Raw genomic sequence first — 101,144 nt, forward strand, 5'->3', positions numbered from 1 at the left:
CGACGACGTAGATCGGATCCTGGCCGATACCGAGATCGACGTTGTGGACATCACGCCGCATCCCGCCGATCGGGTCCCGATCATCGAAGCCGCGATCGAGGCCGGCAAGCATGTCCTGTCGCAGAAACCCTTCGTGCTCGACCTCGATACCGGCGCGCGGCTTGCCGACCTTGCGCAACAGCGCGGCGTCAAGCTGGCGGTGAACCAGAACGGACGCTGGGCGCCGCACATGGCCTGGATGCGCGAGGCTGTGGGCCGCGGACTGATCGGCGAGCTTATCTCGGTCCACGTGTCGGTGCATTGGGACCACGGCTGGGTCCGGGGCACGCCCTTCGACGAGATCGACGACCTGATCCTCTACGATTTCGCGATCCACTGGTTCGATTTCCTGGCCTCGCTTGCCGGGAACAAGATCGAAACAGTCTACGCCATGTCGGTCCGTGCGGCAGGGCAGGGCGCCAAGGCTCCGCTGCTGGCGGAGGCGCTGGTGCGTATGGAGGGCGGGCAGGCCTCGCTTGTCTTCGACGGCGCGGCATCGTTCGGCCCGCGCGACACCACCTACATCTCCGGCACGGCGGGCAGCCTGCGAAGCGCGGGCCCGGACCTTGGCAGCCAGACCGTCACGCTCGACACCGCCCAGGGCCGGGCGCGGCCGTCGCTCGAGGGGACGTGGTTCAACGACGGGTTCCGCGGTGCCATGGGCGAGCTTTTGTGCAGCATCGAGGAAGATCGAGAGCCGTTGAACGGCGCGCGCGCCAACCTCGACAGTCTCGCGCTGGCTTTCGCGGCCATCGCGTCGGCGCGCGAGCGGCGCGAGATCGCCGTCGGAGAGGTGCGCCGCTTGCCTTGACCCGGACAGACGCCGATCAGCGGGCGAGTTGCAGGAGCAGGAAGACGACGGCGGTCATGGCGAAGGCCGTGCCCATCGGAAAGCGCCCGTCGTCCTGCATGCTCTTCCATCGCGCCTCGGGCAGGGACGCGGTCTGCCGCAATCCGACGATGCCGATCATGCAGGCGGCCATGCTGACCCCGAACACCGCGAGAAAGGCCGCAAGCTCTCCGTGTGGCACGTAAAGCACCAAGACCGGAAAGAACTTGGCGTCCCCGCCGCCGAAGACACGCAACCCGAAGAGCACGAAACATAGCGCGAAGGCGACCGTCCCGGCGACCAGACGCCAGAGCGCCTCCTCGATGCCGACGAAGGGCGCCGTCAGCACGAAGATCGCCAGACCCGCGACGACAAGCCCGTCGGGTATGCGCATCTCGCGCAGGTCGATCCAGGCCGCCAGAAGGATCAGCGGGCAGGCGAAGATGAGCGGCAGAAGCGTGGCATCAGGCATCACGACACCATCGCGCGCGGGTTTTCGAGCGCCAAGCGTTCCTCGATCGACACCAGCCGGTGCGACAGCTCGTAGAAGTCTCCGATCTCGAGCTTGGAATAGATGTTGCGCAGATGCGTGCGGACGGTGTGCGGGCTGATGCCGAGCCGGTCCGGCAAGGCCTTGTAGGCGATGCCGCGGCTGACGAAGTGGCACATCCGGAATTCGGACCGTGTGAGCCCGTAGGGATTGGATTCCGACAGCACCGGCCCGAGCGTGCGCTGCACGGCGACACGGCCGGGGTTCCGGTTGCGCGAGATGGTATCTTCGATGATCTGCGGCGCGCGACCGTCATAGAACCCCGGAAGCGCGTCGGCGAGATGCCCGCACAGCTCGAGCACGGCGCGGCTCGCGACATGGTCGAAATGCAGTTCGAGCCGGTCCAGCTGGCGGCGGTTGCCGTCCAGCAGGATCACGCAGAGGTCGCGGCATCCGCTGGCGTGAAACCACCTGTCGAGCATCGGATCGCGGGGGCCGTCGAGCTGTGAGGCGAAGACGCAGGCGCCGATCCGCAACTGCCAGGGATCGACGCCGGCAAGATGATCGCAGAACGGCTTCGTCAGCGTGGTCAGCGGTCCTGCGCTGATCGAGGACTTTGCCACGACGGTGGCCCGGCCGGTGTCCTTCGGCAGGCGACTGAGAAGGATGTGTCGGGCGTCGAGCGCGCCTGCAAGATGACGAAGACCGATCTCGAGCGCGTCCTTGCCGCGCAGGCAGGCGGCGAAACTCGATACCGGTTTGAGGACTTTCCCGAGCAGCGCGCCCGAGAGATCGCGAGGATGTTTGGTCATAACACGACCCACTGTTTTACAAATGCAGCGCCGCAACTTGCGACATCAAAAGCTGTCGCCCCCACACCGAAGCATTACGCAGCGGCATCTTGGTAATACTGTGGCGCCCCGCTTTCGCCGGGAAAATGCAACCGGGGTTAATGGCTTTCACTGGTGCGCCCGGTTGATCGCCTACGTGAGGTTGCAGAATCGGTTGCCATGGCGCCTGCCGGTCCGGGCAGATCCACGCGAATGGCCACATTGACGCCCGAAATGAGGCCGGATCGACCTGCCTGCGCCACATTTTTTCCGCAATCTGATTGGTTTTGCATCTTTAAGATGTAAACCCGACCGTTTGCGGTGACGCGAGGGCGCATCTTCCAGGCGTAGTTTCGTTCTTGCCGGGTTGTTCCGGTCAGCTGCCGCGGAGCGCGGAGCATTTGTTAAGTGACTAGGAGAATACACATGAAAGATCTGTTTTTGAGCACGTGGATCCGCCTGCGCCACAGCGACGAGGGTGCGACCCTTGTCGAATACGGCGTTGCCATTGTTCTGGCGGTTGTTGTCGGCACTGGCGGCCTTCTGGCGCTGGGCGGCGAGGTCAACACCCAGATGGGTGAAGCCCAGGCCGTCATGCAGTGACGCGCGTTACCGCGGGTGGACGCTGTCCGCCCGCGGTACTGGCCCGGCGCCGGTCGCCGGGTCGAATGCGACCACCCGTCCACCGATTACGCAGCCGAGGTTCCGGCCCCGGGTCCGAGTTGATCCTGAAGCTTTAGAACCGGTGGCTGCAAAGTCGCAGGATGGCGGGTTCGCCCGGTCCCCACGGGCCCAAGTATTTTATCGAAAGGAATTTCCATGCGCCTCGGATCATTCGTCATGGCCATCGCAGGCCTCTCGGTTGCCGGAGGGTCGGTGTACGCCGTCCGCAACTACATCTCCGCTCAGGCCATGCAGGTTCAGGATGCCAACGCCTCGGTCGTGCGCGTCCTCGCAGCCGCGCATGACATTCCTTTCGGACATGCAATCGAAGGTCACATGCTGACCACGATCGAATGGCCCGCCAGCAGCGTGCCGCCGGGCGCCTTCACCGATCGCGCGGAGGTGCTGGGGCAGACCGGTGGCGAGCCGCGTCGCGCCAAGGCGCGTCTTGCGCAGGGCGAGTTGCTTCTGTCAACGAAGCTTTCCGAGTTCGGCGAGAAGGTCACCATCGTCCAGACGCTCGGTGCGAACACCCGCGCGATGGCCATCAAGGTCGACGCGGAAACCGCCGTCGGCGGCTTCGTGACCCCTGGCGACTACGTCGACGTTCTGCTTACTCAGGGACGCGACAGCGAGATCCGCGCAGTGACCATCCTGCAGAACATCCGGGTCGTGGGCGTCGATCAGAGCTCGGACGAACAGTCCGACGAAACCGCCATCGCGCGGACGGTCACCGTCGAGGTCACGCCCGGCGAGGGGCAGCGCCTGGCGCTGGCTCAGAAGGCGGGCACGCTCAGCCTGTCGCTGCGCACGCTCGAAGGTGCTGTGGACGAACCGCTGGAAAGCGTCCGCCTCGCGGACCTGATGCGCGAAGTCTCCCCCGTCCCGGAGACCGAGAAGCGCCGGACCGTTCGCGTCCGCCGCGGGACCGGCGACGTCCAGTTCGTCGAGGTCGAGTGATCCGATGCGGACCGGCGCTTCCCCCCTGACCGCGTTCTGGCGCGACGAGCACGGCGGCATCCTCGTCTTTGCCGCGATGGCGCTCGGCGTGATGCTGGGCATGGTCGCGCTGGTCTTTGACGCGGGGCGGCTGTCGGCCACGCACACCGAGTTGCAGTCCTTCGCCGACGGCGTCGCGCTGGCCGCGGCGGGCGAACTCGACGGCGCGGCCGATGCGCTCGACCGCGCTAATCTCGCAGCCGCGAACCTTGTCAGCGGCAGCCAGACCTTCGCCGAAGGCAGCGCGACCCTGGCCGGCAATGTCGACGCGACTGTGGTATACCTCGACGATTTGCCGGCCGATGACACTGCCTCGACCGCCGCGTTCCAGACCAACGATCCGGCCCGCGCGATCTATGCGCATGTCACGCTGACGCCGCGCAGCGTCCGGCTTCCCTTTGCGGATGCGCTTGCGGCGCTGACCGGAAACGCGGCTGTCGACAACAGCATCGGTGCCGAGGCGGTGGCGGGTTTCACGCGCTATGCCTGTGACATCACCCCGCTCATGTTCTGCCTGCCGAACGCCAGCTATACGGCAGATGCCAATATCGGCGACTCGATCCTGCTGCGCTCGGGCGGCAACGGTGCGGCCTGGGGGCCCGGAGACTTCGGATTTCTCGACGTGACCGGCGCGCAGATCGATCCCGAGGGGCCCTGCGCCGGTCTCAACGGCGCGCAGCTGACCGCCTGCGCCATCGCCGCCAGCGGAAATATAAGCGCCTGCTTCGCGCAGCGCGGAGTCGATATCGAACCGGGTCAGAAGGTCGGGATCGAGAATTCCATCTTCAACACGCGCTTCGACATGTTCTCCGCGATGATGAGCGGCAAGAAGAACAACCCCGCCTACGCCCCGGGTCCCCACGTGGTGAAGGGTCTCAAGAACAAGAGCGGCAACGGCCAGTGCGTCGGCAACAATTCCGAACCGACCGGCGACACGATGGCCTTCCCCGAGGACGACTGCTTTCCCACCTGTGCCAACGGCCGTTTCGGAGACGGTACCTGGACGGCCGGACGCCAGTCCTACGTCGACACCAACTATGACGGTACCGACCCCTTCGCCGGTGCGCCGGGCGTCGTGACCCGCTACGACTACTACCGCGCCGAGATCGCGGCGGCGGGTCCGGGCGGGCAGATCCTCGCACCGTCCAAGTCCGAAAGCGGACGCCCGCAATGCTCGAACAGCGTGATCAACGATCCCGACCGCCGGGTCTTCGTTGCCGCCGGCATCGACTGCGCCGCCAACCCGATCAACGGCGCTAAAACCGATGTTCCGGTCCGCGAGTTCTTCCGGGTCTTCCTGCTGCGCCCGGTCGGCCATGCGGCGACCTCGCCGCCGAACTTCGACCTCTGGGTGGAGAACATTGGATCGGCCGGCGGCAATGGCGCAGGAGCGTCCTCGATCTCCGGCGTCTTCCGCGATGTCGTGCAGCTTTACCGGTGACCGCGATGCGCATGCCCGCCCGCCTCTCGATCTTCGCCCGCGCCGACAGCGGCGCCGTGCTGACCGAATTCGCCATCGTTCTGCCCCTGACGCTGCTGGTGTTCGGGCTGATCGTGGAGTCCGGGCGCATCCTGTGGTCCTACCAGTCCGCCGTCAGCGGTGTCCGCGATGCCTCGCGCTACCTGTCTCGTGTGGCGCCTCTCGACATCTGCGTCTCGGGCGGCTCGCTTGCCGCTTTCGAGGCGATGCTGGAAGACCGGATCGCGGAGACCATCGGCGGCAATCCCGCCTTTCCGGCGTCGGTCACGCTGACCGGCGTGAGCACCAGCGTCACCTGCGTGCCGGGCGGTTATCGCATCGACCCGGTGCCGGTGGCCGGGATCACGGCGGATGTCGAGGTGACATTCCCCTTCTCCGGCGCGATGAGCTTTTTCGGCGACCTGCCCGACACCTTCACCGCGCAGGTCGAGTCCCGGTCGAGGATCTTCGGGCTGTGACCGGCCGTGGCTTCATAGTGCGCCGCGGACTGCGGTTCCTGCGCGGCACGTCGGGGTCGGCGATGGTCGAATACGCGATCGTGCTGCCGCTGTTCTTGCTGATGGTCCTCGGCATCGTCGATTTCGGGCGCCTCGGGTCGGACTACGTGATGGTCAAGAAGGCGCTGGAACGCGGCGTGCGCATCGCCGCCGTCCGCCCGGCGCTTTGCCCCGGTGTGCCGCAGACCCATGTGCGCGCATCGGTCCACCCGAACGTCACGCCGCCCAAGTTCGGCACCTCGTGCTCGGTGGGCGGTATCTGCGCCGACCCCGGCGCGATCAGCTGCGCGCTCGATCCGGCCACTCCGGCCGGCGCGGAGATCTGGAACCGCATCGAAGCCGTCATGCCGAGCCTGGTCACCGCGCAGGATATCACGGTGACCTACGGCTTCGACGAGAACCTCGGCTTTCTCGGCGGGCCTTACGTGCCATCGGTCACGCTGTCGCTGCCGGAGGCCGATTTCGAATTCGTCACACCGCTCGGAGACCTCGCGACGGTCTTCACCGGCGCCGCCGATCCGAATGGCGCGCCAAACGGCACCATCGCCTTCCCGGACATGAGCGTCACGCTTCCCGGCGAGGATCTCAATCTCGGCACCAATGGCTGAACCCCGAAAGGAGAATTCCATGCTGCATGATTTCACGTCGCTCCTTCTGGTCACACCGGACGCGGCTCTTGGCGCAACGGTCGCGGGCTTGTTCCCGGGCGAGACCGGCATCCGGGTGACGCCGCGGATCAGCCGGCTGGCGGAGCTGGAAGGTGCCGTCGTCTCGCTCGCGGCTCAGCATGATGTGATCCTGTTCGATGCCGACGCGTGGGACGCGGCGGACATTGACGCGCTGGAACGCGCCTCCGCCGCGCGCACGCCCAACGCGCTGCTGATCGCGCTGACGCCGGACGACCTGTCGCTGGCCAGCAGCCGCGCCCTGGGACGGGCGGGGGCCGACGATGTCATGCCGCGTGGCTGTGTGGCCGAGGAACTGGCCGGAACGATCGAAAGCTGGCGGCTTCGCCGCGCCGCACGCCTGCCCGCGGTCTGGGCCGGACAGGCCACCGTGGGCAAGGTGATCGCGGTGACCGGCTCGCGCGGGGGCGTCGGGAAATCGACGCTCGCGGTCAATCTCGCCGACGCCATGCAGTGCAAGAAGGGCTTTCGGAACAAGACGCCCACGGCTTCGGTCGCGGTGCTGGATCTCGACCTGCAATTCGGCTCTGTCGCATCGCTGCTCGACGTGGACGAGAACGACGGGCTCTACCGCATGGCGATGGAGGGCTCCGTTCCGGATCGCGAATTCGTCCGGGCCTGCGTCGAGACTTCCCGCTCGGGCCTGACGGTCCTGCCCGCGCCGACCCGATTCACCCCGCTCGACGCGCTCCAGCCCGAGCAGATCTCGGCGATCCTGAGCCTGCTCTGCGCCGAGCATGACTATGTCATCGTCGACATGCCGTCCGCGCTGGTTTCCTGGATGGAGCCTGTGCTGGCGCGCGCGAACCGGCTGTTTCTGGCCACCGACATCACCGTTCCGGCGGTGCGCACGAGCCGCAAGCTGATCGATTTCTACCGCGCCGAACAGCCGGGCCTCCAGATCGAGGTGGTCGTCACGATGGAGAAGAAACCCCTGTTTCTCGCCCAGCACCACCGGGCCGCCATCAAGCTTCTGGACTGCGAATTCCATCACTGGGTGCCCTTCGATCGCAAACCCGCGCGCGAGACGCTGGACCGCGGCAAGACTGTGTTCGAGTTCGCCCCGCACAGCGCCCTTGCCAAGTCGATCCGCAGCCTCGCGCAGGCGACCGTCAAGGATCTGCCGCTGCGCGCCTCCGCCCCGATCGCGGCCGAATGACATTTGCCCGACGCCAGATTTGAGAACGAGATAAGGAAACCCAGGGATGTTTCGAGAATTTGCCCGCCCCAAGCCGAAAGCAGCGGATCAGTCGGCCGAGATCATCGACATCGGTACCGCGGCGCCGATCAAGCCCGAGACCTCGGTCGAGGACGAAGCCGAGCGGGATCGGCTCGATCTCAAGAGCCGGCTGCATGATCACCTTCTGGACCGTCTCAACCTTGCCATCCTCGACAAGATCGAGACGTCGGAGTTGCGGCGCGAGGTGTCGAACCTGGTCCAGAGCGTTTTGAAAAGCGAAGGCCGCCCGCTGATGGCGGACGAGTTCAAGGCGATGGTCGAAGAGCTTCTGCACGAGGTGCTGGGGCTTGGCCCGCTCGAGCCGCTTCTGGCCGATGGCACAATCAACGACATCCTCGTGAACGCCCATGACAAGGTCTATGTCGAACGCCACGGGATCCTGGAGCGCTCGTCCTGCCGGTTCCGCGACGAACGCCACCTGCTGCGGGTCATCGACAAGATCGTCTCGAGCATCGGCCGCCGCATCGACGAAAGCCAGCCCTGGGTCGACGCGCGCCTCGCCGACGGCAGCCGGGTGAACGCCATCATTCGCCCCTGCGCCGTCGACGGCCCGTCGGTGTCGATCCGCAAGTTCTCGCGCGTGCCGCTGACCATGCAGAGCCTCGTCGAGAAAGGCGCGCTGAACGAGGATGCGGCGCGGTTACTCCAGGCGCTGGTCGACGCCAAGCTCAATATCCTGATCTCGGGCGGCACGGGATCGGGCAAGACCACCATGCTGAACGCGATGTCGGCGTTCATCGGCCCCGCCGAGCGCATCGTGACCATCGAGGACGCCGCCGAACTGCAGCTTCAGCAGGAGCATGTCCTGCGGCTCGAGACGCGGCCCGAAAGCCCGAACGGCACCGGGGCCGTGCACCAGCGTGACCTGCTCAAGAACGCGCTGAGGATGCGTCCGGACCGGATCATCGTCGGCGAGGTGCGCGGTCCGGAAGCCTTCGACATGCTACAGGCGATGAACACCGGCCACGACGGGTCGATGACGACCGTGCATGCCAACACCGCGCGCGACGCCATCAGCCGGGTCGAGCAGATGGTGCAGATGACCGGCATGGAACTGCCGCATTCCACGATCCGTGCCACCATCGCCTCGGCCCTGCACTTCGTGGTCCAGCTCAACCGCCTGTCGGACGGCTCGCGGCGGGTGATGGCGATCTCCGAGATCACCGGAATGGAAGGCGATATCCCGACGATGCAGGACATCTTCGTGTTCCGAAGGACCGGCAAGGACGAGGCCGGACGCATCACCGGCGAGTTCCACGCGACCGGCATCCGCCCGAAGTCGATGTCGGTACTTGAGGCCGCCGGTATCGACCTGTCGTCGATTTCCTTCGCGCGGAGGCGCTGAGATGGAAATCGACCTGTCCTTCCTCGGGTTCGACCCGATCCGTATCGACCCTCTCGCGTGGATCAACCAGCTGACCGCCGAAACCCTGAACGTGCAGCTGATGATGTACGTCAGCGTCTTCGTCGGCGCCTTGCTGGCCTTCGAAGGGCTGCGTCAGCTTCTGTCGCGTTCGGAACAGAGGTCCGAGGCGCGCAACCGGCGCATGCGGATGATGCATGCGGGCCGATCCACCGAGGACATCCTCGCCGTGCTCAAGCCGGAACGGAACCAGGGCGTGCTTGGCAATCTGCCGATCGTGGGCGATCTGCGCGCGACGATGTCGAAGGCCGGGTTGACGATGCCTCCGGCGCTTTTCGTGGCGCTTTCGATCATCGGGATGATCGTGTTCGGGGTCGCTGCCGCGACCGTGCTGGGTCCGGTGGTGGCCGTGCCACTGGCGGTCGCGCTGTTCGGCGCCCTGCCGCTGATCCTCGTACGCGCGGCCTGCCAACGGCGCATGGACCAGTTCGTGCGACAACTGCCCGACGCGCTCGAGCTGATGGCGCGCGGTCTCAAGGTCGGCCACCCGCTCAACACCACCATCCGCAGCGTCGCGACCGAAATGCCAGACCCGATCGCATCCGAGTTCGGCGTCGTGATGGACCAGATCGCCTATGGCGACGATCTGACCGACGCCTTCCGCGAGATGGCCGACCGTATCGATCTCGAGGATGTGCGTTACCTGTCGGTGTCCATCGGGATCCAGCACGGCGCGGGCGGCGATCTCGCCCGCGTTCTGATGACGCTCGGCCGCGTGATCCGCAACCGGCTGTCGATGCGCCGGCGCATCCGCGCGATCTCGTCCGAGGGTCGGCTCTCGGCGTACTTCCTGTCGGTGATCCCGGTGGTGATCTTCGTTTTCACCTCCGTCACCGCGCCCAGCTACTACGGCGACGTGATGGACGATCCGCTGTTCCCGCCGATCGCGGTGGCCGTGGTGATCCTCGTGGTGTTGAACGCGATCGTTCTGCGCCGCCTCGTCAACTTTCGCATCTAGGGAGACGGACCGATGCTTTCAGCAATGCTTTCCAGCCTAGGCCCCGACACCGTGCAGATCCTGCTGCTGGCCGGGATCGGCGTCGGCGTTCTGCTGGCCGTCCTCGGGATCGGTCGCGCGATCAGCGACCCGACACCGGCGGCGGCACGGATTGCCGGCACCTCCGGCGTCACGGCGGCGGGCTACCGGAGCGATCTCATCAAGCTGGCGCAATCCGATCCGAGCGGCGTTCTGGCCGCATTCAGTCCGACCAGCGACAGCGAACGGCTGCAGGTGAGCCAGGCGCTGGCCCGCGCCGGGTTCCGGGGCGCCAACGCGCCTGCGGTCTTCTATGCCACGCGGCTCGTGCTCGGTCTCGGCCTGCCCGGTGCCTTCGTCGGACTGCTGGCGCTTGCCGGAAGCGACTTCAACTGGTTTCCGATTGGCTTGCGCGACCTTCTGAACGGCCTGTCGGGCTTTGCCATTCTGCAGGTGCTGGCCATCCTCGCGGCGATCGGGTTCTTCGGCCCGGCGATCTGGCTGCGCGGCCTGATTGAGGAGCGCAAGCGCAAGATCGAGGACGCCTTTCCGAACACGCTGGACCTGATCCAGATCGCCGTCGAGGCGGGTCTCGCCTTCGATGCCGCAATGACCCGCGTTGCCACCGAAATCCACGGGGTCGCACCGGATATCGCTGAGGAGTTGCTGGTCGCGCAAAGCGAGATCCAGGCCGGGCGCGGGCGCGACAAGGCGCTGATGGCGATGGGTCGCCGCACCGGCGTCGAGGAGGTATCGGCTTTCGCCCAAGTCGTTCTGCAATCGATGCAGTTCGGCACGTCGATCTCGGATGCGCTGACCGTCTATTCCGACGAGATGCGCCTCAAGCGCGAGTTGAAAGCTCAGGAAAAGGCCAACAAGCTGCCGGTCCAGATGTCCGGCGCGATGGCGATCATGATGCTTCCGGCGATCCTGTCGCTGACGCTCGGGCCGGTGGTGATCCGGTACATCAACTACTTTGCCGGCGGCTGAGCGACTGGTTCCGCAGTATTTGAACGCCAGACCATTTTCATGACTATTCCATTTCAGGAGAAACCGATGCTCGACGAGACCGATGAGACCGTCATTCGCAGGGTGATGCGCGACGCCCGACCGGGCGCCTCCGCGCAATCCGCCAGGCCGCGGCGGGCCTCCGAGAAACTCGCCTGGACTTTGCCCGGCTTCTGCGCCAACGCAAGGGTGCAGACCTCCTTTGGCCACGTGCCGATCGAAGCGCTCAGACCGCACGACCCGGTGCGCACCAAGGCCGGCGACTATCTGGCCGTCGCATGGGTCGACCGCATCCAGCTTGACGCCGAATTCCTGATGCTGCACCCGGCGGCCTACCCGGTGCGCCTTCCCGCGGGCTGTATTGATCGCGGCGTGCCGTGCCGCGACATCCTGCTATCGACAGCCCAGGTGCTGCACCTGCCGCACCGGACCGGCGCAAACGCGCGCTGCACGGCTGCCACACTGGTCGGGCGGCGGCGGATCCGGCGCGAAGCCGTGCCGTCGCTGACCTACTTCATGTTCCATTGCGGCAGACCCGCGACCGTCTGGGTCGACGGGCTCTGGGTCGACACCGCGCCCGACTGACCGCGCCCGGCGCGTGTCCCGGCTGGATCGTGGCGGGCGGGCGGTGTAGCGTCCATCCGGAAGTCCAGAGCGACGAGGGAACCCCGTGTCGAAAATCCAGTCCGTCGGCGTTCGCCGGTTCGAGGTGCCGCTGGCCGAGGTGCTGAGTGACGCCAAGCATGGCGACCACACCCATTTCGAGCTCGTGACGGTCACGATCCGCACCGCCGACGGGGTCGAGGGAACCGGCTATACCTATACCGGCGGCAAGGGCGGTCACGCCATCGCGGCGATGATCGAGCACGACCTCGCGCCTTTTCTCGTTGGACGTGACGCGACACGGATCGACGAGCTTTACGACGGCATGCAGTGGCACGTGCATTACGTGGCGCGCGGCGGCGTGGCCTCTTTCGCGATTTCCGCCATCGACATCGCGCTGTGGGACCTGCGCGGCAAGACGACGGGTCAGCCGCTTGTCGCGATGGCCGGCGGGGCAGGCGACCGCTGCCGCGCCTACGCGGGCGGCATCGACCTCAACTTTCCGCTGCCGAAGCTTCTGGACAGCATTCGCGGCTACCTCGGGCGCGGCTTCAACGCCGTCAAGATCAAGATCGGTCAGCCGACCCTCGAAGAGGACGTGCAGCGCATCGCCGCGGTGCGCGCGCTGATCGGCCCGGAGGTCACCTTCATGGTCGATGCCAACTACGCGATGAGCGTCGACCAGGCGATCGAGGCCGCGATGGCCTTCGAGCCCTACGATATCGCCTGGTTCGAGGAGCCGACGATTCCCGACGACTACAAGGGCTACGCGCGCATCGCGAGCGAGACGACGATCCCGCTGGCGATGGGTGAGAACCTGCACACGATCCACGAGTTCGAATACGCCTTCGAGGACGCCGCTTTGGGCTACATCCAGCCCGATGCGTCGAACTGCGGTGGGATCACCGGCTGGCTGCGCGTCGCGGAGCTGTCCCGCAAGCACGGTTTGCCGGTCTGCAGCCACGGCATGCAGGAGTTACACGTGAGCCTTCTGTCGGCGCAGCCCAACGCAGGCTGGCTCGAGGTGCATTCCTTCCCGATCGACCAGTACACCCGGCGGCCGCTGGTCATCGAGGATCACCTGGCCGTGGCACCGCGCGACCCCGGAACCGGCGTGGACTTCGATTGGGACAAGCTCGCGAGCGTGGACGGACAGCGCGCAGGCTGACGCCCCCGGGCGTCTTGACCGCGCGCGACCCGCCTGCCGCCGCCTATTCCGCGGCCATCTGCGCCGAGGGCGTCGACAGCGAAATCTCGGCCTCCTCGTCTGTCATCTCCTCGGGAATGCTTTCGAACAGCGGCGTCGACAGGTAGCGCTCTCCGGTGTCGGGCAGCATGACCAGCATCACCGACCCGTCCGGGGCTTTCTCCGCGATTTTCATAGCGACGGCGAAGGTCGAGCCACCGGAAATGCCGGTGAAGATACCCTCCTCCGCGGCAAGACGTTTCGCCCAGGCAATGCCTTCCGGACCCGGGATCGGCACAAGTTCGTCGTAGTACTTGTTGTCGATCGCCTCCTGAAGGACATAGGGGATGAAGTCCGGCGTCCAGCCTTGGATCGGGTGCGGCTCGAACTCGGGATGGCTTTCGGTCGGCTGGTGCGCGTCGTTGCGCGTGTTGACGTAGCCCGAGGACAGGATGGCTGCGTTGGCCGGCTCGGTCAGGATGATCTTGGTATCGGGACGCTCGTTGCGCAGGACCCGCCCGACCCCGGAGACCGTGCCGCCGGTGCCGTAGCCCGTGATCCAGTAGTCCAGCTTGTCGCCGTCGAAATCGGCCAGGATCTCACGCGCGGTGGTGGCTTCGTGAATGTCGGCGTTGTCGGGCGTTTCGAACTGGCTGGCAAGGAACCAGCCGTTCGCCTCGGCCAGCTCCTTGGCCTTGGTGTACATGCCAAAGCCCTTCTGCGCGCGCGGTGTCAGCACGACCTTGGCGCCCAGAAACCGCATCAGGCGACGGCGTTCGACCGAGAAGCTGTCGGCCATCGTGACGACCAGCGGATACCCCTTGGCCGCGCAGACCATCGCGAGGCCGATCCCGGTGTTGCCCGAGGTCGCCTCGACCACGGTTTGGCCGGGCTTGAGCCTGCCGTCGCGTTCCGCCGCCTCGATGATGTTCAGCGCCAGCCGGTCCTTGACCGATCCCGCCGGGTTGAAGGCCTCGAACTTCACGTAGATCGTGACGTTGTCGGGTGCGATCCTGTTGATGCGGATTGCGGGCGTGTCGCCCACGGTGTCGAGGATGCTGTCGTAGCGACGGCCGCGGCCGCCGGTCTGTCTGGTCTCCATGTCCTGTCCCCCTGGTCAGCAAGGCTGTGCGACGCCATGCGCCCGCACCGGGGTCAGGATACGGCGTTTCGCCGAATTCGCATAACCCGTGTCATCGTGCGATCCGCGCCAGTCTGGGCGTAAGCACACGGTATCTGCTGCGCAAATCGCTGCAATCTCTTTCGATTTCCGGATTTTCGGTGTCGGCGGGCCGTGTCCGGGCTGGCTGCAAGCGCCGTGGTCCAAGCCGAACTGCGCCACCCTTGGGTTGAATCTGTTTCGCTACGCTTGCCGATTCGTTGTCTTTTCGCCCATGCTTTGGCGCGACAGGCGCAGGTGCGGTTGCCCGGCGCCGGACGGCAGAAAGGGAGGAGTGCCATGACCGCCGCAGCCTCGAGGGCGCATGCCGCGGCCGATTCCATCGCGACGGTCGAGGCTTTCTTTCACAGATACCGTGCGGCGGTTGCACAAACGCCTGCGGTGGCGGATTTCACCTTCGGCAACCCACAGGAAATGCCCTTGCCGGGGCTCGTTCAGGCGCTCAAGCACCATGCCGAGCCCAAGACGGTCGACTGGTTTGCCTACAAGAGCAACGAGACCGACCCCTGCACCTTCCTGGCCGGTGTTCTGTCCGACGAACTGGGGATGCCGTTCGCCCCGGAGGACATCGCGCTGACCAAGGGTGCGTTCGGGGCGATAAAGATGGCCTTCACGATGCTGCTCGAACCGGGCGATGAATGTATCGTGCCGCTGCCGGGATGGTTCTGCTACGGGCCGATGCTTGCCGCAGCCAGCGCGACCGAGGTTCCGGTGCCGCTGGAGCCCGAGGGGTTCGACCTCGATCTCAACGCCATCGCCGGGGCGATCACCGAGCGCACCCGCATCGTCGTCGTCAACTCGCCGCACAATCCCACGGGGCGCATCTATTCACGCGAGGCGCTTCAGGCACTGGCCGAACTGCTGGAGACGAAATCGGCAGAGCAGGGGCGCCGCATCTGGATCCTGTCGGACGAGCCGTACCGGCGGATCCGCTTCGACGGTGTGGAGTTCACCTCGCCGATGGCGGTCTACCCGCACACGCTGATCGATTACTCCTACGGCAAGATCCTTCTCGCGCCCGGGCTGCGCCTGGGGTACCTGGCGATCTCGCCTCAGCTGCCGCCGGCCGAGCGCGCGGAACTGCAGCGTCTTCGGTTCGCGGTACAGATGGCCGACGCCTGGAACGTGCCCGACGCGCCGCTGCTTTATGCGCTGCCCGACCTGGAGCGAGAAACCATCGACATAGCTGCCCTGGAGCGGCGGCGCGACCGGATGCTCGGGGCGCTGGCGCAATGGGGTTACCGGATGACCCGGCCGGAAGGCACCTTCTACCTGTGGGGCAGGGCGCCCGGCGGCGACAGCGCGACATTCGCCGAAGATCTCGCGCGGCGCGGCATCCATGTCATGCCCGGCACCGTCTTCGACCGTCCGACCGATTTCCGGATCTGCCTGACCGCGGACGACGCGATGATCGAGGCGGCCTTGCCTGCGTTCCGTGACGCTGCGCGCACGCCGTCCTGACGAAATGCACCGCGCCCACCGCGCCTAAAGGCTTTCCTTCACGCGTTCCCAGGTGCGCGCCAGATGGGCCGCCATGGCCTCGCCCAGGCGCGGCCCGTTGCGATGCGCCAGCGCGCTCATCATCTCCTCGTGATCGCGCACGGCCCCGGCCCAGAAGTCGCTCTTGCGGTTGCCGATGTAGCGGATGCGCTTCAGCCGGGCCTGCAGGTTCGCCTGCATCTCGACCAGCGTCGCGTTGCCGGACAGCGCCGCGAGGCGCGAGTGGAACTCCTGGTTGAGCTTGTAGTAGGGCATGCGGTCGCGGGTGGCGTAGAACTCCATCATCCGCTGGTGCAGGGCCTCGAGCTCTTCAATGGCGTCGTCGCTCGCACGGGCGCAGGCAAGCTCTCCGGCGAGCCGCTCGAGATGGCCGAGAACCTCGAGCATCGAATAGACGTCTTCGGGCGTAAGCTTGCGCACCGTGCTGCCCCGTGACGGCCTGACGATGACCAGCCCTTCGGCCGCCAGTGTCCGCAGTGCCTCGCGAAAGGGGGTGCGCGACACGCCCAGTTCCTCGATCAGCCGGGCCTCGTCGATTCGGCTGCCCGGTTCCAGCACCCCTTCGATGATCAGGTCACGGACCCTGTCGACCACCTGATCGTGCAGCGAGCGGGTTCTGATCTGGAGCCCGCCGAAATCGGGCAAATCGCTGGTATCGGTCATTTTTTGCCGTGCTCCATCTGGTGCCGCGATCATAGACAGGTTGCGCTTGCAGGTCGATACTTGTGTCATGTATACAAAATACAAAGGTGGAGGTGCAAATGGCGACATTGCGACGCGTGGCCCTGGCAATCGGGGACGTCGGGGGGATCGGTCCGGAACTGGCCGCGCGCGTGGTGGTCGATGCCGATGCCAATCCGGGCGACCTCATCGTCATTGGCGACCGGCGCGTGCTGGAAATGGGTGCGCGCCATGCCAGAGTTTCACTTGATCTGCCGACCATCGCTCCGGACGATCTGGGCGCCGGCCTGCCGGAAGGAAGCGTCTTCGTGGACGTTGGCAACTGCGACCCCGAAACTGCTCCTGTGGGCACCTCTTCCGAGGTTGGAGGCCGCGCGTCGCTCGAGAATTTCGCCGTAGCCTTGCTGGTGGCGCAGTCAGGTCTGGCCGACGTTGCCTCGTTCACACCCTTCAACAAGCATGCCATGCGCCTCGCGCGGCCCGATTACGTCGACGAGATCGGCTTCGTCGATCGCACCATCAACGCGACGCGCAGCGGACGCGAGTTCAACGTGCTCGACGAGGTCTGGAACGCGCGCGTGACCTCGCATATCCCGCTGCGCGAGGTGTCGGACAGTCTGAGCGCCGACCGCATCTACGACAGCATCCGCCTGACCGACGAGGTCATGCGCGCGGCGGGCTATGAACATCCGCGCATCGGTGTCGCGGCGCTGAATCCGCATGCAGGGGACGGGCGCAATTTCGGAGACGAGGACGAGGATGTGATCCGTCCGGCGGTCGAGCGCGCGCAAGAGGCGCAACTTGCCGCGACCGGGCCGATCCCGTCCGACACGGTTTTCGTGCGCGCCACGCGCGGGGAATTCGACGCGGTGCTGACGATGTTCCACGACCAGGGCCAGATCGCGATGAAGCTTCTGGGTTTCGACCGCGGCGTCACCCTGATCGCGGGCTACCCGTTCCCTATCGTCACGCCGGCGCATGGCACCGCATACGATATCGCCGGGCAGGGCAAGGCCGATACCGGCGCGACCTTCAACGCGGTCGCGCTGGGGCGTCGGCTGGCCAAGATGCAGACCCGGCCCGACCCGGATCCGGACCTGCGCGAGACCTTGCCACAAAGGATCGAGAAAATGCTGCGCGCAGGCGTCACAGCGTAGCCCGACACGAACAACCCGAATTTCAGTCTTCAAGGGAGGAAGAACCATGAATGTCACACGCAACCTTTTCACCGCGGCGCTTGTCGCCGCCGGTCTCGCCGCACCGGCGCTGGCCCAGCAGGAAATCATCTTCGGCATCTCCGCGACGCCGTCTTCGCTTCAGGGGCAGTCGGCGCAGGAATTCGCGCGGCGCGCCAATGAAAAGCTCGGCGATCTGGGCGAGGTGAAGGTCTTTGACAGCTCGCAGCTGGGCAAGGACAAGGACATGCTGCAGAAGATCAAGATCGGCACGATGCACATCACCCTGCCGTCGTCGATCATGCCCGAGATCGCGCCCGAATACGCGATCTTCGATCTGCCGTTCCTGGTGGCCGATCGCGATCACCTCGGCAAGATCGACGACACCTTCTTCAAGGACGTTCTGGTGCCCGCGGCAGAACAGCAGGGATACCGCCCGCTGGCGGTCTGGGAGAACGGGTTCCGCCACATCACCAACAATGTGCGCCCGGTCAACACGCCGGCGGATCTCGACGGGCTGAAGATCCGGACGCCGAATTCGTCTTGGCGCGTCGCGATGTTCGGCGAGTACGGCGCCAACCCGACGCCGATGTCCTTCTCGGAAGTCTTCGTGGCGCTCCAGACCGGGGTCATCGACGGGCAGGAAAACCCGCTGACCAACATCGCCGGCGCCAAGCTGCAGGAAGTGCAGAAATACCTGTCGCTCTCCAACCACGTCTATTCGCCGGCTTATCCGACCGTCGGTGTTTCGGTCTTCGAGAAGCTGGACCCGGAGATCCAGACCATCCTCGCCGAGACGGCGCAGGAAGTGGCGCTCTGGGCACGTGACCAGGGGGCATCGGCCGAAGGCACGCTGCTCGACGAGTTGAAAGGCGCGGGCATGGAGGTCAACACCGCCGACCGTCAGGCCTTTGTCGACGCATCGGCACCGCTCTACGAGAAGTTCGCGAGCGAGGTCGAGGGCGGACAGGACATGATCGACAGCGTGATGTCGCTGGCCGGTGGCGGTTCCTGAGCGCATCCTGAACATTAGCCACCCCGGGGCGGCGCGTCCGCCGTCCCGAACCATGTCGGAGGCTTCATGCGTCTGCGCCTGATCCGCTGGTTGGACCTCCTGCTTCAGGCGGTGACCATTGGGCTCATCATCATCCTCGCCGTGATCGTGCTGATGGCCGTCGCCTTCCGCTACAGCGGCGCCTCGCTGATCTGGTACGACGAGGTCGCCATCGTCCTGCTGGCCTGGATCACCTACACCGGGGCCGCCCTGGCCGTGCTGCGCAACGCCCATCTGGGCTTCGCGGGTCTGCTCTACGGGCTGCCGCAGGCCGGGCGCTTCGTGCTCTTCGCGATCAACGAGATCGTCTTCATCGGCGCCTTCGCGGTCGTCGTCTGGGGCAGCTGGGTGATGCTCGGCATCTTCGGCAGCGAGACGATGACGACCCTGCGCTGGGTGCCACGCTGGTTCATCCAGGGCATCGTGCCGGTCGCCGGGATCCTGATGATCCTCGGCCGCCTGCTCACCTTGCCCGAACGGCTTGGCAACGTTCGTTCCGGTCGCGATCCCGACAGCGAGGAGATCGCGCAGGAACTGGCCCGGGCCGAGGCCGAGATCGCCGCACAGAAGGAAAAGGCACAACGATGATCGAGTCCCTGGTTCTTCTGGGCATGTTCATGCTGATCGCCATCGGCCAGCCGATCGCGGTCTCGATCCTCGCCGCGGCCCTTTTCGGGCTCTGGCTCAACAACGGGCACCTCGGCTTCCTGAACGCCGCGCTGTCGATCTACGACGGGGCGACCAGCTTTCCGCTGATCGCCATTCCGCTCTTCATTCTCGCCGGAGCGCTGATGAACACCGGCGGCATCTCAACCCGCCTCATCGCCTTCGTCTCGGCGCTGATCGGCTTCGTGCGTGGCGGCCTCGCGATGGTCAACGTCGGCGTGTCGATGTTTTTCGCCGAAATATCGGGCTCGGCCGTCGCCGATGTCGCGGCGACAGGCTCGGTGCTGATCCCGGCAATGAAGAAGAAGGGTTACAACCCGCGCTTTGCCGCCGCGATCACCTCCTCCTCGGCCTCTCTGGCGATCATCATCCCGCCGTCGATCCCGATGATCCTTTACGGCGCGCTTTCCAACACCTCGATCGTGCAGCTTTTCGTGGCGGGCATCGTGCCGGGGCTGATCGGAGGCCTGCTGCTGATGGCGCTCTGCTACTTCTTCGCCGTGCGCTACGACCTCCCGCGCGAGGAAGGCTTCGACCTCTGCCGGCTCTGGCATGCCACGCGCGATGCGGCCTGGGCGCTGATCCTGCCGGTCATCATCCTCGGCGGCATCTTCGGCGGCATCGTCACGGCGACCGAAGGCGCGGGTCTTGCGGTGCTCGCGGCGCTCGTCATCGGGCTTTTCATCTACCGCGAGCTCGACCTCAAGCATCTCTACACGGCACTCGTCGACGGGGTTTTGCAGACCGCGACGGTGATGCTGCTGGTCGCATCGTCGGCGGTGCTGGGTCTCTACCTCACGGAGACGGAAGTGCCGCAGCGCCTCGCGCAGGGCATCACGTCGATCACCACCGACAAGTTCGCGGTGCTGATGCTGATCAACATCTTCCTGCTGTTCGTCGGCATGGTGCTGCACGGGGCGGCGGCGATCATCCTGACGGTGCCGATCTTCATGCCCCTGGTCAATCAGCTCGGCATCGACCCGGTGCAGTTCGGCATCCTGATGACGCTTAATATCGCGCTGGGCCAGCAGACCCCGCCGGTGGCGAGCGTTCTGGTCACCGCCTGCTCGATCGCCAAGACTGACGTCTGGCGCACGACGCGGACCAACCTGCCGTTTATCGCCGTGCTGGTGCTGGTACTGTTGCTCGTGACCTATGTCCCGGCGGTGTCGCTGTCGCTGGTCGACGTGTTCTACGGCCCCTGACGACCTTGGGAGGAATACAATGACTTCAACCGAACCCCGGATCGGATGTGTCGGCCTTGGCCACATGGGCACTGGCATGGCACTTTGCCTGCGCCGAGCGGGCCTGCCGGTCGCCGCCGTGGCCCATCGCAATCGCGCGGGGATCGAACGGCTGCTCGAGAGAGGCGGCAGCGAGGCGCGGGACGTCGCGGACCTGCTCGGCACCTCCGATGTTCTCTTCAGCTGCCTGCCCAACGCAGACACCGTGGCCGCTCTGGTGCCGGACGTTCTGGCGCATTTCAGGCCCGGCGGCCTCTGGATCGATACCACGACCTCGGACCCTGCGGTGACGCGGGATGTCGCCCGTCGGATGAAGGACGCGGGAATCCGCTTTGCCGACGCGCCGGTGACCGGCGGGCCTCCGGAAGCCGAGGCCGGCACGCTTGCCTCGCTGGTCGGGTGCGCCGAGACGGACTGGCCCGAGGTCGAGGCCCTGACCGGGCACTATTCGAAGGTCGTCCGCCGCTTCGGCGCGCCCGGAACCGGGCATTCCGCCAAGCTGCTCAACAACCTCGTGTCCCAGGGCACGATGATCCTGCTGGCGGAAGCTTTCGGGGCCGCGCGCCAACTGGGCGTCGACTGGCAGGCGCTTTACGACGCGATGTGCAGCGGGGCCGCGCGCTCGGGCACGCTGGAAAAGTCGGTGGGTCCTGCGTTGGAGGGCAACTTCGACGGCAGCCGGTTCACGGTCCGCAATGCCGCCAAGGATCTGCGCTATGCCGCGGCGCTGTTGGAGGATCAGGATCGGCCGGCGGCAGACATCGTCCGCGGCTTGCAAGATTATCTCGAGCGCCGCGGCGCGGGCGACCGCGGAGATCTTTTCGTCAGCCGCCTTCTCGATCCCGAAAACGACTGATCCGCGGCGCGTGCCCGCCAGTCTGGGCGGCTCAGCGTCGCCGGACGACCGCTTCGGCCTCGATCTCGACCCGGAAATCACCGATCAGGTCACCGACCAGGAAGGTCGTGTTGGCCGGTGGCGTGGCCGAGAAGAACCGGCCGTGCGCGCGGGCTGCCGGTTCGACATCCTCGGGCCCGCGCAGGTACATGCGGGTCCGCAGGATGTCGAGCGGCTGCGCGTCGAGCGCCGACAGCGCCGCCGCGATCTTGTCGAGGATGTAGGTCGTTTGCGCCCCGGCGTCGCCGGGTGCCACGGTGCGGTTTGTCCCGTGCGTCGCGGTGGTCCCGGACACGAGAACCCGGTCTCCATCCCGCACCGCGCGGCAATAGCCCGCAATCGGCTCCCACTCCGATCCCGAAAAAACCCGGGCGCGCTCGGGCGTGTCGGGATCTGGAACGGCTTTCATGGTCTTGGGCAACTCCGAGAGATGATGGCTCAGATCGCCCGACGCGGTCAGGAACGGCGGTTTGCGATACTCGTCCCCGCAGTCGCCCGGGATCATCTGCATGCTTTCGAAAGCCGCCGCCATTCGGGCGCGGTCCGCATCGTCCAGCGCCAGCCGGAACAGGTTCAGGTTGTCTGCCCGGTGTTCGGACCGGCCGAGCCGTGCGCCGACGATCACGCCGGCAACCGACGGATGTTCCAGAACCCAGCGCGTCGCCACGTTGGACACAGACACGCCGTGCTTGCGCGCGATCTCCGCGACCGCCGCAAGCAGTGCCTGGAAAGCGTCCCAGCCGCCGGCAGTATCGATGAACCGCAGGTATTTCGCGCCGCTCCAGTCCGCCGGGGCGTCGGGCCGCGGCTTGCCGAGCCATTTCTCCGACAGGAAACCGCCGCAGAGCGTGCCGTAGGCAAGCAGACGCACACCGGTCTTTTCGCAAAGCTCCGACAGTGCTCCGCCGGCCCTGCGATCGACCAGCGAGAAGGACACCTGGTTCGCGCGCAGCGGAATGCCGTCCGCCAGCGCCAGCGCAAGATGCGCCGCGTCGAAGTTGGTCACGCCGATCTCGCGGATCAGGCCCTTTTCGCGCAGGTTCGCCAGTTCGTGCAGCGCGTCGAGCCAGCCCGGATGCTCGAAGCTCCACCAGTGAAACTGCAGCAGATCCACGCGGTCGACGCCGAGCCTGGAAAGCCGTTCCTCGACACCGCGCCGCACCACCTCGGCCGTCATCGGCCCGGGCTCGGGGCACCATTTGGTAAAGCAGGCCGGGGCCTTCTGTCCGCGCCAGTTGCGCAGCATCTCGCCGGCAATGAGTTCCGCGCTGCCATAGTGATCTGCCATGTCGAAGGTGTCGAAGCCTGCCTCGGCGTAGTCGCCAAGCGCTTGCGCCGCATCCGCCACGGGCAGATCGCCGCCGTCCTTCTCGAGGTCTGCGACCTGCCAAAGCCCGGTGACGATCCGGCTGATTGAAAGCCCCTCGGCAAGGTCGGTGCGGTCAGGTTTCATGGCTTGCGTCCTTTGGGGGCATGGCCGTGGCTTGGGACTGGCGGCCGAGGTGACGGGAAACGCTGCCCGGTTCCGGCAGGAGGCCCTGCGGACGCCAGAGCAGGATGAGACAGAGCATCACGCCGATCAGCACGATCTGCAGCGAGGCGGCGCGGGCCTGCTGGTCGGGCGGGAAGACCTCGGCGATCACACCGCCCGAAAGCGCCCAGATCGCCCAGACCAGCACAGCACCCAATATCGCGCCGGCGTTGTTGCCTGACCCGCCGACGATGAGCATTGCCCAGACCTGGAAAGTCACCATCGGCAGGTAGTTGGCGGGCGCGATGAAGCCGATGAAATGCGCCTGCACCGCGCCCGCCAGCGCCATGATACCGCCGCCGAGCGCGAAAGCCTGCAGCCGCAGCGTGACCGGGTTCTTGCCAAGAGCCTGTGCCGCGACCTCGTCCTCGCGGATGCCTCGAAGGACCCGGCCCCAGGGGCTGCGCGTCAGGTGCTGTAGCAGTAGGTAGATGCCAAGGACCACGGCGGCGGTCAGCGCAAGGTAGGCGAGGTTGAAGGCAAGGCTATTGCCGCGCAGACCGGCGAAGGGCCGCGGGATGAAGCTCAGCCCGAAGACGCCGCCGGTCAGCGCTTCGGCGTTCTGGAACACCAGTTGCAGCGCCACGGCGATGCCGAAGGTGGTGATCGCGAGATAGTCGGCGCGCATCCGCAGCGTCAACAGCGCGACAGCGCAGGCGAGCAGCATGCCTGCGATCACGGCGGCGACCCAACCCAGCGCGATCGGCAAGCCGAACCCGCCCAGAAGCTGATCCGAGGCTGGCGAGGTGAGAATGGCCGAGGTATAGGCGCCGAGCCCGACGAAGCCGGCGACACCGACATTGAAAAGACCGGTCTGTCCCCATTGCACGTTGAGGCCAAGGCAGATGATCGCGTAGCTCAGCGCGATGGTCAGGAAAAAGGCGGCATAGGCGAGGTATTCCATCAGGCCCGCTCCTGCCCGAACAGGCCCTGCGGCCGCAGCAGCAGGACCAGCACCAGCACGACAAAGCCCACCGCGGCGCGCCATTCCGCGCCAAAGACCTGCACGGTCGCTGCCTCGGCAAGCCCGATGATCAGCCCGCCGAGCATGGCGCCGGGGATCGATCCGATCCCGCCGAGGATGGCCGCCGCAAAAAGCGGCAAGAGCAGATCGAACCCCATGTAGGGCCGGATCTGAACCAGCAGGCCGGCCATCACTCCGGCCACTGTCGCAAGCCCGGCACCGATGATCCAGGTGATCCGGACAACACCGCGCACGTCAATGCCGTAGACCTCGCCCAGTCCGGGGTTTTCGCTGACCGCGCGCATCGCGCGACCGATTGCCGTGCGGGTGAGCAGCAGATTCAGCCCGACGACCAGCAGCGCCGTTAATGCAATCACCAGAAGCTGGTCGGGAGTGGCCCGGATGCCGGCGCCGATGGGGCGGGCGATTTGCAGGGCGTCGGTGAAATAGGTGGGCTGCGCCGTGAAGATGAACTCGAGACCCGACCGCAACGCCATCGATGCGCCGAAACTGGCCATGACGATGATGATGATATCCGCGCCGCGCGCCCGCAGCCGCCCGAAAAGCACCCGGTCGAGCCCCAGCGCCAGAAGAACAGTCAGGGCCGCGCCGCCAAGCATCGCAAGCGGCAGGTCCCAGCCGAAGCTGAACGGGCCAAGCGGATGGCCGGCGCCGAGCCCTGCGAACAGACCGCCCAGCCCGGCCACCACCGTCAGGGTCAGGTAGGCGCCCCAGGCGAGAAAGTCGCCATGGGTGAAATTGGCGAAGCGCAGGATCGAATAGGTGAGCGTGAGGCCGATGGCCCCAAGGCCGATGGTGGCGCCCGAGATCAGTCCGTCCATCAGGATCTGCGGGTTCATGCCGGCGCCTCCGCCTGCCGGTGCCCCAGAAACAGCGCGCCGAGCTTGCGGCCGTCGACGAGTTCGCCGCTCGGCCCGTCATGTGCCACCCGACCCTCGACCAGCACGAGGGCGCGCTCTGCCAGCGCCAGGGCCGCGCGCACGTTCTGCTCGACCACGATCAGCGTGACGCCGGATCGCGAGATTGCACCGAGCGTGTCGAAAACCTGTCCGACCAGCTTCGGGGACAGGCCGGCGGAAGGCTCGTCGAGGATCAGGACCTCCGGCTCAGTCAGCAGCGCCCGCGCAGCGGCCAGCATCTGGCGCTGCCCGCCGGACAGCGCGCCGGCCCGTTCGGACGGCCTCCGGCCAAGGTCGGGAAACATCTCCAGCATCGCGTCGATCCGCGCGGCACGGCGGCCTTTGGGCAGAAGCTCTGCCGCGATCTGCAGGTTCTCGCGAATGCTGAGGCGCGTGAAGACGTTGTCGGTCTGGGGCACGAACCCCAGCCCGCTGCGCACGAGGTGGTGGGGCGAAAGGCCGCTGACATTCTTGCCTGCCAGCACGACGGTACCCTCGGTGACCGGCGTGAGGCCCGCGATGGCCTTGATCAGTGTCGACTTGCCGGCCCCGTTCGGCCCGAGGATCGCGAGGCTCTCCCCGGCGGCCACCGCAAAGGAGATGCCTTTCACGATCATCAGGTCCGGGTCGTAGGCGGCGTGGATATCGGTGACCCGCAGCGCCGTCATGCCGGCATCCCTTCGAGGTAGGCCTCGATGACGTCGGCGCGTCGCGACACTTCCGCTGGTGATCCTTGCGCCAGTTCGGAGCCCATCGCCATAACGATAACGCGCGGGCAGAGACGGGCGATCATCTCCATGTTGTGCTCGATCAGCAGCACCGCGATGCCTTGCGCGTTGATGGCCTCGATCCGGTCCATGATGGTGTCGAGAAGCGCCGGGTTCACGCCTGCCGCCGGTTCGTCCAGAAGGATGACGCGCGGGCCGGTCATCAGCACGCGGGCCAGTTCCAGAAGCTTGCGCTGGCCGCCCGAGAGCACCGCCGCAGGCTGGTCCTCGAGATGCGACAGGTTGACGAAGTCGAGAAGCTCGCGCGCCCGTTCTGCATTCGCGCGCTCCTGCCGCGCGACCGTGGACGGTCTCAGAAGCGCGGCCCAGGGTGCCTCTCCGGCCTGGTCCTGCGCGCCGGTCATCACATTCTCGAGCACCGTCATGCGCGGAAAAGGCCGCGGGATCTGGAAACTTCGGGCCAACCCGTGCCTTAGCCGCTGCTGCGCCGAGGCGCGTGTGAGGTCGGCATCGCCGAGGGTGATGGTTCCGCTGTCGACCGGAACGGCCCCGGCGATCAGGTTGAAGAGCGTGCTCTTGCCCGCGCCGTTCGGCCCGATGACGCCCAGCACCTCGCCGCTCGCGAGGTTCAGCGACATGTCCTGCACCACGCGAAGCCCGCCGTAGGCCTTGTCAACCGACGTCACGTTGAGCAGGGAAGGTGGCTTTGTCATCTCGCCGCCAGAAGTTGATCAACAATCAATTATCATTTACAGAAGCATGCTGGCGACCTAAAGTAAAGCTGACTTCTGGCTGAATGGCGGGGCAGGACATTGGGCATGCGCTCCAATCGGATGACGGCAGCGGACGGCGACGGGCTGGACTCGCTTGCACCGATCGGGCGCGAGACCGTACAGGACCGAATTTACAACTACCTGCGCGACGCCCTGATCCGCGGCGCCTTCGAGGCCGGAGAGGTGTTCCTGCCCGGCGACATTGCCAAACGCATGTCGGTCAGTTCGATGCCGGTGCGCGAGGCGCTGGCGCGTCTGGTGTCCGAGCGCGCGCTCGAAACGATGCCGAACCGGCGCGTGCGCGTACCCATGCTGAGCCGTGACAAGGCACGGGATATCGCCCGGTCCAGAACCCTCATCGAACGCGATCTGGCCGCCCGGGCCACACTGGTCCTGCGCCCAGACGACCTTCAGAGACTCGAGTCGCTGACCGTCGACTACGAAGCGGCGGGAGACTACCGCTCGGTGACCGATCTCAACCATGCGTTTCATTTCGCGCTCTACGAACAAGCGGGGTCGGCGGTGCTGTTGCCTTTCGTGGAAAGCCTCTGGATGCAGGCTGGGCCCTACGTGCGGGCCGCGGCCCGTCTGCACCGCCCGCTGACCGATGCCGCCGCCACCTTGCACCATCGCGGCATCCTCGAAGGGTTGCGGTCGCGCGACCCCGAGCGTGTGGCGGGCGAGCTTGAGGCCGACATCCTGCAAGCATTCGCCATCCTCGACCGCGCCGGACCGGAGGTCTGGGAAGCGATGGAGGGCGCCCAGGCATGAGCGGTCGGGCCGAGATCTTCGAACTCTGGGACCTGCGCGTCGAGGTCGTGGCGCCGGAGGGAGCCAGGATCTGGTGCGGGGCGCAGATCGGCGATTACTTCGAATTGCGCGGCGAGATGCTGCATCTTCCGCCTGGGCAGGGCATCTCGATCTATTCGCTGGCCTCGGTCCTGCCGCTGCTGGCCGCCAAGCAACGCAAGACCGACCCCGCCGACTGGATGTCGACCGACTCCGAGATCGCCTGTCCCGATCCCAATTGCCCGTCGCGGCTGCGCATCATCCGGCTCGGGCTGCGCACATTCGATCACGGGCAGACCACCGCGGTTCCAATGCCGCCGAAGGAGACCTGATGCATTACGCCGATCTCGCCGAGGGCCACAGGATTTCGCGTGTCATCAAGGGCGGCTGGCAGCTTGCCGGTGGTCACGGGGAGATCGACACGCGGACCAGCATCGAGGACATGATCGCCTTTGCCGATGCCGGCATCACGACCTTCGACTGCGCCGACATCTACACCGGTGTCGAAGAGCTGATCGGCGCGTTCCGCGGCGAGTACGAACGACAGCGTGGTGCCGAGGCGCTGACGAAGATCAAGGTGCATACGAAGTGCGTGCCGGACCTGACCCGGCTTGCCACCATCGACAAGCCGGCCCTAGAGGCGGCGATCGACACCTCGCTGAAGCGCCTGCGTACGGACGCGCTCGACCTCGTGCAGTTCCACTGGTGGGACTACAGCGTGGACCGCCAGGTCGAGGTGGCGCTCTGGCTCGCCGAGCTGCGCGCTGCCGGAAAGATCCGCAACATCGGCGGCACGAACTTCGACACCACGCAGCTGCTGCGGATGCTCGATGCCGGGGTGCCGCTGGTCTCCATGCAGGCGCAGTACTCGTTGATCGACGACCGTCCGGGGCGCCGCATGGTCGACGTCGCGCGCGCGCACGACGTGCAGTTCCTGTGCTACGGCACCGTCGCGGGCGGGTTGTTCTCGGAACGCTGGCTCGGTGCACCGGAGCCCGTCGAGCCGCTCGAAAACCGTTCGCTGGTCAAGTACAAGCTCATCGTCGACGAGTTCGGCGGCTGGGCCCTGTTCCAGGAACTGCTTGCCGCGCTGGACAGGGTCGCGCGTCGGCGCGGATCGGACATCGCGTCGGTGGCAAGCCGGGTCGTGCTCGACCGTCCGGGTGTCGCGGCGGTGATCGTCGGGGCGCGCAACCGCGCGCATCTGGATCGCAACATCGCGATCCCCGACATCGAACTCGACGACAGCGATCGTGCGGAAATCGACGCGGTGCTTGCCCGTGGGCACCCGGTCCCGGGCGATGTCTACTCGGTCGAGCGGGACAGGACCGGCCCGCACGGATCGATCATGAAGTACAACCTCAACACCGAGGCGCATTGATGGCAGACCTTTCCGCCGCCGCCGAGGCCGAAATCCGTGCACGCCACGATTTCTTCGTGGCGTGGTTCACCGGGCGGGCGTCGAAGGACGAGATGCAACGCGCGGCGCAAGCCTTCGCCCCCGACATGCAGCGCATCGGCCCGGAGGGAGAGGCGCAGGATGCCGACGCGGTCATAGCCATGATCCGCGCCGCCGAAGGGCGCATCGACGGTGTTTTCGAAATCGACATAGAGGTCGAGACGGTTCGCCGCCTGTCGGACAACCTCATCCTTGTCGTCTATATTGAACGGCAGTCCATCGACAGCCGCACCACGGCGCGCCGCTCGACCGCGCTGTTCAGCCCCGACCCCGACGCGCCCGAGGGTGTCGTCTGGCGCCACCTGCAAGAAACCTGGATCGCGCAATAGCGATCGAAACGACGGCGAAACCGCCGCATCCCAACAAGGAGACCTGAAATGAGACATTGGAAGACTTCCCTGCTTGCGGCGACGATCCTGTCCGCCGGGGCCGTTGCGGCCCAAGCCCAGGATTGCGAGATCACGGTCGGCATGGTTATGGAGTTGACGGGCCCCGCGGGGGCCTACGGGCAGGCCGGCGCCAAGTCCGTGGAAATGGCGTTCCGCGACCTCAACGAGGCCGGCGGCGTGCTTGGCTGCAACCTCGTCACCGACACCCGCGACAGCCAGAGCCAGGGCAATGTCGCCGTCGACCAGGCGACCCAGCTGGTCAACATCAAGGAGGTGCCCGTGATCATCGGCGGCATCATCTCGTCCGTGTCGATCCCGATCCTGACTTCGGTGACCGCCGACGCGGGCGTGGTGCAGGTCTCGCCGGCCTCGTCCTCCCCGACGCTGACCCAGCTTGGGCGCGACGGCAAGACCGGCGGCTATTTCTTCCGCACCATCACCTCCGACGCGCTTCAGGGCGTGGCGGCGGCGAAGTACGCGATGGACTCCGGCCTCGACAACCTTGCCATCATCCACGTCAACAACGACTTCGGCGTCAACATGATGCGCGAGTTCTCGAGCGCCTATGAAAAGATGGGCGGTACGATTACGTCGACGACGCCCTACAACGAAAACCAGCCGAATTACTCGGCGGAAGTGACCGCGGCGCTCGACGGATCCCCCGAGGCACTTTATCTCATCAGCTATCCGGTCGACGGCGCCACCATCGCGCGGACCTGGGTAAGCCAGGGCGGTCCGCAGAAATACCTGCTCAACGACGGCATGAACTCGACCGATTTCATCGAGGCGGTGGGCGCGCAGTATCTCGAAGGTGCGCGCGGCACCTCGTCGGGCACCGAAGAGACGGAATCGACCAAGTATTTCTACGACAACTACGCCGCGTTTTCGGACGGCATCGAACCGTCCGCGCCCGCGGCGGACCGGTCCTACGACGCCGGGGCCATCGTCGGTCTGGCGATTGCCAAGGCGGGCGAAGCCTCGGCCGACGCGATCCGCGATTCGATCCGGGCCATCCTCGACCCGGAAGGAACGCCGATCTACGCGGGACCGGAGGAATTCGCCAAGGCGCTCGATCTGATCGAGAAGGGCGAGCCGATCCGATATGAAGGGGTCATCGGCAACGTCGCCTTCGACGAATTCGGCGACATCAGCGGACCGTTCCGCCTGTGGCAGATCGTCGATGGCGAAGTGGTGACCGAAGGCCAGTTCGCGGCCGACGAGGTCGCGGAGATTCGCGAGTCGCTGCAATAAGACCGCGCGCGCGGCCCGGACGCAGGTTCCGGGTCGCGCCGCCCAACGTCATTCCATTTCCGCCAGGGCGGAGATGAAGCTCGAAAACAGCTCGCCCTGCGAGCCGACGCGCAGCTTGGCGTAGATGTTGCGGCGGTGAATGCGGACGGTGCCGGTCGAGATGCCCAGTGACTTGCCGGTCGCCTCGGCCGAGTAACCCTTGAGCAGGTATTCCACCACTTCCGCCTCGCGCGCGGTCAGCAGGTGTCGCCCGAAGCTCTGGAACGCGCCGTCGATCAATTCCGGCAGGCGCGGACGCTGCGATGTTGGCGCATCGGAGAATTCCGCGCGCAGCCCCGACCAGTGTCGGCGTGCACAGGCCGCTACGAAGGGAAATACCGCATCGAGATCGCGGAACTCGCGGGCCGAGAACACCTTCTCTTCGCGCATCGCCGAGATCACGACGCTCACGGTGTCGCCGACATCGACGATAAAGCCTATTTCTTCGGCAAGTCCGGTCTGCACGTAGTAATTCCGAAAATACTCGGCCTGATAGAACCGGTCCGGTGCAAGGTCGCGCAATCGCACCAGGCGCGACGTCGTCGGCGCCACGGAATTCAGGTAGAACGGGTCCAGCAGGTACGGCCCTTCCTGGTAGTCGTCGACCATCACCTTTCGCTTCGCTGCCGGGAAATCGTCATAGATATCAATGGGTCGCGCGTCCCCGTGATAGCCGAAGATCACCGTGAACTCGAACGGCACGACGGCGCGCAACGCATCGGTCAGCGCTTTGGGAAACCGCGATGCGCCGATCGTTTCCACGGCACGCGCGGCAAAAGGGGCCCAGTGCCCGAGGGGAAGCTTCTGACTCATCTATGCCCTTTGTGGTATATACATCTGAACGCATTTTTCTTACCGTTTTTCCAGATTACGGCATACGCCTTCCAAAACAACAACAAAGAGACTCGACATGCTGGACGGATATGTCGACGCGGGATCGAAGATGACGGAGACGGGTGCAGACCGCATGCAGGAGGTGGCTCCGAAGGAGGCCGTGGCCGAATTCGTGGACGCCACGAAACGCTTCGGCGATGTGCTGGCCGCCGACCGCATGACCCTGCGTGTCCGGCGCGGCGAGTTCCTGTCGTTCCTCGGGCCCTCGGGCTGCGGCAAGACCACCGCGCTTCGGATGCTGGCCGGGTTCGAAGCCCCCACGAGCGGTCAGGTCCTCATTGACGGTCAGGACGTGAGCGGCATCCCGGCACACCGACGGCCGGTGAACATGGTGTTTCAGCACTACGCGCTGTTCCCGCACATGACGGTCGCCGAGAACGTGGGCTACGGTCTGCGCCAGCGGCGCCCGCGCCTGCCCAGGGCCGAGATCGCGGAAAAGGTCGCCAGATCGCTTGCGACCGTGCGGCTCGACGCCTTCACAGAGCGGCGGATCTGGGAGCTTTCCGGCGGCCAGCAGCAGCGTGTCGCGCTGGCCCGGGCGATCATCAACGAACCAAAGCTGCTGCTTTTGGACGAACCGATGGCCGCGCTCGACGCCAAGCTGCGCGGCGAAATGCAGCGCGAGCTGCTCGATCTGCAACGCAGCCTCGGGATCACTTTCGTCCTGGTCACCCACGACCAGGAAGAGGCGCTGTCGATGTCCGACCGAATCTGCATCATGGGCAAGGGCCGGATCGCGCAGATCGGAACCCCTCAGGATCTCTACGACCGGCCGCGCACGCGTTACGTCGCCGATTTTGTCGGCAAGGCCAACGTCATCGAAGCCGAGGTCGAACGCGTCACGGGCGATGCAGCCGTGATCCGGCTGCCGGGCGGCGACGCCGCCCGCGTCGTCTGCATGCCCGACGAGCAGCGTCGCGCGGTTGCCGTGGCTGTGCGTCCCGAAGCGCTGCGGCTCGCGGCATCTGACGCGATCGCACCCGAAGGTGCGGCAATGCTGCCCGCAAGGGTCACGCATCGCACATTTCTGGGCGATCACACCGAATACCTGCTGCGCCATGAAGGTATCGGCGCGCTGCAGGTCAACGTTCCGCGACAAGCCGACAGAGCGACGGGCGGGCATGACGTGGGCGCTGAGGTTCACGTTCTGTGGGAGCCGGGGGCGGGCCTGGTCCTGACCTCGGACGACTGAAGATCTTCAACAGGGGAAACCAGCAATGACAGATGACAATCAGCCGATTTCGCGCAAGAAATTCGTCGAGGAACTCCGGCGCTACCAGAAGGGATCGGTCACGCGCCGGCACTTTCTCGGGGTGACCGGGCTTGGCACGGCGATGGCCGTGATGGGCGGCGGCCTGCCGGCGATGATGCCGGGCCAGGCCCGGGCACAGGACATCGGCGACCGCGTGGTGCTGGCGACCTGGCCCAACTACCACGACGCGGCCAATTTCGACGCCTTCACCGACGCCACCGGTGCCTTCACGCAGGTCAACGTGTTCGGCTCGAACGAGGAGATGCTCGCCAAGATTCAGGCCGGCGGCTCGGGCTGGGACGTGTTCGTGCCGACCAACTACGCCGTGCCGACCTATGTCGAGGCCGACCTGATCGAACCGCTCGACCTCAGCAAGATCCCGAATTACGACGCCTCGGCCTTCGACCCGCGCTTCGCCGACGCGGGCACGATCGACGGCACCGTCTACGCGGTTCCAAAGAACTGGGGCACCACCGGCATCGCCTTCAATTCCGACAAGACCGGCGGCGTGGTCGACAGCTGGAAAAGCTTCTTCGACGGCGCGCGCGACCAGTTCGACGGGCGCGCGATGGTGCATGACTACCAGCTCACCACGATCGGCAACGCGCTGGTCTACTTCGGGCACAGCTTCAACTCGGTCGACCCCGCGGAACTGGCCGACGCGGAGAAACTGCTGATCGACGTCAAGCCGCACCTCTTCGCAATCTCCTCGGATTACCAGCCCGCGATGCGTAACGGCGATGCCTGGCTGACCATGTGCTGGACCGGCGACGGCAAGCAGATGAACGCCGACATGCCCGAGATCGGTTTCGCGCTCGGCAAGGAAGGCGGCGAGATCTGGTCGGACTACTATGCGATCCCGAAGGACGCGCCGCATCGCGAGGCGGCCTATGCGCTGATCAACTTCCTGCTCGACCCGCAGGTCAACGCCAAGGAAGCGATGGCGCATGGCTACCCGGTGGCCGACAAGCGCACCAACGACCTGCTGTCCGAAGAGCTGCTGAACGACCCGATCCTCTACCCGGCGGCCGAGGCGCTCGACCCGCTGGAGTTCGGCGCCGCGGTGACGCTGACCGATCCGAACCGGGCCGAACTGATGGCCCGCTTCAAGTCGGCCTGACCGGAGAACAGGGACGATGGCCGCATCGCAGACACGCGCCCGGGCGCTTTTGCTGACGCCTGCGGGCCTGTGGTATGCGGCCCTGCTGCTGCTGCCGCTGGCCGTCGTCCTGATATTCTCGTTCGGGGAAAGGAACGCCGTGGGCGGTTACGCCCCCGGCTTCAGCTTCGACAATTACGCCAACCTTCCGGCACGGTTCGCGGCCTTCCGCAACACGATGACGCTGGCGCCATTCGGTACCATCGCGGCTTTGCTCATCGCCTACCCGCTGGCCTATTTTCTCGCCTTCCGCGTCTCGGAGCGCTGGAAGACGACACTGCTGGTGCTGGTCATCGTGCCGTTCTGGACCTCGATCCTGATCCGGTCCTACGCCTGGATATTCCTGCTGGGCGGCAAGGGCATTCCGGCCCTGCTGGAAAGCATCGGCATCGACGACGTCCGCCTGATCAACACGCCATTCGCGGTGCTTGTGGGCATCGTCTACGGCTATTTGCCGCTGATGGTCTTCCCGATCTACGTGGCGCTGGAAAAACTCGACAAGCGCCTGCTGGAGGCCGCCGCCGATCTCGGCACGCCACCGTGGCGCAGCTTTCTGCAGATCACGCTGCCGCTCTCGATGCCGGGCGTGCTGACCGGGTCGATGCTGGTCTTCATCCTGCTGATGGGCGAATTCCTGATCCCCGCGATCCTCGGCGGCGGCAAGGTCTTTTTCGTCGGCAACGCGCTGGTTGATCTCTTCCTGCAGTCGCGCAACTGGGCCTTCGGTTCTGCCGTGGCGGTGGCGCTGGTGGTGATCATGCTGATCGCGGTGAGCCTCTTCACCCGCGCGCTGAAACGGTTTTCGGCGGCGCGCGAAGACGTCGCCCTGATGTGAGACGCCCATGAGACTCTACGCCACCGCCGTCTACGTCTTTCTTTATTTGCCCATCGGGATCATTGCATTGTTCTCGCTCTCGGCGGGGCGCTCGGCGACCTCGTTCGACGGGTTCTCGACCGCGTGGTACGGGCGCGCGCTGAGCAACCCCTTCGTGATGGAGGCGCTCTGGACCTCGGTGCGGGTCGCCTTCTTTTCCGCCCTGCTGGCGACGGTCGTCGGCACGATGGCGGCGCTGGCACTGACCGGCATGAAAGGGCGGATGCGCCGGGTCTTCGACCTTCTGGTGCAGATCGCGGTGATGATCCCCGGCATCGTGATCGGCATCGCCACGCTGATTGCGCTGGTCACGGTCTTCGACATCGTGAATCCCTGGCTCGAGACCGTCACCGGCTGGACACTCTCGCTGGGCACCGGATCGCTGATCGGGGCGCACGGTCTTTTCACTATGTCGCTGGTGGTCCTGCTGGTGCGCGGGCGAATGGAGACGCTCGACGCCGCGCTGATCGAAGCCTCCAACGATCTCGGGGCCGGACCGCTGGCGACCTTCTGGCAGGTGACGTTCCCGCAGCTCGTTCCGGCGATCCTTGCGGGCTTTCTGCTGGCGTTCACCTTCAGCTTCGACGACTTCATCATCGCCTTTTTCGTCGCGGGCGCGGAGACGACCCTGCCGATCTACGTGTTCTCGTCGATCCGCCGCGGGGTGACACCCGAGATCAATGCCATCGGCACGATGGTGATGCTGGCCTCGCTGACGATCCTGATCGTCGCGCAGCTTCTGTTGAGGCGGGGCGGCCGGACACAAAAATGACCTTCTGACTGGGAGACAAGGATGCTTCAGGATCGCATCGCGCTGGTGACAGCGGCGGGATCGGGAATTGGCCGCGCCGGAGCCATCGCCATGGCGCGCGAGGGGGCGCACGTGATCGCCACCGATCTGAGCGCGGAGCTTGCCGAGGAGACGCTGGACATGATCCGCAAGGCCGGCGGGCGCGGGGAGGCCCGCGCGCTCGACGTCCGCGAAGATGCCGCCGCCGAGGCCGAGGTCGCGCGGGTAGCGACCGAGCACGGCCGCCTTGACGTGCTGCACAGCCATGCCGGCATCCAGATCGCGGGGCGGGCCGAAGATGTTTCCGCCAACGATATGGATGCAGCCTGGTCGCTTAACGTGCGGGCGCATTTCGTGCTGGCGCGGGCCGCGATCCCGGTGATGCGCGGGCAGGGCGGCGGGTCGGTGATCGTCACCGCCTCGAATTCGGGCTGCCAATACGATCGCGGCATGGTGAGCTACGCCACGACGAAACACGCCGCCGTGGCGATGGTAAAACAGATGGCCGCCGACTACGCGCGCGAAAACATCCGCTTCAACGCGCTCTGCCCGGGGTTCGTCGATACGCCCTTCAACGCAGGGTTCGAACAGCAGATGGGCGGGCGCGGCGCGCTGGAAGCTTACGTCTCCGACACCATCCCGATGGGGCGCTGGGCGAGCACGGACGAGATTGCCGAGGGCATCGTCTACCTTGCCTCGGACCGGTCGAGCTTCGTGACCGGGCTTGCACTGGTCATCGACGGTGGCGAGGTGTTGTGACCGGTTCCTGATTCCGGCGATCCCGAGGCGACTTGCACGACGGGCGCGTGTCGCCTTGAGGCGCTTGCGCCCGGCTGCGCTGTATCTCTGACTGTTCAAATGGCCAGCGTGAGCGACCCCCAAGTGAGCGTGCGATCAGGCAGTCTGTCTGAGCGCTTCGATCTCGTCGGCCATTTCGTCGGCCAAGGCGGCCAGTTCGTCGGTCAGGCCGACGCGTTGCGCTTCGATCCGCAAGGCGGTCACGTTCAGCATATAGCGCCGCGCCAGATGATCTGGATCGGCGGACGCGGACAACTCGCCAAGACGCTGCGCCTCTCGAAAGATGCCGGTGATTTCGGTGTTCATGCGGTCGAGGTAATCGTGCGCCGCACGGGCAATCATGCTGTCCTGTTCGCTGGTATCGAGCATCGATTTGACGATCATGCAGGCATAGGCCGCCTGTCCCGGATCGGGCCGTCCGAACGAGCGAAGAAAATCCGCCAGCGCCGACAGAGGCGAGGCCGCTTTCGCGATGAAGGACTCGAGCGATGCTTGCGTCAGCCCGAAATACCGTTCCAGCGCCGCGAGATATAGCGCCTCCTTGCTCTGGAATGCGGCATAGATGCTGCCCGGTTTCATGTGCAGGGCCTGCTCCAGGTCTTTCAGCGACGTCGCGTGATATCCCTTGCGCCAGAACAAGGTCATGGCGGCATCGAGGGCGAGGTTGCGATCATATGGCCGGGCGCGTTGCATGATCGGTATATACGCAGCGTTCATGCGATTGTCTCGCCAAGTTGACAGGCCTCACGTTTGAGTGAAGGCTCAAAGCCGGATCTTGAGCGATCACTCAAAGCGCATAGGTCGGATGGCACGGCGGGCATGCAGCCCGTACGAAATCAGCCGGAGACCAGATATGACCGAATTCACTTTGCATACCGCTCAGACCGCACCCGAAGCCTCCAAGCCGCTTCTGGCGAAATCCGAGGCGGCGTTCGGGATGATCCCCAGCCTGCACGCTGTCATGGCCGAAAGCCCGCAGATGCTCGAAGGGTACCAGCAGTTGCACAAGCTGTTTCAGGAAACCCACTTCAATCCCGAGGAACTGACGGTCGTCTGGCAGACCATCAACGTCGAGAACAATTGCCATTACTGCGTTCCGGCTCATACCGGCATCGCCAAGTCGATGAAGGTCGATGACGCGATCATCGACGCGCTACGCGACGGGACGCCGCTGCCTGATGCGAAACTCGAAGCTCTGCGCGACTTCACGCTGAAAATCGTGCGCGACCGAGGCGTCGTGGATGATGCCGCCGTGCAGGCTTTCCTCGATGCCGGTTTCACGCGGCGCAGCGTGCTCGACGTGATCCTCGGCTACGCGCAGAAGATCATGTCGAATTACACCAATCACTTCGCCGAGACCCCGGTCGACAAGCCGTTCCAGAAGTTCGCCTGGGACCCGGCTGCAACCAAGGCCGCATAGGCGGTCTGCAGCGAACGCGATCACAGCGCGATCGACGAACGGGCGGCGACTGGATGCGCCGCCCGTTTGCGTGCTGTAGAGTCAGAACTCGGTGATGACGGTCGCGCCGACCGACTGGAACCGGTCCATGGCCATCAATGCCGCGCCGGCCTCGGCAAGTGTTATGCGGTTGCCGACCAGCCTGGAGGGATCGAGCTTTCCGCTTCGCACCATGTCCAGCATGGCGCCATATCGATGCGCCTGCATGCCGTGGCTGCCGTAGATCTCGAGCTCGTGCGCGACGACCTGTGCCATTGGCACGGCCGGCGTCGCATGCTCGGCGAGCATCAGCCCGACCTGCACGTGCCGCCCGCGTCGGCGCAGGTTGCGGATCGAGTTTGCGCAGGTATCGGGGTGGCCGAGCGCGTCGAGCGAGACATGCGCGCCACCGCCGGTCAGGTCGATCACGGCTTCCGACACGTCCCCGGCGTCGCCCGCGTGAACTGTCGCGACCGCGCCGAAGTCTCGCGCCAACAACAGCTTGACCGGATCGATATCGACGGCCACGACATTGGCGCCCAGGGCGCTTGCGATCATCACCGCCGAAAGGCCGACACCGCCGCAGCCGTGCACCGCCACCCATTCGCCGGGCAGGGCCTTGCCCTGATCCACCACCGCCCGGAATGAGGTCGCGAAGCGGCAGCCGAGGCTGGCGGCAGCGGCAAAGTCCATGTCTTCGGGCAGCCTGACGAGGTTCAGGTCGGCATGGTGGATGGCGACGTATTCGGCGTAAGATCCCCAGTGGGTGAAGCCGGGCTGGAACTGGTTGTGGCAGACCTGCTGGTGGCCCGCATGGCATTCCGGGCAGGCTCCGCAGCCACCGACGAACGGCACCGTGACGCGATCTCCGGGCTTCCAGTTGCGCACCTCGGTGCCGACCGCCGCCACCGTTCCGGCAATCTCGTGGCCTGGGACATGGGGCAGGGTGATGTCAGGATCGTGCCCCATCCAGCCATGCCAGTCGCTGCGGCAAACGCCGGTGGCGCCGACCTTCAGCACAACGCCGTGCCGGTCCGGCAACGGGTCGTCGACGTCGACGACGCGGGGCGCCGCCTTGAATGTCTCAAAAAGCACTGCCTTCATCTATGGCTTCCTAAAAGCTGCCGTTTTCCCTGCTGATGAAGCGATCCGAGAGGAATGCCGCCGTCTACGCTCGCCAGAGCGCGTTCGGATCGATCCGCCGACTTAGTTGACCGAGACCATCTTGGACTGAAGGCGCGACACTGTCTCGCGCTCGGCCCGGCTGCAGCGCAGCGGCGGAAGGCCTCGGTCGAGTAGCGACATGTCTTCCAGAAGATAGTCGCCCATCAAGAAAAAGGCCTGCTCCAGCGCGCCGGCGCGATGCGCCGAGCGGATCATCCCGTCGAGGGTCCGCACCGGGTGGTCGGCCGGCATCGGTTCGGCGGGAAAGACGTCCGATGCGGCGCTGAGGCGTCCCGACCGTACGGCGTCCATCAGCGCATCGAAGTCGACCGCTTCGGCCCGGCTGAGCAGGATGAAGGCGCTGCCCTCGCGCATCGAGGCGAAAGCCTCCTGGCCGATCATACCCGCGTTTTCGCTGGTGATCCCGGCCACCACGAAGACCACGTCGCTCTGCGCCAGCACCGTTTCGAGAGACGCCGGGTCGGCACCTGCCGCGGCAATCACCGAGGGCGGCAACCAGGGATCATGGATGCGCGCCCGCACGTTGAAGGGTTCGAGCAGCCGGAACAGGGTCCGTCCGAGGTTGCCGAACCCGATCAGCCCGACCTCCGCGCCGCTCAGCAGGCGGGCGCGCCGGTTGCTCTCCAGCCCCCAGGTTTCGGTTCCCGCGCGGAATGCGGCATCGGCCTCGCTGACGCCGCGCAGCAGGTCGAGCGCCAGCGCAAGCCCCAGTTCAGCCACGGGCAGCGCGAAGACCGAGTTGGGTGTGACGACGTGGATGCCGCGCCGGAACAGGCTCTCGTAGGGCAGGTTGCCGGTGAAATTACCCTCGACGTTGAAAATGCAGCGCAGCGCGCTCATCCGGTCGGTCGTGTCCTCGGACAGCGCCGGTTGACCGATGAGGTAGCGCGCCGCGCCGAGTACGTCCGAGTCCAGCCGGGCGATGTCGGATGCCGGGCACTCGCGGATGTCGTAGCGATCGTGCAACTGCTCAAGCGCCTCTGGCCGGAAGATCAGCTTTAGCGTGCGCGGTTCCGGGGCGCTGATGACGATCGGCTTGGCAGGGTCCTCGGTCGGCGGCATCACGATCACCTGTCGTTTCAGACGTTGAATGCCTCGCAACTTACCGACCCATCCCGGGACAACAAGCCCGTGCGCGCTGGAGGGGTGCGCGGCCTGGCCGCGAACTCGCGCCTCTTTCCGCCACCCCGGCTGCCGCGAGGTCACCCGTCCGCATCACCGAAATCCGCCGCCACGCGGAAATAGCGGATGGGGCGCCTCTTGTGAAACCGGGTGTTTTGGCGAAGAGTGACTGCAGTCAAAAAGAAACTGGGAGACACCATGAACACCTTCAAATTGACCGTTGCAGCGACCCTCGCGGCCAGCATCGCACTTCCGGCGAGTGCCGAGACGTTGCGCTGGGCTCGCGCCGGCGACGCGCTGACGCTCGACCCGCACGCCCAGAACGAGGGGCCGACGCACACCATCCGCCACCAGATGTACGAACCGCTCATCATCCGCGACACGACCGGGGCCTTCGAGGCGGCACTCGCGACCGAGTGGGCGCCGAACGAGGACGACCCCAACGTCTGGACCTTCAAGCTGCGCGAGGGCGTGAAGTTCCACGACGGCGCCGACTTCACCGCCGAAGACGTGGTCTTCAGCTTCGAGCGCGCCAAGCAGCCGAACTCGGACATGAAGGAACTGATCGGCTCGATCACCGAGGTCCGCGCGGCCGACGACTACACCGTCGAGATCGTCACCGACGGTCCGAACCCGATCCTGCCGTCGAACCTCACCAATCTGTTCATGATGGACAAGGGCTGGACCGAGGCGAATGACACGGTGAACGTGCAGGACTTCGAGGGCGGCGAGATCACATTCGCCACCACGAACGCCAACGGCACCGGACCCTACGTGCTGCAAAGCCGCGAGCCGGACGTGAAGACCGTCATGACCCGCAACGAGGATTACTGGGGCCGCGACCAGTTCCCGATGGAAGTGACCGAGATCGTCTATACGCCGATCCAGAACGCCGCGACGCGGGTTGCCGCACTGCTGTCGGGCGAGGTCAACTTCCTGCAGGACATGCCGGTCCAGGACCTCGATCGCGTCAACAGCGCCGACGGGCTGGTGGTCAAGGAAGCCCCGCAGAATCGGGTGATCTTCTTCGGCATGAACATGGGCAGCGACGATATCGAGGCCGATAACATCGACGGCAAGAACCCGCTGGCCGATGCCCGCGTGCGCCAGGCCATGTCCAAGGCGATCAACCGCGAAGCGATCCAACAGGTCGTGATGCGCGGCCAGTCCCAGCCCGCGGGCATGATCGCGCCGCCGTTCGTGAACGGCTGGACCGAAGAGATGGATGCCGCAGGCGCCACGGATGTCGACGCCGCCAAGGCGCTGATGGAAGAAGCGGGCTATGCGGACGGCTTCTCGATCCGGCTCGACTGCCCGAACGATCGCTACATCAACGACGAGGCGATCTGCCAGGCGGCGGTCGGCATGCTCGGCCAGATCGGTGTGACCGTGAACCTCGACGCCAAGCCCAAGGCGCAGCACTTTCCGCTGATAACCGACGGGCAGACCGACTTCTACATGCTCGGCTGGGGTGTTCCGACCTACGATTCCGAGTACATCTTCAACTTCCTCGTGCACGGGCGCGAAGATGACATCGGCACCTGGAACGGCACCGGATTCGACAACGACGAGCTTGACGCCAAGATCAAGTCGCTGGCCTCCAACACCGATCTCGAAGCGCGTGACGCCGACATCGCCGACATCTGGAAGGTGGTGCAGGACGAGCAACTCTACATCCCGATCCACCACCAGGTCCTGAACTGGGGCATGGCCGAAGGTGTCGGGATCGAGGTCGACCCCGAAGACCAGCCGAAGGTGAAGTACATCACCATGAACTGACGCTGTCAGTCGGGGCCTCGGCCCAGGAAAAAAGTCCCGGGGGGCATGGCCTCCCCGGGGCGCATGTGATTGGTACGCATGGCCCGCATTTGCATGACGGGCTCTTGGTCTCGGTGCACGACAAGCAAAAACGGGGTGAGTACCATGAAACGCACGATTTTCGCAGCCTTCGCGGCTTCCGCCGTCGGCCTCTCGGCGAAGGCGGAAGAGTTCAACTGGGCGGTGACCACTGACCCGCAGACGCTTGATCCGCATGCGGTCAACTCGGCCCCGGTTCTGGGCTTTCTCAACAACGTCTACGAAGGGCTGGTCCGGCGCGGCAAGGACATGAGCGTCGAGCCGGCGCTTGCCACCGCCTGGGAGGCGATCGGAGAGGGAGAGGGCTGGCGCTTCACGCTGCGCGAAGGCGTCTCCTTCCACGACGGCGCGGCCTTCGACGCCGATGACGTTGTGTTCTCCTACGAACGCGCATCGAGCGAAGAGGCCGATACGAGCAGCTGGTTCGCCCCGGTCACCGAGGTCGTCAAGGTCGACGATTACACCGTCGACATTCTGACCAGCGCGCCCAATCCGATCTTCCCCGGGTCCATCGCCAACTGGATGATCATGGACAGCGGCTGGGCCGAGGCCAACGATGCAGCGCGCCCCGACAAGGAAAGCGGCAATTTCGCCACGCTCAACGCCAACGGCACTGGGGCGTTCAGGGTCACCGTGCGCGAGCCCGGCCTGCGCACCGAACTCGAACCCCATGACGCGTGGTGGGGCGAGGTCGAACACAATATCACCAAGGCGACGGTGCAGCCGGTGCAGAACCCGGCGACGGCCCTTGCGGCGCTGCTGTCGGGCGATGTCGATTTCATCAACCCGGTGCCGATCCAGGACGTGGCGCGGCTGCAGGAAAACCCCGACGTCAAGGTCATCCAGGGCATTGAAGCCCGGGTTATCGTACTGGGCTTCCCGCATGTCGCAGAAACGCTGAAATTCTCGTCGGAGACAACCGACGCGAACCCCTTCGCCGACCCGAAGGTCCGGCAGGCGGTGGCGCATGCGATCAACGTACCCGCGATACTGCAGACGATCATGCGCGGCGGCGCTGAGGCCGCGAACCAGCTGGTTTCACCCGCGATGAGCGGCTATTCCGAGGCACTTTCCGACCGGCCGGCCTACGACGTGGAGGCGGCCAAGGCGCTGCTGGCCGAGGCGGGCTATCCGGACGGGTTCTCCTTCGGTCTGAAGTGCCCCAACAACCGCTACCTCAACGACGAGGCGGTCTGCCAGGCGGTCACGGCGATGCTGGCACAGGCGGGCATGCGCGCCACGCTCGACGCCATGCCGGTGCAGAACTACTGGCCGGAACTGCGCGAAGGCAATTTCGACATGTACCTGCTGGGCTGGTCACCCGGCACCTTCGACGCCGAGCACCCGATCCGCTTCCTTGTCGCCACGCCGAACGACGAGAAAAAGCTCGGGTCTTGGAACTTCGGCGGCTACTCGAACGCCCGCATCGACGAGCTGCTGCCGATGATCCAGTCCGAACTGGACGAAAGCCGACGTCAGGAGATGCTGGACGAAACCGCGCAAATCCTGCAGGACGACACCGCCTACGTACCGCTCTATGTCCAGCCGCTGGTCTGGGGTGCGCGCAGCAACATCGATCTGACACAGCGCCCGGACGACTTCTTCCTGCTGCGCTGGGTCACCGTCAACTGATCCCGCGGGCGCGTCACGCGCCCCGGGGACCCTGAAAGGCATCAACCAACCATGCTGGCCTTCGTCATTCGCCGCATCGGGCAATCGCTGCTGGTCCTTCTGGTGGTCGGGCTCGTCGCGTTTTCGATGTTCCGGTTCGTCGGCGATCCGATCGACAACATGCTGGGGCAAGAGCGCACCATCGAGGATGTCGAGCGCCTGCGCGCGCAGCTCGGCCTCGATCAGCCGTTCCCGGTGCAATACTACAAGTTCCTCGAAGGCGCGGTGCAGGGCAATTTCGGCGTCAGCTACCGGCAGGGGCGCCCGGTGTCCGAAATCCTGCTCGAACGCGCGCCGGCGACGCTCGAGCTTGCCGCCGTGTCCGGGGTTCTCGCTGTGCTCTTCGGCATCGCGCTCGGGGTCTTCACCGCGATCCGCCGCAACGGGGCGGCGGCACATGCGATCATGGCGGCCTCGCTGATCGGCGTCTCGCTGCCAACTTTCCTGATCGGGATCCTGCTGATCTATCTTTTCTCGGTTGAACTCGGCTGGCTGCCGTCCTTCGGACGCGGCGACACCGTGCGGCTCGGCGACTGGTGGACGACAGGGTTTCTTACCGAAAGCGGGCTGAAGGCGCTGATCCTGCCGGCGATCACGCTCGGGCTCTACCAGATGACGCTGATCATGCGGCTGGTGCGTTCCGAGATGCTCGAGGTGCTGCGGCAGGACTACATCCGCTTCGCCCGGGCGCGCGGGCTGCGCGAGCGCGTCGTCAACTTCCGTCACGCACTCAAGAACACCATGGTGCCCGTGGTGACGGTCATCGGCCTGCAGCTTGGCGCCATCATCGCCTTTGCGATCATCACCGAGACCGTGTTCCAGTGGCCCGGCGTCGGACTGCTGTTCATCAACGCGATCCAGTTCGTCGACATCCCGGTGATGGCCGCTTACCTGATGCTGATCTCGGTGATGTTCGTTGGCATCAACCTGATCGTCGACATTCTTTACGTGATGATCGACCCGCGCCTGCGCGCCGACCGGACCGGAGGCCACGCATGACCGATACGCCGATGCCCCAGAAGGCGCGGGACAAGTCGCTCTGGGAGGACTTCCGAGACAGCGATTTCCTGCACGCGTTCAAGCGTTCGCCGGTGACGCAGGTGTCCTTCGCGGTGGTCTGTGTGCTGGTGCTGTCGGCCCTCTTTGCGCCGCTCATCGCACCGACCAACCCGTTCGACCCGTCGAGTCTGAACCTGATGAACGGTTTCACGCCGCCGATGGAGCCCAACGCGTTCACCGGCGACAGCTTCCTGATGGGGACCGACGACCAGGGCCGGGACGTGTTCTCGACGATCCTCTACGGCATGCGCGTGTCGCTCTTCGTCGGCGCTTCGGCGGTGCTTTTCGCGCTGGTGCTCGGGATCACGCTGGGCCTCGTGTCGGGCTATTTCGGCGGCTGGACTGAGACCATCATCATGCGCATCGCCGACGTGCAGCTGACCTTCCCGTCAATCCTCGTCGCGATGCTCATCTTCGGTGTCGCCAAGGGCTTCACGCCGGTCGAGTACCGAGACCAGATGGCGATCTGGGTGCTGATCCTCGCCATCGGCCTGTCCGACTGGGTGCAGTTCGCCCGCGTCGTGCGCGGCGCGACGCTGGTGGAGAAAAGCAAGGATTACGTGGCCGCCGCGCGCCTGATCGGTCGCAGCCCCTGGGCCATCATGATCAAGCACATCCTGCCCAACGCCCTGTCGCCGGTCCTGGTGATCGCCACCATTTCGCTGGCGCTTGCGATCATCGCCGAGGCGACCCTGTCCTTTCTCGGCGTCGGCGCGCCGCCCACGCAACCCTCGCTGGGCACGCTTATCCGGATCGGGCAGGGCTTCCTGTTCTCCGGCGAGTGGTGGATCCTCTTCTTTCCCGCCTGCACGCTTCTCGCGCTGGCCCTCAGCGTCAACCTGCTGGGCGACTGGCTGCGCGATGCACTGAACCCGAGGCTGCGTTGACCACTCCTGTTCTTTCGATCCGCAACCTGTCCGTCGACATCCCGACGCGGCACGGCATCCTCAAACCCGTCGACGGCGTGAGCTACGACATCGCCGGGGGCGAGATCCTCGGCGTCGTGGGCGAAAGCGGCGCTGGCAAATCGATGGCGGGCAATGCCGTCATCGGCCTGCTGAACGCGCCGGCGCATGTCTCGGGCGGTGAGATCTGGCTCAACGGTACGCGCATCGATCCGCTCAAGGGCGACGCCATGCGCCGGCTGCGCGGCAAGCAGATCGGCATGATCTTCCAGGACCCGCTGACCTCGCTCAACCCGCTGCTGACGGTGGGCGATCAGCTGACCGAGACCATGCTCACGCATCTGCCGATCCGCCGCAAGGAAGCCGAGCGCCGGGCCGTGGCCGCGCTGGAAGAGGTCGGTATCCCCGGTGCGCGCGAACGTATCGACAGCTACCCGCACGAGTTCTCGGGCGGCATGCGTCAGCGCGTCGTCATCGCGCTTGCGCTCTGCGCCGAGCCGAGCCTGATCATCGCCGACGAACCGACGACCGCGCTCGACGTGTCGGTTCAGGCGCAGATCATCGCGCTGCTGAAGCGCCTTTGCCGCGATCGCGGCACGGCAGTGATGCTGATCACCCACGACATGGGCGTCATCGCCGAGGCCGCGGACCGGGTCGCGGTGATGTACGCCGGTCGCCTGGCCGAGCTTGGTCCGGTTCGCGAGGTCCTGACCGAGCCGCGCCACCCCTACACCTACGGCCTGATGGCCTCGACGCCGTTGGCCTCGCAGGGCAAATCGCGCCTGCACCAGATCCCCGGTGCGATGCCCAAGCTCGACCGGATGCCCTCGGGGTGTGCCTTCCACCCGCGTTGCCCACGCGCCGAAGAGCGCTGCCGCGCCGAGCCCGGACCCGGCATCGTGGATGGTCGTGCCGCCTGCTTTTTCCCACGTGTCGCGGAGGAAGCGGTATGAGCGCCCATGTGATCGTACGCGGGCTGACGCGCATCTTCGACGTGTCGAAGCCCTGGCTGAACCGGGTTCTGGAACGGCGCGGCAAGGCCTTCCTGACCGCCGTGTCCGAGGTCGATTTCGAGATCGAGGAGCGCACCACTTACGCGCTGGTCGGCGAAAGCGGATCGGGAAAGTCGACGATCGGCAAGATGCTGGTGGGCCTGCTGTCGCCGACCGAAGGCGACGTCGAGATCGAAGGCGTCGACCTCGCCCGCGAACGCGACGCCCGCCGTGCCGCCACGGTGCGCTCGAATATCCAGATGATCTTCCAGGATCCCTATGCCTCGCTTAACCCGCGCTGGCGCGTACGCGACATCATCGTCGAGCCGGTGGCCTCCAAGGGCGGAGACACCGAATTGCTCGCCGAGCGGCTTCTGGAGCAGGTCGGATTGCATCCGACGGACGCCGGGAAGTTTCCGCACGAGTTTTCGGGCGGGCAGCGGCAGCGGATCTGCATCGCACGCGCACTGGCCTCGCAGCCGCGCCTGATCGTCTGCGACGAGCCGACCTCGGCGCTGGATGTGTCGGTGCAGGCGCAGGTGCTGAACCTGATGAGCGACCTCAAGGACGATCTGGGCCTGACCTACCTGCTGATCACCCACGACTTGACGGTGGTGCGGCACATGGCCGACCGCATCGGGGTGCTCTACCTCGGGCGGCTGGTCGAGGAGGCCGATCCGGAAACGCTGTTCGAGGCGCCCAAGCATCCCTATTCGCAGATGCTGCTCGACGCCGCGCCGCGCATGGACGCCTTCGGGCGCGAGGTGGTGCCGCCGACCGGTGAGATCCCGGATCCGATCGATCCGCCGAAGGGCTGCGCATTTCATCCGCGCTGTCCCATCGCCGCCGATATCTGCCGCAAGGAACGCCCCCGGATGCGCCCGCTCGGGACGACGAAGGTCGCCTGCCATCTCGCGGAGTGACGCGGAAGCGCGTTTCAGAACAGCGCGTCGCTGAGGCGTCGGGCGGCAAGGCCCAACATCTCGCGGCGCTCGATCGCCTCTTCGATCGACATGCGCTGGGTCGGGCCGTGAAAGGCCAGCGCGGCCACGAAACGGCCTGACGGGTCGGTGACGGGAACCGCGATGGCGATCATGCCGTCCAGGAATTCCTCGCGGTCGAGCGCGTAGCCCAGCTTTGCGATCTGCAGCAGCTCTTGCAGCAATGGCGCGGGCTGGGTGTGGGTCGCCGCCGTCATTCGCTTGAGATCCAGCGCGCCCACGAAGCGCTCGCGCTGTCCCGGCGCGAGACTGGCCAGAAAGCACTTGCCGCTTGCGGTGCAGTGAAACGGCACGTTGGTGCCCACGGCCAACTGGATCCGGAACGCCCAGTCGGTTTCGACCCGGTCGAGATAGCGCATGCCGGACTCTTCCGGCACCACGTAATTGACCGTCTCCCGGACCTCGCGCGCCACGTCGAGCAGGATCTGTCGTCGCGCAATGTGGTCGCGGGAATTGTGCAGGAGGCCCGAGCCCAGTTCGCGCAGACGCCGCGCAACCTGGTAGTGGCGCGAGTTGCCTTGCCGGGCGATGAACCCGTTCGCCTCCAGCGTCGCGCAGAGCCTGTGAACGGTCTGCTTGGGCAACCCGATCGACGCATTGATCTCGGTCGCGGTCAGCGCCCGATCGCTTTTGCCGAGTACCTCCAGAATCAGCAGCGTCCGCAGGTTGGTGGGAATGCGCGCGGGATCTGCCATGTGACGGTCTCGCCAGAATCGACGTTGATTTGTGTGCGAATCAAGGTAGCGTTAAAAAACAGGAATAGAAGTCTCAATTTTTGGCAAATCGGGGCGCCATGGAATTCGATTTCGTGATCGTGGGGGCGGGGTCCGCAGGGTGCGCCATCGCTGGCAGGCTGTCGGAGAACGGTCGCCACACGGTCGCGCTGCTCGAGGCCGGTCCGCGCGACACGAACCCCTGGATCCATGTCCCGGTCGGGTATTTCCGCACGATGGGCCATCCGGGCACCGACTGGCGCTACCGGACGCAGCCTGATGCGGGGCTCGCCGGCCGGTCGATCCCCTGGCCGCGCGGGCGGGTTCTGGGCGGATCGAGCTCGATCAACGGCCTGCTCTACGTCCGAGGCCAGCCACAGGATTACGATGGCTGGGCGCAGATGGGCTGCACCGGCTGGTCCTGGAACGATGTCCTGCCCTATTTCAAGCGCTCCGAAAGCTGGAAGGGGGCGGACGGCGACGGATTGCGCGGCTGCGACGGGCCTCTGTCGGTGCAGTCCTCACGTCTCGAACGCAAGATCGTCGACCTGTGGATCGACGCGGCCGAGGCGGCGGGCTACCGACGCAACCCCGACTACAACGGGGCGGACCAGGAAGGGGTCGGCTACTTCCAACTGACGATGAAGGGCGGGCGGCGCTGCTCGGCGGCTGTTGCCTATCTCTGGCCCGCGCGGAACCGAAAGAACCTGGAGATCCTGACGGACGCTCAGACCGAAAAGGTCTTGCTCGAGGACGGCAGGGCCGTGGGCGTTCGCGCCCGGATCAAAGGGGCATTCCGCAACATCCGGGCGCGACGCGAGGTAATCTTGAGCGCGGGTGCCATTGGCTCTCCGCAGATCCTGATGCTCTCGGGCATCGGCGATCCCGACGAGCTCGCACCACACGGCATTGTCGTGAAGGTCGCGGCAGCGGACGTCGGCAAGAACCTGCAGGACCACCTGCAGGCCCGTCCGGTGTTCAAGACCCGGCTATCCACGATCAACACCGAGACCAGCAACGTTTTCAAGCAGGCGGCGATCGCGGCGCAGTACGCGCTGACCCAACGCGGGCCGATGACCATGGCCGCAAGTCTCGGCACCGGCTTTCTCAAGACCGAGGACCGGCTCGAGACGCCCGACATCCAGTTCCACATCCAGCCCTTCAGCGCCGACAACCCGGCCGACGGCCCGCACCCGTTCTCGGCCTTCACCGCCTCGGTGCTGCAACTGCGGCCCGAAAGCGCGGGCTACCTGAAACTGGCCTCGGCCAACATGGACGCGCATCCCGAGATCCACCCGCGCTACCTCGACACCGAGACCGACCGCCGCACCATCGTCCGGGGCATCCAGGTCGCCCGGAAGATCGCCGGAACCGAACCCTTGAAATCGCACATCACCGAGGAACATGCACCCGGCGCGGGGGTCGGCGCCGATGACGAGGCGGCGATTCTCGACTGGGCGCGGCGCACGGCCGTGACGATCTATCACCCGACCGGAACCTGCCGGATGGGCATCGACGATAGCGCGGTGGTCGATCCGCGCCTGCGGGTCCGCGGCGTGCGCGGCCTGCGCGTCGCGGATGCCTCGATCATGCCGCGCATCGTCAGCGGCAACACCAACGCGCCCGCGATCATGATCGGCGAGAAGGCCAGCGACATGGTGCTCGAGGACGCCCGCGCATGACCGCGCGTCAAAATATTCCGCAGGCTCGTCCGCAGAGGAGAGCGGACGCGGGCCTGCAAGACCGAACCGGGGCACCGCCTTCGTCCCCGGACCCACAACAACAACACAGAAGGCGACAGACCTGGGAGGACCCCAATGCGTACCCTTAGAACCCTGACCGCCGGCGCCGCTGCGCTGGCGATCTCGGCCAGCGGACTTCTGGCCGAAACCGTCATCCGCGTGCAGTCGGTGATTCCGGCGCAGGCCGACGAAGTCACGATGCTCAACGAGTTCGCCGCCGACGTGGCGGCCCTGACCGACGGAGAGGTCAAGATCGAGGTACTGCCCGCCGGCGCCGTGGTCGGTGTGCAGGAAACGCTCGACGCCGTCGACAGTGGCCTGATCGAAGGCGGTTTCGCCTGGACGCACTACTGGTCGGGCAAGCACCCGGCGGCGATGCTCTTCGGCTCGCCCGTGGCGGGCGCCGGCGTCGGCATCGACAACATCGCCTTCGTGAGCTGGTTCCAGTACGGCGGCGGAAAAGAGCTTTACGACCGGCTCTGGGACGAGATGGGCGTGAACGTGAAGGGCTTCATGCTGCAGCCCGTCGGCCCCGAGGCGCTGGGCTGGTTCAAGGAGCCGATCGCCTCGATGGAGGACTTCCGCAAGTACCGCTTCCGCACGCCACCGGGCATTCCGGGCCAGACCTACAAGGACATCGGTGTCGCCTCGGTCGCGATGGGCGGCGGGGACATTCTGCCGGCGCTGGAAAAGGGCACCATCGACGCTGCCGAATGGTGCTGCCCCAAGCCCGACTCGGTCTTCGGCTTCCAGAAGGTGCTCAAGCACTATTACCTGCAGGGCCTGCATCAGGTCGTCGTGAACGCCGATCTCTACATCAACGGTGACGTCTACGACTCGCTGACCCCGCTGCAGCAAAAGGCGCTGGAGGTGGCGGCGAACGCCTCGCTGTCGAAGGCGATGTCCTACCGGATCTACGAGAACGGCAAGGCACTCAAGGATCTGACCGAGAACCACGGCGTGATCCTGCATGACACGCCGGCGGATTACTTCACCGAGTACATGCAGGCCGCCAGGGCCGCGCTCGAGACCAATGCCGCCGAGAACGAGTTCTTCGCCGAGGTCTGGCAGAGCCAGAAGGATTTTGCCGAGATCGCGGTTCCGTTCTGGGCCGGTGCGCAGACCTCGAACGCCAATCTCGGCCGCGCTTTCGCGGACAGCCTCAAGTAACCCGCCTTCGGGCCTTGAACGCTCCCGCCGCCGGCGGGGGCGTTCGTCGAATGCAAAAAGACCATGGGGGCAGGGGCATGGCCGAAGACGCGGTCGCCGAAGAACTCGACATCACCGACGAACTGATCGCCGAGCGCCGCGCCGGTCGACCGGGCGAAACCCCGCCCGACATGACCCCGTGGATGCGCCCCGTCGTCGCCGTCATCGACACCATCAACCTCTGGGCCGGGCGGATCATCTGCCTGCTGATGATCCCGCTGATCCTGTCGATCGTCTTCGAGGTATTCTCGCGCAACATGTTCGCGATCCTGACCCAGAACGGGATGAGCGACGTCGCCATCGACTGGGGCTTCGGCCCGACGCTCTGGGTCTACGACGTCAGCCGGATGCTGGGCGGCGTTCTGTTTATGGCCGCGGCGGGCTACGCGCTGATGCGCGGCGTGCACATCCGCGCCGATTTCCTCTATCGCGGCTGGTCGGCGAAGACGCAGGCGACCGTGGACGCAACGCTCTATCTGGCCTTCTACATCCCGGCGATGCTGTTCTTCACCTGGGTCTCGGCGGAATACTGGCTCAAGGCCTTCTGGTCGGGTGAGCAGGCCTCGGACTCGACCTGGGCTCCGGTGCTCTGGCCCGCGCGGCTGGCGATGCCGCTCGGTGCCTTCCTTCTGCTGCTTCAGGGCATTCCCGAACTCTTCCGTGCGTTTCACCAAATGGGCCGCGCGCGCGAGCGGATCTTCCTGCGCATTCTGCCGTTCTACCTCGTGGTCCTCGCGCTGATCACGCTGGGCGTGTTCTTCCCGAACGTCCTGCCGCTAGGCGATTTGTGGGAGGGAATCTTCGGCGCAGGACCGGGCGTCGACAAGCCGGTGATCGGGCTGATCATGCTGGCGGCGATGCTGTTTGCGATTTTCGTCGGCTTTCCGATTTCCTTCACGCTGATTTTCCTCGGCTTCGTCTTCGGCACCTGGGGTGCGAACTTCAAGCTCGCCACCTTCCTGATGACGCTGCAGACCAACTCGGTGATGCTGTCGGATCAGCTGGTGGCGGTGCCGCTCTTCATCTTCATGGGGATCGTGATGGAGCAGGCCGGCCTTATGGAGCGCCTGTTTCAGGCCGTGCAGATGATGATGAGCCGCACGCGCGGGGCGCTGTTCATTGCAGTGCTGTTCGTCTCGACGATCTTCGCCGCTGCAACCGGGATCGTGGGCGCCTCGGTCACAATTCTCGGGATCATGGCGGCGCGCACGATGAACCGCTCGGGCTACGACGTGCGGCTCGCCGCCGGCACCATCACCGCCGGCGGCACACTGGGGATCCTGATCCCGCCCTCGATCATGCTGATCGTCATGGGTCCAGTGCTCGAGGTGCCGGTGACCGACCTCTTCCGCGCCGCGATCCTTCCGGGCGTGATGCTGGCCGGGCTTTACCTGCTTTACGCGCTGGGGCGCTGCTGGCTCAACCCGGACATGGGACCGATCCTGCCACCCGAAGAGCAGCCCGAGACCTCGAACTACTACCTGCTGGAAGTCGTGCTTGTCATGGCCGCGCTGGTGTTCCTGATATGGCTGATCACGCGCGGTATCGTCGCGGGCTTCGGCTTTCCGCTCGGTGCGATCGTCGTGCCGCTTGCCTGGATCGGCGTGATGTACGCTGCCTATTCCTGGCTCGACCGCGCGCGTCCCGGCGGGTTCTACTTCTCGCCGCTCTGGTACGAGTTTTTCATGGGTCTCGTGCCGCCCACCGTGCTGATCGCCTTCGCACTCGGCTCGATCCTCGCCGGCTGGGCCACGCCCGCGGAAGCCTCGGCCTGCGGCGCGTTCGGCGCGGTGCTGCTCTCGATGCTCTACCGCAAGTTCACGATCCCCGGCCTTTACGACGCGCTGATCAAGAGCCTCGAGATCACCGTGCTGATCATGTTCCTGGTCGCGGCCTCGAACTTCTTCGGCGCGGTCTTTTCCAACCTCGGCACGCCGAAGATGCTGACCGAACTTCTGCTCAGCCTCGACATGTCGCCGGTGCTGGTCCTGATCCTGATCATGGCGCTGATCTTCCTGCTGGGCTGGCCGCTCGAATGGGTGCCGATCGTGCTGATCATAGTGCCGATCCTGATCCCGACCGTGACCTCGCTCGACCTCGGGTTCGCGACCGAATCCGATCTGCTGATCTGGTTTGCGATCCTCGTGGCGGTGAACCTTCAGACGGCCTGGCTCAGTCCGCCGGTGGCGCTTTCGGCCTACTTCCTCAAGGGCGTGGTGCCGGAGTGGGACCTGCGCGACATCTACCTCGGCATGATGCAGTTCATGGTGATCCAGGTGATCGGTCTGGTGCTGATCTTCCTCTTCCCGATGATCGCACTCTGGCTGCCGCATTTCACCTATGGGCCGTAAGCGATGACCGCGCCGCGCTCCGCCACCTCCTATCTCAAATGGCCGCTGATCGTGACGGCGGTGGGCCTGTTCCTGTCCGGCTGGGTCGGCTGGGCGACCGAGAACAGCTTTGGCGGAATCCTGTCCTTCCTGCTGATCGGCGCGGTGCTGGCGGCCCTCGAGATCGCGCTGTCCTTCGACAACGCCATCGTGAACGCCAACAAGCTTGTCGAGATGACGCCGGTCTGGCGGCAGCGGTTTCTGACCTGGGGCATCCTGATCGCCGTCTTCGGGATGCGCATCGTCTTCCCGCTCGCCATCGTCGCGATCTTTGCCTGGATCAATCCGTTCGAGGCCATGCGCCTCGCGCTGGCGGAGCCGGCCGAGTATTCGCGGATCATCGCAAGCGCGCATGGCTCCATCGCCGCCTTCGGAGGCACCTTCCTGATGATGGTCGCGCTGAAGTTCTTCGTCGACGAGGACAAGTCCATCGACTGGATCGGCGTGCTCGAACGCAACCTGCGCCGCTGTGGCTCGGTACGCGGCTTCGAGATTGCGCTCGTGCTGCTGATCATTCTCGTGATCTCGCGCTTTCTCGCGCCCGAGGTCCGGTCGAGTTTCCTGTTCTCGGCCATCGCCGGACTGCTCGTCTTCACGCTGGTCGATGGGCTCGGCACCTTTCTCGACTACACCGCCACCCGCATGGCGCAGGCGGGCGCGCGCGGCGGGCTGGGCGCGTTTCTCTATCTCGAGGTGCTCGACGCGAGCTTTTCCTTCGACGGGGTGATCGGCGCCTTTGCTCTCACGACCAACATCCTGCTGATCGCCATCGGGCTCGGGATCGGAGCGATGTACGTCCGCTCGATGACCATCATGCTGGTCGAGAAGGGCACTCTGCAGGAATTCCGCTATCTCGAACACGGAGCGTTTTACTCGATCTTTGCCCTTTCGCTGGTGATGTTCGTGCAATCGCTCACCCACGTGCCCGAGATCCTGACCGGCGGGCTGGGCGTGGCCTTTATCGGTTATGCCTTTGTCTCGTCGGTCCGTCATAACCAGCGCCAAACCTGATCCGAACCCTGGGGTCCCGCCAATGCCAAGAACCTACCTGAAGAAAGCCACCCGCACCGCGGTCTCCGACGCAAGCGAGGTGCGCGAGACTGTCTCGGAAATCCTCGACGACATTGCCAGGCGCGGCGACGAGGCCGCACTCGAATATGCCGCAAAGTTCGACCGGTACGAGGGCAATATCCAACTTTCCGAGGACGAGATCGCCGAAGCCGCCGAAAAGGTGCCGCAAAAGCTCAAGGACGACATCCGCTTTGCGCAGGACAACGTCCGACGTTTCGCCGAGCAGCAGAAAGCCACGATTTCGGACATCGAATATGAAATCGTGCCGGGGCTGATCGCTGGGCAGAAGGCGATCCCGGTCGACGCGGCGGGATGTTACGTGCCCGCCGGGCGTTACCGGCATATCGCAAGTGCTGTGATGACGGTGACCACCGCCAAGGTCGCGGGTTGCCGGCACATCACCGTGTGCAGCCCGCCGCAATCGGGCGAGGGCGTCTCGCCTGCGATCGCCTATGCCGCGCAGATCAGCGGCGCAGACAAGATCATGGCCATCGGCGGCGTGCAGGCGGTCGCGGCGATGGCCTTCGGCCTGCTCGGCCAGCCGCGCGCCAACATCCTCGTCGGACCCGGCAACCAGTTCGTGGCCGAGGCCAAGCGCAGCCTCTACGGGCGTGTCGGCATCGACATGATCGCGGGGCCGACCGACAGCCTGATCCTCGCCGACGCGCAGGCCGATTCCCTGATCGTCGCCACCGACCTCGTGAGCCAGGCCGAGCATGGCTACAATTCGCCGGTCTGGCTGGTCACCGACACCCGCGCATTGGCCGAGGAGGTGCTGCGGATCGTGCCGGATCTGATCGACGATCTTCCGGACCTCAACCGCGAGAACGCCGCCGCGGCCTGGCGCGACTATGCCGAGGTGATCCTCTGCGACGACCGCGAAGAGATGGCGGCCACGTCCGACGAATATGCACCTGAACACCTGACCGTGCAGGCCGCGGATCTCGACTGGTGGCTCGACCGGCTGACCTGCTACGGCTCGCTGTTTCTCGGTGAGGAAACCACTGTCTCCTACGGTGACAAGGCCTCTGGCACCAACCACGTCCTGCCGACGTCGCGCGCGGCGACCTACACCGGGGGGCTCAGCGTGCACAAGTACATGAAGATTGTGACCTGGCAACGCGCGACACGCGAAGGCTCGCGTCCGATTGCCGAGGCCACGGCCCGCATCTCGCGGCTGGAAGGCATGGAGGGTCACGCGCGCGCCGCCGACGTGCGGCTCGCGAAGTACTTCCCGGGCGAAAACTTCGACCTCTCCGCCGATGGCTGATCCGCGCGTGCCTATCGACCTGTCCGGCCGCGCCTTCTTGGTGACTGGCGGAGCACCACGCGGACGAGCGTCGAACCTCGACGGTCCGCTCATGATCCTGTGTCCGGAGGCTTCGGCCAGCATGACCGGGCAGTTCCCCATGATCGACGGAGGGGGCATCGCAAAATGAAGGCACTGGTCTACGAGGACACCGAAACCCTGCATCTGCGCGACGTGCCCAAGCCCGAACGCGCGCATGGCGAAGAGGTCGTGCGGGTCGAGGCGGCGGGCATCTGCGGATCGGACATGCACGCCTACCTCGGCCATGATGCGCGTCGTCCGGCACCTCTGATCCTCGGGCACGAGGCCGCCGGGACGATCGACGGTGGCGCGCGCGACGGGGAACGGGTCACCATCAACCCGCTGGTCACTTGCGGCACCTGTCCGGCCTGCACCTCGGGGCGCGAGAACCTCTGCCCGACCCGGCAGATCATCTCGATGCAGCCGCGCGAGGGCGCCTTTGCGCAATACGTCGCGATCCCGGCGCGCAACCTCGTTACCGTGCCCGAAGCCACGCCGCTGGATACCGCTGCGCTGGCCGAACCGCTTGCCGTCGGCTGGCATGCGGTGCGCCTCGGCCTTGCCGCGCTTTCGGATGACGACGAGCGCCGCGCGATCGTTCTGGGTGGCGGCGCGATCGGGCTTGCCGCCGCCCTTGCGCTCGAGGCCTCCGGTGTAACCCGCGTGACCATCGTCGAGCCGCATTCGGAACGGCGTCGGGTCCTTTCGGAGATCGGCGAGACCGCGGTCGGTGAAACCGGAGTCGCCGCGCCGCTTGTCGTCGACGCCGTCGGTTATGCGGCGACGCGGGCCGCGGCATCGGGGCTGGTCACCCCGGGTGGCGTGATCGTGCACATCGGTCTCGGAGAGGACACCGGCGGGCTCGACGTGCGCCGCATGACGCTGCAGGAGGTCACCTTCATCGGCACCTACGCCTACACCGCCGCGGATTTCCGCAACACCGCCGCGGCCATGTTCGACGGCCGGCTCGGATCTCTCGACTGGTTCGAGACGCGCGCACTGGCCGAGGGCCCCGGGGCCTTTCGCGACCTGCGCGACCACAAGGTCGCCGCGCCGAAGATCGTCCTGTCACCTTGGTCCTGAGCGGACACCACATTCGAGAAAGGTTGCCCCGATGTACGACAAGGTTCTGGTCACGCTGGCACTCGATCACGGGCTCGCGCGGCGGTTGCTCGAGATCGCACAGGGTCTCTGCGCGCCGGGTGGCGAAATCCACGCCCTGCACGTCGTCGAGGCACCCTACGGCATCGCCCAGGCCACCCAATCGGAGGAGATGGCGCGCCAGACCTTCGATCTTGCCAGCGCGCGCATGCGCGAGAAGCTTGCGGGGGCAAGCGGCGTCAAGGGGCACGTTATGGAAGGTCACGTCTACCGCAGCATCGTGACCTTCGCGCAGGATCACGGCGTTTCCTGCATTGTCCTGGGGTCGCACAAGCCCGGTCTCAGCGACTATTTCATCGGCAGCACCGCGGCGCGGATCGTGCGACACGCACCCTGTGCCGTTCACGTGCATCGCGGCGCGTGACCTGCGCCGGACCAGGGGCTAGGGTGCCGCCAGCAAAAAGGCCAAGGCAGACATGAGCATAGACAAGAAAATCGTCGACACGCTGATCGCCAACGACATCTCCTTCGTGACCACCGTGCCCTGCAAGCAGCTGGCCGGTGTCATCGACGAGATCGACCGGCGCGAAGAGATATTCCACATCCCTTCCAACAAGGAAGACGAGGGCATGGGCCTGTGCGCCGGGGCCTGGATGGGCGGCAAGCGCCCGGCGATCATCATGCAGAACACAGCCATCGGCGTGACGATCAACACGCTGGCGACGCTGATCCAGTACTACCGCATGCCACTGCCGATGCTGATCTCCTATCGTGGAGAGCTGCGCGAGCCGGTGGCCTGCCAGGTCGAGATGGCGGTTCACACAAAGGCGCTGCTGGCGCAGATGCATATCCCGACCTACCACTTCCATCACCAGCAGGATGCCGAGGAGCTCGACACCATCCTGAAATACACCTTCATGTGCAACAAGCCGGTCGCGGTGCTGACCGACGCAAGCTTCTGGGGAGGCTACGGCGACCAATGATCCGCTCCGAGATCCTGCGCGAGATCGCGCCCATCCTTCGCGACCAGCTTGTTGTCTGCAACATCGGCATCCCGAGCCAGGAGTTGCACGCCATCGACGACCAGCCGAGCAATTTCTACATGCTGGGCACGATGGGGCTGGCCTCGTCCATCGGCCTTGGCCTTGCGCTTTCGCAACCCAAGACGGTCATCGTCATCGACGGTGACGGCTCTGTGCTGACCAACCTCGGCACGCTGCCAACCATCGCCAACAACGTGGCCGACAACTACATCCTGATGATCATCGACAACGGCAGCTACGGCTCGACTGGCGACCAGCCGACCTATACCGGCAAGAAGACCTCGCTTGCCGGGATGGCCCGCGCGGCGGGCTGCGAGAATGTGGTCGAGGTGCGCGACGTCGATACCGGCGCGGCGCTGCAAGAGGCCATCGACGGCGGCAGGATGACCGTGATGGTGGTCAAGTGCGACAGCGGCAACGCGAAGATGCCGGTGATCACAATGGACCCGGTGGTGATCCGCGACCGGTTCATGGCAGCGGTTCGGGGCTGACCGACAGCAGGGACCGAAGCGCGGGTCACGCAATGCACAACTGGCGCCCCACCGCATCGTCGCCATTGCCGCTCACCGGGGCAGCGGCTAACATGCTAGAATGTCATCGACACCCTCGCAGTCGGAGAACGACGACGCCGGTCCGGTTCGTTTCGGACCGCTCGAGGAGTTTCCGGGCTCGCTGGCCAGCAAGGTCTACCACAGCCTCAAGCACGCGATCCTGTCGATGGCGATCCGGCCCGGGGAGATCCTGCGCAAGGGCGACATCTGCAGCCAGCTCAACGTCTCGCGCAGCCCGGTCTCGGAAGCGATGACGCGGCTGGCCGGCGAGGGGCTGGTCGACGTCGTGCCGCAGGCCGGGACCTTCGTGTCGCATTTCTCGATGAAGGAAATCCGCGAAGGCGCCTTCCTGCGCGAGGCGCTCGAACTGCAGGCGATCGAGCAGGTCGCCGAGACCATCACCGAGGACCAGCTGAAACAGTTGCGCCGGAATTTGCGCGTGCAGGAGGCGCTTGTCGCCGACGGCGATTTCACCGGGTTCTACGAGCTCGATTCCGAAATGCACGACCTGATCATGTCCTTCACCGGCTTTCACCGCGTCGCCCAGATCGCCGAGACGAGCTGGTTGCAGGTCAATCGCGCGCGCCAGCTGGTGCTGCCCGATCACGGAAGGGTCGAGGAGACACTTGCGGAACACCGGCGCATCCTCGATGCGCTCGAGGCGCGGGACCCCGAGGCCGCGCGGGCCGCGACACGCGCGCATTTGCGCCAGCTGATCTGCCGCCTCGAGCCACTCGAACGCAAGCACCCGGAGCTTTTCCAGTCCAAATGATCCGTCCGAACCGTCCCCGCTATGCCGCGCGTCTCAACGCCTTCAAGACCCTCGTCACGGGGCGCGCCACCTCGTCCGACATGATCGCGCAGGCCGGGCGGGTCGGCGGGCTAGACGCTGCCGACCTGAACTATCCCGATCATTTCGACGAGACATCGCCCAAGGAGCTGTCCCGGCGGCTTGGCGACGCGGGTCTGGCGCTCAACGGGCTCGCGATGCGCTACTACACCGACCCCGGCTTCAAGCTTGGCGCCTTCACCCATCCCGACCGCGACGTGCGGCGCGCGGCCATCGACCTGACCAAGCGCGGCATCGACGCGGGGCAGGAGATGGGCGGTCGCCTGATGACGCTCTGGATGGGCCAGGACGGGTTCGACTATGCCTTCCAGATGGACTACGCGCGCGCCTGGGATGACACCGTGGCCGCCATTACCGAGGTCTGCGACCACGCGCCCGAGGTCGACATCGCCATCGAGTACAAACCCAACGAACCGCGTGCCTACGCGCTGATGCCCGATATCGGCACCACGCTGCTGGCCTGCCGCGAGGTCGCCCGGCCCAACCTAGGTGTCACACTCGACTTCGCGCATGTGCTCTACGCCGACGAGATGCCGGCCCATTCGGCGGCGCTGATCGCGCGGCATTCACGGCTCCTGGGGCTGCATCTCAACGACGGCTACGGCAAACGCGACGACGGACTGATGGCGGGGTCCGTGCATCCTGTGCAGACCGTCGAACTGCTCGTCGAGATGCTGCGGCAGGGTTATGACGGCGTGATCTACTTCGACACCTTTCCCGATCACGGCGGCCTCGACCCGATCGCGGAGGCGGGGACAAACGTGGCGCTTATCAAGCGCCTGCGCGCGGTGGCCGAAAGCCTCGCGGACGATGCCGACCTCGCGGCGGCCATTGCGCGGCAGGACGCCGCCGCCTCGACCCGGATCGTCGCCGCGGCGCTTTACGGCGTGACATGAGCCTTCTCGTCGTCGGCGCGCTGCATTGGGACGTCGTGGTGCAGGCGGACCGGATGCCGCGCCTCGACGAGACGCTCGCGGGACAGTCGGTCGCCTACCGGTTCGGCGGCAAGGGCGGCAACCAGGCCATCGCCGCCGCGCGCTCAGGATGCAAGACCGCCTTCGCCGGCCGGATCGGCGCGGATGACGCGGGACAGGCGATGCGAAAGGAGCTGATCTCCGCGGGCATCGACGTGTCGCGATTGCAGAAGGGGGCGGGCGCTTCGGGGATGAGCGTGGCGATCACGGTTGCGGGCGGGGAGTATGGCGCGGTCATCGTGTCCGGTGAGAACCGTGAGATCGGCGCGGGTTCCATAACGCTGCCAATGGACTGCCGCATCGTGCTGATGCAGAACGAGCTGGCACCGCAAATGCTTCCCGCGATGGCGCGCAAGGCCAGCGACGCCGGTGCCGAACTCTGGCTCAACGCGGCTCCGGCGGATGGTCTGGGACCGGACGACCTGCGTTGCGTCGACGTGCTGATCGTCAACCGCATCGAGGCAGCGGACCTGTTTGGCATGGTGCCGGGCGACCGCAAGCCGGCCGATCTTGTAGCCGCGCTGCGAGATATTGCGCCGAAGGCGCGCGTGGTAGTGACCCTCGGGGCAGACGGCGTGGCCTTCTCTACCGCAAGCGGCGTGGAATGTGCGGCAGCCCCGAAAATCGTACCGGTGTCGATGCACGGTGCCGGGGATGTCTTCGTGGGCACGCTCGCCGCGGCAAGCCTGCGCGGCGAGAGCTTCGCCGCGGCCATCGCCACGGCGCAGCAGGCGGCCGCGGGGCATGTCGCTCAGATCCGGTAGAACGCCTGCGCTGTGCCGCCGAAGATCGCCGACCGATCGCTTTCCGGGAGGCCCGAGGTCAGCGCCTCGGCGGCCTCGATCCAGTCGGTATAGCTCGCCTCGAGCTGGCAGACCGGCCAGTCCGACCCCCACATCAGCCGGTCCGGTCCGAAGACCTCGAAAAGATGCTCGGCGTAAGGGCGCAGAGCCTCGAGCGTCCAGCCGTCGCATTCGGTGACCAACCCGGAGAATTTGCAGACAGCGCGGGTATCCTCGGCCAGCGCGCGCATCCCGTCCGCCCAGTGGCTATACGTATGCTCGGAATGGTCCCGGATCTGCGGCTTCATGCAATGATCGATGACCGTCCGCAGCTCCGTGTAGCGTGTGAGGATCGTGTGGAAGTTCTTCAGGTGCTGCGGAAAACCGAGCGCATCGAAGGTCAGGTCCAGGTCGACCAGGGCTTCGAACCCCCATTGCACGTCGTCGCGCAGCATCCAGTCGACATCCGGGATGTCCTGGATCATCGGCCGCACGCCGGCGAACTTCGGGTGGTGGCGCAGCCTCTCGAGATGCGCGCGGTGCGCGGGCTGCTCGAAGTCGACCCAGCCGACCACTGCCGCGACCGTTTCGGAGGCATCGGCGATGCCCAGCATGTATTCGGTTTCCTCGACAGTGGCCGCCGCCTGAACCAGCACCGTCCGGTCGATCCCATGCTTGCGCAGCGTCGCCTCGAGGTCGCGCGGATGGTAGGGCCGCGCGAGCGTGGCGTTGTCCATCGGCATCCAGTCGTAATCGCCGCGCGCGGGCTGCCAGTAATGCTGGTGGGCGTCTATCCGCATGTCAGGGCTCCACCGGTGCGTCCTGCCGCATCAACCCGGCCTCTTTCAGATCAGCCCAGACGGTCGGCGGGATGTCCGCGCGTGCGGCGGCGACATTGCCGTCCATCTCGGCCACGCCCTGTCCGCCGGGAATGACCGAGACCACCGCGGGATGGCGCAGCGGGAACTGGAAGGCGGCGTCGACCAGGCGCACATTGTGCGACTTGCAGACCTCTTCGATGCGTCCCACGCGTTCGAGGATTTCGGGCGGGGCGGGGTCGTAGTTGTAGTACGCGCCCGGCTTCGGCCCGGTGGCGAGCACGCCGGAATTATAGGGCCCGCCGATCACGATGCCGATCCCGCGTTCGGTGGCGAGCGGCAGGAAGGACTCCAGCGCCTCCTGCTCCAGCAGCGTGTAGCGCCCGGCCAGCAGGAAGAGGTCGAAGTCGCCGCGCTCGGTCAGCCACTGGCAGGGCTCCCATTCGTTCACGCCGGCGCCGAAGGCCGCGATCACGCCTTCCTCGCGCAGCTTCAGCAGCGCCTCGTAGCCGCCCTGCATCAGCTCTTCGAGCCGCTCCTCGAGAGCCTCGCGGCTGCCGTGGTTGAAGACGTCGAGGTCATGCGCATAGAGGATGTCGATCCGGTCGATGCCGAGCCGTTCGAGGCTGAACTCGACCGAGCGCATCACGCCGTCATAGCCGTAGTCGTAGACTTCCGTGCGGGACGGAACGTCGAACCACTTGCCGTGCCCGTCGCGCTTTTCGGGCGTGGTCACCCGCAGCAGCCGCCCGATCTTGGTCGAGAGCACGTATTCGTCGCGCGGCTTGTCGCGCAGGAAGCGGTTGAGGCGGGTCTCGGACAGGCCGAGCCCGTACAGCGGCGCGGTGTCGTAGTAGCGGATCCCCGCCTCCCAGGCGCGGTCGAGGATGTCCTGCGCGGTCTCGTCCGAGATCGCGCGGTAGAGATTGCCCAGCGGCGCGGTGCCGAACCCCAATTCCGTGAAGGTGAGACCGCCGTTTCCGTGACGGTCCCAGTGTCGTGTCTTGATGGTCATGTATGCCGATCCTCCGGACTGACATGCTAGTATGAAAACCGGTGGACTGCACCCTCCGAATGCGCGAGGCTCACGCCGCGGGAGGAATTTTCATGAGCCGTTTCCACGACCTGTTCGGCACGACGAAGCCGGTGATCGCGATGGTGCATTTCGGCGCGCTGCCAGGCGCGCCGCTGCATGACGCCGAGGCCGGGCTCGACGGGCTGGTCGCCGGAGCGCACGCCGATCTCGACGCGCTTCAGGCCGCCGGAGTGGACGCGGTGATGTTCGGCAACGAGAACGACCGGCCCTACGAGCTTGAGGTCGACGTAGCCTCGACGGCCGCCATGGCCTATGTCATCGGCCGCGTGGCCGAGCGGGTGACGGTGCCTTTCGGCGTCAACGTGCTCTGGGACCCGCAGGCGACGATGGCGCTGGCCGCGGCGACCGGGGCGTCCTTCGCGCGCGAGATCTTCACCGGGCTTTACGCCAGCGACATGGGGCTCTGGGCGCCCGACGCCGGCAAGGCGATCCGCTACCGCAACCGGCTGGGCCGGTCCGACCTCGTGACGCTCTACAACGTCAGCGCCGAATTCGCAGGCTCGCTCGACCCGCGCCCGCTGGCCGAACGCGCGCGATCTGCCGTATTCAGCGCGGTGCCCGACGCGGTGCTGGTTTCGGGCCAGATCACGGGCGAGGCGGCAAAGATGGAGGATCTCGAAGCGGTGAAGGCCGCGCTGCCGGATGTGCCCGTGCTTGCCAATACCGGGGTCAAGCATGACACGGTTGCGGACGTCTTCGCCATTGCCGACGGCTGTATCGTCGGCTCGGCGCTGAAGGTCGACGGCGATACCTGGAAGCCGGTCGATGCCGACCGCGCGCGCGACTTCATGGCAAAGGCAAAGTCGGCGCGATGATCCGCGACGACCTCAAGGCGCTGATGCGAGTCCCCGGCCTCTCGGGCTTTGAGGACCGCGTCGCCGCGGCGATCCGCGCGCGCCTGCCGGTCGACGCAAAAAGCGACCGGATGGGCAACCTGATCGCCACCTTCGAGGGCGCAGGGCCCTCGGTGATGCTCTTCACGCATATGGACCAGCTCGGTTTCGTGGTCCGCAAGATCGAGGAAAACGGATTTGTCCGCGTGCACAGGCTCGGCGGCGTGCCGGAGCGCGCGCTGGCCAGCCAGCAGGTCGTGCTGTCGGTGCCCGACGGCGATCTGCCCGGCGTGATCGCCAACAAGATGCACCATGCGACCACACCGGACGAGAAGTACCGCGTGCTTCCGGCGCCTGAAATCTTGATCGACGCGGGCTTTTCCAGCAAGGCCGAGGCCGAGGCCGCCGGGGTTCGCATCGGCACGCCGGTCACCTTCGCGCCCAACGTGGTCGAACTGGCCGGAGGCCGCATCGCCGGGACTTCGGTGGACGACCGTGCAGGCTGCGCGGTGCTGATCGACGTGGCAAAGCGGATCGCCGAGGCGCCGCCGGGACCAACGGTGCATGTCGTCTTCTCGACGCAGGAAGAGTTCAACCTGCGCGGCGCACTCACCGCGGCGCAGGCGCTGAAGCCCGACATCGCGATCCAGGTCGATCTGATGATGGCCTGTGACACACCTGACATGACGCACCTGGGCGAGATGGTGCTGGGCGGTGGGCCGGGCATCAGCCTGATGAGCTTTCACGGGCGCGGCACGCTCAACGGTGTGTTGCCCCATCCCGGTCTCGTGGCGCTGGCCGAACAAAGCGCCGAGGCCGAGGGTCTGCCGCTGCAACGTTCGGCACAGGTCGGTGTGCTGACGGATCTGTCTTATGTCCAGCTCGTGGGCGCGGGGGTCGCGGCACTCGATGTCGGGTTCCCGATGCGCTACTCGCACTCCAGTCTCGAGGTCTGCGACCCGGCGGATCTCGATGCCCTGTCGCGCCTTCTGGTGCGGATGCTTGCCGGAATCGGTCCGGAGTTCCCGCTGGAGCGTTTCGCGTGACCCTGACACTCGGCGTGGATATCGGCACCTACGAGACCAAGGGCGTGCTGGTCGACCCCGAAGGGACTGTCGTCGCAGTGGCCCGCACGCCGCACGAGATGATCGTGCCGCGCCCGGGCTGGGCAGAACACCGGCCCGAAGAGGACTGGTGGCGCGATTTCGTCACCGTCACGCGCAAGCTGCTGGCCGAACCCGGCGTCACCGCAGACAGGATCGCGGCGGTTGCCGTGTCCGCCATCGGTCCCTGCATGCTACCGGTAGATGCCGACGGCGCGCCGCTGATGAATGGTGTGCTCTACGGCGTCGATACCCGCGCAATGGCCGAGGTCGCGGAGCTGACCGACCGGATCGGAGAGGAGACAATCCTCGAGCGCTGCGGCAATGCGCTGACCTCGCAGTCGGTTGGGCCGAAAATTCTCTGGCTCAGGCACAACCGGCCCGAGCTTTATGCGAAAGCGGCGAAGGTCCTGACCTCGACCAGCTTCCTCGTGCATCGCCTGACCGGGGAGTTCGTGATCGATCACTATACCGCCGCCAATTTCTCGCCGCTCTACGACGTGGGTGAGCAGGGCTGGTGTTTCGACCTCGCGGACGACATCGCGACCCGCGAGATGCTGCCGCGGCTGGCCTGGTCGACCGAAATCGCGGGCGCGATCACCGAGACGGCGGCCGAGGCCACCGGGCTGCGCGCCGGAACGCCGGTGACCGCCGGCACGATCGACGCCGCTTCCGAGGCGATCAGCGTCGGCCTGCGCGATCCGGGCGACATGATGATGATGTACGGCTCGACCATCTTCATCATCGGCCTGACCGAAAATCGCGTGCGGGATCCTCGGCTCTGGTACGCGCCCTGGCTCTTTCCGGGCCAGCATGCCTCGATGGCGGGGCTTGCGACCTCGGGAACGCTGACCCATTGGTTTCGGGACCAGTTCGCGCGCGAGCTCACAGGCGAAGGCGTCTTCGGCCAGCTCGCCGCCGAGGCCGCCGAGGTGCCCGCCGGGGCCGGGGGGCTGCTGTTTTTGCCCTATTTCTCGGGCGAGCGGACACCGATCCACGATCCGCACGCCAAGGGCGCCTTTTTCGGGCTGAACCTGACCCACGGCCGCGGCCATCTCTACCGTGCGTTGCTGGAAGGGATCGCGATGGGCACGAACCATGTGGTCGAGACCTACGATGCCGTCGGAGCGAGGCCTTCGCGCGTGCTCGCCGTGGGCGGTGGGGTCCAGAACGCGATCTGGCTGCAGGCGACGTCTGACCTGAGCGGACTGCCGCAAGAGATCTGCCGCACCACGCTCGGCGCGAGCTACGGCGACGCCTTTCTCGCCCGCATGGCGCTGGGCGAGGCAGAGATCGATGACATCGCGCGATGGAACCCGGTCGAGCGCCGCATCGAGGCACAGGACGCGCCCGACCTCACCCGCGCCTATCCGCTGTTCCGCCGGCTCTACGAGCAGACCAAGGACATCGCGCGGGAGGTTTCGGAGTGACCGAGACTTCTTTCGCACGGCACGCATTGGCCGAAATCGGGCAGGTCATGGACCGCATGTCCGATGAAGCCGTCGCGGAGGCCTGCGCTGAGATCGCGCAGGCGCGTCGCGTCATGCTGTACGGGTGTGGCCGCGAAGGCCTGATGATGCGCGGTTTCGCGATGCGGCTCTACCATCTCGGTCTCGATGTCTCCGTGCAGGGCGACATGGCCGCACCGCCGCTCGGTCCGGGCGACCTGCTGGTCGCCAGCGCCGGCCCGGGCGAGTTGGGCACGGTCACCAGCCTGATGCGCACGGCACGGAACGCGGGGGCGGACGTCATGCTGCTGACCGCTGTACCCGATACGCCGGCCGCGAAACACGGCAGCCGCGTGCTGAACATTCCCGCGCAGACCATGGCGACCGATGCGCGCGGCGCGTCGCGCCTGCCGATGGGGTCGGTCTACGAGGGCGCGCTCTTCATCCTGTTCGAGACGATGGTGGCCCAACTCGCGGACCGGCTGGGCGCGAATGCCGATACCATGCGGTCGCGGCACACCAACATGGAATGACCTACTTCACCGCACCCGCGGCCATGCCCTTGATGATGTAGCGCTCGAGCGCGATGCCGATCACCACCAGCGGCAGGATCGCCGCGGTGGAGAGGGCCGCCATCGACCACCAGTTGATCCCCTGGCTTCCGGTCTGGCTCGCCACCATGACCGGCAGGGTCACGGCATCGGTCGAGGTGAGCAGGGCGGCGAAGAAATATTCGTTCCAGGTCAGAACGAGGCAGAGGATGAAGGCCGCCACCATGCCGGGCAGGGCGATGGGCAGGATGATGGTCAGGAACGCGCCCCAGATCGACAACCCGTCGACCAGCGCTGCTTCTTCCAGTTCGGTCGGGATCGAGCCGAACTGGTCGCGCATGATCCAGATCACGATCGGCATGACGGTCAGGGCGTAAAGCAGGATCAGCCCGATACGGCTGTCCAGCAGGTCGACCTCGCGGTAAAGCACGAGAAAGGGCAGGGCGAGCACGACCGGCGGCAGGATCAGCTGGCTGAGAAAGAAAAAGCTGATGTCGTCGTTCTTCATCGGCCCGAAGCGGTATTCGAAGCGCGAGAGCCCATAGGCCGCGAGGCTGCCCAGCACCAGCGACAGCAGCGACGCGCAGACCGAGACCACGGTAGAATTCCAGAACCGCAGCAGGAACTGTTCGCGCACCGTCGAGGCGCTCCCGAGGGTGTCGGGGCTGAGACCCAACGACCGCCAGCCCAGCCACTGCGGGGTGTAGTCGACCCAGGGTATCAGGTTCCCCTGCATGACGTCGGGCGCCATCTTGAACGAGGTCGTGAGCGTCCAGAAAATGGGAAACAGGCAGATCACCGTCCAGAGGCCGAGCACGGTGTAGACGGCGGCGCGCCCGAGGTACCACTTGGCGCGGTGGGCGCGGTCCGCCTCGCTGTCGTGAAAGATCTGTTTGGTCTCGGTCATGGCTCAGTACCTCGGCCGCATCCAGCGCGACACGAGCTTGATGAAGAGCGTGAAGGCGATGACGATAAGCACCAGGTAGACGATGGCCAGCATCGTGCCGTAGCCGACGTTCGACCGGTCGCGGTACTCGCGGAAGATGAAGCTGGTGACGCTGTCGGTGGCTCCGCCCGGGCCGCCGCTGGTCACGTTGATGATTATGTCGGCAAGCTTCAGCTTGAAGATGATGCGGATCATGATCGCAGTCAGCGAGACCGGAAGCATCAGCGGAAAGGTCACTTCCCAGAAGGTCTGCCAAGGCCGCGCGCCGTCGACCTGCGCGGCCTCGGTCAGGTCCTTGGGGATCGCCTGCAACCCGGCCAGCAGCATGATCATCATGAAGGGGATGAACGTCCAGGCGTCCATCGCCGCGATGAGGTAGGGCGCGATGTCGGGATCGCCGAAAAAGCTCGGGTTGTCCCATCCCAGCGACCGGGCGAGCCGCGCCATCGGGCCAAAGCGGGCCTCGAACATCGACTTGCCGATCATCCACGACACCGCGACCGGAGAGAGCATCAGGGGCAGCAGAAAGGCGACCCGGAAGAACTTGCGCGCCCGGATCTGGCTGTTGAGCAGCAGCGCGAGGCCGAAAGCGATGATGTACTCGGCGATGATCGCGGCGGTGTAGAACACCATGTTGCCGAGCGCGTTCCAGTAGAACCCGTCGCCCCACATCTCGCGGATATTGTCGAAGCCGTTGAACTGCTGGCCGTCGACGGCCGATAGGTTCCAGTCGGAAAACGCGATGGTGAGCGCGAAGATCAGCGGGAAGATCACCATCGACGCGATGAAGAGCACCGCAGGCGCGATGAAAAGCTGGCGCTTGCCGCGTTCGCCATGGCGGATCACGAGGCTTGCGCAATAGGCGGTGATGAAGAGGCACCAGGCATAAAGCGTGGGCCGCCAGCTGTCGGCGAGCGCGCCGAACGTCGCCGTTCCGCCGTCGGATTGGCCGAAGCTCTGCAACAGGGCCACGAGGACAAGGATCGCCCCGGAGCCCCAGAGGATCGCCTGGCCGACGCGCGCCCGGGCGGGGCTGATCTGGTCGTTGGTGACGACGTAAAGCCGGTCTTCGCTCATGGTACTTCCGGTGTGGAAAGGAACGGGCGGCGGAACGATCCGCCGCCCGTCCGGTCATGTGATCTGCCGCGGATCAGAGCCCCAGCGACGCGCGATAAAGCGCGACCTGGCTGTCGCGTCCGATCTGGTCGGTGATCCCCTCCCAGGCCGCCGCGATGGCGTCCGCGGTCTCCTGCGCGCTGCCGTATTCGCCGGCCAGTCCGCGCACCAGTTCGTCCTCGGCGATCGAGTAGTACTGGAAGATGCCCGGGATGCGCGGCTCGATGGCGGCGTTGGGGTGGTTGTAGCTGTCGGCGTTCGACGACAGGTAATCCTCGACGAAGTCGCGGTCATAGCCCGCCGCTTCCCATTCCGCGTAGTCGAAATGCGAGTTGCGATAGGGCTGGAAGCCCGACGGATAGGCCGAGCACCACAGCGACAGGTCCCTGCCGCCAAGGTGCGCCGCCGCCGACCACGCTGCCTGCCGGCGCTTGTCGTCGTCGCCCACGCGGTTGGTGACGTAGACGCCCCAGCCGATGTAGGCGTTGTTGGGCGCCTCGTTGGCGGTCTCTTCCCAGGCGCCGGACTGGCTGTTGTAGACCCGGGTCGCGCCGGGGTTGATCGAGAACCCGATCACGTCGCCCACGACCGAGGTGTCCGAGGTGCGTGCGTTCGATCCCACGTCGCCCCACCAGGTCAGTGCGGCACCGGTGCCGGCCAGGAACTGCTGGAACGCGGTGGTGTTGGGATCGGCGTTGAGCTGGTCGGGCGGGTAGGCGCCGTCGACGCCCATCAGGTCCATCACGTCCTGGATCGCCTGAACCCATGCCGGGTTGTTGACGCGCGGCGTCATGTTCTCGGGATCGAACAGCCAGGCCGGATCGTCGGGATGTTTGGCATAGGAGGCCGCGCGGTCGGCGAGGAAGTAGAAGCCGAAGCCGCCCCAGGTGTATTTCAGCGGATCGAGGAAGCCGTAGGTCGGCAGCCCGGTCAGCGGATCGGTCTTGCCGGCGAGGAATCGCGAATGCGCGTTGACCATTTCCCAGGTCGTGGGAACCTCCCAGGCGCTGCCGTCGCCTTCCTCGCCCCAGGCCGCGGCGAACTCCTCGTTCTCGTAATAGTCCTTGCGGTAGGCGAAGGTGTGGCAGTCGCCGTCGATCGAGACGCGGTAGGTCTGGCCGTCCCAGGTGCCGACCGGCTCCTTTAGGTAGTCGACGTAATCGGCCATGTCGATGTCCTCGGCGACCCAGTCGGGCATCGGGTCGAGCAGGCCGCGCCCGGCGGTGTCGCCCTCGAAGGGCGCGCCCATTTCCATGATGTCGAAATCGACCGTGCCGGTCGCGATCGACTGCTGCAGGCGCGCATTGTAGTCGGCTTGCGCGAGGTCGATCCAGTTGATCTTGGCGCCGGTATACTCTTCCCACGGACGCAGGAAGCCGCGGAACAGGAAGTTGTGCAGGTTCTGGTTGTTGAGCCCCATGAAGGTCAGTTCGACCCCCTCGAACTCTCCTTCCGCAAACCGTGCCTTTGTCGCGCCGAGGCACATCTCGCCGACGCGCTGCCAGTCCGCGTCCGTTGGGCTGCCCTGGCCGACGCCCGGGATCTGCAGGATCTCGGCGCGCACGTTGCCGTGGTTGTCCGCAAAGGCCGGACCGGCACGGAATCCGGGCAGCGCGCTCGTAGCGGCGGCGACGGCCCCGAGACTTGCGGCACCTTTCAGCATCCGGCGACGGTTCATCTGCATCGCCATGAGCCGGCGATAGTGTTCGACTTTCATTATGTTTTCCTCCCTGAAGGTTCGGCGGACCCTGAGCCGGTCCACGCGCCCCGATGCTGCAGCCGACGTTGCCGAACCTCGGGCGGGCCAAGGCGGGACGGACCCGGGCGGCGGCTGCTCACCGTCGAACCGTCTCATCGGCCCGACAACCTGTCAAGCATCTAACATGCTAGTCAGGTCAGATGTGGACAGGCTGCCGGTGTTGATCTAGGCATGGGTCTCGGGCGGGCGTTCGCGGGGAGGAACATGGCCGAAGTCGTCGTAAGGGACGTGCGCAAATCCTATGGCGCTGTCGAAGTCATCCATGGAATCGACCTTAAGATCGCGGACGGCGAATTCGTCGTGCTCGTCGGCCCCTCGGGCTGCGGAAAGTCCACCCTGCTGCGGATGCTCGCCGGGCTTGAAGAGGTCACCTCGGGCGACGTCCTGATCGGGCCGAAGCGCGTCAATCACCTCAGTCCGAACGAGCGCGACATCGCGATGGTGTTCCAGTCCTACGCGCTTTACCCGCACAAGACGGTCGAGGCCAACATGGGGTTCTCGCTGAAGCTGAAGAAAATGGACAAGGCCGAGGTCAAGAAACGCGTGGCCGATGCTGCCGAGATCCTCGGCCTGACACCCTATCTCGACCGGTTTCCGCGGGCGCTTTCGGGCGGGCAGCGCCAGCGTGTGGCGATGGGGCGCGCCATCGTGCGCGACCCGCAGGTATTCCTCTTCGACGAACCGCTCTCGAACCTCGACGCCAAGCTGCGGGTGCAGATGCGCACCGAGATCCGCGAGTTGCACCAGCGCCTGCAGACCACCACGGTCTATGTCACCCACGACCAGATCGAGGCGATGACGATGGCCGACACCATCGTCGTGCTGAACGGCGGCTATGTCGAACAGACCGGCAGCCCGCTCGATATCTACGACCGGCCGCGCAACCGCTTCGTGGCGAGTTTCATCGGCTCGCCCTCGATGAACATGCTCGACGGCACCGTTGCGGGCATCTCCGACGGCCTGGCGCGGGTGTCTGTCGGCGACACCGAGGTGCAGGTGCCGGCCCGCGACGGGCTTGCGGACAGACAGGCGGTCACGGTCGGGATCCGGCCCGAACACCTCGCACTGTCGGACAGTGGCCTGCCGGCCACGGTGCGCGTCATCGAGCCGACCGGCTCGGAGACCCACGTCATCCTCGAGTTCCAGGGCCAGGAACTGACGGCGGTCTTCCGGGAACGTCACAGCTTCCGGCCCGGCGACCGGGTGCATCTGGCGATGGACCCCGCCCAGGTGCATGTTTTCGACGGTGACAGCGGCGAGCGGGTGGGTTGAGCGATGCCGGTGGTGATGTGCTTCGGTGACAGCAATACCCACGGAACCATGCCGATGGAGCGCCCGGGCGCGCTCGACCGGCTGGGACCGGAGGCGCGTTGGCCAGGCGTCATGGCGCAGGCGCTGGGCGTGGGCTGGACGGTGATCGAGGAAGGACAGCCCGGGCGCACTACGGTCCACGACGACCCGATCGAAGGCGCGTGGAAGAACGGGGCCGCGGTGCTGCCCGCACTTCTCGACACTCACCGCCCGGTTGACCTGGTGGTCATCATGCTCGGCACCAACGATCTCAAGGCGCGGTTCTCGGTGACTGCCTCGGACATCGCGGACAGCGCGGCACGGCTGGCGGCGCTGGTCCGGGCAAGCATCGCCGGTCCCGGCGGCGCCGCGCCCGCGGTGCTGCTCGTGGCCCCTCCGAAGATCGAAGAGGCCGGGGCGCTCGCGAGCATGTTCGCGGGCGGAGCCGCGAAATCCTCCGGGCTGGGCCAGGCCTTCGCGCGGGTCGCCGACCGGTTCGGCATCCCGTTGTTCGACGCTGCGACCGTGGCGGCACCCGACCCGCTCGACGGCATTCATCTGTCCGAAGACACGCATCGCGCGTTGGGTGCGGCACTGGCCGACAAGGTCGCAGACATATTGAGATAATCGGCCGACGTATCGGTCTGACACCAGGGAGATAAACCATGCTGAAAGGCATAGATCCGCGGCTCAACGCCGAAGTTCTGCACGCATTGCGCGCGATGGGTCACGGCGACGTCGTCGTGATCGCCGACACCAACTTCCCCTCCGACCAGGTCGCGCGCCACACGATCTACGGCGAGTTGTTGCGGATGGACAACCTGACCTCGGCCGAGGCGGCCAACGCGATCCTGTCGGTCCTGCCGCTCGACGATTTCGTCGAGGACCACGCGGCCCGGATGCAGGTCGTCGATGCACCTGACGACCTGCCCGACGTGCAGAAGGAGGTGCAGTCCGAGATCGACGCGGCGCTGGGCGCGCCGCGGGCGATGATCGGGGTCGAACGCTTCGACTTCTACGACCGCGCACGCGAGGCCTATGCCGTGATCCAGACCGGCGAGCGGCGGTTCTACGGGTGCTTCTACTTCCGCAAGGGCGTGATCCCGCCGGAGGGCTGAGCGATGGGCCACGAGATCGTCATCCTCGGCGTCTTCGTCGCCGACACCGCCTACCGCGCCGAGCGCCAGCCGAAGATGGGCGAAACGGTTCTGGGCAACAGCTTCGCGCTCGGCCCCGGCGGAAAGGGATCGAACCAGGCGGTCGCGGCGGCGCGGGCGGGCGGCGACGTCGCCTTCGTCTCGCGGCTGGGCGACGACGCCTTCGCCGACATGGCGATGCAGACCTGGGCCGACGCCGGGGTGACCGCCGACGTCTCGCGCGATCCCGAGAGCTATACCGGGGCGGCCTACATCTTCGTCGAGGAGGCCAGCGGCAACAACGCGATCATCATTGCGCCCGGCGCCGCGGCGCGGATTTCCGTCGAGGACATCGACGCCAAGGCCGATCTGATCCGCGGCGCGAAGGTCTTCGTCACCCAGCTCGAACAGCCGCTCGACGCTGCCAACCGGGCGCTCGAGATCGCGCGCGAGGCGGGAGCGATCACCATCCTGAACCCGGCGCCGGCGGCGGAGCTGTCTGACGAGATCCTGGCTCTTTGCGACTACGTCACGCCGAACGAGAGCGAGGCCGAGGCGCTGACCGGGATGGCCGTGACCAGCCCCGAGGATGCCGCCCGCGCGGCCGAGGCGCTGGTTGCCCGCGGGGTCGGTCGTGTGATCATCACTCTGGGCGAGAACGGCGCTCTGCTCTACGAGGACGGCGAACCGTTCCATGTCGCGGCGCTGCGCGCAGGCGCGGTGGCCGAAACCACCGGGGCAGGAGACGCCTTCAATGGCGGGCTGGCCGTGGCGCTGGCCGAGGGGCGGTGCGCCGCGGACGCGGTGCGCTTCGGCACTGCCACGGCGGCGATTTCGGTCACCCGTCCCGGCACGGCCCCCTCGATGCCGGAACGCGCCGAGATCGACGCGTTGCTGAGCTGCGCGTGATCCTGTCCCCGGGATGAAGATCACCGCCATCAGATCGCACGTCCTCCAATGCGACATGCCCGAGGAACTGGGCTATTCGCAGCAATACTACGCCAAGCGCACCGCCCACCTCGTGGAAGTGACGACCGAGGATGGCCTGACCGGCTGGGGCGAATGCTTCGGGCCGGGTAACGTTGCGCTCGCCAACAAGACCATCGTCGAACGGGTGATCGCGCCGATGGTGCTGGGCATGGACGCGCTCGACCGCGACGTGATCTGGCACAAGGTCTATAACCTGCTGCGCGATCACGGCCAGAAGGGCATGCCGATCCAGGCGCTTTCGGGCGTCGACATCGCGCTCTGGGATATTGCGGGCAAGGCGGGCGGTCTGCCAGTCCACAAGCTGATCGGCGGGGCGCACCGGACGGATGTACCGGCCTACGGCTACGGCATGATGCTGAAACGCGAAAGCGTCGCGGATCACGTGGCGCGGTTCCGCGACGAAGCCGCCGCGATCATCGGCATGGGCTTCACCGCGACCAAGATGAAAACCGGCCTCGGACCGCGCGCCGACGTGCAGCTTTGCGCGGCGGTGGCCGCAAGCGTGGGCGACGCGCGCTTCATGGTCGACGCCAACCACTGCTATACGACGTCGGATGCCTTCTACGTCGGCCGGGCGCTCGACGAGATGGGCGCCTACTGGTTCGAAGAGCCCGTCGCCCCCGAGGACCTTGACGGCTACCGCGAGTTGCGCGCGGGGCTCAAGACCAACATTTCCGGCGGCGAGGCCGAGTTCGCGCGCTGGGGCTGGCGGTCGATCCTCGAGAACCGGGGTCTCGACATCGCCCAGCCCGAGGTCTGTGCCCTTGGCGGCATCACCGAGTACCTGCGCGTGCTGGCGCTAGCCCACGCGCATTTCACCCCAGTGATCAACCATGTCTGGGGCAGCGCCGTCGCCGTGGCGACGAACCTGCAGCTTCTCGCCGCCATGCCGCCGATGCCGGGCGGGCTGCACCCATGGGAACCTATGCTCGAGTTCGATACCACCGAGAACCGCTTCCGCGACCACCTCCTGACCGAGCCTCTCGACATCCAGGGCCAGGTTGCGCGCAATGGGGGCCGCGTGGCGGTCCCGACGGGACCAGGGCTGGGCGTGGAACCGGACCCGGAGTTCATCGCGAGATACGAGATCTCCTAGATCGCACCCAGCGCCACCGCCGCCAGCACCATCAGCATGCCACCGGCCATGCCCCAGTGCAGCATGTGGAAATGCGTGTTCTGGCCACCCTCGTGCCCGAACCAGTAGCAGAAATAGTTTCCGATGATCAGGAAACCGGCCCAGACGGCGGTGAAAAGCGTTGCGGCGACCAGCCCCGCGGCCAGGGCCGGTCCGGCGGCAACCGCGCCGAAGGCCGCCAGCACGACCGCCGCCGCGGCGCCCCAGAGTGCAAGTGCCGCCAAAAGCTCCCACCCCAGCACGAGCCGGAACAGCGCCCGGCGCACGACCGGGCTTTCGATCCGGCGATAGGCGACAAGGGCGTAGGCCTCGGGGTACTCGTCGCGCATGCGCTGCATGTCCATGACCTGCGCGGTGAAGGTTTCGTTCAGAAACGGGTGGAACAGGTTTTCCAGCGCACCGACGGTCAGCCAGGCCGCCATGAAGGCGAGGTTGATGGCGCAGACCCCCAGGATGACAGGCTCGAGCAGGGAGGTGTCGGGCATCACGCCGGCATCCGCATGGCGTCGAGCCCGTCGGCTTCTGTGACCGAGCAACACAGGCTCGACAGCGTGCGCGGCTCTTCGTAGGGCCAGGGCGTGCCGCGATGCATCGCCGCGCGCTGATCCCAGAGCAGGACGTCGCCGACCTGCCACCGGTGCGAATAGACGAACTCGGGTTGGGTGCAGAACTCGGTGAGTTCGGCCAGCAGCGCTTCGCTTTCGGCCGCGTCGTAGCCGTCGACCCGGAAGGCGTGCGAGGCGATGTAGAGCGCCTCGCGCCCGTTTACCGGGTTGGTCCAGAGCGCGTTCCAGCAGGTGTCGGGCCACTTGTTGAACATCGGCAGTTGAGCGAGCTCGGGCGAGATCTTGGCGCGCGAATGGCTGTAGCGGTGCCAGATACCGCGCCCGCGGATTCGCGCCTTCAGGGTTTCGGGCATCGCGGCCCAGGCGGCGCGGGTCGAGGCAAGCTCGGTGGCGCCGCCAGTGGTGGTGACAACGCGCCCGATCAGGATATTGACCAGCGCCGGGACCGGCAGGAACGTGCTGTCGGAATGCCACAGGAAGTTCGCCTTGAGGTTCAGCGTGTGCAGATCCATCTCGGCACTCGTGCTGCCGTCCGCCTGCACGTTCGAAACCCGCGGCACCTCGAAAGCCTCGCCGGGCTTGCGCTCGTCCGCCTTGCGGTCCTCGATCGGTCCGAAGCGCTGTGCCAGGGCCATGTGCTGGGCATCGCTCAGGTCCTGCCCCCGGAAGAGCAGCGCGGAATGGTCCTCGAAAAGCGCACGGATCTCCGGGAACCGGTGGCCGGCGCTCACCTCGGCGAGATCGACACCGATGACTTCGACGCCGAAACTGTCTGTCAGCGGGGTTGTTCGGAAGGTCATGGTGTCACCCTTTCGCCTTGGCTTCGATTGCTTCCGGAGAGAGGTCGCGGACTTCGTCCCAGGCCTGGGACTTGCCGGGGTTCAGCAGCCCCTTCGGGTCCATGCGCTTCTTCCACGCCAGGTGCCGGTAGTCGGCGTTCTTCAGGCCGCCGCCCTCCACGTGATAGGTGTGCGCGTCCGCGACCGAGAACCCCGCGGCCGCGTAGGTCGCGTCGATCTCGCGCAGCCGCGCCTCGTCGCGGAACCAGATGATCGGCAGGTCGAAGGCGACGACCTTGCCGTCGAGCCGCGCGAATTCGTGGTGCGGCCAGACGTCGTCGCCGAGTTTCTCCGCGATGGCGGCGACGGCGCCATCGTCCGACGCATCGGGCACGCCGATCTGCTGGTAAGTGGCCGAGCGGTCGGCCTTCAGGACCTGCAGCGTCGTGTGGTTGTAGGCGAATTCGAAAACATGCGGGATGGCTTTCTCCTGCCGTTCTTCGTCGGTGAGCGCGAGGTCCACCGTCCCGCCACGCTCGGCGATCAGCTCTTCGAAAGCGTCCATATCCTCGCGCGGAACCAGCGCGACCAGCAGGTGCTTCTCCGAGCGGATATGACCCTTGAGCCGCGGGAAGTAGTCGACGATCCTCGCATCGACCGTGGAACTCAGCTTGCGCCCGATGCGATCGCTCACCGCCAGCGCATATCCGGCGGCATAGCAGGCGCGGTAGCTGTCGAAGGTCGCCATGCAACCGATCCAGTCGCGCAGCGGTACGGTGCGCAGCGTGACTTCTGTGATCGCGCCGTTCAGCCCCCAGGCGTGATGGACCTGAAGCGCGTCCTCGCCCTCGAAGACATGCTCCTGCGGCGTCGCCTCGACCGACAGGGCCTTGAGTCCGATGATGTTGCCCGGCTCGCGCAAGGCACCGTTGGCGATCGAGCCGATCCCGGCGCTGCCGCCGGCGACGAACCCGCCGATGGTGGCGATGTCCTGAGTCGAGGGGAACATCGCCATTTCCCAGCCCTCGGGTGCCAGGGCGGCGTTGATGTCCGCCATCAGCGCCCCGGCCTCGACGCGCACGAAGCCCTCGCCGATTTCGAGGATGCGGTTCATGCCGGTGGTCTCGATGATCAGACCACCCATCAGCGGGACCGCCTGCCCGTAGTTGCCGGTGCCGCCGCCGCGCAGAACGACGGGCAGATCGCGCGCATGGGCCACGGCGAGACAATGCGCCATCTCTTCGCGCGTCCCGGGACAGGCGACGAGATCGCCGAAGCATTTCTTGAGCTGCGCGTTCAGGATCGGCGAGTACCAGAAAAAATCCCGCGAGCGCTTGCGCACGAGGACGGTCTCGTCAATCACCTCGACCGGGGCCAGCGCCTCGGCCACTTCCGTCCAGTCGATGTCGGACCTGTTTGCGGGACCGGTCATGGTCTTGCTCCTGTGATGTGGGAAAGCGGCCGCGGCGCGGGCGCGCGGCCAAGCAGATCGGCGGTCGAGGTGGCCTCGAAGGCCAGCAGATCGTCGACTGCCGCGCCGTCGATATGGACGGGCGGCAGCCCGAGCGCTTGCGCGGCGGCGGTGGTAATCATTTGCAGATGATCCGCGAAGGGCGGGTCGAGATGCGCCGCGACGGCCGCGAGCGCCAGGGTTCGGGTCGGCGCATGCGCGCCCAGCGGACAGAAGGCATCGCCGACGTTGTCGGTGCCGACGACCACGTTCACGCCCGCCGCGCGCAATTCATGCACGCGGGTCAGGCCGCGCCGGTCCGGCGTGCCGTCGCCGCGCCCCTGCAGGTAGAGGTTCGTCCAGGGCAGGACCGCGACGGAAATCCCCGCGCGCGCCAGCTTGTCCGCGATACGCCGCAGCGGCGCGCCCGAAAGGTTGGCGAGGCTGCAGGCATGGCCGCAGAGCACCGGACCCTCGAACCGCATCCCGAGAGCGGCATCGGCGATCATCTCGAGCCCGTCGAGGCCTGGCGCGAGACCTTCGTCGACGTGAAAGTCAAGGGCCAGGCCGTGACGGTCGGCGGCGCGGAAGGCGTTCGCGATGCCCGCGCGCCGCTCAGGCTGGTCGAAGACGAATGCGCCCAGCACTCCACCGTCCCGCGCGATGCGCGCGGCACAACCGTCGGCATATGCGGCATCGCTCAAGGCCGCGATGCTGGTCAGGGCGGCACGTTGCAACACGATGCCGGGCCCGAAATCCACCGCGACTTCTTCGAGCACGTCCCAGGCGGGTGGTACGGCCGCGGGGTCAGGATCGTCGCCCCAGTCGACATGGCTGCGCACCGCACCGCAGCCCGCGTCGCGCAACTCATGCATGCCGCGTGTCATCCGGCGGCGCAGATCCGCGACACTCCAGTTCGCCTTGTCGGAGCGTTGTGCGGCGATGGCATCGGCAAGATCGCCGCCGACGCGCGGCATGCGCCCGATCGTATGGCACTTGTCGAGATGGACGTGCGTTTCGGTCAGGCGCGACATCACCACGCGCTCGGGCTCGGACTCGCAATCGCGCAGCCCGGTCACGCGGCCCGCGCGCAGAATGAGATCGCCAGCGAGGCAGTCGCCGACCGTGCGGCCGCCGAAGCGTTCCGGACGGGTCAGCAGGCTGCGCGGGACCAGCACGCGCGGCACGACACCATCGAAGAGTTCGACCCGGCTCACGGTGCGGGCCGCCTGTGATCGAAGCGGGCTAAATCCGCGAGGAAGTGGGCGAAGTCGCGCCCCGCGCTGTCGAGCAGCGCCGCTCCCTTTTCTGCTTTCGCCGCGGATGCGTCACCGCAGGCTCCGTCGGGGTTCAGGTCCTGCGCCAGCCAGCCCGGTGCGACGGGACGTCCGCCAAGCCCGATCTGCGGAAAGGCTTCGTCCCAGTCGCGCATCTCCGGGCGGAAGTCGCGCGCCTTGTCCATGTCCACGCAGTCGGGGCGCAAGGCAAGCATGGCCGAGGTCTCGACCGCGCCGGCGTGGATGTCATGACCGTAGTCTTCCGCGTCGAAATGACTTTGCCACGCGGCGAAACCGCCCCAGGAGCAGGAGACGACGATCAGTTCCGCTTCACGCCGCAACTCGCGCGCCGCGATCTGCAGCAGCGCGCTGTTTCCGCCGTGACCGTTGAACAGTACCAGCCGCTCGACCCCCGCGCGGGCCACCGACATCCCGATGTCGCGCAGCATCGACAGCAGGGTTTGTGCCGACAGCGCCAGCGTGCCCGGGAAATCGGCATGCTCGTCGCTTTTGGTGATGCCGAGGGTCGGCAGCACCAGCACCGATTGCGCAGGGTCGAGCGCCGTGAGCATGCGTGTTGCCACCGCGTCGATGAGATCGCTGTCCACCGACAAAGGCAGGTGCGGACCGTGCTGTTCGGTCGCGCCAAGCGGCAAAACGGCGACGGTGTCGCGCGGCAGGTCGCGAAACGCGCGCGACGGCAGGTCGGCCCAATAGCCCTGGACGCTCATGGCCGAATTCCGCAGAAGTTGGGGAACAGAGCGGCCGGGGCTGTCCCGGCAATCGCTGCATCTCCGATCCGTGCCAAAAGAACACGCATACCCATGGCTTCCTCCTTCAAGGAACTGGTTTCGCGTGGCCCTGATGTCGATCTGTGCCAGAGATGTGCTTAAAGCGTTCCAGAAACGGACCGCTCTGGCAAGTCGTTTTTGAAAGGGTGCGCTGCGACATGAAAGCACTGAACCCGGGCACGCTGCGCCCGCCCTTCGCCGCCTATGCGCATGGAACCGAGATCCCGGCGGGCCTGCGGCTCGTCCGCACCTCGGGGCAACTTGGCATCCGGAAGGACGACACGATCCCCGAGACCGCCTTTGAGCAGGCGGTCCTGTGTTTCGAGAACATCCGTGCCATTCTCGCCGAAGCCGGAATGGGGCCCGCGGATGTGGCGCATGTCTCGGCCTACGTCACCGCGCGCGAGCACATGGCCGGGTACATGCGCGCGCGTGACGCGTTTCTGGGCGCACCCGAGCGCCTGCCGAGCTCCACGCTGCTGATCGTGACGGGCTTCACGCGCCCGGAATTCAAGGTCGAAGTCGAGGTCTGGGCGGCAGCCCCCTGACATCCCGCACGCGCCGGGCCGGCCGGTAACGGGCAGCGCTCGTCGGGGAGACCCCGGCTGATCGGACGGCGCAGCCTCGTGCCACGCGACCCTGTGTACAACTCTGACCCGCGGATGACCCGGTCGGGAACAATTCCGTGAAGATCGCGTTGCCCTTGGAGGCCGCGGCAATCGTCGGTGCCTTGCTTACAGGTCAATCGCCCGACTGCATTCCCGGGGACGCCGTGTGCGATCCCGACAGGTGACCCCTTGTCTGCGGAATTCGCATCGCGCGTCGCAATAGCTCCGGAAGGGGTGGGAGGGAAAGCACATGCACAGCGTCATCTACATCGTCGGCCTCGTGGTCGTCGTGCTGGCGATTATCGCCTTCGTATTCTGATCAGCGTCACACCGAAATTGGGAGAGATCGAATGACACAATCCTCAGACAAGCGCCCCGATCCGGCAGGCGCCGGCACCGGACAGGCGCCGGCGACATCGCCGGGAACCGGAGCGACAGCAGGCGGTTCGGGCACTGAGCAGGCCGCGCAAAAGGCGCGCGACGCCGCCAACGACGCGGCCGAGAAGGCCCGGACCACCGCGCAGAACGTGACCGAAAAGGTTGCCTCGGAAGCTGCCGGTTATGCCGAGGACGCGAAGTCGCAGGCCGCGGACGAGGTGAGCCACGTCTCGTCGGCGCTGCGCTCCGCCGCCGACGATCTGCGCAGCGGATCGCCGGCCGAACGCACGTTCAGCCAGTTGGCCGACGGGCTTGCTGACGCCTCCGAAACCATCCGCGGCAAGGATCTCGGCGAAATCGTGCAGGACATCAACGGGTTCGCCCGGCGCAATCCGGCTGTGTTCCTCGGAAGCGCTGCCCTGCTCGGGTTTGCCGCGACACGGTTCGCCAAGGCGTCGAGCGCGGCGTCCCACACACCCGAGCCGGGTCACGTTGTCCGCCAGAGCGCACAACCGTCCCATGGCGCGTCGCAGCACGCCGCCGCGACACCCACCGCGACGCCGGCCGCACCGGCCACCGCGCCTGCACGCCCGACAACCCCGACCAGCCCCACGGGAGGAGACAGATGAGCCTCGAAACACAGAAATCCACCGGCAACCTTCTGTCCGACGCCCTGACCCACGTCAGCGGCCTCGTGCGCAAGGAGGTCGACCTCGCCCGTGCGGAGGTCAACGAGAGCGTTCAGAACGCCGGCACTGCAATCGGTCTTCTGGTCGGCGCGGTCGTCATATCGCTCACCGCACTCAACGTTCTGACCGCGGCCCTCGTCGCCGGTCTGACCGAAGCCGGAATTCCGGCCGGATGGTCGGCCCTGATCGTGGGCGTCATCCTGGCCATCGTGGCCTACGTGATGGCCAACAAGGGCACCGAGGATCTCAAGCTCAGCAGCCTCGCGCCGACGCGCACGGCCGAGAACGTCAAGCGCGACGCGCAAGCGGTAAAGGAGGTTTACGATGACAAATGATACCCGCAAGCCGGATGAGATCGAACGCGAGATCGAGGCGGAACGCGCCGGTCTCAGCTCGACGCTCGACGAGCTTCAGGACCGGTTCTCGGTCGATCACCTCGTGCGGCAGTTCAGCGACCAGGTGCGCGAGCACGGGGGGGATCTCGGCCGGTCGATCTCGGACTCGGTCAAGCAGAACCCGATGGCGCTGGCGCTGACCGGTGTCGGCATCGCCTGGATGATTTTCGGCAACGGCACGGGCGGGTCCCGCAGCGGTCAGCCGGCCCGGTTCCAGCGTCATGACTACGACGACCCCGAGCCGCTCGAGCGCCGCGATCCATACGATCGCGTGACCTCCAGCCGCAGCGGCGTCACCCGTTATCCTGGGACCGACGAGCGGAGTTATGCCGCCGGTTTGAGAAGCGCCCGGACAGCGCCGACCTGGGCGCGGAGCATCGACGACGACTGGGACGATGACGATTGGGATGACGATGACTGGAGCGACGACGGGCGCGGCATCGGAGACCGCGTCGGCGACGCGGCCGGCGCGGTGTCCGACGCCGCCGGTTCGGCCCGGGATGCAGCAAGCGATGCGGCCAGGTCGGCCTCGCAATCGGCGTCGAGCGCGGCAGCCTCGGCCCGAGATACCGCCTCGGGCGCAGCACGCTCGGCCTCTCAGTCGGCGTCCAGCGCGGCAGGCGCCGCAGGCGATACCGCGCGCCGCGCGGGTCGATCTGTCTCGGACGCTGCGAGTTCCGCCGCCGGTTCGGCCGCAGCGGCCGGACGCTCCGCCCGGCGCGGCGTCCAGCGGGCGGCGGATAACGCGTCGCGACGTGCCGCGCGCCTGCGCCAGCGTCTGAGCGAAGGCACCGAAACCATGAGCGAGGAGGCGCGCGCCCGCGTCGTGGCGGCCCGCGAACGGGCGATCGAGGCCCGCGATGCGGCCTATGACTACGGTCGCCGCGGGCGCGAGCGGGCCGTGGACGTCTTCGAGGAGCAGCCGCTGGTTGTAGGTGCGCTTGCGCTGGCCGTGGGTGCGGCTTTGGGCGCGGCGCTGCCCCGAAGCCGCACCGAGGACCACTATCTCGGCGAACAGAGCGACAGGCTCTTCGAAGAGGCGGAACGCGTCTATGCCGAGGAACGACGCAAGCTCACCGAGGTTGCGCGCGCCGCGACCCAGGAGGCCAGGGCGATCGTCGAGGAGACCCGCGACAAGGCGGATTCCGAGGCGCCCGGCGCTGTCGACAAGGCGATCGGCAAGGCCGAGGAGGCCGGCAAGCGCGTCGCCGACGCAGCCTCCAAGGAAGCCGACAAGCAAAAGCTCGGAGACGTCAAGTCGTGACGGCCTGACCAAACCGACAGGACCCGCGCCGGATCCCGGCGCGGGTCTTGCGTGTTCAAGGAGACCAAAAGATGACACGCGGACGCGACGCTGCCACACCAACCGAGATCCCCGCCACCGGGTGGAAGGACATCGCTTTCCGCGTGAAGGACGAGATTTCCGCCGACCATGTCAGCCTGATCGCGGCCGGGGTCGCGTTCTACGCATTACTGGCGATCTTTCCGGCGATCACCGCGCTGATGGCGCTGGCCGGTCTGGTGCTGGAACCCGCCGAGGTCACCGCGCAGATCGAGACTTTCGCGTCGATCATGCCGCAGCAGGCGGCGCAGATCATCCTCGACCAGGCCGTCGAGGTGACCGGATCGAAGAATGCCGGGCTTGGGTTTGCCTTCATCATCGGCCTGGGGCTGGCGATCTACTCGGCGTCGAAGGGCATGTCGAGCCTGATCGAAGGACTGAACGTGGCCTACGACGAGCAGGACACGCGCGGCTTTATCCAGCGCACGGCGCTGACCCTCGGCCTGACCCTTCTGCTGATCGTCGGGCTGCTGCTCGGCCTCGGCGCGGCGCTCGCCGTGCCTGCCGCGCTGGCCCTGCTGCCGCTGCCGGGCTGGCTCGAGACGGTACTCGGGCTGGTGCGATGGATCGTGCTCGCCGTGATGACGATCCTCGGACTGGCGATGCTCTACCGCTTCGGTCCCGACCGCTCGGCCGCGCGCTGGGCCTGGCTGACGCCCGGGGCCGTCGTCGCCTGTGTCGTTTGGCTTGTCGCCTCGATCGGATTTTCCATCTACGTCAGCAACTTCGGATCCTACAACGAGACCTTCGGCAGCCTGTCGGGCGTCATCGTGTTGCTGATGTGGCTCTGGATCTCGGCATTCATCATTCTCATGGGCGCCGAACTCAACTCCGAGATCGAAGCACAGACCCGCGTCGATACCACGGTCGGAAAGTCGATGCCGCCCGGCAAGCGCGGCGCGGTGAAGGCCGACACGCTGGGCGAGGCCGTCGAATAGTCTCTGTCGGGACGGCGAGGGAAATTCGAGCGGCCGGTCTGGTCCGCCGTCCAGCCGCAACACATGCGCCGCGCCGAATTGCGGGAAGTGCTGTTGCACCTTCGCACTGCTGCTGATCGATCAGGGCATGACGCGAGGGCGCCGGGCGCTCTCCTCGATACGTCGGCATAGTTGATCACGCCTCCACGACACAGTCGCTTCCTAAGGTATCGATCGCTCGACGCTCCGACGCGACCCTGCCGTCCGCCATCGGACTTCCCGATGTGCGTTGCCTGGACGGTGCCAACAACTCGCCGCAGATCGCTTGCACGTGCAACAGGGGCCGATCGTTGAGTGAGGAAATTTGGCACACGAATTGTTCATTGACATAACAGTTCAGGTGCCGGATCGTACAATGACGATTAGGCAAACCGGACCGCGACGATGACACGACAGAACCCTTCCGCCCCCCGGGACATTCTGCAGGTCGATATCGACGGACCGCTGGCGATCCTGACGATGAACCGCCCCGACAAGCGCAACGCGATGAGCGATGCGCTACTTGCCGCGCTGGACGACTTCTTCGCAGCGCCGCCAAGCGGCGTGCGCGCGGCGGTGCTGACCGGGGTGGCGGGGCATTTCTGCTCGGGTCTCGACCTCGGTGAACATGTTGCCCGCGATGCGGAAGGCACGATGCGCCATTCGCGCAACTGGCACCGGGTCATGGATGCAATCCAGTTCTCGGGCCTGCCCGTTGTCTCGGCCATGTTCGGCGCGGTGATCGGCGGCGGGTTGGAATTGGCGGCGGCGACCCATGTGCGCATCGCAGAACCCTCGACCGTCTTCCAGCTGCCCGAAGGGAGGCGCGGCATCTATGTCGGAGGCGGCGCCAGCGTGCGCGTCGGGCGCATCCTGGGGGCCGACCGGTTGTGCGAGATGATGCTCACCGGCCGCAAATACGCCGCCGAGGAAGGGCTGGCCCTGGGCCTGACGCACTATGCAGTCGGCGAAGGTGAAGCGATGCCGCTGGCGCGGGAGCTTGCGACCAGGATCGCGCAGAATGCGCAATTGTCGAATTTCATGATGATCCAGGCGATCAGCCGGATTTCGGACATGTCGCGCGCGGACGGGCTGTTCACAGAAAGCCTTGCCGCCGCCGTGTCCCAGACCAGCGCCGACGCGGAGGAGGGGCTGAAGGCCTTCCTGGAAAAACGCACCCCGTCCTTCCGCTAGGCCCGCCCCAAGAGGAGACCCGATGACCGCCACCGCGCCCCGCACCGAGGACCCGACCGCGGCGGACGCCGTGCTTTACCGGTTCACGGGGTACGCGATGAAGCGCGCCTACATGCGGGTACAGGACGCGGTCAGCGCGCGGCTGTCCGAAATGGGCCTGCGGATCGGCACCTTCTCGGCGCTGGGCGTGGTGGCGACCAACCCCGGCATCTCGCAATCGCGTCTGTCGGAAATCCTGCAGATCAAGCGGTCGGGGATCGTGGTGGTGGTCGACGAACTCGAACGGGTCGGCGTTCTGGAACGCAGCGCGGTGCCCGGCGACCGCCGCATGTATGCGTTGAGTGTCACGCCCGGGGGCCACCGGCTTTGGCGCAAGGCCGAGGCCGCCGTTCGCGTGACCGAGGCGGAACTGTTCGCAACGCTCGATGCGGGCGAGACCGAGATCTTGCGACACCTGCTGGCAAAAGCGGCGCGCGGCGCGACAGCGGATGGGGGAGGGGATCCGGAATGACGGACGCGATAACGGGGCTACGGCTTGCGCCGCACGCCGTGACGACGTGGCGCGAAGGTGATCACATTCACCTGTCGTCGCGGGTGCCGCTCGACCCGGTGGCGCGACGCACCGCGGACTGGCTGCACCGCTGGGCCGAGGATGCGCCCGGCCGCGTGGCATTGGCGGAACGCGACGGCGCGCACTGGCGCGACGTGACCTATGCCGAAGCCGTGCGGGACGTCCGCGCCATCGCCGCTGCGCTCATTGCCCGCGATCTTGGACCCGGGACGCCGATCGTCATACTGTCCGGCAACTCGGTCGCCCACGCGCTGCTGGCGCTCGGCGCGCAATATGCCGGGGTGCCGACCGTGCCGCTGGCCGAACAGTATTCGCTGATCGCCGAGGCGCATGGGCGCCTGACCTATATTCTCGACAAGGTGAAACCGGCGCTGGCCTTCGTCGAGGACGCCGAAAGGTTCGGCAGCGCGCTTTCGCTGCCGCAGTTCGACGGGGTGGAGATCGTCGCGCGCCACACCGCAGGTGCGTCCCGCGCCGTGACGGATTTCTCGTCCTTGACCGGGCACCCGGTGACGGCTGAAGTCGACGACCGGTTGCAGACTGTGGGGCCGGACACGGTGGCCAAGATCCTCTTCACCTCCGGGTCCACGTCCGATCCCAAAGGCGTTCTGACGACGCAGCGGATGATCTGCGCAAACCAGGCCCAGATCGCTTCGGTCCTGCCCTTCCTAAAGGACCGCCCGCCGCGGATCTGCGACTGGCTGCCCTGGAACCACGTCTTCGGCAGTTCGCACAACGTCAACATGATGCTGGCGAATGGCGGGACGCTGGTCATCGACGCCGGCAAGCCGGTGCCGGCGCTGTTCCCGGAGACCGTGCGCAACATCACCGAGCGCCCCGGCACGCTGTCCTTCAACGTTCCCGCGGGCTTTGCCATGCTCGTGGAGGAGATGCGCGACAACGATGCCCTGCGCGATGCCTATTTCCGCGATCTCGACCTGATCTTCTACGCCGGCGCATCGCTGCCGCAGGACGTCTGGACGGCACTTGAGGATATGGCACGCGAGGTGCGCGGCCGCCTGCCGCTGATGATCTCGAGCTGGGGGATGACCGAAACCGCGCCGGCGACGCTGATGGTGCATGAGCCCATCGGGCGCTCGGGCGTCATCGGCGTGCCGTTGCCGGGCACCGAGATCCGCCTGATCCCCGATGACGACAGGCGCTGCGAATTGCGCGTGAAGGGGCCCAACGTCATGCCGGGGTACTTCGAGGACGCCGGACGGACGACCGAGGCCTTCGACGCCGACGGGTTCCTGCGCACCGGCGACGCGGTGCGGTTCGTCGACCCCGATGACCCCGAGCGCGGCTTGATCTTCGACGGACGGGTTTCGGAAGACTTCAAGCTCTCGACCGGGACATGGGTGCAGGCGGGGACGCTGCGGCTCGAGGCGCTCGAGGCGCTGCGCGGGCTGGTGCAGGACGTGGTGATCTGCGGACAGGACAGGGACGCGGTGGGTCTTTTCGTCTTTCCGCGGCCCGGGCAGGCGACCGAGACCAATTCGCAAAAGGGCGCGGTCGTCGATGCGCGGCTTCAGGCCGCGATCGCCGCGCCTTTACGCGAGATGGCCGAAGCGTCCTCCGGGTCGGCACGGCGCATTTCGCGGGCAATCATACTTGCCGAGCCACCGTCGCTGAAGGACGGCGAGATCACCGACAAGGGCTCGCTCAACGTGCGCCGGATCGTCACCCGCCGCGCCGCGCTGCTCGACAGGCTTTACGACGAGGCCGACCCGGCGGTGATCCGGGTCTGAAGGAGACGGAGATGGTCGATTTTTCCAAGGTCCGCGCGATCGACATCCACACCCATGCCGAGGAGCCCTGCGGCTGTCACTCCGACGACGGCTATGATGACCTGCAGCGGACGATGGCGGGCTACTTCGGCGCGCCGTGGGAGCATCCGCCGACCATTCCCGAAACCGCGGCCCATTACCGGGCGCAAAACATCGCCGCGGTGATCTTCCCGGTCGATGCCGAGCGCGAGACCGGCTATCGGCGCTATTCCAACGACGAGGTGCTGGAGCTGGTGCGCCAGAACGCCGACGTGCTCATCCCGTTCGCCTCGATCGACCCCTGGAAAGGCAAGATGGCCGTGCGCGAGGCGCGGCGACTGGTCGAGACGGAGGGGGTCAGGGGATTCAAGTTCCATCCCACCATGCAGGGCTTTTTCCCCAGCGACCGCATGGCCTATCCGTTCTACGAAGTGCTTGCGGAGCATGGCTGCGTGGCACTGTTCCACACCGGGCAGACGGGCGTCGGCTCGGGCATGCGCGGCGGCAACGGGATGCGGCTGAAGTATTCCAACCCGATGTATCTCGACGACGTGGCGGTAGATTTCCCGGATCTCAGGATCATCGCCGCGCATCCAAGCTTTCCCTGGCAGGAAGAGGCGCTTGCCGTGGCGCAGCACAAGCCCAACGTCTACATCGACCTCTCGGGCTGGTCTCCGAAATACTTTCCGCCGATCCTCGTGCGCTATGCCAACAGCCTCTTGAAGCACAAGATGCTCTTCGGGTCGGACTGGCCGATGATCGCGCCGGAAAAGTGGCTGGACGCGTTCGACAAGGCCGATTTCAAGGACGAGGTGCGCCCGTTGATCCTGAAAGAAAACGCGATGCGCCTGCTCGGGGTGACGCCCGGGTGACGGGACTGCGATCTTGCACGGCTGCTTCGGGTGGCCATATCGGAAAGGGAGGAGCATCGCCATGTCCTGGCTGAGCCGGCTGACCGAACGCAGGATCCTCAAGTCGCTTGTCGAGGGCGGTCTCGACGACCTCGAAGGCGCCGGGAAACGGCTGCCGGACCGCCCTGGTGACGCGCACGTCGACGCGGGTGAGGCGGTTGGCTATCGCGTCATGGCGCAGGCCGGCGTGCTGCCCGAAGAGATCGAGCTGAAAAAGCTGGTGAGCGCGCAGAAGGCGCGGCTGGCCGGTCTGACCGAGCCCGCCGCGCGCAAGGCGGCGATGGCGCGCCTCGCCGAGTTGCAGATGAAACAGGCCATCGCCGAAGAGGCGCGGCGCAAGTTCATGCGCGGCTGAGCCCGGGAGGGGAGGACAGGGCATGCAGTTCTTTCTGGAAGGCTTTCGTCCGGGCGATCCCGACGTCTGCCCCGCCGCGCCTGCATGGCGGGACCCGGGCGGAGGGCTGCCGGAAACCGTGGACGTCCTGATCGCCGGATGCGGCCCGGCGGGGCTCTGCCTCGCCGCACAGCTCGCCCGTGCCCCAGGTGTCCGCACCATGATCGTCGAGCCCAAGCTCGGCCCGATGGAGAAGGGCCAGGCGGACGGGATCAATGTCCGGTCGATGGAGATGTTCCAGGCCTTCGGGTTTGCCGGGAAAGTGAGCCGCGAGTCGGTCTGGATCAATGAGACGACCTTCTGGTCGCGGGACCCGGACAGGCCCGACCGGATCCGGCGCGTGGGCCGCGTGCAGGACGTCGAGGACGGGTTGAGCGAGATGCCGCATGTGCTGATCAACCAGGCGCGCGTGCATGACATGTTTCTCGACGTGATGCGCAACGCACCGACACGGCTGACGCCTGATTACGGGTTGAAGGTGGCGGACCTGAGCGTCGATCCGCTGGGGGCCGATTTCCCGGTCACGGTCCGGCTGGAGCGGACCGGCCCGGAGAAAACGGGCGAAGTCGAAACGCTTCGCGCACGCTACGTGGTGGGTTGCGACGGGGCGCGCAGCGCGGTGCGGCGGGCCATCGGCGGCAGGCTGCACGGCGATGCGGCGCACGAGGCCTGGGGCGTGATGGACGTGCTGGCGGTCAGCGAGTTTCCCGACCTGCGCATGAAAGCCATCGTGCAGTCGGATCACGGGTCGATGCTCGTTCTGCCGCGCGAGGGCGGTTATCTCGTGCGGCTCTACGTGGCGCTCGACAAGCTGCGCCCGGACGAGCGCGTCGCCGAGCGCGGGCTGGGTCCCGAGGACATCATCGCCAAGGCCCGGCGCATCCTGCATCCCTTTCCCTTCGAGGCGCGCGAGGTGGTCTGGTGGTCGATCTACGAGATCGGTCATCGCCTGACGGACAAGTTCGACGACGTGCCGTCGAACGCGGTCGACACGCGCACCCCGCGCGTTTTCACCGCGGGGGATGCCTGCCACACCCACAGCCCGAAGGCCGGGCAGGGCATGAACGTCTCGATGGGCGATACGTTCAACCTCGGCTGGAAGCTGGTTTCGGTGCTGACCGGACGCGCGGACGCGTCGCTGTTGCACAGCTATTCCGCCGAACGCCGCGCCGCCGCCAAGGGGCTGGTTGATTTCGATCACCGCTGGTCGCGCGTCGTTGGCGCACGTGAGGAGACGGCGGACGCGGACGCCGAGATGCCGCGCTTCCAGCGCGAGTTCATCGCCAACGGACGCTTCACCGCAGGGCTCACGATCCGCTATGCGCCGTCGGCGCTGATCGGCGAGGATCGCTGGCAGAAGCTTGCGGGCGGTTTCGAGATCGGCACGCGGTTTCATTCGGCGCCTGTGGTGCGGCTGGCCGATGCGAGACCGATGCATCTCGGCCACGTCATCGAGGCGGACGCGCGCTGGCGCATATTCGCCTTTGCACCCGACGACGACACCGGCGCGCCGGGCGGGGCCATCGACCGGCTCTGCGCGCATCTCGCCGACGATCCGGCCTCGCCCATCCGGGCGCACACGCCGGCGGATGAGGATATCGACGCCGTGATCGACGTACGCGCGGTGTTCCAGCAAGGGTTTCGCGACCTCGAACACGGCGATATGCCGGCACTGCTGCGCCCGTCGAAGGGGTGCTACGGACTGTGCGACTACGAGAAGGTGTTCTGCGCCGATGCCAAGAGCGGGCCGGACATTTTTGACCTGCGCGCAATCGACCGTGCGCGCGGATGTCTCGTGATCGTCCGGCCCGACCAGCACGTCGCGCATGTCCTGCCGCTGGACGCGATGCCCGAACTCTCCGACTTTTTCGCAGGGATTCTGCGAAAGGCCGCGCCCGGCTGAAACGCACGCCGGCGGGGGCGGTGCGGCGGCACGAAGGAAAGGCTTCTTGGATTTGCACCCGCTGTGGTAGCGTGAAGATCGCGTGAAACCCGGATTGGATGCCTTCATGAAACGAATTCTTTTTGCCCTTGCCGCCTCGACAGCCATCGGAACTGGCGTTCCTGCAATTGCGCAGGATACCTCCGGCACCAGCGGGGCGACCGACATTTACGCCGGGCGGCCCTATTCGCCTTATGCGGACCGCGCCTTTCCGACCGAGGTCTATTTCGGCGACACCCACGTGCACACCGGGCTTTCGCCGGATGCGGGCGGCTCGGGCACCCGGCTGATGCCGCGCGACGCCTACCGCTTCGCACGGGGCGAGCAGGTGACATCGAACACCGGGCAGCCGGTCAAGCTCGCGCGGCCGTTCGATTTCTACATGATCACCGACCACTCCGACGCGATGGGCGCGATCATCGACATCCTGAAAGGCGCGCCGAACATCATGGCAGTGCCAGAAGGCAAGCAGTTCCACGAGGACTTCAATGCCGGCGGCCAGACCGCCGCCGATGCCATGTTCCGCCTGATCGGGGAGTTCTCGCAAGGCACGCTGTCGCCCGAGCTCAACTACCAGCCGGGCAATCCGGCGTTCAAGCGGGTCTGGGACGACATCGTGCAGGCTGCCGAAGAGTTCAACGACCCCGGCAAATTCACCACCTTCATCGCCTTCGAATGGACCTCGCTGGTGTCGGGCAACAACCTGCACCGCAACGTTATCTTCCGCGACGGACCGGAGCGGGCGGGGCAGGTCGTGCCGTACACGACGACGCCGCCCGTGGGCAGCCGCAACCCGCGCGACCTCTGGACCTGGATGCAGGGCTACGAGGACAAGACCGGGGGCGACGTGCTGGCGATTCCGCATAACGGGAACCTGTCGAACGGCATGATGTTCGCCATGCAGGACGACTTCGACAACGGTGCCGCTCTTGACGCCGACTATGCCGAGCAGCGCCAGAAGTGGGAACGGCTCTACGAGGCGACGCAGAACAAGGGCGACGGCGAGGCGCATCCGCTGCTGTCGCCGGAAGACGAGTTCGCCGATTTCGAAACCTGGGATGTCGGCAACCTCGACCTGTCCGAGTTGAAGACGCCCGAGATGCTGCCGGGCGAATACACGCGCTCAGGTTTGAAGCGGGGGCTGCAGCTCGAGGCGGAGTTGGGCGTGAACCCGTTCAAATTCGGGCTGGTCGGCGCCAGCGACAACCACATCGGCCTGACCACGCCCGAAAACGACAACTTCTTCCACAAATTCACCACTTACGAGCCGTCCCCGCACCGGATCATCGAGGAAGACGGCGCAATCCACATGTCGAACACAACCGCGGACGGCAGCGCGGGCATCGCCTCGTGGCAGTACATCACGTCGGGTCTCACAGCGGTCTGGGCCGAGCAGAATTCGCGCGGCGCGCTCTTCGACGCGATGGAGCGGCGCGAGACCTACGCCACGACCGGACCGCGCATGCGGGTGCGGTTCTTCGGCGGCTGGGACTTCGCCGAAGGCGACGTGCTGCGGCGTGACCTGGCCGGGATCGGCTATTCCAAGGGTGTGCCGATGGGCGCGGATCTGGCCGCTGCGCCTGAAGGGGCGACGGCGCCGGCCTTCCTGCTTTACGCGCTGCGCGATCCGGTCGGGGCCAACCTGGACCGCCTGCAGATCGTGAAGGGCTGGCTCGATGAGACCGGCGCGCCGCAGGAACAGGTCTACGACGTGGCCTGGTCGGACAACCGCGAACCGGATGCCGACGGCAAGCTGCCGCCCGTGGGCGACACGGTCGACCTGTCGATTCCCACCTGGACCAACACCATCGGCGCGGCCGAGCTTGCCGCGGTCTGGCAGGACCCGGATTTCGACCCGTCGCAACGCGCCTTCTACTACGGGCGCGTGATCGAGATCCCGACGCCGCGCTGGACGGCCTATGATGCGGTGAAGTTCGAGCTCGACCTGCCCGACAGCATTCCGCTGACCGCGCAGGAGCGGGCCTATACCTCGCCGATCTGGTACACGCCGGTCGAGTAATCGCAGCGCCGCGCAGGCGCGCTGCAATGTCGGACCGCGCGATTCCGGACGGCAGCCGGGACGCGCGGGCAGGACACGTGCTGCAAACCGTACCCGAAACAGCGCAGCCCAAACGGTCGGATGGTCGCAGCCTGCGGAACCCGATTGTACTTTTTTGACGGGAGGGCCATTTTCGACTACGCGTCGGGCCAGAAGGTCCGGGGGAACGCCACGCGGACCGGGATCGAAACCCGGCTGGCATAGGGACAGGGTGAGTTGGAGACCGTAGAGTATTATCCGCTGATCGTCATCGCGCTGCTGCCGTTCTTGGGCGCATTGGTGCCGGGGCTGATGATCCGGGCCGGGCGCGACGCCTGCGCGATTTTCACCGCCCTCCCGACCGCGCTGGCGCTGACGATGCTGATCGTCCTGGCGCCGCAGGTGATGGACGGCAAGGTCATCACCGCCGAGCTCGAGTGGATTCCGCAGCTGGGGCTCTCGGCATCGTTCTTCCTAGACGGGCTGGGGCTGCTGTTTGCGGGCATGATCCTCGGGGTCGGGCTGCTGATCACGCTCTATGCGCGCTTCTACCTGTCGGGCGACGATCCGATGGGACAGTTCTACACCTACCTGCTGCTGTTCCAGGGCGCGATGCTGGGCATCGTCCTGTCCGACAACATCCTGCTTTTGCTGATCTTCTGGGAGCTGACGAGCCTCTCGTCCTTCTTGCTGATCGGGTACTGGAAACACCTGCCCGAAGGCCGGCAGGGCGCGCGCATGGCGCTTGCGGTGACCGGCGCGGGCGGGCTTGCGATGATCGGCGGCATGCTGATCCTCGGCAACATCGTCGGCAGCTACAACCTGACCGACATTCTGCAGGCCGGAGACCAGATCCGCGCCTCGGACTGGTACATGCCGGCGCTGATCCTGATCCTGCTGGGCGCGTTCACCAAATCGGCACAGTTCCCGTTCCATTTCTGGTTGCCGCACGCGATGGCCGCCCCGACACCGGTCTCGGCCTACCTGCACTCCGCGACGATGGTGAAGGCGGGCGTGTTCCTGATGGCGCGCATGTGGCCCGCGCTCGCCGGGACCGACGCCTGGTTCTACATCGTCGCCAGCATCGGCCTCGTGACGATGGTGCTGGGGGCGCTGATCGCTCTGTTCAAGGACGATCTGAAGGCGCTGCTGGCCTTCTCGACGGTCAGCCATCTCGGGCTGCTGACGATGCTGCTGGGCTTCGGCACGCCGATGGCTGCCGTCGTGGCGGTGTTTCACATCATCAACCACCTGACCTTCAAGGCGGCGCTCTTCATGACCGCCGGCATCATCGACCACGAGGCCCACACCCGCGACATCAAGCGCCTGGGCGGGCTTCGCACGCTGATGCCGGTGACCTTCGTGATCGGCACGCTGGCCGCGCTGTCGATGGCCGGCATCCCGCTGCTCAACGGCTTTCTGTCGAAGGAGATGATGCTCGAGGAAGCCTCGCACACCGACTGGCGCGGAAGCCATTACGCGGTGCCCGCACTGGCTACGCTGGGCGCGCTGCTCTCGGTCGCCTACTCGCTGCGCTTCGTCTTCCACGTTTTCCTCGGCCCGGTGCGCGACGACTATCCGCACAAGCCGCATGATCCGCCGTTCGGCATGTGGGCGGCGCCGGCACTACTTGTCGTGCTGGTCGTTCTGATCGGGGTGCTTCCGGCCGTGGCCGAGCCTCTGGTCAGGGTCGCTGCCGGCGCGGTGACGGGGGGAGAGCTGCCGTCCTTCTATCTCAAGATCTGGCACGGTTTCACGCCGGCGCTTTACATGTCGATCATCGCCGTGATCGGCGGCGCGGTGCTGCTGGCGCTGCACGCGCCGCTCGACCGGGCGTGGCTCGCGACGCCGCGCCCCGAGGCCAAGGCGATCTTCGACTGGCTGGTGGGTCGGCTGGCCGGGCTGTCCCGGCGCATCATCGACATCACCCACGACGGGGCGATGTCGCGTTACCTCGCGATCTTCGTCGCCGCGACGGTGGTGATGGGCTACATCGCCTGGACCGGCAGCGGCATGCCCGCCACCACGCGAGAGCCGCTGCCGATCCCGCCGCTGGTCTTCGTCGGCTGGATCTCGCTTCTCGTCGCTACCGCGTCGGTGGTCTTCATGCACCGCCAGCGGTTCCGGGCGCTGGTCGTGATCGGCGTGATCGGACTGACCATCTCGGTTGGGTTCGTCTACCTGTCCGCCCCCGACCTCGCCCTGACGCAGATCTCGGTCGAGACCGTGACGATCATGTTGCTGCTGCTGGCGCTGCATTACATGCCGAAATCGACGCCGGTCGAAAGCGGTGGGCTGCGCCGCCTGCGCGACGGGGTGATCGCGCTGTCGGCCGGGGCCGGGGTCGCCGCGCTGGCCTACATGTTCCTGCTGCGCGACACAGCGTCGATCTCGGAGTATCACCTCGCGAATTCCTACAAGGGCGGCGGCGGCACCAATGTGGTCAACGTCATCCTCGTCGACTTCCGGGGCTATGACACCTACGGCGAGATCATCGTGCTGGGCATCGCCGGGCTGATCATCTTTGCCGTGATGGAGGCGCTTCTGAACGGGCCCGCAGCGCGCCGCCTGCGCAACACCGACTACTCGAACGACTGGTCGCGCGACCGGCACCCGCTGATGATGGTGGTGGCGACGCGGGTGATGATGCCGGTGGCGATCATGGTCGGCATCTTCATCTTCCTGCGTGGACACAACCAGCCCGGTGGCGGCTTCGTGGCCGGCCTGGTGATCTCGATCGCCCTGCTGATGCAGTACATGGCTTCCGGGTTTGCCTGGACGCAGCGGCGGCAGCGCATCGAGTACCATGCGATGATCGGCTGGGGCGTGGTGATCGCCGGGCTGACTGGGGCAGGGGCCTGGCTGGGCGGCAAGCCGTTCCTGACCAGCGGTTTCGACTATTACGAGATCCCACCCATCGAGGAATTCGAACTGGCCACCGCGATGATCTTCGATGTGGGCGTCCTGCTGACCGTGCTCGGGGCAGTGATGCTGATGCTCTACAGCCTGTCGCGCATCGCGCGCTATGCAGGCGAGACGGTGAACCCCGAACCGATGGACTACGATCCCTCGGCCCGCACCCGCCTGGCCACGGAGGACACCTGACATGGAATTCATCGTTGCCACATCGGTAGGCGCGCTCACCGCGGCGGGCATCTACCTGATCCTTCGGCTCCGAGCCTTCGCGACGATCCTCGGGCTGGCGCTGCTCTCCTATGCTGTGAACGTGTTTCTCTTCGCCTCCGGACGGCTCGCCATCGACCTGCCGCCGATCCTGAACCCCTACGGCGAGGCGAGCTACACCGATCCGCTGCCGCAGGCGCTTGTGCTGACCGCGATCGTGATCTCTTTCGGGATGACCGCCGTGCTGGTCATGGTGGCGCTGGGCGCCTACCTCGAATCCGACGATGACCGCATCGACGGCATCGAAGGCCGCGCGGACGAGACCGCCGACGGGGGGTCCGCGCCATGAACCACTGGATCATCGCACCGATCATCCTTCCGGCCCTTCTGGCGCCGATCATCGGGTTCGTGATGCGTCACGACATGACGCTCGCGCGCGTCGCCTCGATGGCCGGGACCGTGGCGCTGGTGGCCATCGCGGTCGGCCTGTTCGTGACCGCCATGAGCGGCCCGCAGGTCTACTACCTTGGCGACTGGCCGGCGCCCTTCGGTATCGTGCTGGTTCTCGACCGGCTGTCCGGTCTGATGGTGCTGATCACCGCCGTCCTGGCCCTGATCGTGCTGATGCACGCGATCGCGACGGGATGGGACGCGCGCGGACGCCATTTTCATGCGCTCTACCAGTTCCAGCTCATGGGGATCGTCGGAGCCTTCCTGACCGGCGACATCTTCAACCTCTTCGTCTTTTTCGAGATTCTGCTGATCGCCTCCTACGGGCTGATGATCCACTCGGGCGGGCGCGAGCGGATGCGCGCGGGCCTGCAATACGTGGTCATCAACCTCGCCGGATCGACCCTGTTCCTCTTCGCGCTCGGGGTGCTCTACGCCTCGACCGGGACGCTGAATATCGCCGATCTAGCCGTGCGCCTCGCCGAGGTGCCGCCCGGGGATGCGGCGCTGGAGCGCGTTGCGGTGATGCTGCTGATGATCGTCTTCGCGCTCAAGGCGGCGCTGTTCCCGATCCAGTTCTGGCTGCCCGGCACCTATGCCAACGCGCCTGCTCCGGTGGCGGCGCTCTTCGCGATCATGACCAAGGTCGGGGCCTACGCGATCCTGCGGGTGCACACGCTGGTCTTCGGTCCGGGCATAGAGGCGACCGACGGTCTGGCCGGCGACTGGCTGTTCCCGGCCGCTGTCGTGACCATCGCCGTCGGCGCGCTCGGGGTTCTGGGCGCGCGCCGGTTGATGCCGCTGATCGCCTTTTCGGTCGTCGGCTCGATGGGTACGCTGATGATCGCGATCTCGGCCTTCACGCCGGTGGCGACGACGGCTGCGCTCTACTACCTCGTGCACTCCACCTTCGCCGCGGCGGCCCTGTTCCTGATGGCCGATCTCGTGATTTCGCGCCGCGAGGTCGACGCGCTGAGCACCCGCCCCGCGACCTTGCAGAACGGGCTGTTCGCGGCGCTCTTCTTCGCCGCCGCGATCGGCATGGCCGGGATGCCGCCACTCAGTGGGTTTCTCGGCAAGCTGATGGTGCTCGACGCGATGCGCGATCCCGGCGAGATCGCCTGGGCCTGGAGCGCAGTGTTGCTGGGGTCGCTGCTGACCATCGTCGGATTTGCGCGATCGGGCAGTACGCTCTTCTGGAAATCCACAGCCGCTGTCGTCGAGGCGCCGCAGACCGAAGCGGGCGAGGAGGCGGCGCCTGCGCCCGGACCTGCGCCCGCCAGCGTGGCAGAGGTCGCCCCGACCGTCGCCACGATCGCCGTGCTGGCGATGCTGACGGCCTTTGCCGGACCGCTGATGCAGTATCTCGACGGCACCACGGCGCAACTTTTCGACCGTGGCAGCTATGTCGCCGCGGTTCTCGGAACCGGCGAGGAGGGCTGACATGCTCGCGCGCTTCATCCCGCATCCGCTGCTCAGCATCATGCTGGTGCTGGTCTGGCTCGGGCTGGTCAACAAGATCACGCTGGGCAACCTGCTGCTCGGCATCGTGTTGGGTCTCGTCGTGCCGATGTCGACCGCGGCCTACTGGCCCAACCGGCCCCGGCTGCGCCGGCCGCTCGTGGCGATGAAGTACATCGCCATCGTGCTCTGGGACATCGTCGTGGCCAACGTCCAGGTCGCGCTGATCATCCTCTTCAAGCCCAACGACAAGCTGCTGACGCGCTGGGTCACCGTGCCGCTCGAGCTGACCTCGCCCGAAGCAATCACCGTGCTCGCGGGGACCATCACCATGACCCCCGGCACGCTGTCCGCGATGCTCTGCGCCGACGGGCGTTCGATCCTCGTGCATTGCCTGCACAGTCCGGACCCGGAAGGCGACCGCGACCGCATCAAGAGCCGCTACGAGGCCCCGCTCAAGGAGGTATTCGAATGATCGCCGCTGCCCTCACTTTTGCCTTCGCCTGTTTCGGCATCGGGATGTTGTTCTGCATGTGGCGTCTTACCGTCGGGCCGGATTCGGCGGATCGCATCCTCGCGCTCGATACCATGGTCATCAACGTCATCGCCCTGCTGGTGCTCTACGGGATCAAGCAGGGCACCGCGATCTACTTCGAGGCTTCCATGCTGGTCGCCATGGTCGGTTTCGTCTCCACCGTCGCCTACTGCCGCTTTGTTATGCGCGGCGACATCATCGAGTGAGGTAAGCCATGGCCACCGTCACCGAAATCGTCATCTCGGTCTTCATCGTCACCGGCGGTGTCTTCGGCCTCGTCGGTTCCTACGGCCTGATCAAGCTTCGCGATACGATGCAGAGGCTCCACGGCCCGACCAAGGCCACCACGCTCGGCATCGGCAGTGCGCTGATCGCGTCCATGCTCTATTTCCTGCTGGTCAAGGAGGGGCTCTCGTTCCACGAATTGCTGATCACGCTGTTCCTGTTCCTGACCGCCCCGATCACGGCGAATTTCATCGCCAAGACCTACATCATCCGAAACCTCGACGAATCCGAGTTGCCCAAGACCGGCGGCACGTTCGGCTGGGCCGTCTATGACGACCCCCCGGCGCTCCGCCGCGCCCACGAGGACCCGCGCGACGAGGCTTGAGGGTTTCGGATGGTAGGTTCGGCGCCTGTGCTTCGACTTAGACGTGCAGGCCGGGAAAGTCTGCCGCTTGAGGCGCAATTGTCGCTGGGAAAAGTCGGCGATGCGCCGATGAGATGATGGCGGAGACGAAGGGGAACTCCGCTGACGTCCGGTAACCTATTGAAGTGCTTGATTTACATGGATAATCGGCCCCAAACGTGTGGGGAAGGTGTGTGGGGATGCCCAGGTATTTAGAACGAAGGCGACGGCGCTGGTATGCCGTATTGGACATCCCGAAGGACGTCAGAGAACCCTTTGGTAAGAAGCGGCATGTGGAGTCATTGGGGACCGACAGTCTATCCGAAGCCGAGCGCTTGGTGTTGCCCAAGATCGCTCTGTGGAAGTCTCAGTTTCAAGCTCTCCGTTCCGGTTCCAACGATGCACTTCACGTCCTAGCCGAGCAGTGGCGAGCGGAGTTTTCTAGCGCCGATGCCGATGTGCTGGAAACGCTGGACGGGCTGCTCCAAGACAAAGCTGAGGAGATTGCTTGGAGAAACCCGAAGGCGGCGAGCAGATTCAACGAGATCGTTCGGGGGGAGTCCATTTCATTGGAGATCCATGTCGACCGATGGCTTGCGAGCCTTACCGGTGCGCCGAAGTCAACTGACATGAAGCGCAGCGATGTTCGACGATTCATAGAGGTCTTCCCGTATTCATCGGACGTGTCTCAGCAGGGCGTTCAGGGTTGGATCTATGATCTCGAAACGCAGAACAGGCTGAAGTCTGGGACTGTCACCCGGATCATCTCAGCCTGCCGTGGCTACTGGCAGTTCCTGATCAAACACCGCATCGTCGAAGTCGCTGACGACCCCTTTGCAAAGCTGAGCATCGTGAAACGCAAGCGACGGAGCTCTGGCGGCCAAGACAAGCGACAGCCATTCTCAACGGAAGAAGTTATAGAGCTCTTGGATCACGCCCAGCGCAAGGATGATCCGCAGCTGGCCGCCGTGATTCAGTTGGGCATGTGGACAGGCTGCCGTATTGAAGAACTGTGCTCGCTGAAGCTGGAGCACTTATCAGAGGATAGCTTCCGCGTCGACGATGCCAAATCAGAGGCTGGGCTGAGGACCGTACCTATCCACTCCCAGCTGGCACCCACCTTAGAACATCTCATTCGAGACAGCACGGACGGATACGTTGTTAGTGGCCTCACCTTCAACAAGTACGGCGACCGTTCAAATGCGGTTGGCAAGCGCTTCGGTACCTTGAAGAAGCGACTGGGCCATGGACCCAACAAGGTCTTCCACAGCATCAGAAAGACGGTTGCGACGCTCTTGGAGAATGCCGGTGTACCTGAGAACGTTGCAGCTGATATCTTGGGTCATGACAAAGACACCATGACGTATGGCCTCTACTCGGGTGGGATTGTGCTTGAGGTAAAGAAAGAGGCTATCGAGAAAACCGACTACCCGGCTCCTTGACCGGCGCAGGCCGTCGAGGCATCTGCGTCGGGCATTCGTCCGTTTGATAAATCAAATGCGCAACGAGAAGGCACGTTGAGCCGTCGACCCTCGGGGGAGGGTACACGGAATTTGGCCTAACCAATCAAAACTCGCAAACAGCGTAGCGCCATCCGACCTGTATAGGACAGAAATCGCTCTCTTTCCTGGAAATGGTTGCCCGCCGATACACAGAGTTCCTGACACCCTTAGGCTCTGGACCCATTGATTTGGTTGCAGTCGGTGCATCGGGCTGATTCAAGCTCCTGAACATCA

The 101,144-nt window shown here is 66.0% G+C and carries 99 protein-coding genes (1 of these 99 only partly in view); 75 read left to right on the top strand and 24 right to left on the bottom strand.

The window, feature by feature from the left end; translation table 11 throughout:
* Positions 1–850 carry the 3' portion of a Gfo/Idh/MocA family protein gene (locus R5H30_RS18380; RefSeq protein ID WP_318330069.1) on the top strand. Its footprint begins 263 nt before the window's first position, so only the last 850 of its 1,113 coding nucleotides appear in the window; its start codon lies beyond the left edge, outside the window; its stop codon occupies positions 848–850.
* Between the two features lie 16 nt (positions 851–866).
* Here R5H30_RS18380 and R5H30_RS18385 read toward each other — a convergent pair whose 3' ends face one another.
* A complete protein-coding gene (locus R5H30_RS18385; protein ID WP_318330070.1) occupies positions 867–1,340 on the bottom strand; it encodes an A24 family peptidase in 474 nt (157 codons plus the stop codon).
* A complete protein-coding gene (locus tag R5H30_RS18390) occupies positions 1,340–2,170 on the bottom strand; it encodes a helix-turn-helix transcriptional regulator (protein WP_318330071.1) in 831 nt (276 codons plus the stop codon). The genes R5H30_RS18385 and R5H30_RS18390 overlap by 1 nt, the downstream gene beginning before the upstream one ends.
* A 444-nt stretch (positions 2,171–2,614) precedes the next feature.
* Here R5H30_RS18390 and R5H30_RS18395 point away from each other — a divergent pair, with 444 nt between their 5' ends.
* From R5H30_RS18395 to R5H30_RS18445, 11 genes are all read left to right on the top strand, one after another.
* Positions 2,615–2,791, top strand: a complete 177-nt coding sequence (locus R5H30_RS18395; protein WP_318330072.1) for a hypothetical protein — start codon at positions 2,615–2,617, stop codon at positions 2,789–2,791.
* 216 nt (positions 2,792–3,007) lie between these two features.
* Positions 3,008–3,811 (top strand): Flp pilus assembly protein CpaB, encoded by an 804-nt coding sequence (cpaB, locus tag R5H30_RS18400; RefSeq protein ID WP_318330073.1) that lies wholly within the window; start codon positions 3,008–3,010, stop codon positions 3,809–3,811.
* Between the two features lie 4 nt (positions 3,812–3,815).
* Positions 3,816–5,291 (top strand): pilus assembly protein TadG-related protein, encoded by a 1,476-nt coding sequence (locus R5H30_RS18405; RefSeq protein ID WP_318330074.1) that lies wholly within the window; start codon positions 3,816–3,818, stop codon positions 5,289–5,291.
* A gap of 5 nt (positions 5,292–5,296) precedes the next feature.
* The gene (locus R5H30_RS18410) at positions 5,297–5,788 is read left to right on the top strand and encodes a TadE/TadG family type IV pilus assembly protein (RefSeq protein WP_318330075.1); all 492 of its coding nucleotides are present in this window, start codon (positions 5,297–5,299) and stop codon (positions 5,786–5,788) included.
* On the top strand, positions 5,785–6,435 hold the full coding sequence (locus R5H30_RS18415; RefSeq protein ID WP_318330076.1) for a TadE/TadG family type IV pilus assembly protein: 651 nt from the start codon (positions 5,785–5,787) through the stop codon (positions 6,433–6,435). The genes R5H30_RS18410 and R5H30_RS18415 overlap by 4 nt, the downstream gene beginning before the upstream one ends.
* Before the next feature lie 19 nt (positions 6,436–6,454).
* Positions 6,455–7,672, top strand: a complete 1,218-nt coding sequence (locus R5H30_RS18420) for a CpaE/TadZ family protein (RefSeq protein WP_318330077.1) — start codon at positions 6,455–6,457, stop codon at positions 7,670–7,672.
* 46 nt (positions 7,673–7,718) lie between these two features.
* On the top strand, positions 7,719–9,098 hold the full coding sequence (locus tag R5H30_RS18425) for a TadA family conjugal transfer-associated ATPase (protein WP_318330078.1): 1,380 nt from the start codon (positions 7,719–7,721) through the stop codon (positions 9,096–9,098).
* Between the two features lies 1 nt (position 9,099).
* Positions 9,100–10,134, top strand: a complete 1,035-nt coding sequence (locus R5H30_RS18430; protein ID WP_318330079.1) for a type II secretion system F family protein — start codon at positions 9,100–9,102, stop codon at positions 10,132–10,134.
* Between the two features lie 12 nt (positions 10,135–10,146).
* A complete protein-coding gene (locus R5H30_RS18435) occupies positions 10,147–11,142 on the top strand; it encodes a type II secretion system F family protein (protein ID WP_318330080.1) in 996 nt (331 codons plus the stop codon).
* Positions 11,143–11,181: 39 nt separating this feature from the next.
* A complete protein-coding gene (locus tag R5H30_RS18440) occupies positions 11,182–11,745 on the top strand; it encodes a Hint domain-containing protein (RefSeq protein WP_318330082.1) in 564 nt (187 codons plus the stop codon).
* A gap of 85 nt (positions 11,746–11,830) precedes the next feature.
* Positions 11,831–12,931 carry a mandelate racemase/muconate lactonizing enzyme family protein gene (locus tag R5H30_RS18445; RefSeq protein WP_318330083.1) on the top strand — a complete coding sequence of 367 codons (1,101 nt, stop codon included), beginning with the start codon at positions 11,831–11,833 and terminating at the stop codon, positions 12,929–12,931.
* A gap of 43 nt (positions 12,932–12,974) precedes the next feature.
* On the opposite strand, the gene R5H30_RS18450 is transcribed toward R5H30_RS18445, so the two are convergent.
* Entirely contained in the window at positions 12,975–14,051 is a 1,077-nt protein-coding gene (locus R5H30_RS18450) for a PLP-dependent cysteine synthase family protein (RefSeq protein ID WP_318330084.1), read from the bottom strand.
* A gap of 357 nt (positions 14,052–14,408) precedes the next feature.
* Here R5H30_RS18450 and R5H30_RS18455 point away from each other — a divergent pair, with 357 nt between their 5' ends.
* Positions 14,409–15,590, top strand: a complete 1,182-nt coding sequence (locus tag R5H30_RS18455; protein WP_318330085.1) for an aminotransferase class I/II-fold pyridoxal phosphate-dependent enzyme — start codon at positions 14,409–14,411, stop codon at positions 15,588–15,590.
* Positions 15,591–15,614: 24 nt separating this feature from the next.
* On the opposite strand, the gene R5H30_RS18460 is transcribed toward R5H30_RS18455, so the two are convergent.
* Positions 15,615–16,292 carry a GntR family transcriptional regulator gene (locus R5H30_RS18460; protein WP_318330086.1) on the bottom strand — a complete coding sequence of 226 codons (678 nt, stop codon included), beginning with the start codon at positions 16,290–16,292 and terminating at the stop codon, positions 15,615–15,617.
* A 98-nt stretch (positions 16,293–16,390) separates the two neighbouring features.
* On the opposite strand from R5H30_RS18460, the gene R5H30_RS18465 reads away from it, so the two are divergent.
* The 5 genes from R5H30_RS18465 to R5H30_RS18485 all read left to right on the top strand — a co-directional run bounded on the left by R5H30_RS18465 (position 16,391) and on the right by R5H30_RS18485 (position 21,305).
* Positions 16,391–17,467, top strand: a complete 1,077-nt coding sequence (locus R5H30_RS18465; protein ID WP_318330087.1) for a 4-hydroxythreonine-4-phosphate dehydrogenase PdxA — start codon at positions 16,391–16,393, stop codon at positions 17,465–17,467.
* Positions 17,468–17,513: 46 nt separating this feature from the next.
* Positions 17,514–18,500: a TRAP transporter substrate-binding protein gene (locus R5H30_RS18470; RefSeq protein ID WP_318330088.1), complete on the top strand. Its 987-nt coding sequence runs from the start codon at positions 17,514–17,516 to the stop codon at positions 18,498–18,500.
* A 66-nt stretch (positions 18,501–18,566) separates the two neighbouring features.
* The gene (locus R5H30_RS18475; RefSeq protein WP_318330089.1) at positions 18,567–19,127 is read left to right on the top strand and encodes a TRAP transporter small permease; all 561 of its coding nucleotides are present in this window, start codon (positions 18,567–18,569) and stop codon (positions 19,125–19,127) included.
* Positions 19,124–20,410, top strand: coding sequence for a TRAP transporter large permease (locus tag R5H30_RS18480; RefSeq protein WP_318330090.1), 1,287 nt, complete (start codon positions 19,124–19,126; stop codon positions 20,408–20,410). Before R5H30_RS18475 ends, R5H30_RS18480 begins: the two co-directional genes overlap by 4 nt.
* 19 nt (positions 20,411–20,429) lie before the next feature.
* Complete coding sequence (locus R5H30_RS18485) at positions 20,430–21,305, top strand: NAD(P)-dependent oxidoreductase (protein WP_318330091.1); 876 nt, start codon at positions 20,430–20,432, stop codon at positions 21,303–21,305.
* A 31-nt stretch (positions 21,306–21,336) separates the two neighbouring features.
* On the opposite strand, the gene R5H30_RS18490 is transcribed toward R5H30_RS18485, so the two are convergent.
* The 5 genes from R5H30_RS18490 to R5H30_RS18510 are packed head-to-tail and all read right to left on the bottom strand — an operon-like array spanning position 21,337 to position 26,200.
* Positions 21,337–22,797, bottom strand: coding sequence for an aldo/keto reductase (locus R5H30_RS18490; RefSeq protein WP_318330092.1), 1,461 nt, complete (start codon positions 22,795–22,797; stop codon positions 21,337–21,339).
* A complete protein-coding gene (locus R5H30_RS18495; RefSeq protein ID WP_318330094.1) occupies positions 22,787–23,779 on the bottom strand; it encodes a branched-chain amino acid ABC transporter permease in 993 nt (330 codons plus the stop codon). The genes R5H30_RS18490 and R5H30_RS18495 overlap by 11 nt, the downstream gene beginning before the upstream one ends.
* On the bottom strand, positions 23,779–24,699 hold the full coding sequence (locus R5H30_RS18500; protein WP_318330096.1) for a branched-chain amino acid ABC transporter permease: 921 nt from the start codon (positions 24,697–24,699) through the stop codon (positions 23,779–23,781). Before R5H30_RS18500 ends, R5H30_RS18495 begins: the two co-directional genes overlap by 1 nt.
* Positions 24,696–25,427 carry an ABC transporter ATP-binding protein gene (locus R5H30_RS18505; protein WP_318330098.1) on the bottom strand — a complete coding sequence of 244 codons (732 nt, stop codon included), beginning with the start codon at positions 25,425–25,427 and terminating at the stop codon, positions 24,696–24,698. The genes R5H30_RS18500 and R5H30_RS18505 overlap by 4 nt, the downstream gene beginning before the upstream one ends.
* Complete coding sequence (locus tag R5H30_RS18510; RefSeq protein ID WP_318330100.1) at positions 25,424–26,200, bottom strand: ABC transporter ATP-binding protein; 777 nt, start codon at positions 26,198–26,200, stop codon at positions 25,424–25,426. The genes R5H30_RS18505 and R5H30_RS18510 overlap by 4 nt, the downstream gene beginning before the upstream one ends.
* A 105-nt stretch (positions 26,201–26,305) precedes the next feature.
* Here R5H30_RS18510 and R5H30_RS18515 point away from each other — a divergent pair, with 105 nt between their 5' ends.
* Genes R5H30_RS18515 through R5H30_RS18535 form a run of 5 tightly spaced genes read left to right on the top strand, consistent with a single transcriptional unit; the run spans position 26,306 to position 30,148 of the window.
* Positions 26,306–27,031, top strand: a complete 726-nt coding sequence (locus R5H30_RS18515) for a GntR family transcriptional regulator (protein ID WP_318330102.1) — start codon at positions 26,306–26,308, stop codon at positions 27,029–27,031.
* Positions 27,028–27,381: a TIGR04076 family protein gene (locus tag R5H30_RS18520; RefSeq protein ID WP_318330104.1), complete on the top strand. Its 354-nt coding sequence runs from the start codon at positions 27,028–27,030 to the stop codon at positions 27,379–27,381. Before R5H30_RS18515 ends, R5H30_RS18520 begins: the two co-directional genes overlap by 4 nt.
* Complete coding sequence (locus R5H30_RS18525; protein WP_318330106.1) at positions 27,381–28,430, top strand: aldo/keto reductase; 1,050 nt, start codon at positions 27,381–27,383, stop codon at positions 28,428–28,430. Before R5H30_RS18520 ends, R5H30_RS18525 begins: the two co-directional genes overlap by 1 nt.
* Positions 28,430–28,837, top strand: a complete 408-nt coding sequence (locus R5H30_RS18530; protein ID WP_318330108.1) for a hypothetical protein — start codon at positions 28,430–28,432, stop codon at positions 28,835–28,837. Before R5H30_RS18525 ends, R5H30_RS18530 begins: the two co-directional genes overlap by 1 nt.
* A 48-nt stretch (positions 28,838–28,885) precedes the next feature.
* On the top strand, positions 28,886–30,148 hold the full coding sequence (locus tag R5H30_RS18535) for an ABC transporter substrate-binding protein (protein WP_318330109.1): 1,263 nt from the start codon (positions 28,886–28,888) through the stop codon (positions 30,146–30,148).
* 48 nt (positions 30,149–30,196) lie between these two features.
* Here R5H30_RS18535 and R5H30_RS18540 read toward each other — a convergent pair whose 3' ends face one another.
* Positions 30,197–31,000, bottom strand: a complete 804-nt coding sequence (locus R5H30_RS18540; RefSeq protein ID WP_318330110.1) for a helix-turn-helix transcriptional regulator — start codon at positions 30,998–31,000, stop codon at positions 30,197–30,199.
* Between the two features lie 154 nt (positions 31,001–31,154).
* Here R5H30_RS18540 and R5H30_RS18545 point away from each other — a divergent pair, with 154 nt between their 5' ends.
* Genes R5H30_RS18545 through R5H30_RS18565 form a run of 5 tightly spaced genes read left to right on the top strand, consistent with a single transcriptional unit; the run spans position 31,155 to position 35,915 of the window.
* Positions 31,155–32,273 (top strand): ABC transporter ATP-binding protein, encoded by a 1,119-nt coding sequence (locus R5H30_RS18545; RefSeq protein ID WP_318330186.1) that lies wholly within the window; start codon positions 31,155–31,157, stop codon positions 32,271–32,273.
* Positions 32,274–32,298: 25 nt separating this feature from the next.
* Positions 32,299–33,453: an ABC transporter substrate-binding protein gene (locus R5H30_RS18550; protein WP_318330111.1), complete on the top strand. Its 1,155-nt coding sequence runs from the start codon at positions 32,299–32,301 to the stop codon at positions 33,451–33,453.
* A gap of 16 nt (positions 33,454–33,469) precedes the next feature.
* The gene (locus tag R5H30_RS18555; RefSeq protein WP_318330112.1) at positions 33,470–34,327 is read left to right on the top strand and encodes an ABC transporter permease; all 858 of its coding nucleotides are present in this window, start codon (positions 33,470–33,472) and stop codon (positions 34,325–34,327) included.
* A 7-nt stretch (positions 34,328–34,334) separates the two neighbouring features.
* Entirely contained in the window at positions 34,335–35,138 is an 804-nt protein-coding gene (locus R5H30_RS18560) for an ABC transporter permease (RefSeq protein WP_318330113.1), read from the top strand.
* A 21-nt stretch (positions 35,139–35,159) separates the two neighbouring features.
* On the top strand, positions 35,160–35,915 hold the full coding sequence (locus tag R5H30_RS18565; RefSeq protein ID WP_318330114.1) for an SDR family NAD(P)-dependent oxidoreductase: 756 nt from the start codon (positions 35,160–35,162) through the stop codon (positions 35,913–35,915).
* Between the two features lie 135 nt (positions 35,916–36,050).
* Here R5H30_RS18565 and R5H30_RS18570 read toward each other — a convergent pair whose 3' ends face one another.
* The gene (locus R5H30_RS18570) at positions 36,051–36,671 is read right to left on the bottom strand and encodes a TetR/AcrR family transcriptional regulator (RefSeq protein ID WP_318330115.1); all 621 of its coding nucleotides are present in this window, start codon (positions 36,669–36,671) and stop codon (positions 36,051–36,053) included.
* Positions 36,672–36,807: 136 nt separating this feature from the next.
* Between R5H30_RS18570 and R5H30_RS18575 the strand changes: the two genes are divergently transcribed.
* A complete protein-coding gene (locus R5H30_RS18575) occupies positions 36,808–37,374 on the top strand; it encodes a carboxymuconolactone decarboxylase family protein (RefSeq protein ID WP_318330116.1) in 567 nt (188 codons plus the stop codon).
* Positions 37,375–37,455: 81 nt separating this feature from the next.
* Here the strand turns inward: R5H30_RS18575 and R5H30_RS18580 are convergent, their stop codons facing one another.
* Both R5H30_RS18580 and R5H30_RS18585 read right to left on the bottom strand, forming a co-directional pair.
* Positions 37,456–38,496, bottom strand: a complete 1,041-nt coding sequence (locus R5H30_RS18580) for a zinc-dependent alcohol dehydrogenase family protein (RefSeq protein ID WP_318330117.1) — start codon at positions 38,494–38,496, stop codon at positions 37,456–37,458.
* Positions 38,497–38,598: 102 nt separating this feature from the next.
* Positions 38,599–39,639: a hydroxyacid dehydrogenase gene (locus R5H30_RS18585; RefSeq protein ID WP_318330118.1), complete on the bottom strand. Its 1,041-nt coding sequence runs from the start codon at positions 39,637–39,639 to the stop codon at positions 38,599–38,601.
* 258 nt (positions 39,640–39,897) lie between these two features.
* Between R5H30_RS18585 and R5H30_RS18590 the strand changes: the two genes are divergently transcribed.
* The 6 genes from R5H30_RS18590 to R5H30_RS18615 all read left to right on the top strand — a co-directional run bounded on the left by R5H30_RS18590 (position 39,898) and on the right by R5H30_RS18615 (position 47,106).
* Complete coding sequence (locus R5H30_RS18590) at positions 39,898–41,478, top strand: ABC transporter substrate-binding protein (protein WP_318330119.1); 1,581 nt, start codon at positions 39,898–39,900, stop codon at positions 41,476–41,478.
* Positions 41,479–41,622: 144 nt separating this feature from the next.
* Positions 41,623–43,188, top strand: coding sequence for an ABC transporter substrate-binding protein (locus R5H30_RS18595; protein ID WP_318330120.1), 1,566 nt, complete (start codon positions 41,623–41,625; stop codon positions 43,186–43,188).
* Between the two features lie 51 nt (positions 43,189–43,239).
* On the top strand, positions 43,240–44,226 hold the full coding sequence (locus tag R5H30_RS18600) for an ABC transporter permease (protein WP_318330121.1): 987 nt from the start codon (positions 43,240–43,242) through the stop codon (positions 44,224–44,226).
* On the top strand, positions 44,223–45,173 hold the full coding sequence (locus R5H30_RS18605) for an ABC transporter permease (RefSeq protein ID WP_318330122.1): 951 nt from the start codon (positions 44,223–44,225) through the stop codon (positions 45,171–45,173). Before R5H30_RS18600 ends, R5H30_RS18605 begins: the two co-directional genes overlap by 4 nt.
* Positions 45,170–46,144, top strand: a complete 975-nt coding sequence (locus R5H30_RS18610) for an ABC transporter ATP-binding protein (protein WP_318330123.1) — start codon at positions 45,170–45,172, stop codon at positions 46,142–46,144. The genes R5H30_RS18605 and R5H30_RS18610 overlap by 4 nt, the downstream gene beginning before the upstream one ends.
* On the top strand, positions 46,141–47,106 hold the full coding sequence (locus R5H30_RS18615; protein ID WP_318330124.1) for an ABC transporter ATP-binding protein: 966 nt from the start codon (positions 46,141–46,143) through the stop codon (positions 47,104–47,106). Before R5H30_RS18610 ends, R5H30_RS18615 begins: the two co-directional genes overlap by 4 nt.
* Before the next feature lie 14 nt (positions 47,107–47,120).
* Here the strand turns inward: R5H30_RS18615 and R5H30_RS18620 are convergent, their stop codons facing one another.
* Positions 47,121–47,879, bottom strand: a complete 759-nt coding sequence (locus R5H30_RS18620; protein ID WP_318330125.1) for an IclR family transcriptional regulator — start codon at positions 47,877–47,879, stop codon at positions 47,121–47,123.
* Between the two features lie 98 nt (positions 47,880–47,977).
* Between R5H30_RS18620 and R5H30_RS18625 the strand changes: the two genes are divergently transcribed.
* The 12 genes from R5H30_RS18625 to R5H30_RS18680 all read left to right on the top strand — a co-directional run bounded on the left by R5H30_RS18625 (position 47,978) and on the right by R5H30_RS18680 (position 60,922).
* A complete protein-coding gene (locus R5H30_RS18625) occupies positions 47,978–49,579 on the top strand; it encodes a GMC family oxidoreductase (RefSeq protein ID WP_318330126.1) in 1,602 nt (533 codons plus the stop codon).
* 135 nt (positions 49,580–49,714) lie between these two features.
* A complete protein-coding gene (locus R5H30_RS18630) occupies positions 49,715–50,809 on the top strand; it encodes a TRAP transporter substrate-binding protein (RefSeq protein WP_318330127.1) in 1,095 nt (364 codons plus the stop codon).
* A 77-nt stretch (positions 50,810–50,886) separates the two neighbouring features.
* A complete protein-coding gene (locus tag R5H30_RS18635; RefSeq protein WP_318330128.1) occupies positions 50,887–53,199 on the top strand; it encodes a TRAP transporter large permease subunit in 2,313 nt (770 codons plus the stop codon).
* 3 nt (positions 53,200–53,202) lie between these two features.
* Positions 53,203–54,249, top strand: coding sequence for a DUF475 domain-containing protein (locus R5H30_RS18640; RefSeq protein ID WP_318330129.1), 1,047 nt, complete (start codon positions 53,203–53,205; stop codon positions 54,247–54,249).
* 22 nt (positions 54,250–54,271) lie between these two features.
* Positions 54,272–55,579, top strand: a complete 1,308-nt coding sequence (gene hisD / locus R5H30_RS18645; protein ID WP_318330130.1) for a histidinol dehydrogenase — start codon at positions 54,272–54,274, stop codon at positions 55,577–55,579.
* Between the two features lie 165 nt (positions 55,580–55,744).
* Positions 55,745–56,722: an alcohol dehydrogenase catalytic domain-containing protein gene (locus tag R5H30_RS18650; protein WP_318330131.1), complete on the top strand. Its 978-nt coding sequence runs from the start codon at positions 55,745–55,747 to the stop codon at positions 56,720–56,722.
* 31 nt (positions 56,723–56,753) lie between these two features.
* Positions 56,754–57,164 carry a universal stress protein gene (locus R5H30_RS18655; protein WP_318330132.1) on the top strand — a complete coding sequence of 137 codons (411 nt, stop codon included), beginning with the start codon at positions 56,754–56,756 and terminating at the stop codon, positions 57,162–57,164.
* A 52-nt stretch (positions 57,165–57,216) separates the two neighbouring features.
* Positions 57,217–57,723: a sulfopyruvate decarboxylase subunit alpha gene (comD, locus tag R5H30_RS18660; protein ID WP_318330133.1), complete on the top strand. Its 507-nt coding sequence runs from the start codon at positions 57,217–57,219 to the stop codon at positions 57,721–57,723.
* Positions 57,720–58,274, top strand: a complete 555-nt coding sequence (comE, locus tag R5H30_RS18665) for a sulfopyruvate decarboxylase subunit beta (RefSeq protein WP_318330134.1) — start codon at positions 57,720–57,722, stop codon at positions 58,272–58,274. The genes comD and comE overlap by 4 nt, the downstream gene beginning before the upstream one ends.
* A gap of 100 nt (positions 58,275–58,374) precedes the next feature.
* The gene (locus R5H30_RS18670; protein WP_318330135.1) at positions 58,375–59,106 is read left to right on the top strand and encodes a GntR family transcriptional regulator; all 732 of its coding nucleotides are present in this window, start codon (positions 58,375–58,377) and stop codon (positions 59,104–59,106) included.
* The gene (locus tag R5H30_RS18675) at positions 59,103–60,080 is read left to right on the top strand and encodes a TIM barrel protein (RefSeq protein WP_318330136.1); all 978 of its coding nucleotides are present in this window, start codon (positions 59,103–59,105) and stop codon (positions 60,078–60,080) included. The genes R5H30_RS18670 and R5H30_RS18675 overlap by 4 nt, the downstream gene beginning before the upstream one ends.
* Positions 60,077–60,922, top strand: a complete 846-nt coding sequence (locus tag R5H30_RS18680) for a PfkB family carbohydrate kinase (RefSeq protein ID WP_318330137.1) — start codon at positions 60,077–60,079, stop codon at positions 60,920–60,922. Before R5H30_RS18675 ends, R5H30_RS18680 begins: the two co-directional genes overlap by 4 nt.
* On the opposite strand, the gene R5H30_RS18685 is transcribed toward R5H30_RS18680, so the two are convergent.
* Positions 60,910–61,740 carry an amidohydrolase family protein gene (locus R5H30_RS18685; RefSeq protein WP_318330138.1) on the bottom strand — a complete coding sequence of 277 codons (831 nt, stop codon included), beginning with the start codon at positions 61,738–61,740 and terminating at the stop codon, positions 60,910–60,912. The genes R5H30_RS18680 and R5H30_RS18685 overlap by 13 nt on opposite strands.
* A 1-nt stretch (position 61,741) precedes the next feature.
* A complete protein-coding gene (locus R5H30_RS18690) occupies positions 61,742–62,773 on the bottom strand; it encodes an aldo/keto reductase (protein ID WP_318330139.1) in 1,032 nt (343 codons plus the stop codon).
* A gap of 92 nt (positions 62,774–62,865) precedes the next feature.
* Here R5H30_RS18690 and R5H30_RS18695 point away from each other — a divergent pair, with 92 nt between their 5' ends.
* The 4 genes from R5H30_RS18695 to R5H30_RS18710 are packed head-to-tail and all read left to right on the top strand — an operon-like array spanning position 62,866 to position 66,771.
* A complete protein-coding gene (locus tag R5H30_RS18695; protein ID WP_318330140.1) occupies positions 62,866–63,669 on the top strand; it encodes a BtpA/SgcQ family protein in 804 nt (267 codons plus the stop codon).
* The gene (locus tag R5H30_RS18700) at positions 63,666–64,733 is read left to right on the top strand and encodes a M42 family metallopeptidase (RefSeq protein WP_318330141.1); all 1,068 of its coding nucleotides are present in this window, start codon (positions 63,666–63,668) and stop codon (positions 64,731–64,733) included. Before R5H30_RS18695 ends, R5H30_RS18700 begins: the two co-directional genes overlap by 4 nt.
* Entirely contained in the window at positions 64,730–66,220 is a 1,491-nt protein-coding gene (locus R5H30_RS18705) for an FGGY-family carbohydrate kinase (protein ID WP_318330142.1), read from the top strand. The genes R5H30_RS18700 and R5H30_RS18705 overlap by 4 nt, the downstream gene beginning before the upstream one ends.
* Positions 66,217–66,771 (top strand): SIS domain-containing protein, encoded by a 555-nt coding sequence (locus R5H30_RS18710; protein WP_318330143.1) that lies wholly within the window; start codon positions 66,217–66,219, stop codon positions 66,769–66,771. The genes R5H30_RS18705 and R5H30_RS18710 overlap by 4 nt, the downstream gene beginning before the upstream one ends.
* Position 66,772: 1 nt before the next feature.
* Here the strand turns inward: R5H30_RS18710 and R5H30_RS18715 are convergent, their stop codons facing one another.
* The 3 genes from R5H30_RS18715 to R5H30_RS18725 form a co-directional block, all read right to left on the bottom strand.
* Positions 66,773–67,696: a carbohydrate ABC transporter permease gene (locus tag R5H30_RS18715; RefSeq protein ID WP_318330144.1), complete on the bottom strand. Its 924-nt coding sequence runs from the start codon at positions 67,694–67,696 to the stop codon at positions 66,773–66,775.
* 3 nt (positions 67,697–67,699) lie between these two features.
* Complete coding sequence (locus R5H30_RS18720; protein WP_318330145.1) at positions 67,700–68,812, bottom strand: carbohydrate ABC transporter permease; 1,113 nt, start codon at positions 68,810–68,812, stop codon at positions 67,700–67,702.
* A 73-nt stretch (positions 68,813–68,885) separates the two neighbouring features.
* Positions 68,886–70,568 (bottom strand): extracellular solute-binding protein, encoded by a 1,683-nt coding sequence (locus R5H30_RS18725; RefSeq protein ID WP_318330146.1) that lies wholly within the window; start codon positions 70,566–70,568, stop codon positions 68,886–68,888.
* A gap of 246 nt (positions 70,569–70,814) precedes the next feature.
* On the opposite strand from R5H30_RS18725, the gene R5H30_RS18730 reads away from it, so the two are divergent.
* The 5 genes from R5H30_RS18730 to R5H30_RS18750 are packed head-to-tail and all read left to right on the top strand — an operon-like array spanning position 70,815 to position 75,122.
* On the top strand, positions 70,815–71,882 hold the full coding sequence (locus R5H30_RS18730) for an ABC transporter ATP-binding protein (RefSeq protein WP_318330147.1): 1,068 nt from the start codon (positions 70,815–70,817) through the stop codon (positions 71,880–71,882).
* Between the two features lie 3 nt (positions 71,883–71,885).
* Positions 71,886–72,527 (top strand): SGNH/GDSL hydrolase family protein, encoded by a 642-nt coding sequence (locus tag R5H30_RS18735; protein WP_318330148.1) that lies wholly within the window; start codon positions 71,886–71,888, stop codon positions 72,525–72,527.
* A 38-nt stretch (positions 72,528–72,565) separates the two neighbouring features.
* On the top strand, positions 72,566–73,018 hold the full coding sequence (locus R5H30_RS18740) for an RbsD/FucU family protein (RefSeq protein WP_318330149.1): 453 nt from the start codon (positions 72,566–72,568) through the stop codon (positions 73,016–73,018).
* Between the two features lie 3 nt (positions 73,019–73,021).
* Positions 73,022–73,945: a ribokinase gene (gene rbsK, locus R5H30_RS18745; protein WP_318330150.1), complete on the top strand. Its 924-nt coding sequence runs from the start codon at positions 73,022–73,024 to the stop codon at positions 73,943–73,945.
* 13 nt (positions 73,946–73,958) lie between these two features.
* Positions 73,959–75,122 carry a mandelate racemase/muconate lactonizing enzyme family protein gene (locus tag R5H30_RS18750; protein ID WP_318330151.1) on the top strand — a complete coding sequence of 388 codons (1,164 nt, stop codon included), beginning with the start codon at positions 73,959–73,961 and terminating at the stop codon, positions 75,120–75,122.
* Here R5H30_RS18750 and R5H30_RS18755 read toward each other — a convergent pair.
* From R5H30_RS18755 to R5H30_RS18775, 5 genes are read right to left on the bottom strand one after another with little or no spacing between them, the layout of a single operon-like run.
* The gene (locus R5H30_RS18755) at positions 75,119–75,646 is read right to left on the bottom strand and encodes a DUF2165 family protein (RefSeq protein WP_318330152.1); all 528 of its coding nucleotides are present in this window, start codon (positions 75,644–75,646) and stop codon (positions 75,119–75,121) included. The genes R5H30_RS18750 and R5H30_RS18755 overlap by 4 nt on opposite strands.
* Positions 75,646–76,527 carry a TauD/TfdA dioxygenase family protein gene (locus R5H30_RS18760; RefSeq protein ID WP_318330153.1) on the bottom strand — a complete coding sequence of 294 codons (882 nt, stop codon included), beginning with the start codon at positions 76,525–76,527 and terminating at the stop codon, positions 75,646–75,648. Before R5H30_RS18760 ends, R5H30_RS18755 begins: the two co-directional genes overlap by 1 nt.
* A 4-nt stretch (positions 76,528–76,531) precedes the next feature.
* The gene (locus R5H30_RS18765; RefSeq protein WP_318330155.1) at positions 76,532–77,938 is read right to left on the bottom strand and encodes an FAD-binding oxidoreductase; all 1,407 of its coding nucleotides are present in this window, start codon (positions 77,936–77,938) and stop codon (positions 76,532–76,534) included.
* On the bottom strand, positions 77,935–79,173 hold the full coding sequence (locus R5H30_RS18770; RefSeq protein WP_318330156.1) for an amidohydrolase family protein: 1,239 nt from the start codon (positions 79,171–79,173) through the stop codon (positions 77,935–77,937). Before R5H30_RS18770 ends, R5H30_RS18765 begins: the two co-directional genes overlap by 4 nt.
* Positions 79,170–79,964, bottom strand: coding sequence for a creatininase family protein (locus R5H30_RS18775; protein WP_318330158.1), 795 nt, complete (start codon positions 79,962–79,964; stop codon positions 79,170–79,172). Before R5H30_RS18775 ends, R5H30_RS18770 begins: the two co-directional genes overlap by 4 nt.
* A gap of 218 nt (positions 79,965–80,182) precedes the next feature.
* On the opposite strand from R5H30_RS18775, the gene R5H30_RS18780 reads away from it, so the two are divergent.
* The 19 genes from R5H30_RS18780 (at position 80,183) to R5H30_RS18870 (ending at position 100,850) form a co-directional block, all read left to right on the top strand.
* Positions 80,183–80,572: a RidA family protein gene (locus R5H30_RS18780; protein ID WP_318330160.1), complete on the top strand. Its 390-nt coding sequence runs from the start codon at positions 80,183–80,185 to the stop codon at positions 80,570–80,572.
* Between the two features lie 410 nt (positions 80,573–80,982).
* Entirely contained in the window at positions 80,983–81,639 is a 657-nt protein-coding gene (locus tag R5H30_RS18785) for a hypothetical protein (RefSeq protein ID WP_318330162.1), read from the top strand.
* Positions 81,636–82,034, top strand: coding sequence for a phage holin family protein (locus R5H30_RS18790; protein WP_318330163.1), 399 nt, complete (start codon positions 81,636–81,638; stop codon positions 82,032–82,034). Before R5H30_RS18785 ends, R5H30_RS18790 begins: the two co-directional genes overlap by 4 nt.
* Positions 82,024–83,358, top strand: coding sequence for a DUF3618 domain-containing protein (locus tag R5H30_RS18795; RefSeq protein ID WP_318330164.1), 1,335 nt, complete (start codon positions 82,024–82,026; stop codon positions 83,356–83,358). Before R5H30_RS18790 ends, R5H30_RS18795 begins: the two co-directional genes overlap by 11 nt.
* Positions 83,359–83,429: 71 nt before the next feature.
* Complete coding sequence (locus R5H30_RS18800) at positions 83,430–84,374, top strand: YihY/virulence factor BrkB family protein (protein WP_318330165.1); 945 nt, start codon at positions 83,430–83,432, stop codon at positions 84,372–84,374.
* A 423-nt stretch (positions 84,375–84,797) separates the two neighbouring features.
* Complete coding sequence (locus R5H30_RS18805) at positions 84,798–85,586, top strand: crotonase/enoyl-CoA hydratase family protein (RefSeq protein WP_318330166.1); 789 nt, start codon at positions 84,798–84,800, stop codon at positions 85,584–85,586.
* A gap of 22 nt (positions 85,587–85,608) precedes the next feature.
* A complete protein-coding gene (locus R5H30_RS18810; protein ID WP_318330167.1) occupies positions 85,609–86,097 on the top strand; it encodes a MarR family winged helix-turn-helix transcriptional regulator in 489 nt (162 codons plus the stop codon).
* Positions 86,094–87,908: a feruloyl-CoA synthase gene (locus tag R5H30_RS18815; protein WP_318330168.1), complete on the top strand. Its 1,815-nt coding sequence runs from the start codon at positions 86,094–86,096 to the stop codon at positions 87,906–87,908. Before R5H30_RS18810 ends, R5H30_RS18815 begins: the two co-directional genes overlap by 4 nt.
* A gap of 11 nt (positions 87,909–87,919) precedes the next feature.
* Entirely contained in the window at positions 87,920–88,798 is an 879-nt protein-coding gene (locus tag R5H30_RS18820) for an amidohydrolase family protein (RefSeq protein ID WP_318330169.1), read from the top strand.
* A gap of 61 nt (positions 88,799–88,859) precedes the next feature.
* Positions 88,860–89,192, top strand: a complete 333-nt coding sequence (locus R5H30_RS18825) for a DnaJ family domain-containing protein (RefSeq protein WP_318330172.1) — start codon at positions 88,860–88,862, stop codon at positions 89,190–89,192.
* Between the two features lie 22 nt (positions 89,193–89,214).
* Positions 89,215–91,134: an FAD-dependent monooxygenase gene (locus R5H30_RS18830; RefSeq protein ID WP_318330174.1), complete on the top strand. Its 1,920-nt coding sequence runs from the start codon at positions 89,215–89,217 to the stop codon at positions 91,132–91,134.
* Positions 91,135–91,240: 106 nt separating this feature from the next.
* Positions 91,241–93,193, top strand: a complete 1,953-nt coding sequence (locus R5H30_RS18835) for a DUF3604 domain-containing protein (protein ID WP_318330176.1) — start codon at positions 91,241–91,243, stop codon at positions 93,191–93,193.
* A gap of 255 nt (positions 93,194–93,448) precedes the next feature.
* Positions 93,449–96,316, top strand: a complete 2,868-nt coding sequence (locus R5H30_RS18840) for a monovalent cation/H+ antiporter subunit A (protein WP_318330177.1) — start codon at positions 93,449–93,451, stop codon at positions 96,314–96,316.
* A 1-nt stretch (position 96,317) separates the two neighbouring features.
* Positions 96,318–96,683 (top strand): Na+/H+ antiporter subunit C, encoded by a 366-nt coding sequence (locus tag R5H30_RS18845; protein WP_318330178.1) that lies wholly within the window; start codon positions 96,318–96,320, stop codon positions 96,681–96,683.
* Complete coding sequence (locus R5H30_RS18850) at positions 96,680–98,227, top strand: monovalent cation/H+ antiporter subunit D (protein ID WP_318330179.1); 1,548 nt, start codon at positions 96,680–96,682, stop codon at positions 98,225–98,227. Before R5H30_RS18845 ends, R5H30_RS18850 begins: the two co-directional genes overlap by 4 nt.
* Before the next feature lies 1 nt (position 98,228).
* The gene (locus tag R5H30_RS18855) at positions 98,229–98,720 is read left to right on the top strand and encodes a Na+/H+ antiporter subunit E (protein WP_318330180.1); all 492 of its coding nucleotides are present in this window, start codon (positions 98,229–98,231) and stop codon (positions 98,718–98,720) included.
* Positions 98,717–98,986 (top strand): K+/H+ antiporter subunit F, encoded by a 270-nt coding sequence (locus R5H30_RS18860; RefSeq protein ID WP_318330182.1) that lies wholly within the window; start codon positions 98,717–98,719, stop codon positions 98,984–98,986. The genes R5H30_RS18855 and R5H30_RS18860 overlap by 4 nt, the downstream gene beginning before the upstream one ends.
* Positions 98,987–98,994: 8 nt before the next feature.
* Positions 98,995–99,390 (top strand): Na+/H+ antiporter subunit G, encoded by a 396-nt coding sequence (locus R5H30_RS18865; RefSeq protein ID WP_318330184.1) that lies wholly within the window; start codon positions 98,995–98,997, stop codon positions 99,388–99,390.
* Between the two features lie 218 nt (positions 99,391–99,608).
* Entirely contained in the window at positions 99,609–100,850 is a 1,242-nt protein-coding gene (locus R5H30_RS18870; RefSeq protein WP_318330185.1) for a tyrosine-type recombinase/integrase, read from the top strand.
* Positions 100,851–101,144 lie beyond the last annotated feature (294 nt).

The sequence above is a fragment of the Roseobacter sp. FCG-D35 genome, assembly GCF_033436665.1.
In the GTDB taxonomy this organism is placed as follows: domain Bacteria; phylum Pseudomonadota; class Alphaproteobacteria; order Rhodobacterales; family Rhodobacteraceae; genus JAWQFO01.

Excerpts from the sequence above, each read along its gene's own strand:
- R5H30_RS18385 (WP_318330070.1), bottom strand. The coding sequence starts at position 1,340 with ATGCCTGATGCCACGCTTCTGCCGCTCATCTTCGCCTGCCCGCTGATC.
- R5H30_RS18390 (WP_318330071.1), bottom strand. The coding sequence starts at position 2,170 with ATGACCAAACATCCTCGCGATCTCTCGGGCGCGCTGCTCGGGAAAGTC.
- R5H30_RS18395 (WP_318330072.1), top strand. The coding sequence starts at position 2,615 with ATGAAAGATCTGTTTTTGAGCACGTGGATCCGCCTGCGCCACAGCGAC.
- cpaB (WP_318330073.1), top strand. The coding sequence starts at position 3,008 with ATGCGCCTCGGATCATTCGTCATGGCCATCGCAGGCCTCTCGGTTGCC.
- R5H30_RS18405 (WP_318330074.1), top strand. The coding sequence starts at position 3,816 with ATGCGGACCGGCGCTTCCCCCCTGACCGCGTTCTGGCGCGACGAGCAC.
- R5H30_RS18410 (WP_318330075.1), top strand. The coding sequence starts at position 5,297 with ATGCGCATGCCCGCCCGCCTCTCGATCTTCGCCCGCGCCGACAGCGGC.
- R5H30_RS18420 (WP_318330077.1), top strand. The coding sequence starts at position 6,455 with ATGCTGCATGATTTCACGTCGCTCCTTCTGGTCACACCGGACGCGGCT.
- R5H30_RS18425 (WP_318330078.1), top strand. The coding sequence starts at position 7,719 with ATGTTTCGAGAATTTGCCCGCCCCAAGCCGAAAGCAGCGGATCAGTCG.
- R5H30_RS18430 (WP_318330079.1), top strand. The coding sequence starts at position 9,100 with ATGGAAATCGACCTGTCCTTCCTCGGGTTCGACCCGATCCGTATCGAC.
- R5H30_RS18435 (WP_318330080.1), top strand. The coding sequence starts at position 10,147 with ATGCTTTCAGCAATGCTTTCCAGCCTAGGCCCCGACACCGTGCAGATC.
- R5H30_RS18440 (WP_318330082.1), top strand. The coding sequence starts at position 11,182 with ATGACTATTCCATTTCAGGAGAAACCGATGCTCGACGAGACCGATGAG.
- R5H30_RS18450 (WP_318330084.1), bottom strand. The coding sequence starts at position 14,051 with ATGGAGACCAGACAGACCGGCGGCCGCGGCCGTCGCTACGACAGCATC.
- R5H30_RS18455 (WP_318330085.1), top strand. The coding sequence starts at position 14,409 with ATGACCGCCGCAGCCTCGAGGGCGCATGCCGCGGCCGATTCCATCGCG.
- R5H30_RS18460 (WP_318330086.1), bottom strand. The coding sequence starts at position 16,292 with ATGACCGATACCAGCGATTTGCCCGATTTCGGCGGGCTCCAGATCAGA.
- R5H30_RS18465 (WP_318330087.1), top strand. The coding sequence starts at position 16,391 with ATGGCGACATTGCGACGCGTGGCCCTGGCAATCGGGGACGTCGGGGGG.
- R5H30_RS18470 (WP_318330088.1), top strand. The coding sequence starts at position 17,514 with ATGAATGTCACACGCAACCTTTTCACCGCGGCGCTTGTCGCCGCCGGT.
- R5H30_RS18475 (WP_318330089.1), top strand. The coding sequence starts at position 18,567 with ATGCGTCTGCGCCTGATCCGCTGGTTGGACCTCCTGCTTCAGGCGGTG.
- R5H30_RS18480 (WP_318330090.1), top strand. The coding sequence starts at position 19,124 with ATGATCGAGTCCCTGGTTCTTCTGGGCATGTTCATGCTGATCGCCATC.
- R5H30_RS18485 (WP_318330091.1), top strand. The coding sequence starts at position 20,430 with ATGACTTCAACCGAACCCCGGATCGGATGTGTCGGCCTTGGCCACATG.
- R5H30_RS18490 (WP_318330092.1), bottom strand. The coding sequence starts at position 22,797 with ATGAAACCTGACCGCACCGACCTTGCCGAGGGGCTTTCAATCAGCCGG.
- R5H30_RS18495 (WP_318330094.1), bottom strand. The coding sequence starts at position 23,779 with ATGGAATACCTCGCCTATGCCGCCTTTTTCCTGACCATCGCGCTGAGC.
- R5H30_RS18500 (WP_318330096.1), bottom strand. The coding sequence starts at position 24,699 with ATGAACCCGCAGATCCTGATGGACGGACTGATCTCGGGCGCCACCATC.
- R5H30_RS18505 (WP_318330098.1), bottom strand. The coding sequence starts at position 25,427 with ATGACGGCGCTGCGGGTCACCGATATCCACGCCGCCTACGACCCGGAC.
- R5H30_RS18510 (WP_318330100.1), bottom strand. The coding sequence starts at position 26,200 with ATGACAAAGCCACCTTCCCTGCTCAACGTGACGTCGGTTGACAAGGCC.
- R5H30_RS18515 (WP_318330102.1), top strand. The coding sequence starts at position 26,306 with ATGCGCTCCAATCGGATGACGGCAGCGGACGGCGACGGGCTGGACTCG.
- R5H30_RS18520 (WP_318330104.1), top strand. The coding sequence starts at position 27,028 with ATGAGCGGTCGGGCCGAGATCTTCGAACTCTGGGACCTGCGCGTCGAG.
- R5H30_RS18525 (WP_318330106.1), top strand. The coding sequence starts at position 27,381 with ATGCATTACGCCGATCTCGCCGAGGGCCACAGGATTTCGCGTGTCATC.
- R5H30_RS18530 (WP_318330108.1), top strand. The coding sequence starts at position 28,430 with ATGGCAGACCTTTCCGCCGCCGCCGAGGCCGAAATCCGTGCACGCCAC.
- R5H30_RS18535 (WP_318330109.1), top strand. The coding sequence starts at position 28,886 with ATGAGACATTGGAAGACTTCCCTGCTTGCGGCGACGATCCTGTCCGCC.
- R5H30_RS18540 (WP_318330110.1), bottom strand. The coding sequence starts at position 31,000 with ATGAGTCAGAAGCTTCCCCTCGGGCACTGGGCCCCTTTTGCCGCGCGT.
- R5H30_RS18545 (WP_318330186.1), top strand. The coding sequence starts at position 31,155 with ATGCAGGAGGTGGCTCCGAAGGAGGCCGTGGCCGAATTCGTGGACGCC.
- R5H30_RS18550 (WP_318330111.1), top strand. The coding sequence starts at position 32,299 with ATGACAGATGACAATCAGCCGATTTCGCGCAAGAAATTCGTCGAGGAA.
- R5H30_RS18555 (WP_318330112.1), top strand. The coding sequence starts at position 33,470 with ATGGCCGCATCGCAGACACGCGCCCGGGCGCTTTTGCTGACGCCTGCG.
- R5H30_RS18560 (WP_318330113.1), top strand. The coding sequence starts at position 34,335 with ATGAGACTCTACGCCACCGCCGTCTACGTCTTTCTTTATTTGCCCATC.
- R5H30_RS18565 (WP_318330114.1), top strand. The coding sequence starts at position 35,160 with ATGCTTCAGGATCGCATCGCGCTGGTGACAGCGGCGGGATCGGGAATT.
- R5H30_RS18570 (WP_318330115.1), bottom strand. The coding sequence starts at position 36,671 with ATGAACGCTGCGTATATACCGATCATGCAACGCGCCCGGCCATATGAT.
- R5H30_RS18575 (WP_318330116.1), top strand. The coding sequence starts at position 36,808 with ATGACCGAATTCACTTTGCATACCGCTCAGACCGCACCCGAAGCCTCC.
- R5H30_RS18580 (WP_318330117.1), bottom strand. The coding sequence starts at position 38,496 with ATGAAGGCAGTGCTTTTTGAGACATTCAAGGCGGCGCCCCGCGTCGTC.
- R5H30_RS18585 (WP_318330118.1), bottom strand. The coding sequence starts at position 39,639 with ATGCCGCCGACCGAGGACCCTGCCAAGCCGATCGTCATCAGCGCCCCG.
- R5H30_RS18590 (WP_318330119.1), top strand. The coding sequence starts at position 39,898 with ATGAACACCTTCAAATTGACCGTTGCAGCGACCCTCGCGGCCAGCATC.
- R5H30_RS18595 (WP_318330120.1), top strand. The coding sequence starts at position 41,623 with ATGAAACGCACGATTTTCGCAGCCTTCGCGGCTTCCGCCGTCGGCCTC.
- R5H30_RS18600 (WP_318330121.1), top strand. The coding sequence starts at position 43,240 with ATGCTGGCCTTCGTCATTCGCCGCATCGGGCAATCGCTGCTGGTCCTT.
- R5H30_RS18605 (WP_318330122.1), top strand. The coding sequence starts at position 44,223 with ATGACCGATACGCCGATGCCCCAGAAGGCGCGGGACAAGTCGCTCTGG.
- R5H30_RS18615 (WP_318330124.1), top strand. The coding sequence starts at position 46,141 with ATGAGCGCCCATGTGATCGTACGCGGGCTGACGCGCATCTTCGACGTG.
- R5H30_RS18620 (WP_318330125.1), bottom strand. The coding sequence starts at position 47,879 with ATGGCAGATCCCGCGCGCATTCCCACCAACCTGCGGACGCTGCTGATT.
- R5H30_RS18625 (WP_318330126.1), top strand. The coding sequence starts at position 47,978 with ATGGAATTCGATTTCGTGATCGTGGGGGCGGGGTCCGCAGGGTGCGCC.
- R5H30_RS18630 (WP_318330127.1), top strand. The coding sequence starts at position 49,715 with ATGCGTACCCTTAGAACCCTGACCGCCGGCGCCGCTGCGCTGGCGATC.
- R5H30_RS18635 (WP_318330128.1), top strand. The coding sequence starts at position 50,887 with ATGGCCGAAGACGCGGTCGCCGAAGAACTCGACATCACCGACGAACTG.
- R5H30_RS18640 (WP_318330129.1), top strand. The coding sequence starts at position 53,203 with ATGACCGCGCCGCGCTCCGCCACCTCCTATCTCAAATGGCCGCTGATC.
- hisD (WP_318330130.1), top strand. The coding sequence starts at position 54,272 with ATGCCAAGAACCTACCTGAAGAAAGCCACCCGCACCGCGGTCTCCGAC.
- R5H30_RS18650 (WP_318330131.1), top strand. The coding sequence starts at position 55,745 with ATGAAGGCACTGGTCTACGAGGACACCGAAACCCTGCATCTGCGCGAC.
- R5H30_RS18655 (WP_318330132.1), top strand. The coding sequence starts at position 56,754 with ATGTACGACAAGGTTCTGGTCACGCTGGCACTCGATCACGGGCTCGCG.
- comD (WP_318330133.1), top strand. The coding sequence starts at position 57,217 with ATGAGCATAGACAAGAAAATCGTCGACACGCTGATCGCCAACGACATC.
- comE (WP_318330134.1), top strand. The coding sequence starts at position 57,720 with ATGATCCGCTCCGAGATCCTGCGCGAGATCGCGCCCATCCTTCGCGAC.
- R5H30_RS18670 (WP_318330135.1), top strand. The coding sequence starts at position 58,375 with ATGTCATCGACACCCTCGCAGTCGGAGAACGACGACGCCGGTCCGGTT.
- R5H30_RS18675 (WP_318330136.1), top strand. The coding sequence starts at position 59,103 with ATGATCCGTCCGAACCGTCCCCGCTATGCCGCGCGTCTCAACGCCTTC.
- R5H30_RS18680 (WP_318330137.1), top strand. The coding sequence starts at position 60,077 with ATGAGCCTTCTCGTCGTCGGCGCGCTGCATTGGGACGTCGTGGTGCAG.
- R5H30_RS18685 (WP_318330138.1), bottom strand. The coding sequence starts at position 61,740 with ATGCGGATAGACGCCCACCAGCATTACTGGCAGCCCGCGCGCGGCGAT.
- R5H30_RS18690 (WP_318330139.1), bottom strand. The coding sequence starts at position 62,773 with ATGACCATCAAGACACGACACTGGGACCGTCACGGAAACGGCGGTCTC.
- R5H30_RS18695 (WP_318330140.1), top strand. The coding sequence starts at position 62,866 with ATGAGCCGTTTCCACGACCTGTTCGGCACGACGAAGCCGGTGATCGCG.
- R5H30_RS18700 (WP_318330141.1), top strand. The coding sequence starts at position 63,666 with ATGATCCGCGACGACCTCAAGGCGCTGATGCGAGTCCCCGGCCTCTCG.
- R5H30_RS18715 (WP_318330144.1), bottom strand. The coding sequence starts at position 67,696 with ATGACCGAGACCAAACAGATCTTTCACGACAGCGAGGCGGACCGCGCC.
- R5H30_RS18720 (WP_318330145.1), bottom strand. The coding sequence starts at position 68,812 with ATGAGCGAAGACCGGCTTTACGTCGTCACCAACGACCAGATCAGCCCC.
- R5H30_RS18725 (WP_318330146.1), bottom strand. The coding sequence starts at position 70,568 with ATGAAAGTCGAACACTATCGCCGGCTCATGGCGATGCAGATGAACCGT.
- R5H30_RS18730 (WP_318330147.1), top strand. The coding sequence starts at position 70,815 with ATGGCCGAAGTCGTCGTAAGGGACGTGCGCAAATCCTATGGCGCTGTC.
- R5H30_RS18735 (WP_318330148.1), top strand. The coding sequence starts at position 71,886 with ATGCCGGTGGTGATGTGCTTCGGTGACAGCAATACCCACGGAACCATG.
- R5H30_RS18740 (WP_318330149.1), top strand. The coding sequence starts at position 72,566 with ATGCTGAAAGGCATAGATCCGCGGCTCAACGCCGAAGTTCTGCACGCA.
- rbsK (WP_318330150.1), top strand. The coding sequence starts at position 73,022 with ATGGGCCACGAGATCGTCATCCTCGGCGTCTTCGTCGCCGACACCGCC.
- R5H30_RS18750 (WP_318330151.1), top strand. The coding sequence starts at position 73,959 with ATGAAGATCACCGCCATCAGATCGCACGTCCTCCAATGCGACATGCCC.
- R5H30_RS18755 (WP_318330152.1), bottom strand. The coding sequence starts at position 75,646 with ATGCCCGACACCTCCCTGCTCGAGCCTGTCATCCTGGGGGTCTGCGCC.
- R5H30_RS18760 (WP_318330153.1), bottom strand. The coding sequence starts at position 76,527 with ATGACCTTCCGAACAACCCCGCTGACAGACAGTTTCGGCGTCGAAGTC.
- R5H30_RS18765 (WP_318330155.1), bottom strand. The coding sequence starts at position 77,938 with ATGACCGGTCCCGCAAACAGGTCCGACATCGACTGGACGGAAGTGGCC.
- R5H30_RS18775 (WP_318330158.1), bottom strand. The coding sequence starts at position 79,964 with ATGAGCGTCCAGGGCTATTGGGCCGACCTGCCGTCGCGCGCGTTTCGC.
- R5H30_RS18780 (WP_318330160.1), top strand. The coding sequence starts at position 80,183 with ATGAAAGCACTGAACCCGGGCACGCTGCGCCCGCCCTTCGCCGCCTAT.
- R5H30_RS18785 (WP_318330162.1), top strand. The coding sequence starts at position 80,983 with ATGACACAATCCTCAGACAAGCGCCCCGATCCGGCAGGCGCCGGCACC.
- R5H30_RS18790 (WP_318330163.1), top strand. The coding sequence starts at position 81,636 with ATGAGCCTCGAAACACAGAAATCCACCGGCAACCTTCTGTCCGACGCC.
- R5H30_RS18795 (WP_318330164.1), top strand. The coding sequence starts at position 82,024 with ATGACAAATGATACCCGCAAGCCGGATGAGATCGAACGCGAGATCGAG.
- R5H30_RS18800 (WP_318330165.1), top strand. The coding sequence starts at position 83,430 with ATGACACGCGGACGCGACGCTGCCACACCAACCGAGATCCCCGCCACC.
- R5H30_RS18805 (WP_318330166.1), top strand. The coding sequence starts at position 84,798 with ATGACACGACAGAACCCTTCCGCCCCCCGGGACATTCTGCAGGTCGAT.
- R5H30_RS18810 (WP_318330167.1), top strand. The coding sequence starts at position 85,609 with ATGACCGCCACCGCGCCCCGCACCGAGGACCCGACCGCGGCGGACGCC.
- R5H30_RS18815 (WP_318330168.1), top strand. The coding sequence starts at position 86,094 with ATGACGGACGCGATAACGGGGCTACGGCTTGCGCCGCACGCCGTGACG.
- R5H30_RS18820 (WP_318330169.1), top strand. The coding sequence starts at position 87,920 with ATGGTCGATTTTTCCAAGGTCCGCGCGATCGACATCCACACCCATGCC.
- R5H30_RS18825 (WP_318330172.1), top strand. The coding sequence starts at position 88,860 with ATGTCCTGGCTGAGCCGGCTGACCGAACGCAGGATCCTCAAGTCGCTT.
- R5H30_RS18830 (WP_318330174.1), top strand. The coding sequence starts at position 89,215 with ATGCAGTTCTTTCTGGAAGGCTTTCGTCCGGGCGATCCCGACGTCTGC.
- R5H30_RS18835 (WP_318330176.1), top strand. The coding sequence starts at position 91,241 with ATGAAACGAATTCTTTTTGCCCTTGCCGCCTCGACAGCCATCGGAACT.
- R5H30_RS18845 (WP_318330178.1), top strand. The coding sequence starts at position 96,318 with ATGGAATTCATCGTTGCCACATCGGTAGGCGCGCTCACCGCGGCGGGC.
- R5H30_RS18850 (WP_318330179.1), top strand. The coding sequence starts at position 96,680 with ATGAACCACTGGATCATCGCACCGATCATCCTTCCGGCCCTTCTGGCG.
- R5H30_RS18855 (WP_318330180.1), top strand. The coding sequence starts at position 98,229 with ATGCTCGCGCGCTTCATCCCGCATCCGCTGCTCAGCATCATGCTGGTG.
- R5H30_RS18860 (WP_318330182.1), top strand. The coding sequence starts at position 98,717 with ATGATCGCCGCTGCCCTCACTTTTGCCTTCGCCTGTTTCGGCATCGGG.
- R5H30_RS18865 (WP_318330184.1), top strand. The coding sequence starts at position 98,995 with ATGGCCACCGTCACCGAAATCGTCATCTCGGTCTTCATCGTCACCGGC.
- R5H30_RS18870 (WP_318330185.1), top strand. The coding sequence starts at position 99,609 with ATGCCCAGGTATTTAGAACGAAGGCGACGGCGCTGGTATGCCGTATTG.